The 110,782-nt window shown below is 71.9% G+C and carries 82 protein-coding genes, 1 tRNA gene, 1 rRNA gene, 1 pseudogene and 1 riboswitch (1 of these 86 cut by a window edge); of the genes and pseudogenes, 61 read left to right on the top strand and 24 right to left on the bottom strand.

Features of this window, described 5'->3' with window-relative positions:
• The first annotated feature begins 149 nt into the window (after nt 1-149).
• Both rrf and ACIQMU_RS18235 read left to right on the top strand, forming a co-directional pair.
• Nucleotides 150-266 (top strand): 5S ribosomal RNA (gene rrf / locus ACIQMU_RS18240).
• A 249-nt stretch (nt 267-515) separates the two neighbouring features.
• Nucleotides 516-588, top strand: a tRNA-Thr gene (locus ACIQMU_RS18235).
• Nucleotides 589-656: 68 nt separating this feature from the next.
• Here ACIQMU_RS18235 and ACIQMU_RS18230 read toward each other — a convergent pair.
• Nucleotides 657-3,284: a SpoIIE family protein phosphatase gene (locus ACIQMU_RS18230; RefSeq protein WP_352241873.1), complete on the bottom strand. Its 2,628-nt coding sequence runs from the start codon at nt 3,282-3,284 to the stop codon at nt 657-659.
• Between the two features lie 425 nt (nt 3,285-3,709).
• Between ACIQMU_RS18230 and ACIQMU_RS18225 the strand changes: the two genes are divergently transcribed.
• The 11 genes from ACIQMU_RS18225 to ACIQMU_RS18175 all read left to right on the top strand — a co-directional run bounded on the left by ACIQMU_RS18225 (nt 3,710) and on the right by ACIQMU_RS18175 (nt 19,083).
• Entirely contained in the window at nt 3,710-9,154 is a 5,445-nt protein-coding gene (locus tag ACIQMU_RS18225) for a HAMP domain-containing protein (RefSeq protein ID WP_352241874.1), read from the top strand.
• 244 nt (nt 9,155-9,398) lie between these two features.
• Nucleotides 9,399-10,082, top strand: coding sequence for a two-component system response regulator (locus ACIQMU_RS18220; protein WP_402689213.1), 684 nt, complete (start codon nt 9,399-9,401; stop codon nt 10,080-10,082).
• 179 nt (nt 10,083-10,261) lie between these two features.
• Complete coding sequence (locus ACIQMU_RS18215) at nt 10,262-13,096, top strand: DNA translocase FtsK (protein ID WP_402689212.1); 2,835 nt, start codon at nt 10,262-10,264, stop codon at nt 13,094-13,096.
• A 303-nt stretch (nt 13,097-13,399) separates the two neighbouring features.
• The gene (locus ACIQMU_RS18210; protein WP_402689211.1) at nt 13,400-14,197 is read left to right on the top strand and encodes a helix-turn-helix domain-containing protein; all 798 of its coding nucleotides are present in this window, start codon (nt 13,400-13,402) and stop codon (nt 14,195-14,197) included.
• A 173-nt stretch (nt 14,198-14,370) separates the two neighbouring features.
• The gene (rimO, locus tag ACIQMU_RS18205) at nt 14,371-15,852 is read left to right on the top strand and encodes a 30S ribosomal protein S12 methylthiotransferase RimO (protein WP_352241879.1); all 1,482 of its coding nucleotides are present in this window, start codon (nt 14,371-14,373) and stop codon (nt 15,850-15,852) included.
• The gene (gene pgsA, locus ACIQMU_RS18200; RefSeq protein WP_352241880.1) at nt 15,849-16,670 is read left to right on the top strand and encodes a CDP-diacylglycerol--glycerol-3-phosphate 3-phosphatidyltransferase; all 822 of its coding nucleotides are present in this window, start codon (nt 15,849-15,851) and stop codon (nt 16,668-16,670) included. Before rimO ends, pgsA begins: the two co-directional genes overlap by 4 nt.
• Nucleotides 16,667-17,191 (top strand): CinA family protein, encoded by a 525-nt coding sequence (locus ACIQMU_RS18195; protein ID WP_402689210.1) that lies wholly within the window; start codon nt 16,667-16,669, stop codon nt 17,189-17,191. The genes pgsA and ACIQMU_RS18195 overlap by 4 nt, the downstream gene beginning before the upstream one ends.
• A 94-nt stretch (nt 17,192-17,285) precedes the next feature.
• Complete coding sequence (locus ACIQMU_RS18190; protein WP_003965837.1) at nt 17,286-17,669, top strand: helix-turn-helix domain-containing protein; 384 nt, start codon at nt 17,286-17,288, stop codon at nt 17,667-17,669.
• A 240-nt stretch (nt 17,670-17,909) separates the two neighbouring features.
• Nucleotides 17,910-18,380 (top strand): DNA starvation/stationary phase protection protein, encoded by a 471-nt coding sequence (locus ACIQMU_RS18185; protein ID WP_352241882.1) that lies wholly within the window; start codon nt 17,910-17,912, stop codon nt 18,378-18,380.
• 59 nt (nt 18,381-18,439) lie between these two features.
• Entirely contained in the window at nt 18,440-18,616 is a 177-nt protein-coding gene (locus tag ACIQMU_RS18180) for a CsbD family protein (RefSeq protein ID WP_352242007.1), read from the top strand.
• A gap of 158 nt (nt 18,617-18,774) precedes the next feature.
• Nucleotides 18,775-19,083: a hypothetical protein gene (locus ACIQMU_RS18175; RefSeq protein ID WP_352241883.1), complete on the top strand. Its 309-nt coding sequence runs from the start codon at nt 18,775-18,777 to the stop codon at nt 19,081-19,083.
• On the opposite strand, the pseudogene ACIQMU_RS18170 reads toward ACIQMU_RS18175, so the two are convergent.
• The 3 genes and pseudogenes from ACIQMU_RS18170 to ACIQMU_RS18160 form a co-directional block, all read right to left on the bottom strand.
• Nucleotides 19,034-19,571, bottom strand: a pseudogene (locus ACIQMU_RS18170) (SDR family NAD(P)-dependent oxidoreductase); the annotation flags it as partial. The gene ACIQMU_RS18175 and the pseudogene ACIQMU_RS18170 overlap by 50 nt on opposite strands.
• A complete protein-coding gene (locus ACIQMU_RS18165) occupies nt 19,572-20,432 on the bottom strand; it encodes an Fpg/Nei family DNA glycosylase (RefSeq protein WP_402689209.1) in 861 nt (286 codons plus the stop codon). It abuts the pseudogene before it with no gap.
• Between the two features lie 171 nt (nt 20,433-20,603).
• Complete coding sequence (locus ACIQMU_RS18160) at nt 20,604-25,292, bottom strand: DEAD/DEAH box helicase (RefSeq protein ID WP_402689208.1); 4,689 nt, start codon at nt 25,290-25,292, stop codon at nt 20,604-20,606.
• 102 nt (nt 25,293-25,394) lie between these two features.
• Between ACIQMU_RS18160 and ACIQMU_RS18155 the strand changes: the two genes are divergently transcribed.
• The 3 genes from ACIQMU_RS18155 to ACIQMU_RS18145 all read left to right on the top strand — a co-directional run bounded on the left by ACIQMU_RS18155 (nt 25,395) and on the right by ACIQMU_RS18145 (nt 27,609).
• Nucleotides 25,395-26,285: an AraC family transcriptional regulator gene (locus ACIQMU_RS18155; RefSeq protein WP_352241886.1), complete on the top strand. Its 891-nt coding sequence runs from the start codon at nt 25,395-25,397 to the stop codon at nt 26,283-26,285.
• A gap of 206 nt (nt 26,286-26,491) precedes the next feature.
• Nucleotides 26,492-27,307 (top strand): AzlC family ABC transporter permease, encoded by an 816-nt coding sequence (locus tag ACIQMU_RS18150; RefSeq protein WP_402689207.1) that lies wholly within the window; start codon nt 26,492-26,494, stop codon nt 27,305-27,307.
• Entirely contained in the window at nt 27,304-27,609 is a 306-nt protein-coding gene (locus tag ACIQMU_RS18145) for an AzlD domain-containing protein (protein WP_352241888.1), read from the top strand. The genes ACIQMU_RS18150 and ACIQMU_RS18145 overlap by 4 nt, the downstream gene beginning before the upstream one ends.
• 65 nt (nt 27,610-27,674) lie before the next feature.
• Here the strand turns inward: ACIQMU_RS18145 and ACIQMU_RS18140 are convergent, their stop codons facing one another.
• Entirely contained in the window at nt 27,675-28,589 is a 915-nt protein-coding gene (locus ACIQMU_RS18140; protein WP_352241889.1) for a hypothetical protein, read from the bottom strand.
• Between the two features lie 79 nt (nt 28,590-28,668).
• On the opposite strand from ACIQMU_RS18140, the gene ACIQMU_RS18135 reads away from it, so the two are divergent.
• Both ACIQMU_RS18135 and ACIQMU_RS18130 read left to right on the top strand, forming a co-directional pair.
• On the top strand, nt 28,669-28,863 hold the full coding sequence (locus ACIQMU_RS18135; protein ID WP_352241891.1) for a DUF3046 domain-containing protein: 195 nt from the start codon (nt 28,669-28,671) through the stop codon (nt 28,861-28,863).
• A 392-nt stretch (nt 28,864-29,255) separates the two neighbouring features.
• On the top strand, nt 29,256-30,422 hold the full coding sequence (locus tag ACIQMU_RS18130) for an AI-2E family transporter (RefSeq protein ID WP_402689220.1): 1,167 nt from the start codon (nt 29,256-29,258) through the stop codon (nt 30,420-30,422).
• A gap of 111 nt (nt 30,423-30,533) precedes the next feature.
• Here ACIQMU_RS18130 and ACIQMU_RS18125 read toward each other — a convergent pair whose 3' ends face one another.
• Entirely contained in the window at nt 30,534-31,487 is a 954-nt protein-coding gene (locus tag ACIQMU_RS18125) for an SDR family oxidoreductase (RefSeq protein ID WP_352241892.1), read from the bottom strand.
• Nucleotides 31,488-31,792: 305 nt separating this feature from the next.
• Here ACIQMU_RS18125 and recA point away from each other — a divergent pair, with 305 nt between their 5' ends.
• The gene (gene recA, locus ACIQMU_RS18120) at nt 31,793-32,923 is read left to right on the top strand and encodes a recombinase RecA (protein WP_352241893.1); all 1,131 of its coding nucleotides are present in this window, start codon (nt 31,793-31,795) and stop codon (nt 32,921-32,923) included.
• A 3-nt stretch (nt 32,924-32,926) separates the two neighbouring features.
• Nucleotides 32,927-33,676: a recombination regulator RecX gene (gene recX, locus ACIQMU_RS18115; protein ID WP_402689206.1), complete on the top strand. Its 750-nt coding sequence runs from the start codon at nt 32,927-32,929 to the stop codon at nt 33,674-33,676.
• Between the two features lie 113 nt (nt 33,677-33,789).
• Here the strand turns inward: recX and ACIQMU_RS18110 are convergent, their stop codons facing one another.
• From ACIQMU_RS18110 to ACIQMU_RS18085, 6 genes are all read right to left on the bottom strand, one after another.
• Nucleotides 33,790-34,446 carry a hypothetical protein gene (locus ACIQMU_RS18110; protein WP_352241895.1) on the bottom strand — a complete coding sequence of 219 codons (657 nt, stop codon included), beginning with the start codon at nt 34,444-34,446 and terminating at the stop codon, nt 33,790-33,792.
• A gap of 395 nt (nt 34,447-34,841) precedes the next feature.
• Nucleotides 34,842-36,629 carry an FAD-dependent monooxygenase gene (locus ACIQMU_RS18105; protein WP_352241896.1) on the bottom strand — a complete coding sequence of 596 codons (1,788 nt, stop codon included), beginning with the start codon at nt 36,627-36,629 and terminating at the stop codon, nt 34,842-34,844.
• 176 nt (nt 36,630-36,805) lie between these two features.
• Nucleotides 36,806-37,750, bottom strand: coding sequence for an amino acid ABC transporter permease (locus ACIQMU_RS18100; RefSeq protein WP_402689205.1), 945 nt, complete (start codon nt 37,748-37,750; stop codon nt 36,806-36,808).
• Nucleotides 37,747-38,394: an amino acid ABC transporter permease gene (locus ACIQMU_RS18095; protein ID WP_352241898.1), complete on the bottom strand. Its 648-nt coding sequence runs from the start codon at nt 38,392-38,394 to the stop codon at nt 37,747-37,749. Before ACIQMU_RS18095 ends, ACIQMU_RS18100 begins: the two co-directional genes overlap by 4 nt.
• Before the next feature lie 233 nt (nt 38,395-38,627).
• Nucleotides 38,628-39,551 (bottom strand): glutamate ABC transporter substrate-binding protein, encoded by a 924-nt coding sequence (locus ACIQMU_RS18090; protein WP_402689204.1) that lies wholly within the window; start codon nt 39,549-39,551, stop codon nt 38,628-38,630.
• A gap of 32 nt (nt 39,552-39,583) precedes the next feature.
• Complete coding sequence (locus ACIQMU_RS18085; RefSeq protein WP_356728938.1) at nt 39,584-40,369, bottom strand: amino acid ABC transporter ATP-binding protein; 786 nt, start codon at nt 40,367-40,369, stop codon at nt 39,584-39,586.
• A gap of 402 nt (nt 40,370-40,771) precedes the next feature.
• Here ACIQMU_RS18085 and ACIQMU_RS18080 point away from each other — a divergent pair, with 402 nt between their 5' ends.
• Nucleotides 40,772-41,464 carry a response regulator transcription factor gene (locus ACIQMU_RS18080; protein ID WP_352241901.1) on the top strand — a complete coding sequence of 231 codons (693 nt, stop codon included), beginning with the start codon at nt 40,772-40,774 and terminating at the stop codon, nt 41,462-41,464.
• A 19-nt stretch (nt 41,465-41,483) separates the two neighbouring features.
• Entirely contained in the window at nt 41,484-42,881 is a 1,398-nt protein-coding gene (locus ACIQMU_RS18075; RefSeq protein WP_352241902.1) for a HAMP domain-containing sensor histidine kinase, read from the top strand.
• 55 nt (nt 42,882-42,936) lie between these two features.
• Here the strand turns inward: ACIQMU_RS18075 and ACIQMU_RS18070 are convergent, their stop codons facing one another.
• A complete protein-coding gene (locus ACIQMU_RS18070) occupies nt 42,937-43,938 on the bottom strand; it encodes a TAXI family TRAP transporter solute-binding subunit (RefSeq protein WP_352241903.1) in 1,002 nt (333 codons plus the stop codon).
• Between the two features lie 176 nt (nt 43,939-44,114).
• On the opposite strand from ACIQMU_RS18070, the gene miaB reads away from it, so the two are divergent.
• Nucleotides 44,115-45,635 carry a tRNA (N6-isopentenyl adenosine(37)-C2)-methylthiotransferase MiaB gene (miaB, locus tag ACIQMU_RS18065; protein WP_352241904.1) on the top strand — a complete coding sequence of 507 codons (1,521 nt, stop codon included), beginning with the start codon at nt 44,115-44,117 and terminating at the stop codon, nt 45,633-45,635.
• Between the two features lie 185 nt (nt 45,636-45,820).
• Nucleotides 45,821-46,543 (top strand): class III extradiol dioxygenase subunit B-like domain-containing protein, encoded by a 723-nt coding sequence (locus tag ACIQMU_RS18060; protein WP_352241905.1) that lies wholly within the window; start codon nt 45,821-45,823, stop codon nt 46,541-46,543.
• A 63-nt stretch (nt 46,544-46,606) separates the two neighbouring features.
• Here ACIQMU_RS18060 and ACIQMU_RS18055 read toward each other — a convergent pair whose 3' ends face one another.
• Nucleotides 46,607-46,849 (bottom strand): antitoxin, encoded by a 243-nt coding sequence (locus ACIQMU_RS18055; protein ID WP_352241906.1) that lies wholly within the window; start codon nt 46,847-46,849, stop codon nt 46,607-46,609.
• Nucleotides 46,850-47,099: 250 nt separating this feature from the next.
• Between ACIQMU_RS18055 and miaA the strand changes: the two genes are divergently transcribed.
• From miaA to hflX, 6 genes are all read left to right on the top strand, one after another.
• On the top strand, nt 47,100-48,038 hold the full coding sequence (miaA, locus tag ACIQMU_RS18050; protein ID WP_402689203.1) for a tRNA (adenosine(37)-N6)-dimethylallyltransferase MiaA: 939 nt from the start codon (nt 47,100-47,102) through the stop codon (nt 48,036-48,038).
• A gap of 107 nt (nt 48,039-48,145) precedes the next feature.
• Nucleotides 48,146-48,598, top strand: coding sequence for a hypothetical protein (locus ACIQMU_RS18045; RefSeq protein ID WP_352242009.1), 453 nt, complete (start codon nt 48,146-48,148; stop codon nt 48,596-48,598).
• A gap of 99 nt (nt 48,599-48,697) precedes the next feature.
• The gene (gene dapF / locus ACIQMU_RS18040; protein WP_402689202.1) at nt 48,698-49,570 is read left to right on the top strand and encodes a diaminopimelate epimerase; all 873 of its coding nucleotides are present in this window, start codon (nt 48,698-48,700) and stop codon (nt 49,568-49,570) included.
• A 250-nt stretch (nt 49,571-49,820) separates the two neighbouring features.
• Nucleotides 49,821-51,986 (top strand): RelA/SpoT family protein, encoded by a 2,166-nt coding sequence (locus tag ACIQMU_RS18035; RefSeq protein WP_402689201.1) that lies wholly within the window; start codon nt 49,821-49,823, stop codon nt 51,984-51,986.
• A 293-nt stretch (nt 51,987-52,279) separates the two neighbouring features.
• Nucleotides 52,280-53,725, top strand: coding sequence for a M1 family metallopeptidase (locus ACIQMU_RS18030; protein ID WP_352241910.1), 1,446 nt, complete (start codon nt 52,280-52,282; stop codon nt 53,723-53,725).
• A gap of 131 nt (nt 53,726-53,856) precedes the next feature.
• Nucleotides 53,857-55,377 (top strand): GTPase HflX, encoded by a 1,521-nt coding sequence (gene hflX / locus ACIQMU_RS18025; protein WP_352241911.1) that lies wholly within the window; start codon nt 53,857-53,859, stop codon nt 55,375-55,377.
• A gap of 80 nt (nt 55,378-55,457) precedes the next feature.
• On the opposite strand, the gene ACIQMU_RS18020 is transcribed toward hflX, so the two are convergent.
• Nucleotides 55,458-56,624: a trypsin-like serine peptidase gene (locus ACIQMU_RS18020; protein ID WP_402689200.1), complete on the bottom strand. Its 1,167-nt coding sequence runs from the start codon at nt 56,622-56,624 to the stop codon at nt 55,458-55,460.
• 362 nt (nt 56,625-56,986) lie between these two features.
• On the opposite strand from ACIQMU_RS18020, the gene ACIQMU_RS18015 reads away from it, so the two are divergent.
• From ACIQMU_RS18015 to ACIQMU_RS17995, 5 genes are all read left to right on the top strand, one after another.
• Nucleotides 56,987-58,381 carry a diaminobutyrate--2-oxoglutarate transaminase family protein gene (locus tag ACIQMU_RS18015; protein WP_352241913.1) on the top strand — a complete coding sequence of 465 codons (1,395 nt, stop codon included), beginning with the start codon at nt 56,987-56,989 and terminating at the stop codon, nt 58,379-58,381.
• Nucleotides 58,382-58,410: 29 nt separating this feature from the next.
• Nucleotides 58,411-60,321 (top strand): IucA/IucC family protein, encoded by a 1,911-nt coding sequence (locus ACIQMU_RS18010; protein WP_402689199.1) that lies wholly within the window; start codon nt 58,411-58,413, stop codon nt 60,319-60,321.
• A gap of 82 nt (nt 60,322-60,403) precedes the next feature.
• Complete coding sequence (locus ACIQMU_RS18005; protein WP_402689198.1) at nt 60,404-61,129, top strand: GNAT family N-acetyltransferase; 726 nt, start codon at nt 60,404-60,406, stop codon at nt 61,127-61,129.
• Between the two features lie 60 nt (nt 61,130-61,189).
• Entirely contained in the window at nt 61,190-63,097 is a 1,908-nt protein-coding gene (locus ACIQMU_RS18000; protein WP_402689197.1) for an IucA/IucC family protein, read from the top strand.
• 38 nt (nt 63,098-63,135) lie between these two features.
• Nucleotides 63,136-65,106 carry an ATP-dependent DNA helicase gene (locus ACIQMU_RS17995; RefSeq protein WP_402689196.1) on the top strand — a complete coding sequence of 657 codons (1,971 nt, stop codon included), beginning with the start codon at nt 63,136-63,138 and terminating at the stop codon, nt 65,104-65,106.
• Between the two features lie 126 nt (nt 65,107-65,232).
• On the opposite strand, the gene lexA is transcribed toward ACIQMU_RS17995, so the two are convergent.
• Complete coding sequence (gene lexA, locus ACIQMU_RS17990; RefSeq protein WP_352241918.1) at nt 65,233-66,030, bottom strand: transcriptional repressor LexA; 798 nt, start codon at nt 66,028-66,030, stop codon at nt 65,233-65,235.
• 489 nt (nt 66,031-66,519) lie between these two features.
• On the opposite strand from lexA, the gene nrdR reads away from it, so the two are divergent.
• Both nrdR and ACIQMU_RS17980 read left to right on the top strand, forming a co-directional pair.
• Entirely contained in the window at nt 66,520-67,032 is a 513-nt protein-coding gene (nrdR, locus tag ACIQMU_RS17985) for a transcriptional regulator NrdR (RefSeq protein WP_018962021.1), read from the top strand.
• Nucleotides 67,033-67,205: 173 nt separating this feature from the next.
• Nucleotides 67,206-70,100, top strand: coding sequence for a vitamin B12-dependent ribonucleotide reductase (locus tag ACIQMU_RS17980; RefSeq protein ID WP_352241919.1), 2,895 nt, complete (start codon nt 67,206-67,208; stop codon nt 70,098-70,100).
• A 164-nt stretch (nt 70,101-70,264) separates the two neighbouring features.
• On the opposite strand, the gene ACIQMU_RS17975 is transcribed toward ACIQMU_RS17980, so the two are convergent.
• Nucleotides 70,265-70,801, bottom strand: coding sequence for a TerD family protein (locus tag ACIQMU_RS17975; protein ID WP_402689195.1), 537 nt, complete (start codon nt 70,799-70,801; stop codon nt 70,265-70,267).
• Between the two features lie 192 nt (nt 70,802-70,993).
• On the opposite strand from ACIQMU_RS17975, the gene ACIQMU_RS17970 reads away from it, so the two are divergent.
• The 6 genes from ACIQMU_RS17970 (at nt 70,994) to ACIQMU_RS17945 (ending at nt 76,951) form a co-directional block, all read left to right on the top strand.
• Nucleotides 70,994-71,599, top strand: coding sequence for a YdbC family protein (locus ACIQMU_RS17970; protein ID WP_356728978.1), 606 nt, complete (start codon nt 70,994-70,996; stop codon nt 71,597-71,599).
• Between the two features lie 80 nt (nt 71,600-71,679).
• Nucleotides 71,680-72,339 carry a histidine phosphatase family protein gene (locus tag ACIQMU_RS17965; protein WP_352241922.1) on the top strand — a complete coding sequence of 220 codons (660 nt, stop codon included), beginning with the start codon at nt 71,680-71,682 and terminating at the stop codon, nt 72,337-72,339.
• A gap of 12 nt (nt 72,340-72,351) precedes the next feature.
• Nucleotides 72,352-73,260, top strand: a complete 909-nt coding sequence (locus ACIQMU_RS17960; protein WP_352241924.1) for an ADP-ribosylglycohydrolase family protein — start codon at nt 72,352-72,354, stop codon at nt 73,258-73,260.
• A 283-nt stretch (nt 73,261-73,543) separates the two neighbouring features.
• Nucleotides 73,544-75,424 (top strand): DUF4153 domain-containing protein, encoded by a 1,881-nt coding sequence (locus ACIQMU_RS17955; protein WP_402689194.1) that lies wholly within the window; start codon nt 73,544-73,546, stop codon nt 75,422-75,424.
• 138 nt (nt 75,425-75,562) lie between these two features.
• Entirely contained in the window at nt 75,563-76,273 is a 711-nt protein-coding gene (locus tag ACIQMU_RS17950; protein ID WP_352241926.1) for a ribonuclease HII, read from the top strand.
• Between the two features lie 63 nt (nt 76,274-76,336).
• Entirely contained in the window at nt 76,337-76,951 is a 615-nt protein-coding gene (locus tag ACIQMU_RS17945; protein ID WP_352241927.1) for a hypothetical protein, read from the top strand.
• A gap of 94 nt (nt 76,952-77,045) precedes the next feature.
• Here the strand turns inward: ACIQMU_RS17945 and ACIQMU_RS17940 are convergent, their stop codons facing one another.
• Complete coding sequence (locus ACIQMU_RS17940) at nt 77,046-77,687, bottom strand: hypothetical protein (protein WP_352241929.1); 642 nt, start codon at nt 77,685-77,687, stop codon at nt 77,046-77,048.
• A 336-nt stretch (nt 77,688-78,023) separates the two neighbouring features.
• On the opposite strand from ACIQMU_RS17940, the gene ACIQMU_RS17935 reads away from it, so the two are divergent.
• From ACIQMU_RS17935 to ACIQMU_RS17905, 7 genes are all read left to right on the top strand, one after another.
• Nucleotides 78,024-80,183, top strand: a complete 2,160-nt coding sequence (locus ACIQMU_RS17935) for a RecQ family ATP-dependent DNA helicase (protein WP_352241930.1) — start codon at nt 78,024-78,026, stop codon at nt 80,181-80,183.
• 255 nt (nt 80,184-80,438) lie between these two features.
• Nucleotides 80,439-81,827, top strand: a complete 1,389-nt coding sequence (locus ACIQMU_RS17930; RefSeq protein WP_352241931.1) for a DUF4192 domain-containing protein — start codon at nt 80,439-80,441, stop codon at nt 81,825-81,827.
• Between the two features lie 88 nt (nt 81,828-81,915).
• Nucleotides 81,916-82,674: an NUDIX domain-containing protein gene (locus tag ACIQMU_RS17925; RefSeq protein ID WP_352241932.1), complete on the top strand. Its 759-nt coding sequence runs from the start codon at nt 81,916-81,918 to the stop codon at nt 82,672-82,674.
• A 145-nt stretch (nt 82,675-82,819) separates the two neighbouring features.
• Nucleotides 82,820-84,556, top strand: a complete 1,737-nt coding sequence (locus ACIQMU_RS17920; RefSeq protein ID WP_402689193.1) for an ATP-binding cassette domain-containing protein — start codon at nt 82,820-82,822, stop codon at nt 84,554-84,556.
• 181 nt (nt 84,557-84,737) lie between these two features.
• The gene (locus ACIQMU_RS17915; protein ID WP_352242010.1) at nt 84,738-85,604 is read left to right on the top strand and encodes an FCD domain-containing protein; all 867 of its coding nucleotides are present in this window, start codon (nt 84,738-84,740) and stop codon (nt 85,602-85,604) included.
• 324 nt (nt 85,605-85,928) lie between these two features.
• Nucleotides 85,929-87,473, top strand: a complete 1,545-nt coding sequence (locus ACIQMU_RS17910; protein WP_402689192.1) for an RNA polymerase sigma factor — start codon at nt 85,929-85,931, stop codon at nt 87,471-87,473.
• Between the two features lie 134 nt (nt 87,474-87,607).
• Nucleotides 87,608-88,438, top strand: a complete 831-nt coding sequence (locus ACIQMU_RS17905) for a serine protease (RefSeq protein ID WP_352241935.1) — start codon at nt 87,608-87,610, stop codon at nt 88,436-88,438.
• Nucleotides 88,439-88,583: 145 nt separating this feature from the next.
• On the opposite strand, the gene ACIQMU_RS17900 is transcribed toward ACIQMU_RS17905, so the two are convergent.
• Nucleotides 88,584-88,817 (bottom strand): hypothetical protein, encoded by a 234-nt coding sequence (locus tag ACIQMU_RS17900; protein ID WP_006128079.1) that lies wholly within the window; start codon nt 88,815-88,817, stop codon nt 88,584-88,586.
• 448 nt (nt 88,818-89,265) lie between these two features.
• Between ACIQMU_RS17900 and ACIQMU_RS17895 the strand changes: the two genes are divergently transcribed.
• The 3 genes from ACIQMU_RS17895 (at nt 89,266) to ACIQMU_RS17885 (ending at nt 92,918) form a co-directional block, all read left to right on the top strand.
• Entirely contained in the window at nt 89,266-91,392 is a 2,127-nt protein-coding gene (locus ACIQMU_RS17895; RefSeq protein WP_352241936.1) for a DNA topoisomerase IV subunit B, read from the top strand.
• Between the two features lie 231 nt (nt 91,393-91,623).
• The gene (locus ACIQMU_RS17890; protein ID WP_402689219.1) at nt 91,624-92,067 is read left to right on the top strand and encodes a DUF485 domain-containing protein; all 444 of its coding nucleotides are present in this window, start codon (nt 91,624-91,626) and stop codon (nt 92,065-92,067) included.
• Nucleotides 92,064-92,918 carry a hypothetical protein gene (locus ACIQMU_RS17885; RefSeq protein WP_402689191.1) on the top strand — a complete coding sequence of 285 codons (855 nt, stop codon included), beginning with the start codon at nt 92,064-92,066 and terminating at the stop codon, nt 92,916-92,918. Before ACIQMU_RS17890 ends, ACIQMU_RS17885 begins: the two co-directional genes overlap by 4 nt.
• A gap of 66 nt (nt 92,919-92,984) precedes the next feature.
• On the opposite strand, the gene ACIQMU_RS17880 is transcribed toward ACIQMU_RS17885, so the two are convergent.
• Together ACIQMU_RS17880 and ACIQMU_RS17875 are read right to left on the bottom strand one after the other, a co-directional pair.
• Complete coding sequence (locus ACIQMU_RS17880) at nt 92,985-93,659, bottom strand: response regulator (RefSeq protein ID WP_352241938.1); 675 nt, start codon at nt 93,657-93,659, stop codon at nt 92,985-92,987.
• Complete coding sequence (locus ACIQMU_RS17875) at nt 93,656-95,362, bottom strand: ATP-binding protein (protein ID WP_402689190.1); 1,707 nt, start codon at nt 95,360-95,362, stop codon at nt 93,656-93,658. Before ACIQMU_RS17875 ends, ACIQMU_RS17880 begins: the two co-directional genes overlap by 4 nt.
• A 162-nt stretch (nt 95,363-95,524) precedes the next feature.
• On the opposite strand from ACIQMU_RS17875, the gene ACIQMU_RS17870 reads away from it, so the two are divergent.
• Nucleotides 95,525-96,544, top strand: coding sequence for a LacI family DNA-binding transcriptional regulator (locus ACIQMU_RS17870; RefSeq protein WP_352241940.1), 1,020 nt, complete (start codon nt 95,525-95,527; stop codon nt 96,542-96,544).
• An 83-nt stretch (nt 96,545-96,627) separates the two neighbouring features.
• Here the strand turns inward: ACIQMU_RS17870 and ACIQMU_RS17865 are convergent, their stop codons facing one another.
• On the bottom strand, nt 96,628-97,881 hold the full coding sequence (locus ACIQMU_RS17865; protein WP_352241941.1) for a citrate synthase: 1,254 nt from the start codon (nt 97,879-97,881) through the stop codon (nt 96,628-96,630).
• A 142-nt stretch (nt 97,882-98,023) separates the two neighbouring features.
• Between ACIQMU_RS17865 and ACIQMU_RS17860 the strand changes: the two genes are divergently transcribed.
• Nucleotides 98,024-99,169, top strand: a complete 1,146-nt coding sequence (locus tag ACIQMU_RS17860; RefSeq protein ID WP_402689189.1) for a citrate synthase/methylcitrate synthase — start codon at nt 98,024-98,026, stop codon at nt 99,167-99,169.
• A gap of 23 nt (nt 99,170-99,192) precedes the next feature.
• Complete coding sequence (locus ACIQMU_RS17855; RefSeq protein ID WP_402689188.1) at nt 99,193-100,386, top strand: CobW family GTP-binding protein; 1,194 nt, start codon at nt 99,193-99,195, stop codon at nt 100,384-100,386.
• Nucleotides 100,387-100,425: 39 nt separating this feature from the next.
• On the opposite strand, the gene ACIQMU_RS17850 is transcribed toward ACIQMU_RS17855, so the two are convergent.
• Nucleotides 100,426-102,882 (bottom strand): DNA topoisomerase (ATP-hydrolyzing) subunit A, encoded by a 2,457-nt coding sequence (locus ACIQMU_RS17850; protein ID WP_402689187.1) that lies wholly within the window; start codon nt 102,880-102,882, stop codon nt 100,426-100,428.
• A gap of 255 nt (nt 102,883-103,137) precedes the next feature.
• On the opposite strand from ACIQMU_RS17850, the gene ACIQMU_RS17845 reads away from it, so the two are divergent.
• The 4 genes from ACIQMU_RS17845 to ACIQMU_RS17830 all read left to right on the top strand — a co-directional run bounded on the left by ACIQMU_RS17845 (nt 103,138) and on the right by ACIQMU_RS17830 (nt 108,008).
• Nucleotides 103,138-104,520, top strand: a complete 1,383-nt coding sequence (locus ACIQMU_RS17845; RefSeq protein WP_352241945.1) for a pitrilysin family protein — start codon at nt 103,138-103,140, stop codon at nt 104,518-104,520.
• Nucleotides 104,521-104,546: 26 nt separating this feature from the next.
• Entirely contained in the window at nt 104,547-105,917 is a 1,371-nt protein-coding gene (locus tag ACIQMU_RS17840) for a pitrilysin family protein (RefSeq protein WP_352242012.1), read from the top strand.
• Nucleotides 105,918-106,128: 211 nt separating this feature from the next.
• Nucleotides 106,129-106,296: riboswitch (cyclic di-AMP (ydaO/yuaA leader) on the top strand.
• A 13-nt stretch (nt 106,297-106,309) separates the two neighbouring features.
• A complete protein-coding gene (locus tag ACIQMU_RS17835) occupies nt 106,310-107,125 on the top strand; it encodes a M23 family metallopeptidase (protein WP_402689186.1) in 816 nt (271 codons plus the stop codon).
• Nucleotides 107,126-107,300: 175 nt separating this feature from the next.
• Nucleotides 107,301-108,008 carry a GntR family transcriptional regulator gene (locus ACIQMU_RS17830; RefSeq protein WP_352241947.1) on the top strand — a complete coding sequence of 236 codons (708 nt, stop codon included), beginning with the start codon at nt 107,301-107,303 and terminating at the stop codon, nt 108,006-108,008.
• A gap of 176 nt (nt 108,009-108,184) precedes the next feature.
• Here the strand turns inward: ACIQMU_RS17830 and ACIQMU_RS17825 are convergent, their stop codons facing one another.
• Complete coding sequence (locus tag ACIQMU_RS17825) at nt 108,185-108,466, bottom strand: HPr family phosphocarrier protein (protein WP_007449776.1); 282 nt, start codon at nt 108,464-108,466, stop codon at nt 108,185-108,187.
• A gap of 173 nt (nt 108,467-108,639) precedes the next feature.
• Here ACIQMU_RS17825 and ACIQMU_RS17820 point away from each other — a divergent pair, with 173 nt between their 5' ends.
• Nucleotides 108,640-110,782, top strand: the 5' portion of a protein-coding gene (locus tag ACIQMU_RS17820; RefSeq protein WP_402689185.1) for a GNAT family N-acetyltransferase. The gene runs 785 nt beyond the window's last position; only the first 2,143 of its 2,928 coding nucleotides appear in the window; it begins with the start codon at nt 108,640-108,642; its stop codon lies off the right edge, out of view.

Below are 110,782 nucleotides of genomic sequence, written 5' to 3'. Positions count from 1 at the left end.
GTTGATAGGCCAGATGTGGAAGCCCTGTAAGGGGTGGAGCTGACTGGTACTAATAGGCCGAGGGCTTGTCCTCAGTTGCTCGCGTCCACTGTGTTAGTTCTGAAATAACGAACAGCTGTGTTCATGCCAGCGTTCAAATTTCATAGTGTTTCGGTGGTCATTGCGTTAGGGAAACGCCCGGTTACATTCCGAACCCGGAAGCTAAGCCTTTCAGCGCCGATGGTACTGCAGGGGGGACCCTGTGGGAGAGTAGGACGCCGCCGAACAATTTTTCCGGGAAAGCCCCGTGCCATTGGCACGGGGCTTTTCTGCGTTCTGAACATCTAACGGTGCCTCGCCGGCGAACCCCGGCCCCTGACCCCCGGCTGTGGTGCGAGCCTCTCGAAGAGGCCGGCCGGAGCCTTGCGGAAGGTGTGCCGGAAGGGCGGCCGAAGGAGTGCGAGCCCGGGGCCGTACCGATTATGAGCATCCCCGGATCCCGTGTATGGTTTACCTCGTTGCCACAGCGCAGCAAGGCCCCAATAGCTCAGTCGGTAGAGCGTCTCCATGGTAAGGAGAAGGTCTGCGGTTCGATTCCGCATTGGGGCTCAGAGAAAGCGAAAGGCCCCCGCCATAGGCGGGGGCCTTTCGCTTTGAGGGCCAGACGACTTCGAGGGTCAGGCGAGGGGCGGTACCGGGACGCGCATGGCCAGGATCGCCATGTCGTCCGAGGCCGGCTCGGCCGCGAAGCGTTCCACGGCCCGCAGAATGCGTGAGGCCACCGCTCCGGCCGTCAGGCCCGTACAGGTCGACAGGACCTCCGCGAGGCCGTCGTCGCCCAGCATGCGGCTTCCCTCGCGGCGCTCGGTCACGCCGTCCGTGACGCACAGGAGGACGTCACCCGGGTTGAGGACGACCTCCTGCTCGTACAGGTCGAGGTCCTCGATGACACCGAGCAGGGGCTGCGGTTCCGCGGCGGCCTCGACGGAGCCGTCCTGGCGCAGCCGCAGCGGCAGCGGGTGACCGGCACAGACGACCTTCAGAAGGGCGCTGCCGTCCTCCTGGGGCCACAGCTCGCCGTACAGAAGGGTCAGGAAGCGGCTGCGGGCCCCCTCGTCGAGGATGGCCGCGTTGAGGCGCTCCAGGACCGCGGGGCCGCCGAAGCCCTCACGGGCCAGCAGGCGCAGCGCGTGGCGGGCCAGGCCCGTGACCGCGGCCGCCTCCGGCCCCGTACCGCAGACGTCGCCGATGGCGAAGCCGTACGCACCGTCGCTGATCGGGAAGACGTCGTAGAAGTCGCCGCCGACCTCGTTGCCCTCGCCCGCCGCGCGGTAGATGACCTCGATCTCGACGTTCGGCACGTCGGGGAGGCCCGGGGGCAGCAGGCTGCGCTGGAGGGACTGGCTGATCGCCATGCGCTCCGAGTACAGACGGGCGTTGTCCAGGGCCAGGGCGGCCCTGCGGGAGAGGTCCTCGGCCAGTTCCAGGATCTCCTGGCGGAAGTGGTCGTCGGAGGGCTTGCCGAGCGTCAACATGCCGATCACACGGTTGCGGGCGACCAGCGGGAGGACCACCGTCTCGCCCCCGACGGCCTGGGCCGTGGCGAGCGTGGTGCGGGTGGCCGTGCTCATGCTCAGCGGCGCGTCGCGCTGCAGGCTGCGGGTCGAGGTGCTCAGCGCCGCTCGGTGACCGGCCTCCGCGGGGGCGGCCCAGACACGGGCGCCCGGAGCGGGAACCGGATCCGGCGGGGCGATCCTGGAGAGCAGGGCCTTGAGCCCGTCGATGAGGTCCTCGTCCTCGTGGAGCACATAGGAGAGATACGGCTCGGACGACTGATCCGCGATCGTGTAGACGGCGCACCAGGTGGCCAGCGTCGGGACGGTCATCTGGGCCATGAGCGCCAGGGTCTGGTCCCGGTCGAGCGTGCCGGCCAGCAGGTCGGAAGCCTCGACGAGGAAGGACAGGGAACCGCGGCGCAGCCGCTCCAGCTCACCGAGACGGGCGGACTCCACGGCGAGCGCGATGCGGTCCGCCGCGAACTGGAGGCGCAGGGCCTCCTCGTTGGAATAGCGGCCCGCGCCCTCCGCCGCGACGCCGAGCGAGCCGGTCAGGCGGCCCTCGACCTTCAGCGGGACCGTGACCACCGAGCGCATCCCGGTGTCGGTGAGGAGAGGGACGGCACCGGGGACGGCGGTGAGGTCCTCGTGGACCGCCGGCATCCGGGCGGAGCCGTAGCGTCCCGTCCCCGCTTCCACGGGAACCCGGGCGAAACGCTGCCGGGCCGAGGGGAGGCCCGTCGTGGCGCGGACCTCCAGTTCCGTCTCGTCGTCCGTGGCGAGCAGGAGGAACGCCGCGTCGGCGTCGAGCATGTCGCGAGCCCGCTCGACCGTCCGCTGGAGCAGGCCGTCGAGATCGTCGGGGGCCGGTGAGCCGATGAAGACCTCGAACGGGTCCGCGGTGCGATTGTCGGAGGAGGCGTCGGAGACCGGGGCACGGACGGGGGACTGGAGCACGGCGCGCTCGTCGTCGCGGACGAGGAGGCAGACCGTGGAGGGTTCGCCGCCGGTGTCGCGGACCCGTAGATGCGAGGAGTAGACGGCGATGGTCCGGCCGTCGGCGCCCCGGATTCCGTAACTGCCCTCCCAGCGGGAGAGCCGGAGGGCGTCGGCGATGCCGGTGTTGGTCCCGGGGGTGTGCGGCCAGGCCACGAAGTCGGTGAACTGCTTGCCGGTGACCTGTTCCGCGGTGTGCCCGAAGACATACGCGGCGTCGTCGTTCCACGCGCTGATCGCGCCGGTGCTGTCGATCTGGACGACGGCGACCCGGACCCGCTGGTCGGTGACGGGAAGAAGCGCGGTCGGCAGGACCGGGCCCGCGGAACGGATGCCCACCGGCCGGTGCGGCAGGTCCAGCTGGAACCAGACGTGTTTACGGGTGGGGGAGTACTCGACGCCCCATCGGGTGGCCAGGGCTGCGCAGAGGAGCAGCCCGCGGCCGTTCTCGCGGTCGGGGCTGCCGAAGTCGAGGCCGTTGCTCTGGAGCGGGACCTCGCGTTCCGGATAGTGGTCGGAGACCTCGACGCGGACACCGTCCCCGCTGCGCAGGCACAGCACGTCGGCCGCCGTCCCCGCGTGGACGACGGCGTTGGTCACGAGCTCACTGGTGAGGACGACCGCGTCGTCGACGACATCGTTGTAGCCCCATCCCTGGAGCGTGTCCCGGACGAATGCGCGGGCGGTCGCGACGGAGCGCCCGACCGGTTCGAAGGTGGCGGCCGCGCGCGCGGTGATCACAGCACTCCCCATATGGTGTCTCGTCGCTTCCCCGAGTCCTGTGCCCGATTATCGCCGCTTCGATTCGCTTGCCAGGCTAGACGTTCGTCAAGGGTGCCGGATACACGAGGGCCCAGTTCGGGACCAGTATCTCCGGCCGTGGCCCCGCGGGTGTCCACGCGCCGTGGTCCGCGGGCGTACAAGTATGGACTCCGGGTGCGGGGGATGGGGGGCATCCGGGGCAGGTGGTCCGCCGACCGGTTCCGGCCTGGTACGTTGCAACGATTTGACGTCCGCCCGGTCACCCGTTGACGGTGTGCTGTGGCGGTGAGCCAAAGTGGAACTGGGCAAGCTTCCGGATAGGCCCGAGTGAAACGGTCAACCCCTGCGGGAGGGACACGGTGGAGTCTGGCGTGGCGGCGCAGGGTTCGAAGGCGCGTACAAAAGGCGGACAGTCCGTGAAAAAGCAGCGCAATGGCACCGTCGAAGTGGACGCGGCGGCTCTGAACAGAGTGCTCGCGGGGCTCGTGGCGATGCGCGACGGCAATTTCCGCCGGCGGCTCACCGTCTCCGGCGACGGCGTGATGGAGGAGATCGCGGCGGTCTTCAACGAGGTCGCCGACCGGAATCTTCATCTCACCGGTGAGCTGGCGCGCGTACGGCGCGTGGTCGGGCGGGAGGGCAAGCTCACGGAGCGGCTGGAGACGGGCGCCTGCGAGGGCTCCTGGGCCGCCGCGATCGACGCCTCCAACGAGCTCGTCGACGATCTCGCGCGACCGGTCTCCGAAGTGGGCCGCGTGCTGTCGGCGGTCGCCGACGGTGACCTGGAGCAGCGGATGGAGCTGCGGTCGCACACGACGGACGAGACGGTGCGGCCGCTGCGCGGCGAGTTCCTCAAGGTCGCCCGTACGGTCAACAACCTGGTCGACCAGCTGTCGGTCTTCACCGAGCAGGTGACCCGGGTCGCCGTCGAGGTGGGCACCGAGGGCAAGCTCGGCGGGCAGGCCCAGGTGCGCGGGATGTCCGGGTCCTGGAAGGACCTCACGGACTCCGTGAACACCATGGCGTACCGGCTCACCGCCCAGGTGCGGGACATCGCGCTGGTGACGACGGCGGTCGCCAAGGGGGACCTGTCGCGGAAGGTCACCGTCCATGTGGCCGGTGAGATGCTCCAGCTGAAGAACACCGTCAACACGATGGTCGACCAGCTGTCCTCGTTCTCCTCCGAGGTGACGCGCGTCGCCCGTGAAGTGGGCACCGAGGGCGAGCTGGGCGGTCAGGCGACCGTGCCGGGCGTGGCCGGAGTGTGGAAGGACCTCACCGACTCCGTCAACACGATGGCGGGCAACCTCACCTCCCAGGTGCGCGGGATCGCGGAGGTGACGACGGCGGTCGCCAGCGGCGACCTGACGCAGAAGGTCACGGTGAGCGCGCGCGGCGAGGTCGCGCAGCTCGCCGAGACGATCAACCAGATGACCGAGACGCTGCGCACCTTCGCGGACGAAGTGACGCGGGTGGCGAGCGAGGTCGGCGGCGAGGGCCTGCTCGGTGGCCAGGCGCAGGTCCCGGGGGCCGCGGGGACGTGGAAGGACCTCACCGACTCGGTGAACACGGTCTTCCGGAACCTGACGACGCAGGTGCGCGACATCGCCCAGGTCACGACGGCGGTGGCCAGCGGTGACATGTCGCAGAAGGTCACGGTCGACGTGGCCGGGGAGATGCTGGAGCTGAAGAACACCGTCAACACGATGGTGGACCAGCTCCAGTCGTTCGGTTCCGAGGTGACCCGCGTGGCCCGGGAGGTCGGCGTCGAGGGGCGGCTCGGCGGCCAGGCCGAGGTCCCGGGAGCGGCGGGCACGTGGAAGGACCTCACCGACTCGGTGAACACCGCGTTCCGCAACCTGACCGGTCAGGTCCGGGACATCGCCCAGGTCACCACGGCGGTCGCCAACGGTGATCTGTCGCAGAAGGTCACCGTGGACGTGGCCGGGGAGATGCTGGAGCTGAAGAACACCGTCAACACGATGGTGGCGCAGCTGTCCAGCTTCGCGGACCAGGTGACGCGGATGGCCCGGGACGTGGGCACCGAGGGCCGCCTCGGCGGCCAGGCGCGGGTGGACGGTGTCTCGGGTACGTGGAAGGAGCTCACGGACTCCGTCAACTTCATGGCGGGCAACCTCACCTCCCAGGTGAGGCAGATCGCGCAGGTGACGACGGCGGTGGCGCGGGGCGACCTGTCGCAGAAGATCGACGTGGACGCCCGGGGCGAGATCCTGGAGCTCAAGAACACCATCAACACCATGGTCGACCAGCTCTCCGCCTTCGCCGACCAGGTCACCCGGGTGGCCCGCGAGGTGGGCACCGACGGTCGGCTCGGCGGTCAGGCACAGGTGCCCGGCGTGGCCGGGGTCTGGCGGGATCTCACCGATTCGGTGAACGGCATGGCCGGGAACCTCACCGCTCAGGTCCGCAACATCGCGCAGGTCGCCACGGCGGTGGCGCGGGGCGACCTGTCGCAGAAGATCGACGTGGACGCCCGGGGCGAGATCCTGGAGCTCAAGAACACCCTCAACACGATGGTGGACCAGCTGTCCAACTTCGCGGAGCAGGTGACGCGGGTCGCCCGTGAGGTGGGTACGGAGGGCATCCTCGGCGGTCAGGCCGAGGTACAGGGCGTGTCCGGTACGTGGAAGGACCTCACCCAGTCCGTCAACGGCATGGCGAACAACCTGACCCTCCAGGTCCGCAACATCGCCGAGGTCACCACAGCGGTCGCCAAGGGCGACCTCTCGAAGAAGATCACGGTCGACGCCAAGGGCGAGATCCTGGAACTGGTCACGACCGTCAACACGATGGTCGACCAGCTGCTGAACTTCGCCGACGAGGTGTCGCGCGTGGCCCGTGAGGTGGGCACCGAGGGCATTCTCGGCGGTCAGGCGCGGGTGCGCGGGGCGACCGGCATCTGGAAGGACCTCAGCGAGAACGTCAACCTGATGGCCAACAACCTGACCAGCCAGGTGCGCAACATCTCCCGGGTCTCCTCCGCGGTCGCCAACGGCGATCTGACGAAGAAGGTCACCGTGGAGGCGCGCGGCGAGGTCGCGGAGCTGGCCGACACCGTCAACACGATGGTGACGACGCTGTCCTCGTTCGCCGACGAGGTCACCAGGGTGGCCCGGGAGGTGGGCACGGAAGGCGAGCTGGGCGGCCAGGCCCGGGTGCCGGGAGTCGCCGGCACGTGGAAGGACCTCACCGAGTCGGTGAACTCGATGGCCTCCAACCTGACCGGTCAGGTGCGGCAGATCGCCACGGTCACGACCGCCATCGCCAAGGGCGACCTGACCAAGAAGATCGACATCGACGCGCGCGGTGAGATCCAGGAGCTGAAGAACACCATCAACACGATGGTCGACCAGCTGTCCTCGTTCGCGGAGCAGGTGACCCGGGTCGCCCGTGAGGTGGGCACCGAGGGGCAGCTGGGCGGTCAGGCGCGGGTGCGGGACGTGGACGGCACCTGGCGCGACCTGACCGAGTCGGTGAACGAGATGGCCGGGAACCTGACCCGTCAGGTGCGGGCCATCGCGGCCGTCGCCACCGCGGTGACCCGCGGCGATCTGAACCTGAAGATCGACGTGGACGCGGCCGGCGAGATCCAGGTCCTCCAGGACAACATCAACACGATGATCGCCAACCTGCGCGACACCACTCTCGCCAACAAGGAACAGGACTGGTTGAAGGGCAACCTCGCCCGGATCTCCGGCCTGATGCAGGGCCGCCGCGATCTGGACGACGTGGCCTCGCTGATCATGAGCGAGCTGACGCCGGTGGTCTCGGCGCAGCACGGTGCGTTCTTCCTGGCCATGGCGACGGGCGACTCGGACGAGGTGGGGCCGGACGACGGCGAGGCCAGCTCGTACGAACTGCGGATGCGGGGGAGCTACGGCTACTCCGCGGGTTCGATGCCGACCTCCTTCCGGCCCGGTGAGACGCTCATCGGGACGGCGGCTGAGGAGAAGCGGACGATTCAGGTGGACAATGTGCCGCCGGGTTATCTCAAGATCTCCTCCGGACTGGGAGAAGCCCCTCCGGCGCATGTGATCGTGCTGCCGGTGCTTTTCGAGGGCAAGGTCCTCGGCGTGATCGAACTGGCCTCCTTCCAGCCGTTCACCCACATCCAGCGGGACTTCCTCAACCAGCTCGCCGAGATGATCGCGACGAGCGTCAACACGATCAGCGTCAACACCAAGACCGAGAAGCTCCTGGAGCAGTCGCAGGAGCTGACCGAGCAACTGCGCGACCGCTCGCAGGAGTTGGAGAACCGGCAGAAGGCTCTCCAGGCGTCCAACGCCGAGCTGGAGGAGAAGGCCGAACTGCTGGCCCAGCAGAACCGCGACATCGAGGTGAAGAACACCGAGATCGAGGAGGCACGGCAGGTGCTGGAGGAGCGCGCCGAGCAGCTCGCGGTCTCCATGCGCTACAAGTCCGAGTTCCTGGCGAACATGTCGCACGAGCTGCGTACGCCGCTCAACTCGCTGCTGATCCTGGCCAAGTTGCTGGCGGACAACGCCGAGGGAAATCTCTCGCCGAAGCAGGTGGAGTTCGCCGAGACGATTCACGGGGCCGGTTCCGACCTGCTCCAGCTGATCAACGACATCCTCGACCTGTCGAAGGTCGAGGCGGGCAAGATGGACGTCAGCCCGACCAGGATCGCGCTGGTCCAGCTGGTCGACTATGTGGAGGCGACCTTCCGCCCGCTCACCGCGGAGAAGGGGCTCGACTTCTCCGTACGGGTGTCGCCGGAGCTTCCCGCGACGCTGCACACCGACGAGCAGCGCCTCCTCCAGGTGCTGCGCAACCTGCTGTCCAACGCGGTGAAGTTCACCGACAGCGGTGCGGTGGAGCTGGTGATCCGGCCGGCCGGAGCCGATGTGCCCAACGGCATCCGTGAGCACCTGCTGGAGGCGGGTTCGCTGCGGGACGCGGACGCCGACCTCATCGCCTTCTCGGTCACCGACACGGGGATCGGGATCGCGTCCAGCAAGATGCTGGTGATCTTCGAGGCGTTCAAGCAGGCGGACGGCACGACGAGCCGGAAGTACGGCGGAACCGGCCTCGGTCTCTCCATCAGCCGGGAGATCGCACGGCTGCTCGGCGGCGAGATCCACGCCGCGAGCGAGCCGGGGCGCGGCTCCACCTTCACTCTGTACCTGCCGCTGCACCGCGCCGAACTGCCGCCCCAGGGCTACCCCCCGGCGGGTTCCGGTTCGGCCGAGGCGCTGGGCGGAGCGGGCGAGCTGGGGCACGCTCAGGGCCAGTCGGCTCCGTTCGGCGACCCGGCCAACTCCGCCGGGATGTTCCGGCGGCGCAAGGCCCTGGGTGACGCGGCCCGCAGGGCCGCACTGCCGGCCGGTCGCACCGCGCCCGAGAACGCCGCGCAGCAGGAGGAGTGGGTGCGGGGCGGCCAGGCCGAGAGCCAGGGCCAGGGGCAGCCTGCGGAGGAGCCGGCGCCCCGGCGGACATTCCGTTTCCGCGGTGAGAAGGTGCTCATCGTCGACGACGACATCCGTAACGTCTTCGCGCTCACGAGCGTGCTGGAGCAGCACGGGCTGGCGGTGCTGTACGCGGAGAACGGCCGTGAGGGCATCGAAGTCCTGGAGCAGCACGACGATGTGACGGTCGTGCTGATGGACATCATGATGCCCGAGATGGACGGTTACGCGACGACGACCGCGATCCGGCGGATGCCGCAGTTCGCGGGGCTGCCGATCATCGCGCTCACCGCGAAGGCGATGAAGGGCGACCGGGAGAAGGCCATCGATTGCGGTGCTTCCGACTATGTGACGAAGCCGGTCGATCCTGATCATCTGCTCGCGGTGATGGAGCAGTGGATGCACGGAGAGTGATCGAGAGATGCATGAATCTGCGTAATTTGTTGACCGACTGTGCTCGAACGGGTGTGAACCCGCTGCGTCCGGGGAACCTTCTGGTCTCCCACCGCGTTTGCGGTATGTGCACAGTGACATCGCGGTGACAGGGTGTGGTGACGGGCGGGGTGCGGCTACCATGACCGGCACAAGGACGGACGGCGTAAGGGAGTCGTCCCCTGGGGCGGCACCCGGTGCATTTCCGGGGCGAGGAGGGCGGGCCATGGTACAGAAGGCCAAGATCCTCCTGGTCGATGACCGGCCGGAGAATCTGCTGGCGCTGGAGGCCATCCTCTCTGCGCTCGATCAGACACTGGTCCGGGCATCGTCAGGGGAGGAGGCGCTCAAAGCGCTGCTCACGGACGACTTCGCGGTCATCCTGCTGGACGTCCAGATGCCGGGCATGGACGGATTCGAGACGGCCGCGCACATCAAGCGGCGGGAGCGGACCCGGGACATCCCGATCATCTTCCTCACCGCGATCAACCACGGTCCGCACCACACCTTCCGCGGTTACGCGGCCGGCGCGGTGGACTACATCTCCAAGCCGTTCGACCCATGGGTGCTGCGGGCCAAGGTCTCGGTCTTCGTCGAGCTGTACATGAAGAACTGCAAGCTCCGCGAGCAGGCCGCTCTGCTGAGGCTCCAGTTGGAGGGCGACGGCCACGCGGGCGGCGAGCACGACAGGGAGCCGACCGGCCTGCTGGCCGAACTCTCCGCAAGGCTCGCGGCGGTCGAGGAGCAGGCGGAAGCGCTCTCCAAGCAGCTCGACGACGAATCCGCGGACGCCGCGGCGGTCGCCACCGCCGCCCACCTCGAACGCAAGCTGACCGGCCTGCGCCGCGCGCTCGACGCCCTGGAGCCGGGAACCGGCGGGAACACGGGCGTCCTGCCCGCACAGAACTGACGCCTCACCGGATGCCGGGAGTTCCGTGCCGATGACACCGGAGGCCGGCGCCGCTTCACCGCGCAGACCACGTGGTCACGGTGAGGCCGCGTCAGTTCCCGGCCGCCCGAGGGCGACACGGTCGGGTGAACCAGTAGGCGAACGTGTTCACGGGCGACGACAGCGGTAACCTCGGCACCATGGCCTCACGTACGTCCGGCAAGGGTTCCCAGGGCACGGCGGGCACCGCGAAGCGCGTCGGCCGTACCTCGGGCCCGGCGAAGAAAGCCGCGCCCGCCAAGAAGACCGCGCCGAAGAAGTCCGCCGCTCCCGCGAAGAAGGCTCCGGCGAAGCGGGCCCCGGCGAAGAAGGCGGCGGCCAAGAAGCCCGCCCCCCGGCCCGCACCGTCCCCCACCGGGGGCATCTACCGGCTGGTGCGGGCGGTCTGGCTCGGAGCGGCGCACGGCGTCGGCGCGCTGTTCCGTTCGATAGGGCGCGGGGCCAAGGGACTCGACCCCGCGCACCGCAAGGACGGGCTCGCGCTGCTGCTGCTCGGCCTGGCGCTGATCGTCGCCGCGGGCACCTGGTCCCATCTCCAGGGGCCCGTCGGCGACCTGGTCGAGATGCTGGTGACCGGGGCCTTCGGCCGGCTCGACCTGCTCGCGCCACTCCTGCTGGGCGCGATGGCGGTGCGGCTGATCCTTTATCCGGAGCGGCCGGAGGCCAACGGCCGCATCGTCATCGGGTTGTCCGCCCTCGTCCTCGGAGTCCTCGGTCAGGTCCACATCGCCTGCGGTTCGCCGGGCCGGGACGCGGGCACCGAGGCGATGCAGGACGCGGGCGGGCTGGTCGGCTGGGCCACCTCCAAGCCGCTGATCTTCATGATGGGCGAGGTGCTGGCGGTACCGCTGCTGGTGCTGCTGACCGTGTTCGGCCTCCTCGTCGTCACCGCCACCCCGGTCAACGCCATTCCCCAGCGGCTGCGTGGGCTCGGAGTCCGTCTCGGCATCGTGGAAGCGGCGCCGGAGGCCGACGAGGGCTACGAGGACGACGACGAGCGCTACGACGAACAGTGGCGCGAGGCGCTGCCCGAGCGGCACCGCAGGCGCGGGGCGCGGCGCACCGAAGCGGACCCGCTCCACGACCACGAGCGGGCCGAGGCGGACGCGCTCACCCAGCGCGGGAGGCCCCGCAGGTCTTCCGCCCAGCCCGCGGTGGACCGGCCGCTGGACGCGGTGGACGTCGCGGCCGCCGCTGCCGCCGCGCTCGACGGGGCCGTGCTCAACGGCATGCCGCCCTCGCCGATCGTCGCCGACCTGACCCAGGGCGTCTCCGTGGACCGGGAGCGCACCGGCACGCCCGTCCCCGGGGCCCGCGAGGCCGAGCGGGACGGCGCGGGGAAGGCCGGGGCCGGGCGCCGGCCCGCCGGCGAAGCGGCCCGAGGCGACCGTTCCGGCGACACCTCCGACCGGTCCGGTGCCGTTCCCGACCTGACGAAACCCGCTCCGGAGCGTTCCGAGGGGCTGCCCGCCCGCGCCGAGCAACTCCAGCTGTCCGGCGACATCACCTATGCGCTGCCCTCGCTCGACCTGCTGGTGCGAGGCGGACCGGGCAAGACCCGCAGTGCCGCCAACGACGCGGTCGTCGCCTCGCTGACCAACGTCTTCTCGGAGTTCAAGGTCGACGCGGCGGTCACCGGGTTCACCCGGGGCCCGACGGTCACCCGTTACGAGATCGAGCTCGGCCCCGCCGTGAAGGTCGAGAAGATCACGGCACTGGCCAAGAACATCGCGTACGCCGTGGCGAGCCCGGACGTAAGGATCATCTCCCCGATCCCCGGCAAGTCCGCCGTCGGCATCGAGATCCCCAACTCCGACCGGGAGATGGTCAACCTCGGCGATGTGCTGCGCCTGGCGGACGCCGCCGAGGACGACCACCCGATGCTCGTGGCGCTCGGCAAGAACGTCGAGGGCGGCTACGAGATGGCCAACCTCGCGAAGATGCCGCACGTCCTGGTCGCCGGCGCCACCGGCTCCGGCAAGTCCTCCTGCATCAACTGCCTGATCACCTCGATCATGGTGCGGGCCACCCCGGACGACGTGCGGATGGTCCTCGTCGACCCCAAGCGCGTCGAGCTCACCGCGTACGAGGGCATCCCCCACCTCATCACCCCGATCATCACCAACCCCAAGAAGGCGGCCGAGGCGCTCCAGTGGGTCGTGCGGGAGATGGACCTGCGCTACGACGACCTCGCCAACTTCGGCTACCGGCACATCGACGACTTCAACCACGCGGTGCGCAACGGCAAGTGCAAGGCGCCCGAGGGCAGCGAGCGGGAACTGTCCCCGTACCCCTACCTGCTGGTGATCGTCGACGAGCTGGCCGACCTGATGATGGTGGCCCCGCGCGACGTCGAGGACTCCATCGTCCGCATCACCCAGCTGGCCCGCGCGGCCGGCATCCACCTCGTGCTCGCCACCCAGCGGCCCTCGGTCGACGTGGTGACCGGCCTGATCAAGGCGAACGTGCCCTCCCGGCTCGCCTTCGCCACCTCCTCCCTCGCCGACAGCCGGGTCATCCTCGACCAGCCCGGCGCCGAGAAGCTCATCGGCAAGGGGGACGGGCTCTTCCTTCCGATGGGGGCCAACAAACCCACCCGTATGCAGGGCGCCTTCGTCACCGAGGACGAGGTCGCCGCCGTCGTGCAGCACTGCAAGGACCAGATGGCCCCGGTCTTCCGGGACGACGTCGTGGTGGGGACGAAGCAGAAGAAGGAGATCGACGAGGACATCGGCGACGACCTGGACCTGCTCTGCCAGGCCGCCGAGCTGGTCGTCTCCACGCAGTTCGGGTCCACCTCGATGCTCCAGCGCAAGCTGCGGGTCGGCTTCGCCAAGGCGGGCCGCCTGATGGACCTGATGGAGTCCCGCAACATCGTCGGACCCAGCGAGGGCTCCAAGGCGCGCGACGTCATGGTGAAACCCGACGAGCTCGACGGGGTGTTGGCCGTCATCCGCGGGGAATCCGCTCCGTAAAGGTTTTGTGGGCAACCGTTTCGTACGGTCGTACGTCCAGTTGAAGGGAGGGACAGCACCTTGCCCCTCCCCGCAGCTCGCTCCGTCGTCACCCCGCCCGCACTCCCACCCCGTTCGGCCCACTCCCGGTTGCCCAGTCCTCGATCGGGGCCGTGCTCCGTCGCCGCTCCGCCCCGGAGCCGGAGGCGGGGCCGTCCGGCGAACCCGATGGCGTACAAAGTCGTCCCTCCCGGTTGCCCCTCCCTTTCGTACCCCCCCTAGACTGAACATCCAGCAGGTGGCTCACGCTCGAAAGGCGCCCCCGTGTCCATCGGCAACTCCCCCGAAGACGACCGGCCTTCGATCGGTCGTGCCCTTCAGCAGGCTCGTATCGCCGCAGGTCTGACGGTCGAGGAAGTCAGCAGCTCCACCCGGGTGCGCATCCCCATCGTGCACGCGGTCGAGCAGGACGACTTCTCCCGCTGCGGCGGCGACGTCTACGCCCGCGGCCACATCCGCACGCTCGCCCGTGCCGTCGGCCTCGATCCGGAACCGCTGGTCGAGGAGTACGACGCCGATCACGGCGGCCGTCCCGCACCGACCCCGGCGGCGCCTCTGTTCGAAGCGGAGCGCATCCGCTCCGAACCTCGGCGGCCCAACTGGACCGCCGCCATGGTCGCGGCCATCGTCGCGGTCGTCGGGTTCGTGGGCTTCACCCTCTTCAGCGGTGAGGACGAACCCTCGAACACCGCACAGATCGCGGAGGGCTCCAAGCCCGACAAGACCGCGGCGAAGCCGACCGTCACCAAGCCCTCCGACCCCAAGCCCGTGCCGTCCGAGAGCGCCATCGCCGCCGCCCCCCGGGACAAGGTCACGGTCAAGCTCAGCGCGACCACGGACGAGAGCTGGATCTCGGCCAAGGACCACAACGGGCGGCTGCTCTTCGGCGGGCTGCTGCTCCCGGGTGAGTCCAAGACCTTCCAGGACAAGGAACGCATCGACCTCGTCCTCGGCAACGCCGGAGTGATCGAGCTCTTCGTCAACGGCAAGCAGGTCGAGGACCGCGGGCCCGGCCCGGTCGAGCGGCTCTCCTACACCAAGGGCGATCCCGAGGCCGGCTGATCCGCCGCCTCCGCTCTCCGTGGCGTCCCGACGGGCGCCCGGCCTCGTGCCGGGCGCCCGTCGGCGTTCCCCGCCCCGGACTCTGTCACTCCCCGTAGCGGGCACCGGGCGGTGAGCGGCGTCGGCAACCCTGCACGGCAGGGGGGCCGCCGGGACAAAGTAGTCTTGAGTCCATGCCCGAACGCCGTACCGTCGCCCTTGTCACTCTTGGCTGCGCCCGTAACGAGGTGGACTCGGAGGAGCTTGCAGGCCGCTTGGCAGCGGACGGCTGGGACCTCGTCGAGGATGCCTCCGACGCGGATGTCGCAGTCGTCAACACCTGTGGGTTCGTCGAAGCCGCCAAGAAGGACTCCGTCGACGCCCTGCTCGAAGCCAACGATCTCAAGGAACACAGCCGCACCCAGGCCGTCGTCGCCGTCGGCTGCATGGCCGAGCGCTACGGCAAGGACCTCGCCGAGGCCCTGCCGGAGGCGGACGGCGTGCTCGGATTCGACGACTACGCCGACATCTCCGACCGGCTCCAGACCATCCTCAACGGCGGCGTCCACGCCTCGCACACCCCGCGCGACCGCCGCAAGCTGCTGCCGATCAGCCCCGCCGAACGGCAGGACGCCGCCGTGGCGCTGCCCGGGCACGCCCAGGAGGCGCCCGCCCCCGTGCCCGAGGACCTCCCCGACGGGGTCGCGCCGGTCTCCGGGCCGCGGGCACCGCTGCGCCGCAGGCTCGGCACCAGCCCCGTCGCCTCGGTGAAGCTCGCCTCCGGCTGCGACCGCCGCTGCTCCTTCTGCGCCATCCCCTCCTTCCGCGGTTCGTTCATCTCCCGGCGTCCCTCCGACGTGCTCCAGGAGACCCGCTGGCTGGCCGAACAGGGTGTCAAGGAGGTCATGCTCGTCTCCGAGAACAACACCTCCTACGGCAAGGACCTCGGCGACATCCGCCTCCTGGAGACCCTGCTGCCCGAGCTGGCCGACGTGGACGGCATCGAGCGGATCCGGGTCAGCTACCTCCAGCCCGCCGAGATGCGCCCGGGCCTCATCGACGTCCTCACCTCGACGCCGAAGGTCGCCCCGTACTTCGACCTCTCCTTCCAGCACTCCGCCCCGGGCGTACTGCGCGCGATGCGCCGCTTCGGCGACACCGACCGCTTCCTGGAGCTTCTGGACACCATCCGGAACAAGGCGCCCGAAGCCGGAGCCCGCTCCAACTTCATCGTCGGTTTCCCCGGCGAGACGGAGGCGGACCTCGCCGAGCTGGAACGCTTCCTCACCGGCGCCCGCCTCGACGCGATCGGCGTCTTCGGGTACTCCGACGAGGAGGGCACCGAGGCAGCCGGTTACGGGGACAAGCTCGACCCCGAGGTCGTCGCCGAACGCCTCGCCCACATCTCCCGGCTGGCCGAGGAGCTGACCTCGCAGCGGGCCGAGGAGCGCGTCGGCGAAACCCTCCAGGTGCTGGTGGAGTCCGTGGAGTCGGAGGAGGACGGCGAGGTCGCGACCGGGCGCGCGGCACACCAGGCCCCCGAAACCGATGGCCAGGTGGTCTTCACCACACGCGAGGGACTCGTGCCGGGCCGTATGGTCGAGGCAAAGGCAGTGGGCACCGAGGGCGTCGACCTGGTGGCCGAACACCACGAGCGTGCGGAGGTAGCCAGATGACCGGAGCCCCGGCATCCGCGGCAGGCGGCTCCGGCGCGAAGCCGGTCCGCGGCGGCAAGCTGGGCACTGCGGCCGTCAACCAGGCCGGCCTGTGGAACATCGCCAACATCCTGACCATGGTGCGGCTGCTGCTCGTGCCCGGCTTCGTCCTGCTGCTGTTCCACGACGGCGGCCACGACCCGGTCTGGCGCGCCTTCGCCTGGGCGGCCTTCGCCGTAGCGATGATCACCGACCTCTTCGACGGTCATCTGGCACGGGCGTACAACCTGGTCACCGACTTCGGGAAGATCGCGGACCCCATCGCCGACAAGGCGATCATGGGCGCGGCGCTGGTCTCCCTGTCCGTTCTGGGCGACCTGCCGTGGTGGATCACCGGAGTCATCCTCGCCCGTGAGCTGGGCATCACGCTGATGCGGTTCTGGGTGATCCGGCACGCGGTGATCCCCGCCAGCAGGGGCGGCAAGCTGAAGACGCTCGCGCAGGGGACGGCGGCCGGGATGTACGTCCTGGCGCTCACCGGGCCCCTGGCGACCTTGCGTTTCTGGGTGATGATGGTCGCCGTCGTGCTGACGGTCGTCACCGGACTCGATTACGTACGCCAGGCCGTCGTCCTGCGCCGCAAGGGCCTCGCCGCCGAGCGCGTCGCCGCGGCCCAGCGGGCCGCCGAGGCGGCGGAGGCCCGTCAGACATCCCCGGGCACCGCTCGGACGCCCTCCGGCACCGCCGCGGGCGCCGGTCCGGCCGCGGGAGCCGTGGCCGGTGTGACGGACGCACGCGGTACCGCCGAGGCGCGCGACGCCGCGGAGGCCGAGCGGTGACAGCCGCTGCCCGGGTGCTCCGGCTTCTCGGAGCGCGGGGCGAGACGCTGGCCGTCGCCGAATCGCTGACGGGCGGCCTGGTCGCCGCCGAGCTGACCTCCGTACCCGGCGCCTCCTGCTCCTTCCGGGGGTCGGTGACGGCGTACGCCACCTCCGTGAAGCGGGATGTCCTGGGCGTCGACGGGACTCTTCTGGGGGAGCGCGGCGCCGTGGACCCCGAGGTCGCGTTGCGGATGGCCGCCGGGGTGCGCCGGGTCTTCGACGCCGACTGGGGCGTCTCCACCACGGGAGTGGCCGGGCCCGCGCCGCAGGACGGGCAGCCGGTGGGCACTGTCTACGTCGCCGTCGCCGGGCCCTCCGGCGTCGAGAAAGTGTCGGCTCTGCGATTGAATGGTGAGAGAGCGGATATCCGTAGTGAGAGTGTGCGAAGCGTCCTCGGACTGCTCGCGAACGAACTCGGCGAGAATGCGCGGGCACAGGATACGGAACACAACGGGGGGAATGGATGTTTGCAGCCCTGAGTGAACACGACATCGCTCCCCGCACGGCCGCAGCACAAGGCGGTACGGTAGGGCGTGAAGGATGCGGCTACGCGGTCCGAGGAGGGAGCCACCGATGATTCTGCTCCGTCGCCTGTTGGGTGACGTGCTGCGTCGGCAGCGCCAGCGCCAAGGCCGTACTCTGCGCGAAGTCTCCTCGTCCGCCCGGGTCTCGCTCGGTTATCTCTCCGAGGTGGAGCGGGGGCAGAAGGAGGCATCCTCCGAGCTGCTCTCCGCGATTTGCGACGCGCTTGACGTACGGATGTCCGAGCTCATGCGTGAGGTGAGCGACGAACTCTCGCTCGCTGAGCTGGCCGAGTCGGCAGCTGCCAGCGATCCGGTCCCAGTACCGGTTCGTCCCATGCTCAACTCCGTCTCCGTCTCGTCGGTCGCAGGTGTGCCGTCGGGCCGGGTGACCATCAAGGCGCCCGCGGAAGCGGTGGACGTCGTCGCCGCCTGATTCGCGCGGCACCATAGCTCGTCCGGAGTCCCGGCCGGCCCCTTGAGGGGGCGGGCCGGGACTTCCGCGTGACGCCCGAAACCCCCTGTGAGCGATGAGTGCCGCGTGTCCCGTGTGTGAGCCGCCGTTCAGTGGGCACACGGAGGACAAGGCCCACATGACCGTTTTGCTTCATATGTGCCATCGTGGGTGATGCACCGAAGCGGTCAGTGAAACGGCTGACGGATGGGAGTAGCGCACATGTCTGTGGTCAAGAGCACGTTGTCCGAAGGTGATCTGAAGGTCGTGGGGGCAGCGCTCCAAGGCGCTCTGGTCGATCTCGTCGACCTCTCCCTGGTGGCCAAACAGGTCCATTGGAACGTGGTCGGTCCGCGCTTCCGCTCCGTGCACCTCCAACTCGACGACGTCGTCGTCACGGCCCGGCAGCACTCCGACACGGTGGCCGAGCGTGCCTCGGCGGTCGGGGTCAACCCGGACGGGCGCTCCGGCACGGTGGCCAAGGAGACGGCTCTCGCATCCGTGCCCGAGGGCTGGATCAAGGACGTCGACGCCGTGCGGATCCTGGTGGACGCGCTGGGCGTGGTCATCGGCCGCATGCGGGAGCGCATCGAGGCGACCGACGAGCCGGACCCCATCACCCAGGATCTGCTGATCGGACTGACGGCAGACCTCGAAAAGCACGCCTGGATGTTCCAGGCCGAGAGCGCCTGACCGGCGCCCCGGCAGACGTCCGAGCGAAAGGGAGCGACATCGTGAGTGATGACAGTGCCATGGACAAGCTCAAGGGCAAGGGCAAGGAAGCGGTCGGCAAGCTGACCGGCGACCGCCGCAAGGAGGCCGAGGGCAAGGCCGACCAGACCAAGGGCAAGGCCAAGGGGGCGGCGGACGAGGCCGGCGAACGCGCGAAGGGCGTCAAGGACTCCCTCCGCAGGGACGACGACAGATAGCCCGGGCTGCCTTCGGCGCCCGCCCATGGGTTGCAGCGCCCCCGCCGTGACGGCGGGGGCGCTGCTGCGTGGGTGGCCCTCCGGCCGGACGTTCTGGATGCACCGCCGCCGCTGCCAGGGGAAACTGCCGGAAAGGACGTCGGCCGCAGGAGGCAGCGATGGAGCGGCGATGGATGCCGGCGCTGGTCCTCGGCGGGTTGTGGTGGTGGGCGGTGCTCCGGCTGCTGCTGCGCCCGGAGCAGGCGGGACTCGTGGAGGGGGCGGTGGCCGCGGGTGGCTGGGGGCTCAGTCTGCTGCCCGTCCATGTCGCGTCGGTGGTGGTGCCGCCGCGTCCGCGAGATTCGTCGGGTCCGTACGGCTCGCGGCGTCCTGTGCCGCCCTCGCGTCCAGCGGGCCTGCGGGCGAGGCGGCGGACTGCCAGGGCATGGCGACGCCGCCGTTCGGCCGGAGGATCTGACCGGTCATGAAGGCCGAGGGGTCCGAGGCCCCAGGTGCGGCACGGTAGGGGCGACGTCCTCGGGCGCACCGCCCGCCCCGGGGGGAGATCCGGTCATGGTCGCCTCCGCCCGACGGCGGCCCTCCTCGTCGTGCCGGTCGGTCATCGGTGTACGGATCCGGCCCGGCGCGACGGCGTTCACCCGTATGGCGTGCGGCCCCAGCTCCGTGGCGAGCGTCTTCGTGAGCTGCGCCACCGCGGCCTTGGATGCGCTGTGGCAGAGCAGGCCCGCGCTCGCGGAGTCCACGGCGCCGGACGCCATCGTGATCAGTGAGCCCGGCGCGGACCTGTCCCGTCGCGGTCGGCGCGGTGCACGGTCGCCCCGGCCCGCGCGAGCAGCAGGGCGCCCGCCCGCCCGATGCCGCTCGCCGCACCGGTGACGAACGCGGCGCGCCCCGTGAGGTCGTACGCGGAGAGAGGCGTGACGGGACCGTGCGACCGAATCTGACGGCCCGTCAATTAGGGGGTCGGTCCCGACTGGCAGCCGGGACACCAGTAGGTGGGCCGGCCGTCCTGGTCGGCCGAGCGGATCGGGGCGCCGCAGCGCAGACACGGGCGACGGGCCCGCCCGTAGACGAACAGCCGCTCCTGTACGCGGACGGGCGGACGGGCGCGTGGACGGCCGGGGGCCGCCGCGTCCGGGGCGGGGCTCGGCGGTGTGCGCAGTTCGGAGGCGATCGTCGTGGTGCGGGCCGGACGGTCCCGGTTGGCGTGCAGCAGGCGCTCGGTCAGAGTGACGAGCCGGGTGAGCACGCCGTCGGGGAGGGCGCCCACGGGCAGCCACGGGGTGACGCGGGCCAGGAAGCACAGCTCGCACTTGTAGACGTTGCCGATGCCCGTCAGATTGCGCTGGTCCAGGAGAGCGTCGCCGACGGGGCGCTCCGGTGCGGCGAGCAGTCGGTCCAGGGCGAGGCCGGGGTCCCAGTCGGGGCCCAGCGGATCCGGCCCCAGATGGCCCACGGCCCGGCTCTCCTCACTGGTGCGCAGCAGCTCCAGTACGGGAAGTCGGTAGCCGACCGCGGTGTGCTCGGCGTTGGCGAGGATCGCGCGGATCTGGTGTCCGGGGCCGCCGCGCCAGGGTTCGTCCGGGGCGAAGACCCGCCAGGCGCCGTCCATCCGGAGGTGGCTGTGCAGGGTCAGACCGCCCTCGACGCGGGTCAGCAGGTGCTTGCCGCGCGCGGTGACGTCCAGGACGGTCCGGCCGGTGAGGTCGGCGGTGGCGAACCGGGGGACGCGCAGGTCCGACCGGGTCAGCACGCGTCCCGCCAGCGCCTGGTGCAACCGGGCGGCGGTCTGCAGGACGGTGTCTCCCTCGGGCATGCCTCCATGATGGACGTGCCGGGCCTCCCGTGCGCCGGCCCGGGGCCGCGGAGGGCTCGGGTGAGGGACGCCGGTGGACCGGGCGAGGGGCGGACCGGGTGGCGGCAGGTCCGGCGTTGGCGGGCCGGGTGCGCACGGCGACGGGCCGGGCCGGGGCCGCCCGGCCTCGGATCAGGCGCGCAGACGCAGCCCTCTCGGAGTGGCGAGGAATCCGGCCGCCTCCAGTGTCCGGCCCAGCGGCGAGGAGAGGGAGGAGACTCCGTTCGTCCGCTCCACCGTCACCGTGCCCAGCGCGCCGACGCGGGCCGAGGCGGCCAGGGCCTCGGCCGCCGCTCGCAGGGCGGGGGCCTCGGGGTCGGACGGCCAGGCCAGGAGGGTCTTGCCGCCACGCTCCACGTAGAGCGTCAGCTCGCCGTCGACGAGGACCACCAGCGCCCCCGCCTTGCGCCCCGGCTTGTGTCCGGCGCCGTCCGGGGGCTCCGGCCACGGCAGGGCCGCGCCGTAGGCGTTGGCGGGGTCGGCCGCGGCGAGCACCAGGGCCTGCGGGTCGGAGCCCGGATCCCGGCGGTCACGCGCCGTGGAGGCAGCCCGCAGGCGGTCCACCGCACCGTCCATCGCGAACTGGGCGGCCCCCAGCCCTTCGACCACGTAACCGCGGCGCGCCTGCCCGTTGTCCTCGAAGGCGGCCAGGACGCGGTACGTCGCGGAGAAGCCGCCCTCCACGCCCTCGGCCTGCACCGCGCCGCGGGTCACCACGCCGTGCCGGTCGAGGAGGGTCCGGGCCAGGGCGTGGGCGCGGTGGGTCGGTTCCGGTTCGGCCGGGGGCAGCAGGGACCAGCGGCCCGAGACGGTCGGAGGGCCGGTGCGGGACGCGGGGCGGGCGGCGGCGGTGAGCGAGCCGTAGCGCCCGCGCGGGACGCTGCGCCGGGAGCGGTGGGCGGTGGAGCCCGCCGTCCGCCCCGAGCCCAGGAGCGATCGCAGCGGGGCCAGGGTGTCGTTGGTGAGCCGCCCGGACCAGGCCAGGTCCCACAGGGCGTCGGCCAGCTGCTGGTCCGTGCAGTCCGGATGGGTCGTGGCCCGGATCTGGTCGGCGATCTGGCGGAAGAAGAGGCCGTATCCGCCGGTGAGCGTGGTGAGCGCGGACTCGTGGAGCGACGACAGCTCCAGCGGGTGCGCGGGAGGCAGCAGGAGAGGCGCGCTGTCGGCGAGGTAGAGGGAGACCCAGCCGTCCTTGCCGGGCAGCGCCCCCGCCCCGGCCCAGACGACCTCGCCCGTGGTCGTCAGCTCGTCGAGCATCGCGGGGGCGTATCCCGTGACCCGGCTCGGCAGGATCAGCTTCTCCAGTGCCGAGGCGGGTACGGGCGCGCCCTGGAGCTGCTCGACGGCCCGGGCCAGCCCGTCGATGCCCCGCAGGCTGTTGGAGCCGAAGTGCTGCCACTGGGGGAGGAAAGAGGCGAGGGCCTCGGGCGGCACCGGCTCCAGCTCCTGGCGGAGCGCCGCCAGCGACCGGCGGCGGAGCCGACGCAGCACCGTGGCGTCGCACCACTCCTGGCCGATGCCCGCCGGATGGAATTCGCCCTGAACGGTCCTGCCGGAGGCCGACAGCCGTTGCAGCGCGCCGTCGGTGACGGCGGTGCCGAGACCGAAGCGCTCGGCGGCCCGGGCGGCGGTGAACGGGCCGTGCGTCCGAGCGAACCGGGCGAGGAGATCGCCGAGCGGGTCCTTCACCGGCTCGGTGAACGCCTCGGGAACGCCGACCGGAAGCGCGGTCCCCAGGGCGTTGCGCAGCCGTCCCGCGTCCTCGATCGCCGCCCAGTGACCGGCCCCGGCGATCCGGACCCGGATCGCCCGGCGGGCCGACTCCAGCTCCGGCGCCCAGGATGGTTCCGCGCCCCGCTCGGCCAGCTCGGCGTCCGTGAGCGGACCGAGCACGCGCAGCAGGTCGGCGACCCCCTCGATGTCCTTGATCCGCCGGTCCTCGGTGAGCCACTGCAGCTCCCGTTCCAGCTCGGTGAGGACCTCGGGGTCGAGGAGTTCGCGCAGCTCCGCCCGGCCCAGCAGCTCGGCGAGGAGATGGGAGTCCAGGGAGAGGGCGGCGGCACGCCGCTCGGCGAGCGGCGAGTCGCCCTCGTACAGGAACTGGGCCACGTAACCGAAGAGGAGCGAGCGGGCGAACGGGGAGGGTTCCTGGGTGGTCACCTCGACCAGCCGGACCCGGCGTGCCTCCAGGTCGCCCATGAGCTCCGTGAGTCCGGGGACGTCGAACACGTCCTGGAGGCATTCGCGCACGGCCTCCAGGACGATCGGGAACGAGCCGAACTCCGAGGCGACCTGGAGCAGCTGGGAGGCCCGCTGCCGCTGCTGCCAGAGCGGGGTGCGCTTGCCGGGGGAGCGCCGGGGCAGCAGCAGGGCGCGCGCGGCGCACTCCCGGAAGCGGGCGGCGAACAGGGCCGATCCGCCCACCTGGTCGGTGACGATCTGCTGGACCTCGCCCTGGTCGAAGACGACGTCGGCGGCCGCCACCGGGGGCTGGTCGCCGTCGTACGGCGCGCCTCCCGGAACCACCGCTTCGCCGTTCCCGGCGCCCGGGGCCCCCGGAGCGTCGAAGTCGAACAGCTCCAAGCCCATCATGTCCGCGTCGGGCAGCCGCAGCACGATGCCGTCGTCGGCGTGCATGACCTGGGCGTCCATGCCGTATCGCTCACCGAGGCGCGCGGAGAGGGCGAGCGCCCACGGTGCGTGCACCTGGGCGCCGAACGGGGAGTGCACGACGACCCGCCAGTCGCCCAGCTCGTCCCGGAACCGCTCGACCAGGATCGTCCGGTCGTCCGGAACGTGGCCGCACGCCCGGCGCTGCTCGTCGAGATAGGCCAGGATGTTGCCCGCCGCCCAGGCGTCGAGCCCGGCGGTCAGCAGGCGCAGCCGGGCGTCCTCCTCGGACAGGCCGCCGATCTCGCGGAGGAAGGCCCCCAGGGCGCGGCCGAGCTCCAGCGGGCGGCCCAGTTGGTCGCCCTTCCAGAACGGCAGCCGGCCCGGAACGCCCGGGGCGGGCGAGACGAGGACCCGGTCCCGGGTGATGTCCTCGATCCGCCAGGACGTGGTGCCCAGGGTGAAGACATCGCCGACGCGGGACTCGTAGACCATCTCCTCGTCCAGCTCGCCGACCCGGCCGCCGCCCTTCTTCGGGTCGGCCCCGGCCAGGAAGACTCCGAAGAGCCCCCGGTCGGGAATGGTGCCGCCCGAGGTGACGGCGAGCCGCTGCGCGCCGGGGCGGCCGGTGACCGCGCCCCCGACCCGGTCCCACACCACGCGGGGACGCAGCTCCGCGAAGGCGTCGGAGGGGTAGCGTCCGGCGAGCATGTCGAGCACGGCGGTGAACGCCGACTCGGGGAGCGAGGCGAACGGGGCGGCCCGCCGGACCAGGGACAGCAGGTCGTCGGCCTGCCAGCTGTCCAGGGCCACCATGGCGACCAGCTGCTGGGCCAGGACGTCCAGCGGGTTGGACGGGATGCGGAGCGCCTCGATGGCACCCTCGCGCATCCGCTCGGTGACGACGGCGGCCTGCACCAGATCGCCGCGGTACTTCGGGAAGACCACTCCCGTGGAGACCGCGCCCACCTGGTGCCCGGCCCGGCCCACCCGCTGGAGGCCGGAGGCGACGGAGGGCGGGGACTCCACCTGGATCACCAGGTCGACCGCGCCCATGTCGATGCCGAGCTCCAGGCTGGAGGTGGCGACCACGGCGGGGAGCCGACCCGCCTTGAGATCCTCCTCGACCTGGGCCCGCTGCTCCTTGGAGACCGAGCCGTGGTGGGCGCGGGCCAACAGGGCGGGGGCGCCCCGGCCCGCGCCGGACTGGGCCATGACCTCGGCGGGGGCGTGCGCCTCCGGGAGGGCGGGGGCCGGGTTGTCGGGGTCGAACGCGGTGCCGGTCGCCCGCTCGTACGCGATCTCGTTCAGCCGGTTGCACAGGCGCTCCGCCAGCCGCCGGGAGTTGGCGAAGACGATGGTGGAGCGGTGTGACTGCACGAGATCGGCGATGCGCTCCTCGACATGCGGCCAGATCGAGGGCTTGTCCGCCTGCCCGGAGTCGCCGCCCGTGGCGGGGGAGCCGCCCAGCTCGCCGAGATCCTCGACCGGGACGACGACGGAGAGGTCGAACTCCTTGGTGGACCGGGGCTGGACGATCTCCACCTTGCGCTGAGGCGACAGGAAGCGGGCGACCTCGTCGACCGGCCGGACCGTCGCGGACAGGCCGATGCGCCGGGCGGGTCGCGGCAGCAGCTCGTCGAGACGCTCCAGGGACAGGGCGAGGTGGGCGCCGCGCTTCGTCCCGGCGACCGCGTGCACCTCGTCGAGGATCACCGTCTCCACGCCGGACAGCGCCTCCCGGGCGGAGGACGTCAGCATCAGGAACAGCGACTCGGGCGTGGTGATAAGGATGTCCGGCGGTCTGGTCACCATGGAGCGCCGCTCGGCGGGCGGGGTGTCCCCGGACCGGATACCGACCCGCACCTCCGGCTCGGGCAGCCCCAGGCGCACCGACTCCTGGCGCATGCCGGTCAGCGGCGAGCGGAGGTTGCGCTCGACGTCGACCGCGAGGGCCTTGAGCGGGGACACGTACAGCACGCGGCAGCGCTTCTTGGCCTCGGCGGGCGGCGGCTCGGCGGCGAGCCGGTCCAGCGAGGCCAGGAACGCGGCCAGGGTCTTGCCCGAACCCGTCGGCGCGACGACCAGGACGTCGCTGCCCTCCCCGATGGCCCGCCAGGCGCCTTCCTGCGCCGCAGTGGGCGCGGTGAAGGCCCCGGCAAACCAACTGCGGGTCGCGGGCGAGAACGCGTCGAGCGCCGATCCGGTCATGTCCCCCATCGTGCACCCCGGCACTGACAACGGGCCGGTGACCGCGCCCGCCGAGACCCGCTCACCCGGCGACGCACGACCGGGACCTGCGAGAATGGGCCCATGGCGGGACCGGACGGCACGGCGGAGTGGGCACGGCACTGGCAGTACGCCGCGCTGCCCGACCTCGACCTGCTGCGCGCCCGGTACGTCCGCCACACCTTCCCCCGCCACAGCCACGAGGGCTATGTCCTCGGAGCGGTCACCGGCGGGGTGGAAGACGTGGGGCTGCCGGGCGGTACGGTCCACGCGGTTCCCGGCACCGTCGTGATGATCAACCCGGAGGTGCCGCACACCGCCCGCTCCGGGGCGCCCGAGGGCTGGGCGTACGCCACGCTCTACCCATCGGCCCGGGTCATCGACGGCATCGCCGCCGAGGTGACGTCGCTGCGCGGCACGGTCGGCTTCGCCGAGAGCCGGGTGACCGACCCCCACGCCGCCCGGCTGATCACCGAGGTGCACCGGGCGGCGGAGGAAGCGAACGCGCTGGCGGCCGACAGCCTGCTGCGGATCCTGGTCACCCGGCTCCTCAGCCGCCACGGCAGCCCGTTGCCCGGACTGGCCACGCCCGCCGCGGGCGCACGCGGAGCCGCGCGCGCCCGCGCCGCGCTGGAGGAGCGCATGGCCGCCCCGCCCACGCTGGAGACGCTCGCCGCCGAGCTGGGTACCGGCCCGTTCGCGCTGCTGAGGGCCTTCAAGAAGGAGTACGGAATGCCTCCCCATACGTGGCTCACCGACGCCCGGGTGCGCAGGGCGCGCCGCCTGCTCGACACCGGTGTGGGCCCCGCGGAGGCCGCGATCGCCGTCGGCTTCACCGACCAGCCGCACCTCAATCGCCACTTCACCCGCATCGTGGGCGTGCCGCCCGGCGCCTACCAGCGCGAGCGCGGCGTGCCGCGACCCGGCGGTGATGGGCGGGGGCGTGCCGGCGAGGGAGCGGGAGCGCGCCGGTGAGGGGCGGGGGCGCGCGACGGTGACGGTACGAGAACGTGCCAGTGGAGGGCCGCGCGTGTCGGCGAGGGCGCCTGAAGGCCCCGGCGGGAGCACGAGAAGGCCCCGGCCGGAGCACGGGAAGGTCCCGGCGAGGGCGCGAGAACGTCCCGGCGAGTGCGCAAGAACGTACAAGACCCGGCCCGGACGAGCCCCGTAGCGTTCCGGGCGTGGCAGAACAGACAGCACTCCCAGAGAGCGCCGGCGCGACCGGCACCATATCCGCCGGCCCACCCGGCCCGGCGCCCGAGGCCCGACCGGACAAGCCGGACGCGGCCGTCGTCCGGGACGCGCTCGGCGTGGGCATCGCCGTCGGGCTCTCCGGCTTCGCCTTCGGCGTCACCTCCGCCGGCTCCGGCCTCAGCCTGCTCCAGACCTGCGTCCTGAGTCTTCTCGTCTTCACCGGCGCCTCGCAGTTCGCCCTGGTCGGCGCGCTGGCCGCGGGCGGCAATCCCTACACCGCGGCGGCCGGAGCGTTCTTCCTGGGCGTCCGGAACGCCTTCTACGGCCTGCGGCTCTCCCAGCTCCTCGCCCTTCCCCGTGCGGTACGGCCCTTCGCCGCCCACTGGGTCATCGACGAGACGACCGCGGTCACGCTGCCGCAGCCGACCCGCCGGGCCGCGCGCATCGGGTTCACCGTCACCGGACTCACCCTGTACGTGCTGTGGAACCTCACGACCCTGGTGGGCGCCCTGGGCGCCGAGGCACTGGGCGACACCGACGCGTGGGGCCTGGACGCGGCGAGTCCCGCCGTGTTCCTGGCGCTGCTCGCGCCGATGCTCAAGAGCACCGTCGAACGCGTCACGGCGGGGCTGGCCGTCGTGCTGGCCCTGACCCTGCTGCCCGTCCTGCCGGCGGGCGTACCCGTCCTGCTGTCGGCGCTCGCGGCCCCCGTCGTCCTCTTCCTCACGGGGCGGACGAAGCGGGGACCGGACGCCGAGGTCGGCGCGGCGGCACAGCGGAAGAAGGGGGAGCGGCACTCATGAACGTCTGGATCGCCATCGGACTGACCGTGGCGGGCTGCTATCTCGCCAAGCTCCTGGGCCTGCTGGTGCCCGCGGGCGTACTGGAGCGACCGCTCGTCCAGCGGATGGCCGCCCTGCTGCCCGTGGCGCTGCTGGCGGCTCTCACCGCCCAGCAGACCTTCAGCGACGGCCAGCAGCTCGTCCTCGACGCCCGTGCCGCCGGCCTCGGGACGGCGGCGCTGGCCCTGGCCCTGCGCGCTCCCTTCCTGGTGGTCGTCGGTGCGGGCGTTCTGGTCACGGCGGGCGTCCGCGCACTGGCCTGAGCGAGTCGAGCGGCCCGGAAGCGCAGGCGTGCGGCGGGCCCTGTCCGCCGACGCCGGACTGGTGGTCAGCCGAGCGGACGACCGTACGCGCGCAGTGTCTCCAAGGCCCTGAGCGTCACCAGGGGGCGCCCTTCCAACGCGGTGCCCGGAGCCCACTGACGCCAGTTCACGGGCCATCCGCCGTCGTCCTGCTGTTCGGCGGCGAGGTGGTCGAGCGAGTGCTCCAGCTCCTCGTCCGTGAACCAGCGTCGGGCCAGGGAACCGGGCGTACGGGCGTAGTCGTGCGGGAAGTGGTGCTCGCCCGGCGCATAGCCGGCCGCCACCGGGTACTCCGCCCGCCGGGAGGGGTCGAGCACCGCGAGCCGCTGTTCGCGTACGAGGCGGCCGAGCCGGTCGGCCGCAGCCTCGGCGCGGGCCCGGTCCGGGGCCCCGTCCAGGAAGGTCACCGCGGCCTCGACCTCGTAGGGGTGCGACTGTTCCAGAGCTTCCACGGCGCTCCAGCAGAAGTCCGTCGCGCGGAACAGCCAGGCGTGCCAGACCTGATTGCCGTGCAGCAGCCCGACGACCGGACCGGTCGCGAGCAGCTCCGCCGGCGGGTCGTCCACGATCGGGACGAACGGAGCAGTGGGATAGCCGCGCTGCGTGGGGAGCAGAGCGGGCAATGCGCCTTCTTTGGTCGACACATCGGTCAGAAAGCGACAGATCCGTTCCACGCGTTGCCCGTCGCAGCGGTCGATCGAATCAAGAACGCTCAGTGCATGGGCGGTGTGCAGCGGTTGGCTGGCCGGACCCCGCAGATCGGGTTCCAGCGCGTGACCATAGCCGCCGTCCTCGTTCCGATAGGCCGAGAGGGCCGTCTCGACGGCGTCGGGGTCTCCGCCCAGGAAGCCGTGGGCGAACCTCCGCTGTTCGAGGACGCGGGCCGTGAGCCAGATGAACTGTTCGGCGCGGGCGAGGATGTGTGCTCCGGTTCCAGCCATGAACCGACCGTAGAGGGGAAAGGCGCCCGGCACATGCCCGGCGGACCGGCTGCACTCTCAGGAGCGGGATACTGGTGGCATGCGGTTGACGATTTTCTGGGAGCGGATGGCCGACCACTTCGGTGCGGCGTACGCGGACTCCTTCGCCCGTGATCATGTGATGGCCGAACTGGGCGGCCGCACGGTGCACCAGGCCCTGGACGCGGGCTGGGACGCCAAGGACATCTGGCGCGGGGTCTGCTCGGCCATGGACGTCCCGGCGGACAAGCGCTGAACCCCGTGCACGCTCGGGCGGCGAGACTTTGCCCCCTCGAAGCACGGTCGGGCGGCGAGCGCTGAGTCGCCCGTACGGCCGGGCGGACAGGGGAGCTGGCCCCTGTGCACGCTCGGGCGGCGAGACTTTGCCCCCTCGAAGCACGGTCGGGCGGCGAGCGCTGAGTCGCCCGTACGGCCGGGCGGACAGGGGCTGAACGCCGAGTGACCCCGTCGTGGGCGCGAACGGAGCCGGAGCGCTCGGCTCGGGGCGGGGGGCCGACGACCGGCGGCATGGGCGAGACTTGTCCCGTGTCATCGACAGACGAGACCGTCCCAGTCCAGTCGTTCGCCCACCCGCCCGCCCCGCCCGCCCCGCCGGCCGCACCGCCGCCCGGCGCGGGCAGGGCCCGCATGCCCGGCTGGCTGCCGCGTGCGATGGTGCTGGCCCTGGCGCTCTACGCCTGCTTCCAGCTCGGAAGTTGGGCGTTCGGCCAGCTCATCGGGCTGCTGACGAATGTACTGATCGCGTTCTTCCTCGCACTCGCCGTCGAGCCCGCGGTCGGCCGGATGGCCGGTCGCGGCATGCGCCGCGGGCTGGCCACGTTCCTCGTCTTCCTCGGCCTGTTGATCTTCGGCATCGGATTCGTGGTGCTCCTGGGGTCGATGCTCGCGGGCCAGATCGTCGACATGGTCGACGAGTTCCCCAAGTACATCGACTCGGTGATCAACTGGGTCAACCAGACCCTCCACACCGACCTCTCCCGGGTCGAGGTCCAGGACAGCCTGCTGCATTCCGACTGGTTGCAGAAGTACGTCCAGAACAGCGCCACCGGAGTGCTCGATGTCTCCACCACGGTCCTCGGCGGCCTGTTCCGGCTGCTGACGATCTTCCTGTTCTCCTTCTACTTCGCGGCCGACGGCCCCCGGCTCCGCCGCGCCCTGTGCTCCGTCCTGCCGCCGGCCCGGCAGACCGAGGTGCTGCGCGCCTGGGAGATCGCCGTCGACAAGACCGGCGGATACATCTACTCGCGCGGCCTGATGGCCCTGATCTCCGGCGTCGCGCACTACGTCCTGCTGGTGATCCTCGGGGTGCCCTACGCCCCGGCGCTCGCGGTCTGGGTGGGACTCGTCTCGCAGTTCATCCCCACCATCGGCACGTACCTCGCGGGCGCCCTGCCCATGCTGATCGCCTTCACGGTCGACCCGTGGTACGCGCTGTGGGTGCTCGGGTTCGTCGTGATCTACCAACAGTTCGAGAACTATGTGCTCCAGCCCAAGCTGACCTCGAAGACCGTCGACATCCACCCCGCGGTCGCCTTCGGATCGGTCATCGCCGGCACGGCCCTGCTCGGCGCGGTCGGCGCGCTGGTCGCGATCCCCGCCGTCGCCACCCTCCAGGCGTTCCTCGGCGCCTATGTGAAGCGGTACGACGTCACCGACGATCCGCGCGTGCACGGCGGGAGCAGCCGTGCGCCGAGGACTCCGCTGCCGTCACGGATACGCCGCCTGGTGAGCGGACCCCGGACCAGCGGCCGCGGGGGAGCGGAGGGCACGCCGGGTCGGACGGCCCAGCCCTAAGGGCTGGGCCGCAGTCCCTGCCGGGCGCGCGGCGACGGCTACGGCGCCTCGCCGCGTTGTCGAAATCCACAGACAGCCCGGTCAGCGGCAGCCCGGTCGCCGGCGGTCCGGTCAGCGGTAGCCCGTGACGTCGGCGGGCAGACCCGGATCCTGGACCTCGGTCAGATACCGCCAGGCGTCGGGCCGGCTCCCGTCCACATCGGTGAAGCCGTACACCCGGGCGAGCTGCCCGCTGGAGAGAGACCTGCCGTTCCAGCGGGCCGCCTCGGGGTCGCCGGCCAGGGCGGCCACGGCACGGCCGACGTACGCCGGGGACTCGGAGATCGCGAAGTGGGGTGCGTGTGCCACGGCGTCGCGCCACGTGGCCTCGGTCACGCCGTGGGCGTCGAGCATGGCCTCGGACCGGAGCCAGCCCGGGGTGAGCGCCACGGCCGTCGCGCTGTGCGGTGCCAGTTCATGGCCGAGCGCGAACGCCATCCGGTTCACTGCGGCCTTGGCCAGGTCGTAGAAGAAGGAGACGCGGTAGTGGGACGCGTTGTACTCGTCCGTCCCGTCCGTCATCTCGACGACCAGGCCGCCCGGTGTCTCGATCAGTAGCGGCAGCGCGAAGTGACTGGTGATGGCGTGGGTGTCGACGGCCAGCCGCAGGGTGTGCAGCCCGGTGTCGAGCGACGACTCCCACACCGGCCTGTCCCACTCGATCTCGGCGCCCCAGATGTCGTTCACCAGGATGTGCAGGGCCCCCTGCTCGTTCGCGACGCGGGCCACGAGCGCCCTGACCCGGTCGGGAACCAGATGGTCGACCTGGACGGCGATCCCCCTGCCGCCCGCCGCGTCGACCAGCGCCGCGGTCTCCTCGATCGTCTCGGGCCGGTCCATCTCGGAGCGCTCGGACCCGCTCGTGCGCCCGGTCACGTACACGGTCGCCCCGGCGGCGCCGAGCTGGACGGCGATTCCTCGGCCGGCCCCGCGGGTGCCTCCGGCGACGAGCGCCACACGGCCGGCCAGATCGGATCCGGGGGCCCGCCCTCCGTGAGGTGTTCCGGGTTCCGCAGTCGCTCCCATACCGTCTGAATATAGGGCGATACGCTCAGTTGTGCAGGCTCGGTCGTGTGCTGACCGGGCCGCACGCCCGCGGGAGTGCGGCGGGAGCGGGGCGGGAACGCTCGGTCCAGGAGTCGTCGCGAGGTCCGCGTGGTGCGCTTGACACTGAAATCGAACATCCATTCTGATGTTATTCCGGCCGGGTTTTTCCGGGCCTCGCCTGTGGAGTTGTCCACAGGCGGGGAGGACGCCGAGGCCCATTGTCAGTGGCAGGGGTTAGCGTCTGAGACGTGAAGCGATCGACTCAAGCAAATCGGGTGGAACCCATGGCAGGTAACGACCGCGAGAAGGCGTTGGACGCCGCACTCGCGCAGATTGAACGACAGTTCGGCAAGGGTGCGGTGATGCGCCTGGGGGAGCGGCCGAACGAACCCATCGAGGTCATCCCCACGGGATCGACCGCCCTCGACGTCGCCCTCGGCGTCGGCGGTCTGCCGCGCGGCCGTGTGGTGGAGGTGTACGGGCCGGAGTCCTCCGGCAAGACGACGCTGACGCTGCACGCGGTGGCGAACGCACAGAAGCTCGGCGGCTCGGTGGCGTTCATCGACGCCGAGCACGCGCTGGACCCGGAGTACGCGAAGAAGCTCGGCGTCGACATCGACAACCTCATCCTGTCCCAGCCGGACAACGGTGAGCAGGCGCTGGAGATCGTCGACATGCTGGTGCGCTCCGGCGCTCTGGACCTGATCGTCATCGACTCCGTGGCGGCCCTGGTGCCCCGTGCGGAGATCGAGGGCGAGATGGGCGACTCGCACGTGGGTCTGCAGGCCCGTCTGATGAGCCAGGCCCTCCGCAAGATCACCAGTGCGCTCAACCAGTCCAAGACCACCGCGATCTTCATCAACCAGCTTCGCGAGAAGATCGGTGTGATGTTCGGCTCGCCGGAGACCACGACCGGTGGCCGGGCTCTGAAGTTCTACGCCTCGGTGCGTCTGGACATCCGCCGGATCGAGACCCTGAAGGACGGGACCGACGCCGTCGGCAACCGTACCCGCGTCAAGGTCGTCAAGAACAAGGTCGCTCCGCCGTTCAAGCAGGCGGAATTCGACATCCTCTACGGCCAGGGCATCAGCCGCGAGGGCGGACTGATCGACATGGGCGTGGACAACGGCTTCGTCCGCAAGGCCGGCGCCTGGTACACGTACGAGGGCGACCAGCTCGGCCAGGGCAAGGAGAACGCCCGCAACTTCCTCAAGGACAACCCCGACCTCGCCAACGAGATCGAGAAGAAGATCCTGGAGAAGCTGGGTGTCGGAGTCCGGCCGGACGCCGACACGGCGGATCCTGCCGCGGACGCCGCTGCGACAGAGGCGCCGGCGGCCGACGGAGCGGCGAAGCAGGCGGCCACCGCGGCCGCCAAGGCCAAGCCGGCCAAGACCGCGGCGGCCAAGAGCTAGGCCGTGACACGTCGTACGGAATGGCCGGGCAGCCCTGCCGAGCCCGATGGCGATTCCGCCTTCGGCCACGGCTCCACCGACGCTCCCGCCCCCGAGCCCGAGGAGGAGGGCGACGGGGCGCGGTCCGGGCGGCGTCGCTCACGCGGTGGAGCGGGCGCCGGAAGCGGATTCGGCGAAGGGGCGGGCCGCCGTGCTCGCTCCGGCACCAGAAGCAGCGGCTCCCCTTCCTCGTCGAGGGCCGAGAAGGGGGAGCCGCGTGATCCGGTGGAGCAGGCGCGCAATATCTGCCTGCGGCTCCTCACCGGGACGCCGCGAACCCGCCGGCAGCTGGCGGACGCCCTGCGTAAACGGGAGATCCCCGACGAGGCGGCCGAGGAGGTGCTCGCGCGCTTCGAGGACGTCGGGCTGATCAACGACGCGGCTTTCGCCGGGGCCTGGGTGGAGTCGCGGCACCACGGCCGGGGGCTGGCGCGCCGTGCCCTCGTCCGTGAGCTGCGGACCAAGGGCGTGGACTCCGCGGTGATCGACGAGGCGGTCGGGCAGCTCGACGCGGAGCGGGAGGAAGAGACGGCGCGCGAGCTCGTGGCCCGCAAGCTCCGCTCCACGCGGGGTCTGGACCGTGACAAGCGGCTGCGCCGTCTGGCGGGCATGCTCGCCCGCAAGGGATATGGGGAGGGCATGGCGCTGCGGGTGGTGCGTCAGGCGCTGGAGGAGGAGGGCGAGGACACGGAAGGCATGGACGAGCCGTTCTGAGGTGAAGGAGCTCGGTGGTATCAGGGGGCGGTCGGTGACGTTCGCTGTGGGCCGGTGCCTCGCGGGCGGAGTGGCTGAGGGGCGGTCGCCGCGTCGCGGTCGGCGTCCGACGGTCACTGTCCGGCCAGGGCCGCACGGCGGATGGTGGCGTCGACGAGAGCCAGGGCGTCGGCGGCGGTGCGGCCGGGATGACGGTTCCAGGGGCCGATCAGCCCGGGCCACCCCTGCGCACGCAGCTCCGTGATCAGCCAGGCGCCGGCCCGGTCCACGGTGTTGAGGGAGCCGTAGCCGAGGCGGTGCGCGGAGATCAGGGCACCGCAGACGCACCGTGCGCCACGGGTGTTCCGCAGCCGGTAGGGCGTGTTCTGCCAGCCCCACTCGGCCAGGATCAGCCGCGCGTAGCCGAGCTGGGTCGAAGGGCGCACATCGCCCTGCCCGACCCGCCGCCAGAGGTGGACGCGGTCGGGCAGCATCGCACCCAGCCGCCCGGGCAGCCGGCGTTCGTGCGGCGGTGCCGCAGGCAGCGCCCGCAGGGTGTCGTCCACGAGCCGGTCCACGGGCACGGACAGCAGACCGCGCCAGTCGGCAGGACCTGCGGGCGCCGATCCCGGGGGCGTCGTCGTCGGCGGTGCGGGCCGCTCGGCCGGAACGAGCAGGGGATCGGGGGCCGTGTGCTCCCAGCCCGTGACGATCTGCTGCCACGCCTGGGTGTCGTGCAGCCGGGACGCCTGGCCGTCGAGCTGGTCGGGGGTGAGGACAGCGGTCGCCATAAGCGCGTCATCTCCGTACATTTCGGTCCTCTGTGTGAGGCGAATGTCGGTCACGCGCGGCGGTCGCTCCAGTGGAACGTGGCGTTTGGGTGTACGGCCTGCCGAGACCTGACGCCTGCGGTCAGGTGTCGGGCGGGGTCTCGGACATCGGGGGCTGGGGTGCCGGGCGCGTCGTGGGGCCCGGCACCGGATGTTCTGCCGGTGTTCGAGAGGTCGGCGTCCCCGGATCAGCCCGTCCGGGGCGCGGAGCGCCGGGTACCGGACGCCCACCGGCGCCGCCCCGGCACCCCGGCCCGGCAGCCGCCGCGGCAGCCCCGGAGGGTTGCCGACTCGGCGGACGGAGGCCGGGGCGCGTCGTCGGACCTGTCGAGACCCTCAGGGGCGTTCGCGGCCGGTCAGTTGATCCCGGCGGCCCGGTCGGCGTGGAACCGTACGCCGGGTTCCTGCTCGGGCCCCGCGCTCGGGTCTCCGCCGTCTCCGCCGCCCCCGGCCTCTCCGCCGTCTCTGCCGCCCCCGGCCTCCTTGCCGTCCTTGCCGTTCTTGCCGTCCCCGGGTTGCACGGGCTCCTGGGCAGTGCCGGGCGCACCGCCCAGAGCGGCCCGAGCGGCGGCGAGCAGCTCCGCCGGCCGTACCCCGCCGAAGGCCGCCACCAGGTGCCCGTCGGGCCTGACCAGCAGGACGGTATGCGCGGACGCCCCCGGATAGCTCTCGGTGACCAGCAGTTCCGTCGTCGCCGGGAGCGCCGCCACGGCTTCCGTGAGGCGGGGCATGATGCCCGCGGTCTGCCAGTGCCGCCGGTCCCAGACACCGGTTCCCGGCGCGACCAGGACCACCAGCGGATGGCCCTGCCCGAGCCGGTCCCGCAGCCGCGCCGTCGTTCCGTCCGGGGCTGTCACCGTCACATCGGAGACCGGCGCACCGGGGGGCGTACCGACAACGGTGTGCGCCTCCGTGTGCGGTGGCGAAAGGGGGGAGTGCGAGTAGGAGGGAGCACCACCCAGCGCGCCGCAGCCCAGATGGCCGTCGGCGAGCAGGGTGTCGTGACCGCGTGCCGCCCCCGGGACCAGGGTGCGCAGACCGCCTCCGCCGCGCAGTATCGGCAGCGACTGGTCGGCGGCGCGCAGCCGGGCGGCCACCGCTGCCCGGCGCTCCGCCTGATAGCTGTCGAGCAGGTGCTCGGCGGGGCCGTGGTGCCAGGCGTGGGCCAGCTTCCAGGCCAGGTTCTCGGCGTCGCGGAGACCCTCGTCCAGCCCTTGGGTGCCCAGGGCGCCCAGCAGGTGTGCCGCGTCCCCCGCCAGGAAGGCGCGCTGCTTGCGCCACCGCCGGGCGAGCCGATGGTGGAGCGTGTGGACGCCGGTGTCCAGCAGCTCGTACGCCGGGCTCTCCCCGCACCAGCCGGCCAGGGTGTCCCGGATTCGGGTGACCAGGGCTTCGGGGGTGACCAGTTCGCCTTGGGGGGGCAGCAGCCAGTCCAGCCGCCAGACGCCGTCGGGCAGCGGCCGGGCGGAGACCTCCGCGCCCCCGGTCCGCCAGGGAGGCCGGCGGTGCAGAACGGCCACGTCGGGCCAGGGCAGTTCGGCCCGGAGCGCGGCGACCGCGTGCCGCTCCACCGCCGTACGGCCGGGAAACCGGATGTCCAGCAGTTTGCGCACGGTCGACCGGGCGCCGTCGCAGCCGACCAGATAGCTTCCGCGCCACCAGGTCGAGCCCGGCTCCCTGGTGTGCACCGTGACACCGCCGGAGTCCTGTTCCAGCATGTCGATCCGGCTCATCGGCACCCGTTGGATCAGCGGCGCCCGCTCCACCGCCGTACGCAGTGCCGCGCTCAGCGCATGCTGCGGAACGTGGAGGGGCGCGGGGAGGAGCCCGGTGAGCGGGGCCTCGCCCCCGTCTCCCCGGCTCCCGTCTCTCCGGCCTCCGTCCAGCGGCACGTTCCGGACCAGCTGCTTCCGGCGCATCGAACGCCACCCGGCCCAGCGCAGCGCCACGCGGTCCAGCTCCCGGCAGCCGAGGCGGCCCACGAGATCGGCGGTGTCCTCGCGCAGCACGACTGTGCGGGCGGGGCGGGGCTCCTCCGTGCCGGGGCCCTCGTCGAGGACGACCGAGGGGACGCCCTGGGCGGCGAGGGCCAGCGACAGCGTCAGGCCGACGGGCCCGGCGCCGACGACGATCACCGGGTCCACGGCGCGTGCCCTCCGGCCCGTACGGTCATGCGGAACATGGCAGAGGAAGCCGGGTGCGTGATCACAGAACGTATGCAACCCACTGGTGGTGCTTGCGTCAAGTGACCGAGGCAGCGACGCGTGCGCCGCTGCCTCGAATGCTTCTGCCGGGAGGGGCGGTGAGGGCCCCGGGGAGGTCAGTCCTTCGTCACACCGGCCCCACCGGCACCGTCGGCCTGCGAGCCCGCGCCCCCTGCGCCCCCCGCGTCCGGGCCGGGAACGGTGTCCAGCGCGGTGGGGACGCCGGCGGCCTGGACGCCGGGCGCCACCTGGATGCCGGTCTTGGCGCGGCGGCCGCGCTTCTCGATCCACGTGGCCAGCGCCGAGAGCAGCAGGCACATCGTGATGTAGAGGGTGCCGATGACGGCGATGGTGGAGACGTACGGGTACTGGCCGTTCACCTGGGTGTTGGACGCGATCAGACGCGCGGTCTGGAGCAGTTCCGGGTACAGGATGATGAAGCCGAGCGAGGTGTCCTTGAGGGTCACCACGAGCTGACCGATGATCGTCGGCAGCATCGACCGGACGGCCTGCGGCATCAGGACGCTGACCATGACCTGCGTCTTGCTCATGCCGAGCGCGTACGCCGCCTCGCTCTGGCCCTTGGGCACCGAGTTGATGCCGGCCCGCAGCACCTCGGCCTGGACACAGCCGTTGTAGACGGACAGGCCCGCCGCCAGCGCCCACATCGAGTAGTCGGTGAGGAAGCCGACCCAGATCGCGTAGATGGTGATGAGCAGGGGGAGCGAACGGAACAGCTCGATGAAGGTCGTCGCCGCCCAGCGGACCGGCTTGTGGTCGGAGAGCCGGCCCACCACCAGGAGTACGCCGAGGACCAGCGAGCCGACCGCGGCCAGCCCGAACGCCTTGAGCGTGGCGAGCAGGGCGTCGGCGATGTTCTGCCGGATGCCCGTGTAGTTGAAGATGTCCCACATCGCGGGGGCGAGGTGCCCCTTGTCGGCGAGCCGCATGACGCTGACGACGATCAGCGCGGCGATGGCGAGGCTGCCGACGACGGCGTAGACCCGGTTGCGGACGACGGCCTTGGGCCCCGGGGCGTCGTAGAGAACGCTGGCGCTCATCGGGCGACCTCCATACGACGCTCCAGCAGCCGGAAGAGGCCGCTGATGGTAAACGTGACGATCAGGTAGCCGATGGCCACCCAGATGAAGACGGGGACGATGTCGTAGCCCTTGTCGCTCATCAGCTTCTGCCAGCCGAACAGCTCGGCGACACTGAAGGCGCCGGCGATCGCGGAGTTCTTCGTCAGCGCGATGAAGATGCTGCTCAGCGGCGGGATCACGATCCGGGTCGCCTGGGGGAGCACCACGATCCGCAGCGTCTGGGAGAACGTCATACCGATGGAGCGCGCGGCCTCGGCCTGCCCCAGCGGCACGGTGTTGATGCCGGAGCGGACCGCCTCGCACACGAACGAGGAGGTGTAGAAGCCGAGCGCGAGCGAGCCGAGCATGAACGGGCTCATCCCCGGGAAGAGGATCTCGGGCACGACGAAGAAGAAGATCAGGAAGAGCAGCGTCAGAGGGGTGTTGCGCATCAGCGTCACCCAGGCGGTGCCGAAGTACCGCAGCGGCGGAACCGGCGAGACCCGGAATCCGGCGATGAGCACACCGAGGATCAGGGCGATAACCGAGCTGACGGCGGTGATCGACACGGTTCCTATGAAGCCGTCGCGGAACTCTGGGAAATTGTCGAGCAGTACGTTCATGAGGTCTCCGCGTCGGCGGTCAGCGGCATCAGGGCAGGGGGAGGGGCGCCCCGTACGCGCGCCGTGCCCGGGGAAGGGGCACGGGCGGCGTCATACGGGACGCCTGGGTCACTCGCGGTGCGTCGGTGACGTTGTGCGTCGGCCGTCGGGCGGCGGACGGGCGCCGGCCGCGCGACGGCCGGCGGAATCGCCGGCCGCGCTGACGGCCGGCGGGTGCCGGTCGTGCGACGGCGTCAGTAGCGCTCGACGGCCGGCGGCTCGACGTAGTCCGAGCCGGACAGGCCCAGCGTGGCCTCGTAGATCTTCTTGTACGTGCCGTCCTTGACGCGGTCCTCCAGCGACTTGCTGATCGCCTCGCGGAGCACCTTGTCGCCCTTGTCCAGGCCGATGCCGTAGGGCTCGTCCGTGAACGGCTTGCCCACGACCTTGAGCTTGCCGGAGTTGGCGGCCGCGTAGCCCTTGAGGATCGAGTCGTCCGTGGTGACGGCGTCGACCTGCTTGGTCAGCAGCTGCTGCACGCAGTCGGAGTACTTGGCCAGTTCGACGACGTTCGCGCCGTACTCCGGCTTCTTGATCTCCTGGAGCGGGGTGGAACCGACGATCGAGCAGACCTTCTTGCCCTTCACCGAATCCTTGCCGGTGATCGACGTCTCGTCCTCGCGCACGAGGAGGTCCGCGCCGGCCTTGTAGTACGGCCCGGCGAAGCCGACCTGCTTCTTGCGCTCGTCGTTGATCGAGTAGGTGCCGACGTAGTAGTCGACCTGGCCCTTGGAGATGGCCGTCTCGCGGATGCCGGAGTCGACCGTCTTCCACTCGATCTGCTTCTCGCCGAAGCCGAGGTCGGCCGCGACCATCCGGGCGATCTCGATGTCGAAGCCCGAGCGCTCCTTGGTCGACTGGTCCTCGAAGCCGAGGTACGGCTGGTCGGCCTTCGCGCCGATGACGAGCTTGCCGCGCTCCTTGGCCTTCTTGAAGACCGGGGAGTCCAGGGCGACGTCCTTGGCCACGGTGTACGTGGGCAGCGCGGGAGCCTCGGAGGAACCGGGCTTCGTGCCGCCCGGCTTGTCGCCGGCGGAGCCCTCCTTGCCACCGCACGCGGTCGCGGTCAGGGCCAGGACGGCTATGGCCGCGACGGCGGCCGGCTTGCGGAACTTCATCTGAACAATCCTTAGGTCGTAGGTCGTTGTCGTCAGTGGTGAAGGATCTTCGACAGGAAGTCCTTGGCCCGGTCGCTGCGCGGATTGCTGAAGAACTGGTCGGGGGACGCCTCTTCGACGATCTTCCCGTCCGCCATGAACACGACGCGGTTGGCAGCGGAGCGGGCGAAGCCCATCTCGTGGGTGACGACGATCATCGTCATCCCGTCCCGGGCCAGCTGCTGCATGACTTCGAGGACCTCGTTGATCATCTCCGGGTCGAGAGCCGACGTGGGCTCGTCGAAGAGCATGACCTTCGGGTCCATCGCCAACGCCCGTGCGATCGCGACGCGTTGCTGCTGGCCACCGGAGAGCTGCGCCGGGTACTTGTCGGCCTGTACGCCGACGCCCACCCGGTCGAGCAGGGTCCGGGCCTTCTCCTCCGCCGCCTTCTTGTCGGCCTTGCGGACCTTGAGCTGGCCCAGCATGACGTTCTCCAGCACCGTCTTGTGCGCGAAGAGATTGAACGACTGGAAGACCATGCCCACGTCGGCACGCAGCCTGGCCAGCTCCTTGCCCTCCTGGGGCAGGGGCTTGCCGTCGATCGAGATCGCTCCCGAATCGATCGTCTCCAAGCGGTTGATCGTGCGGCACAGCGTGGACTTGCCGGACCCGGAAGGCCCGATGACGACCACGACCTCGCCACGGGCGATGGTCAGGTCGATGTCCTGGAGCACATGCAGCGCGCCGAAGTGCTTGTTGACGTTGCTCAGTACGACCAGGTCGTTCGCCGCAGGCGCGGCATCCTCGGCGGCCTTGGTCACTGAAACTCCGCTCATCGGCTTCTTGCTCCGTCCTCCTCGGTTGAACTAGGACCCTAATGACGCAGTGCGACCAACGTCATTACATCTGAGCGGAAATTGAGCATAACGATCCGGCCGCAACCGGACACTCCGTGTGAACGGGACTCCCCGCGCGGCCCCGGGGCGTACCGGGTGCATAACGGAACCCTGCTGTAACCGGCGGGCTCTTGACTGGGGTGCCGCTCATCGGCGTGGATGCCTTGAGCGGGAAAGACGCGAAGCGCCGCTGCACAGTGAGTGCTGAACGGCGGGTACCACCCGGCGCGCCTGCTCGTGAAGCACCGGTTAATGTCGGGCCCCGCCCGGTGACACCGTGCAACGGTGACGCGAGGGAGCCCGAGGAGCCGCACGGCCCCGGAAGACACGGAGAGGAGGGCCATGAGACTGCTGCTCGTCGAGGACGACGACCATGTCGCGGCGGCCCTGTCCGCCGTGCTCACCCGGCACGGATTCCAGGTCGTGCACGCCCGTAACGGCGAGGAGGCCCTGCGCGCCCTGCTGCCCGCCGAGAAGGAGCCCTTCGGGGTGATCCTCCTGGACCTCGGGCTGCCCGACCAGGACGGCTACGAGGTGTGCGGCAAGATCCGCAAACGCACCGCGACCCCGGTGATCATGGTCACGGCCCGCGCCGATGTGCGTTCACGCATCCACGGACTGAACCTCGGCGCCGACGACTACGTCACCAAGCCGTACGACACCGGCGAGCTGCTCGCCCGCATCCACGCGGTCGCCCGGCGCACCACCAGCGGCGAGGACACCGCGCCGAACCCCGTCGCCGCCCTGCGCCTCGGGCCGGTCGCCATCGAACTGCCGACCCGCCGCGTCAGCGTCGGCGGCGCGGAGGTGCAGCTCACCCGCAAGGAGTTCGACCTGCTGGCCCTCCTCGCCCAGCGCCCCGGCGTCGTCTTCCGGCGCGAGCAGATCATCAGCGAGGTCTGGCGTACCAGCTGGGAGGGCACCGGACGCACCCTGGAGGTCCACGTCGCCTCCCTGCGCTCCAAGCTGCGGCTGCCCGCCCTGATCGAGACCGTACGGGGCGTCGGCTACCGGCTCGTCGCGCCGTCCGCGTAACCGGCGGGTACGTCTCCCGGTGCGCTCCCGCCTGCTTCCGCTGCTCATCGTCCTCATGGCCGCCGTCCTGCTGACCCTCGGCTTCCCGCTCGCGGTCAGCGTGGCGGCGGCCGAACAGCAGCGCCTGGTGATCGACCGGATCGACGACACCGCACGATTCGCCGCCCTGGCGCAGTCCATCACCGACACCTCCCCGGACAGCGAGGAGCGCCGCCGCACCCTCCAGACCGACCTGGCGCTCTACGCCTCGGTGTACGACATCCGCGCAGGCGTCTTCTTCCGGGACGACCGGGCCCTGGCCAAGGCTCCCGGCTCCTGGACGCTTCCGGCCGAGGGGGAGGGGCGCACGGCCTTCAACGAGGCGCTGCTGGGCCGCCGCTCGCACGACCCCCGGCAGGTCTGGCCCTGGCGGGACGGCCGCGTCGTCGTCGCCTCGCCCGTCGTGCGCGACGGCGACGTGGTGGCCGTGGTCGTCATCGACTCGTCCACCGACCAGATGCGGTCCCGGATACGGCGGACCTGGCTGCTCATCGGTCTCGGGGAGGCGCTGGCCCTGCTGGTCGCGGTCGCCGCGGCGGTCCGGCTCACCGGCTGGGTCCTGCTGCCCGTCCGGACCCTCGACGCGGCCACGCACGACATCGCGGGCGGCCGGATGCGCTCCCGGGTCGCCGCCTCGGCCGGGCCGCCGGAGCTCAGGCGCCTGGCGCGCTCCTTCAACGAGATGGCGGACAACGTCGAGGACGTGCTGGAACAGCAGCGCGCGTTCGTCGCCGACGCCTCGCACCAGCTGCGCAACCCGCTGGCCGCCCTGCTCCTGCGCATCGAGCTCCTCGCCCTGGAGCTGCCCGAGGACAGCGAGGAGATCGCGGCCGTGCGCACGGAGGGCAAGCGGCTGGCCCGGGTCCTGGACGACCTCCTGGACCTCGCGCTGGCCGAGCACGCCGAGGCGGACCTCCAGCTGATCGACATCGTTCCGCTCGCCGCGGAACGGGTCGCCTCCTGGCGGCCGATGGCGGAGCGGGAGGGTGTGCGTCTGGTCCTGGACGGGGCTCCCGCGGCCACCGCCTGGGCCGATCCCATCGCGCTCTCCAGCGCCCTGGACGCGGTGATCGACAACTCGCTGAAGTTCACCCCGGCCGGGGAGGACGTCACCGTCACCGTCGCCGCGGGAGCCCTCGCGACGACCGTCGTGGTCGCCGACCGGGGCCCCGGCCTCACCGAAGCGGAGCTGGAGCGGGTCGGGGACCGCTTCTGGCGCAGCACGCGGCACCAGAACGTCAGCGGATCGGGCCTGGGCCTGTCGATCTCCCGGGTGCTGCTCGCGGCGGGCGGCGGCTCGATCGCGTACGCGCACCACGCACCGCACGGCCTGCGGGTGACCGTCTCCCTGCCCCGCGACCTGCCGGGCGCCGGCTGAACCGGGCCGGGACCTTCGGGGCTCCTCGGGCCTCCGGGGCCCGATCGGTATCACCTCAGGGCTTCACCGAGCGGTAGTAGCCCTTGGCCCCGTCGTGCACGTCCAGCGGGTCCGTGTAGATCGCCGTCCGCAGATCCACCAGCTGCGCCGCGTGGACCTCACGACCGATCCGGTCCCGGCTGTTGATCACCGTCCGCGTGAATGCCTCGGTCATGGCCGTGTCCGTACGGACGGTGGTGACCAGGAGATTGGCGACGGCGACCGTGGGCACCGACTGCCCCTGCTGAGCCTGCGGGTAGGCGTCGGCGGGCATCATGGCCGACCGGTAGAAACGGGTGGGGCCGGTCGCCGCCTGAAGCTTCGCGACCAGGTCGGCCTCCAGCGGCACCAGCCGGATGTCGAAGCGCTGCGACAGCTCCTGCACGGCTCCGGTCGGCAGCCCGCCCGACCAGAAGAAGGCGTCGAGTCGGCCCTGGACCAGCCGTACGGGCATGGTGTCGATGCCCACCGGCACCGGGGTGATGTCGTCGGCCGGATCGAGCCCCGCCGCCGCCAGCAGCCGGTCCGCGACCAGCCGTACCCCGGAGCCCTCCTGGCCGACGCCCACCCGCTTGCCCCGCAGGTCGGAGATCTCGCGGACACCGGAGTCGCGGGGGACGACCAGCTGGACGTAGTCGTCGTACAGCCGGACGCAGCCGCGCAGCCGCTGGGCCCCCGGCCTGCCGTCGCGCAGATAGGTGGCCACGGCGTCGGCGGTGGCGATGGTGAAGTCGGCCTCGCCCGTCGCCACCCGGGCGAGGTTCTGCTGCGACCCCTCGCTGGTCACCAGCCGTATGGACACCTCCGGCATGTCCTTGGCGAGCGCGCCCTCCAGCCGCTCCCCGTACCGCTGGTAGACGCCGCTGGGCACTCCCGTGGAGAAGGTGAGCGATCCGCTCGGGTCGCCCTCGTCCCCCCGGGGCTGCAGCCACCACGCGAGCAGTCCGAGCACGACCACCAGGACGGCGCCCGCCCGCAGGGTGCGTCGGCGGCCGAATCGGGACAGGGCGTGGAACATGCGCGCGATCCTGCCAGCTCATCGGTCCGCTGGCCAGGCTTGCCCGTGCGGCCCGGCCCGCACCGGACGGAAGGAGACAGAGGGAGACGGACCGGAGACGGACCGGAGACGGAGGGAGACGGAGGGAGACGGAGGGAGACGGAGGGAGTCGCCCGGCAACCGCCTACCCTTGTGCCATGAGCAGCGGCAACCGGAGCGAAGCAGTGGACGTCCAGAAGAGCTACGAGGTGCGCACCTACGGGTGCCAGATGAACGTCCACGACTCCGAACGGCTGTCGGGTCTCCTGGAGGGCGCCGGCTACGTCCGCGCCCCCGAGGGCTCCGACGGTGACGCCGACGTCGTCGTCTTCAACACCTGCGCGGTGCGGGAGAACGCCGACAACAAGCTGTACGGAAACCTCGGCCGCCTCGCGCCCATGAAGACCAAGCGCCCCGGGATGCAGATCGCCGTCGGCGGCTGCCTCGCGCAGAAGGACCGCGACACCATCGTCAAGCGCGCCCCCTGGGTCGACGTCGTCTTCGGCACCCACAACATCGGCAAACTGCCGGTTCTCCTGGAGCGCGCCCGCGTCCAGGAAGAGGCGCAGATCGAGATCGCCGAATCCCTGGAGGCGTTCCCCTCCACGCTCCCCACCCGCCGCGAGTCCGCCTACGCGGCGTGGGTCTCCATCTCGGTCGGCTGCAACAACACCTGTACCTTCTGCATCGTCCCGGCGCTGCGCGGCAAGGAGAAGGACCGCCGGACCGGCGACATCCTGGCCGAGATCGAGGCCCTGGTCGCCGAGGGCGTCTCCGAGATCACGCTGCTCGGCCAGAACGTGAACGCGTACGGCTCCGACATCGGCGACCGTGAGGCGTTCTCCAAGCTGCTGCGCGCCTGCGGCTCCATCGAGGGCCTGGAGCGCGTCCGCTTCACCTCGCCGCACCCCCGCGACTTCACCGACGACGTCATCGCCGCCATGGCCGAGACGCCGAACGTGATGCCGCAGCTGCACATGCCGATGCAGTCCGGCTCGGACCGCGTCCTGAAGGCGATGCGTCGTTCCTACCGCCAGGAGCGCTTCCTGGGAATCATCGAGAAGGTGCGCGCCGCGATGCCGGACGCCGCCATCTCCACCGACATCATCGTGGGTTTCCCGGGCGAGACCGAGGAGGACTTCGAGCAGACGATGCACGCCGTCCGTGAGGCGCGGTTCGCCAACGCGTTCACCTTCCAGTACTCCAAGCGCCCCGGGACCCCCGCCGCCGACATGGACGACCAGATTCCCAAGGCGGTCGTCCAGGAGCGGTACATGCGCCTGTCGGCCCTCCAGGAGCAGATCTCCTGGGACGAGAACAAGAAGCAGGTCGGCCGCACCCTGGACGTCATGGTGGCGGAGGGCGAGGGCCGCAAGGACGGCGCCACCCGACGTCTCTCCGGCCGTGCCCCCGACAACCGGCTGGTCCACTTCACGCAGCCCGAGAAGGCCGTGCGCCCCGGCGACGTCGTGACCGTCGAGATCACCTACGCCGCCCCGCACCACCTGCTCGCCGAGGGCACGCCGCTCGCCGTACGGTCCACCCGCGCGGGCGACGCCTGGGAGAGGCGCACCACCGAGGCCGCCGCAAAGCCCGCCGGAGTGATGCTCGGCCTCCCCGGCATCGGCGCCCCGGACCCGCTCCCGGCCGCCCCGGCCCCGGCCTGCGGGATCGGCTGACGGCTCCGGCGCGGCCGGCCTCGGCTCCGGAGATCTACCGGACCGGACCGGGCCGGCCGACCTGGCGGCCGGACGGGACAGCCGGACCGGACGGATCAGCCACACCGGATAGCCCGACCGGACCGGTCGGCGGGGAGTGTTCGGCCGGCCTCGGCTCCCCGCTCACGACAAGTACGCTGACCGGCATGCTTGTCGCCGCCGCCGTCTGCCCCTGTCCGCCGCTCCTGGTGCCCGAGGTGGCCGCCGGGGCCGCCCCCGAGCTCGACGCCGCGCGGGACGCGTGCCTCGACGCCGTGGGCGTGCTCGCCGCCTCGCGTCCGGACCTGCTCGTCGTCGTGGGACCGGGCGACGACCGCTCCGCCGGTGCCTATTCCGCCGGGGCGCACGGCTCCCTCCGAGGCGTCGGCGTGGATCTGGACGTGACGCTCGGCGACGCACTGCGGAACGCCGATGCCGCCTCGGACCGGCCGCTGCCGCAGTCGCTGACGGTGGGCGGCTGGCTGCTCCGCCGGGCCCGCTGGACGGGCGCACCCCTCGAAGGGCTCGCCGTGGCGGAGGGGGCGACAGCCGAGGAGTGCGCGGAGGCCGGACGCTCCGTCGCCCGACGGGCCGAGCGGGTCGCGCTCCTGGCGATGGGCGACGGCAGCGCCTGCCGCACCCTCAAGGCGCCCGGCTACCTCGACGAGCGGGCCGCCGCCTTCGACGTACGGGCCACCGAAGCGCTCGGCTCCGCGGACCTGGACGCTCTCGCGGCGCTCGACGTGACACTCGCCCACGAGCTCAAGGCGGCCGGGCGGGCCCCCTGGCAGCTCCTGGGAGGCGCCGCACGGGGCGCCGGGCTCGCCGGACGGCTGCTGTACGAGGACGCCCCGTACGGAGTGGGCTACACCGTCGCCGCCTGGTCCTGAACAGACCGGCGGCGGGCGCGGAGCACTCGGCTCCGCACCCGCCGCCGGGGCGCGGGCACCGCGTCAGGAAGCGGGCGGCGGAGGAGGGGTGCCCCCGTTCTTCTGCCCCAGCTTGTCCACGGCCTCCTTGGCCTTGCGGGTACTCGAGTCGATCTTGCCGCTGTACTTGCCCTTGGTCTTCTGGTCGACCGTGCGCGCGGCCTTGTCGAGGCCCTGCTCGATCTTGCCCCCGTGCTGCTGTGCGAGGTCGCCGACCTTGTCCTTGGCCGGTCCCAGCTTGGCCTTCAGGTTGTCCAGGAACCCCATTGGGTCACCTTCCGTGCAGTGAGGACTGTGCAGTGAGCACTGTGCAGTGAGGACTGTTCGCGGGAACGTTCTCCCGCCCCCATTGTCCGTCACCTGTCCGTTCCCGCCGTTTTTACGCACCCTGCCGCGGTTCGCCGGTGCTTCCCCGGCGCTCTCCCGGAGCGTCCTCGGTGGCGCCCTTCGTGTCCGCGGTGTCTCCCGGGGCACCCGATGTGTTCGGGAGGGCCCGGAAATTTGGGAGACTGTCCGGGTGACCTCTCCCGCTTCCGCCCCCCGCGTCATCACCGTCGTAGGCCCCACCGCGGCCGGAAAGTCTGATCTGGGGGTCTTCCTCGCCCAGCGGCTCGGCGGCGAGGTGATCAACGCCGACTCCATGCAGCTCTACCGGGGCATGGACATCGGTACCGCGAAGCTGACGCTCCCCGAACGCGACGACGTGCCGCACCGGCTGCTGGACATCTGGGACGTCACCGAGGCCGCCAGCGTCGCGGAGTACCAGCGCCTGGCCCGCCTGGAGATGGACCGGCTGCTCGCCGAAGGACGCACGCCCGTCCTGGTCGGCGGATCCGGGCTGTACGTGAAGGGCGCCATCGACGCCCTGGAGTTCCCCGGTACGGACCCGGAGGTGCGCGGCCGCCTCGAAGCCGAGCTGGCCGAGCGCGGTTCGGGCGCCCTGCACGAACGCCTCGCCGCCGCCGACCCGGACGCCGCCCGGTCCATCCTGGCGACCAACGGCCGCCGCATCGTCCGCGCCCTCGAAGTCATCGAGATCACCGGCAAGCCCTTCACCGCCAACCTCCCCGGCGACGAGCCGGTCTACGACGCCGTGCAGATCGGCGTCGACGTGGACCGCCCCGAACTGGACGAGCGCATCGCGCTGCGCGTCGACCGGATGTGGGAGGCGGGGCTGGTGGACGAGGTGCGTGCCCTGGAGGCGTCCGGACTCCGCGAGGGCCTCACGGCCTCGCGTGCCCTCGGATACCAGCAGATTCTCGCGGCGCTCGCGGGGGAGTGCACGGAAGACGACGCCAGGGCCGAGACCGTGCGCGCCACCAAGCGCTTCGCCCGCCGTCAGGACTCGTGGTTCCGCCGCGACCCGCGTGTCGTCTGGCTCGGCGGAGGACACCGTGACCGGGGGGAACTCCCGCACCGCGCGCTGACGTTGGTCGAACGAGCGGTCACAGCCTGATCACGTGATGGCATCGGGAAGCTCCGCCAGTCAATGCGGCACCCGTGATCGTGCCATCATCGAGCATCGATCCACCAGTGGAGTCCGAGTTGGGAGGGCGCGTGGCGATGGAGGCCGGCCCTCGCGACACGGAACAGCGCGACACGGAGCACGACGTGCCGTCACCCCGGGAGGTCTCGGGGCGGTTGAGCCCGGACGGCCCCGACGAGCAGGACACGGCCCCCGAGGTCGAGGTCGAGCTGCGGCCCACCCGCAAGCTGCGGATCTGGCAGCTCGCGCCCATCGTCATGCTGGCGGCGGTCGGCTCGCTGATGTTCGCCTTCCCCCTCGCCTTCGAGTTCGGTGACGGCGGTGCCATCGTCGCCATGCTGGGGCTCCTGATCAGCTGCTGCGCGGCCGGCTGGGGCATGATGGCGGCCCGCCGCGTCGGTCACACCTGGCCGGGACTGCCCTCCCGCGGCTCGGGCGACCGCCCCGACTGGCGGGTGATCGCGCTCTACGTCGCGACCGCCGCGGCCCTGGTAGCCCTCGCCGTCTGGCGCGTGGCCCGCCTGCGCTGAGCGCCTCCGACCGGGCGGACGGGCCGCTGGTGCCGCCCAGATCCCGCCCTCCGGCGTCCGCTCGCGCGGGCTGTCGGCGCCGCCTCGTACAGTGGGCCTGTGAGCACTTCGCAGATCGCCTTCCTCAAGGGCCACGGCACCGAGAACGACTTCGTGATCGTCCCGGACCCCGACAACGCCCTCACGCTGTCCGCCGCCGCCGTCGCCCGGCTCTGCGACCGCCGGGCCGGTATCGGCGGTGACGGCCTGCTGCACGTCGTACGCTCCGCCGCGCACCCCGAGGCGCGGGGCATGGCGGAGGCAGCCGAGTGGTTCATGGACTACCGCAACGCGGACGGCTCGATCGCCGAGATGTGCGGCAACGGCGTTCGCGTCTTCGCGCACCACCTCCGGCGCGCCGGCCTGGTCGAGGAGGGCGATCTCACCATCGCCACCCGGGGCGGCCCCAAGCGGGTGCACCTCGCCGAGAACGGCGACATCACGGTCTCCATGGGCCGCGCCCTGCTGCCCGGGGAGAGCGCCACGGTCAGCGTCGGCGACCGGAGCTGGCCCACCCGCAACGTCAACATGGGCAACCCGCACGCGGTCGCCTTCGTCGACGACCTGGACCACGCCGGCGACCTGTTCAAGGCCCCGCCCGTCAGCCCGGAGGCCGTCTATCCCGACGGCGTCAACGTCGAATTCGTCGTGGACCGGGGCCCCCGCCACGTCGGCATGCGCGTCCATGAGCGGGGCTCCGGAGAGACCCGATCCTGCGGCACCGGCGCCTGCGCGGTGGCCGTCGCGACCGCCCGTCGCGACGGCGCCGACCCCGCCCGGACCGGCCTTCCCGTCACCTACCGGGTGGACCTCCCCGGCGGCACCCTCGTCATCACCGAGCACCCCGACGGCGCGATCGACATGACCGGACCCGCCGTGATCGTCGCCGAGGGCGTCATCGACCCGTCCCTGCTCGACACGGTGACCGACTAGACCCGTCCGCCCGCCAGGACCGAGCCGCCGGGCCCGCCAGGACCGACCCGGCAGGAGCGGCAGGACCGATACAGCCATCCGGCCGGATACGCTCGAAACGGTGATCGGCCCGACCTCGCTCGAATGGGTGATCCGTTTCACGCTGGTCGAGAGCTGGACTGCGCCGCGTGGTGGGGTCGATAGCATCAAGCCCCGGCCCCGAGGGGCATCCGTCCCTCCCCAGCGCCGGTCGACGTCGCCGGAGGTGCCCATGAGTGCAGAGGCCGCCGATCCGGGCGCTCCCCTTCGCAGGCGGAGCCGCCCCCGGATCGATCTGCGCAGACTGGGCCGGGTGGCACTGCTCGGACCGGTCTCCCGCGACCGGCTGCCCGACGCCATCGGGCATGTCGCCGAAGCGCACCGCGCCCACCACCCCGACGCCGACCTGACGATCCTGCGCCGGGCCTACGTCCTCGCGGAGTCCTCGCACCGCGGCCAGACACGCAAGAGCGGCGAGCCGTACATCACGCACCCGCTGGCCGTCACCCTGATCCTCGCGGAGCTCGGCGCCGAGACCACCACGCTCACAGCCTCCCTGCTCCACGACACCGTCGAGGACACGGAGGTGACGCTCGACCAGGTGCGCGAGCAGTTCGGGGCCGAGGTCTGCTATCTGGTCGACGGCGTCACGAAGCTGGAGAAGGTGGACTACGGAGCCGCCGCCGAACCGGAGACCTTCCGCAAGATGCTCGTCGCCACCGGCAACGACGTCCGGGTCATGTCGATCAAGCTCGCGGACCGGCTGCACAACATGCGCACCCTCGGAGTGATGCGCCCCGAGAAGCAGGCCAGGATCGCCAAGGTCACCCGCGACGTCCTGATCCCGCTCGCCGAACGACTCGGCGTGCAGGCGCTCAAGACCGAGCTGGAGGACCTGGTCTTCGCGATTCTGCACCCCGAGGAGTACGAGCACACCCGCGCCCTGATCACCGACGCGGCCGGGCGGGCGGACGCCCCCCTCGAAACCATCGCCGACAACGTGCGCCACACCCTGCGCGACGCGGGGATCAACGCCGAAGTCCTCATCCGGCCCCGCCACTTCGTCTCCGTGCACCGCATCCGCGGAAAACGCGGCGAACTGCGCGGCACCGACTTCGGCCGGCTGCTCGTCCTCGTCGCCGAGGACGCCGACTGCTACGCCGTCCTCGGCGAACTGCACACCTGCTTCACGCCGGTGATCTCCGAGTTCAAGGACTTCATCGCCGCCCCCAAGTTCAACCTGTACCAGTCTCTGCACACCGCGGTCGTCGGCCCCCAGGGCGCCGTCGCCGAGATCCTCATCCGCACGCACCGGATGCACAAGGTCGCGGAGGCGGGCGTCGTCGCACTGGGCAACCCGTACGCCCAGGACCACGCCACCGTCCAGCAGGCCGAGTCGTCCGACGAGCGCGCCGATCCGACGCGGCCCGGCTGGCTCTCGCGGCTGCTGGACTGGCAGGAGTCCGCCACCGACCCCGACACCTTCTGGACCACCCTGCGCGACGACCTCGCCCAGGACCGCGAGATCACCGTGTTCCGCACCGACGGAGGCACCCTCGGGCTGCCCGCCGGGGCCAGCTGCGTCGACGCCGCGTACGCGCAGTACGGCGACCGGGCGCACACCGCCATCGGCGCCCGGGTCAACGGCCGCCTCGCCACCCTGAGCACCGTTCTCAGCGACGGCGACACCGTGCAGCCGCTGCTCGCCCAGGACACCGCCTCCGGCCCCTCGCCCGACTGGCTCGACCATGTGCGCACCCCCGCCGCCAGAATCGCGATCACCGGGTGGTTCGCCGACCACCCCGACGAGGCGAAGCCGGGGCCGGAGACCGTGGACGCGGGCAAGTCCGGCCCCACCGAGCCCGTTCCCCCGGAGCGCGACGCCCAGGCCGCCGCCGCACCCACACGCACCCGGTCCGGCCCCCGCTCCACCGGCGTCGTCGTCGACGGGGCGGGCGCGCCGGTGCGCCTGGCCGGCTGCTGTACGCCGGTCCCGCCCGACGAGCTGACCGGTTTCGTCGTCCGCGGCGGCGCGGTCACCGTGCACCGCCGCACATGCCCCGCCGTGGCCGCCATGCAGGAGATCGGCCGCGCCCCGGTCGGGGCCGGCTGGGCGGACGCCGACGGAGGAGAGTCCGACGCCGGCTGCCGGGTCACGCTCGTCGCCGAGTCCTTCGGCCGCCCCCGGCTCCTCGCCGACCTCACCGAGGCCATCGCCACCGCCGAGGCGGCGATCGTGTCCGCCACCGTGGAGCCGCCCAGCGAGCAGCGAGTGCGCCACACCTACACCCTCCAGCTCCCCGACGCGGCGGGTCTTCCCGCCCTGATGCGCGCCATGCGCGAGGTCGCCGGCGTCTACGACGTCAGCCGCGCCCAGCATCCGACCCCGGCCGGCTGAGCCGCACCGGGGCCGGCCGCCCGCAGGACTCGACCGGGGGCGGCGGCAGGTCCGCAACGGCCGCCCGCAGGTCTTGTCCCGGCGGCACGTCCGGATGCCGCCCGCAGCTACCCGCCCGCAGCCACCCGCCCGCAGCCACCCGGCCGGAAGCGGCGACCCGTCCGGAAGCGGCGATCCGCACAGCGGCGCGCCCCGGCCGGCCGAGCCGTCGCCCCCGTGCGAAGGCGTTCTCGTTCGAGTGGCGCGGCGCGCGGCTCCCCGGCCGGGCGGCGCCGCGCTGATAGCGGTAGTCCATGCCGCTCCTGACCCGCCGCCTGCGCGCCGCCCTGCTGGCCACCGCATCGGCCACCCTCGTCGCCGCCACCCTGCCCGCCCCCGAGCCCCTGGGCATCGGCGACCGGCTCTTCCCCGAGCTGGGCAACCCCGGCTACGACGTCCTCGCGTACGACATCGCCCTCACGTACCACGGCGGCAACACCGAGCCGCTGGACGCCGTCACGAAGATCAGGGCCCGCACCACCGCCCCGCTGGAGAGGATCAACCTCGACTTCGCACGGGGCACCGTCCACGGGGTCGAGGTCAACGGACGGGCCGCCGACTTCGGCAGCAAGCGCGAGGACCTGGTCGTCCAGGCCCCCCGCCGCCTCCCCGCCGGCGTACCGCTGAACATCACCGTCCGGCACACCAGCGACCCGAGCGGGTCCGGGGACGACGGCGGCTGGGTCCGTACCGCCGACGGGCTCGCCATGGCCAACCAGGCCGACGCCGCCCACCGCGTCTTCCCGAGCAACGACCACCCCTCGGACAAGGCGTACTTCACCTTCCGGATCACCGCCCCCGAGAAGCTGACGGCGGTGGCCGGCGGCCTGCCCGTGGGGAAGACGCGGCGCGGGGCCACGACCACCTGGACCTACCGCACCGGCCACCCCATGGCCACCGAGCTGGCCCAGGTCTCCATCGGCAGCTCCGCCGTCCCGCACCGCACCGGCCCGCACGGACTGCCGGTGCGCGACGTCGTCCCGGCCGCCGACCGGAAGAAGCTGGAGCCCTGGCTGAAGAAGACCCCGGCCCAGCTGGCGTGGATGGAGGAGCAGATCGGCCGCTACCCCTTCGAGACGTACGGGGTGCTCGTCGCCGACAGCCCCATCGGCTTCGCCCTGGAGACCCAGACGCTGTCGCTGTTCGGGAAGTCGTTCTTCACCGAGCCCGGCTACCCGGAGTGGTACGTCGACTCGGTGATGGTCCACGAGCTGGCCCACCAGTGGTTCGGCAACAGCGTCTCGCCCGCGAGCTGGTCCGACCTGTGGCTCAACGAAGGACACGCCAGCTGGTACGAGGCCCGGTACGCCGAGGAGAACGGCGGCGGCACCCTGGAGCGGCGGATGCGTGAGGCGTACAAGCTCTCCGACGGCTGGCGCGCGGACGGCGGTCCTCCGGCACACCCGGACGGCCCGGTCCCGGGGCAGAAGCTCAGCCTCTTCCGGCCGGTCGTGTACGACGGCAGCGCGCTGGTGCTCTACGCCCTGCGCCAGGAGATCGGCGAGGCCGCCTTCGACCGGCTGGAGCGCACCTGGGTCCGGGTGCACCGGGATTCCACGGCGACCACGGCGGACTTCACGCGGCTGGCGTCCGGCATCGCGGGCCGGGACCTGACCGCCTTCTTCGACGGCTGGCTCTACGGGAAGAAGACCCCGCCGATGCCCGGGCACCCCGACTGGAGCAGCGCGAAACCCGCGTGACGGGCCCGGTGGGGCCGTGTCACTATCGACCCGTCGGCGCGGCGGACCGCACCGGAGTTCCCCCGAGGGAATCTTCCGGGAAGATCACACGTTGTGACTGACGTAACGACTTCTATCGACGTAAGGATCCAATGACCTCCTCTTCTTCCCTTCCCCAGGACGCGCAGGACGCGCAGAGCGCCACGGAGAACACCACCGAGAGCCTCACCGAAAGCCTTCGGGCCGACGCCCTGATGGAAGAGGACGTCGCCTGGAGCCAGGAGATCGACGGAGCGCGGGACGGCGATCAGCTGGACCGCTCCGAGCGTGCCGCGCTGCGACGCGTGGCCGGTCTCTCCACGGAACTCGAGGATGTCACCGAGGTCGAGTACCGCCAGCTGCGCCTGGAGCGCGTGGTGCTGGTGGGCGTCTGGACCTCGGGGACGGTGCGCGACGCGGAGATCTCCCTCGCGGAGCTCGCCGCGCTCGCCGAGACGGCCGGCGCGCAGGTGCTGGACGCCGTGTACCAGCGGCGTGACAAGCCGGACCCGGCCACCTACATCGGCTCGGGCAAGGCCCTGGAGCTGCGGGACATGGTGCTCGAATCCGGTGCCGACACGGTCGTCTGCGACGGTGAGCTGAGCCCCGGCCAGCTGATTCACCTGGAAGACGTCGTCAAGGTGAAGGTGGTCGACCGGACCGCCCTGATCCTCGACATCTTCGCCCAGCACGCCAAGTCCCGCGAGGGCAAGGCGCAGGTCTCGCTGGCCCAGATGCAGTACATGCTGCCGCGGCTGCGCGGCTGGGGCCAGTCGCTCTCGCGTCAGATGGGCGGCGGCGGATCCAGCGGCGGTGGCGGCATGGCCACCCGCGGCCCCGGTGAGACCAAGATCGAGACGGACCGGCGGCGGATCCGCGAGAAGATGGCGAAGATGCGCCGGGAGATCGCGGAGATGAAGACCGGCCGCGAGATCAAGCGGCAGGAACGCAAGCGCAACAAGGTGCCCTCCGTCGCGATCGCCGGATACACCAACGCGGGCAAGTCCTCGCTCCTCAACCGGCTGACCGGGGCCGGCGTCCTGGTGGAGAACTCCCTGTTCGCCACCCTGGACCCGACCGTCCGCCGGGCCGAGACGCCGAGCGGCCGTACCTACACCCTGGCCGACACCGTCGGGTTCGTCCGGCATCTGCCGCACCACCTCGTCGAGGCGTTCCGCTCCACCATGGAGGAGGTCGGCGAGTCCGATCTCATCCTCCACGTGGTGGACGGCTCCCACCCGGTGCCGGAGGAGCAGCTCGCCGCGGTGCGCGAGGTGATCCGGGACGTCGGCGCGGTGGACGTGCGCGAGATCGTCGTGATCAACAAGGCGGACGCGGCGGACCCCCTGGTCCTCCAGCGGCTGCTGCGCAACGAGAAGCACGCCATCGCGGTCTCGGCCAGGACCGGCGCCGGAATCGACGAGCTGCTCGCACTCATCGACGCCGAGCTGCCCCGTCCGTCCGTCGAGATCGAGGTGCTCGTGCCGTACATCCAGGGGGCTCTGGTCTCCCGGGTGCACTCCGAGGGCGAGGTGCTCTCCGAGGAGCACACCGCCGAGGGAACCCTGCTCAAGGCCCAGGTCCACGAGGAGCTGGCCGCGGAGCTCGGGACCTTCGTGCCCGTCGCGCACTGACGGCCTCGGGACCGCACCGCAGCCGAAGGCCCGGCCCTCCTCGCGAGGGCCGGGCCTTCGGCTGCGGCCGGCGTCCTGCCCTACCGGCCCGCGTACTTCTCGCTGACCGCGCGGTAGACGCCCTCGGCCTCCTCGCCGAGCCGGGGGCCGGCCAGCCAGCCCGCCGTGACCGGGCCGATCGAGGTGTTCGAGACCAGGGCGGGCTTGCCGTCCCGACCCGCCGCGACCCAGCCGCCGCCGGAGGAACCGCCGGTCATCGTGCAGCCGATGCGGTACATCGTGGGCTGGCTCTCGGTGACGGACAGCCGGCCCGGCTTGCCCTCGCACTGGAGCAGCTTCTGACCGTCGAACGGAGGCGCGGCCGGGTAACCCGTGGCCGTCATGCCGGCGATCTCCGGCACGGCGGGCGCGTCGAACTCGACCGGCAGCGCCGAACCGACCGTCTCCTCCAGCGACTTGCCGCCCGCACCCTTCTCCGGTGTCACGTGCAGCACCGCGAAGTCGTACGGGGCGCCCTGGCCGCCGACCGCGGCGCCCTCGGCGATCCACTGCTCGGAGGTCTGGGCCCACTTGCCCCACCACACACCGTGGGGAGCGATCTTCTCCTTGGGGGCGGTCTCCAGCTCGGCCAGCGACAGGCCGTCGTTGTTGTACGCCGGGACGAAGGCGATGTTGCGGTACCAGCCGCCCTTCTTGCCCGCGTGCACACAGTGCCCGGCGGTCCACACCATGTTGGACTTGCCCGGGTTCGCCGGGTCCTTCACCACGGTCGCGGAACAGACCATCGAGCCCTGCGGACCGTCGAAGAGCAGCTTCCCGGACTCCGGGGCATTGTCCCGGTACGGCGTCGCGACACCGGCCGCCCGGACCGGCGCCGGCGCCGGGTCCGTCACCCCGTCGTCGCCGGAGATGTCGTTGTCGACCGGGTTCTCCGGGGGCTTGTCCGCCTCCCGCATCCGGTCCGGGTCCCACAGACCGTCGATGATCGGGTTGACGAAGTCCTTGGCCTCACGCAGCCACTTGTCCTTGTCCCAGTTCTTCCACTCCCCGTCCCGCCACTTGTCGGGGTCGATGCCGTGCTCCTTGAGCCGGTTCTTCAGGTCGTCCGGAAGGGTGACCTTCCCGTCGGACGACTGATCGGCCGAGGCGCTGGGCATGGAGGCCGCGCTGTCCTCCTCCGGACCGCACGCGGTGGCGGTGAGCGCCAGCGCGGCGGCGACGGCCGTCACGGCGAGCGTGGAGGGCATGCGCCGTGCGCGCCTCCCGCGGCGTGCGGTGTCGGTCGGGCGAATGGGTCGCATCTGGTGATCCCCCTGGGACTTCGTCACTCGGTACTCGGTGTTCGGTAGTGCTCCGCGGACACTCCGGGCGCCGGAGCGGGCGCTCCGGGCCGCGGTGCGGCCCCCACTATGCCGGTGCCGATGGTGACGGCACGAGGCAGGTCCGCGGTTCCGTCGCCGCGAGGATGTTCCGATTCGCCCGTGATCCATCGCGGACGGCGTCGTTGGTACGTACGGGGAACACCAGGACAGCGTTCACACCCTCGGTGCGTCCGCGCGAGAACGCACCGACGTGCAACGCAACCGTTACCGCAGGAGGATCAAGAGCCGTGTCCGTGACCGAACCCGCTCCGGTGGCGCCGCCCTCCGCGCACGAGGGCATCCTCCGCCGTCAGTCCCTGCGCGAATCGGCGGCCCGCACCTACGCCCGGTCCCTGCCGATCGTCCCGGTGCGCGCCCGCGGCCTCACCATCGAGGGCGCCGACGGACGCCGCTACCTCGACTGCCTGTCGGGCGCCGGCACCCTGGCCCTCGGGCACAACCACCCCGTCGTCCTCGAAGCCATCCGGAAGGTCATCGACTCCGGCGCGCCCCTGCACGTCCTGGACCTCGCCACCCCGGTCAAGGACGCCTTCACCACGGAGCTGTTCGCCACCCTGCCGCCGCCGCTCGCCGACAACGCCCGCATCCAGTTCTGCGGCCCCGCCGGTACGGACGCCGTCGAGGCCGCGTTCAAACTGGTCCGCGCCGCGACCGGGCGCTCCGGCCTGCTCACGTTCACCGGCGCCTACCACGGCATGACGGCCGGAGCCCTGGCGGCCTCCGGCGGCGCGACCGACGTACAGGTCACCCGGCTGCCCTTCCCGCAGGACTACCGCTGTCCGTTCGGGACCGGCGGCGAGCGCGGCGCGGCGCTCGCCGCCCGCTGGACGGAACACCTCCTGGACGACCGCAAGGGCGGGGTGCCGGCCCCCGCCGGAATGATCGTGGAGCCGGTCCAGGGGGAGGGCGGCGTCAACCCCGCCCCCGACGCCTGGCTGCGCCGCATGCGCCGGATCACCGAGGAGCGGTCCATCCCGCTCATCGCGGACGAGGTGCAGACCGGGGTCGGCAGGACCGGCGCCTTCTGGGCCGTCGAGCACAGCGGCATCGTGCCCGACGTCATGGTCCTCTCCAAGGCGATCGGCGGTTCCCTGCCCCTCGCGGTGATCGTCTACCGCGCTGAGCTGGATCTTTGGCAGCCGGGCGCCCACGCGGGTACGTTTCGTGGCAACCAGCTCGCCATGGCGGCGGGCGCGGCCACACTCGCGTACGTCAGGGAGAACCAACTGGCGGACCGCGCGGCGGTCCTGGGGACCCGGATGCTCGCCCGCCTGACGGAACTGCGGGCGCACCACCCGGGGATCGGTGACGTACGGGGGCGTGGACTGATGATCGGCCTGGAGCTGGTGGACCGCGAGCGCCCGCCCCTGCCCGCCGAAGCCGGCGACCACACCCCGGCGCCACCGCCCGACCCGGCCCTCGCCCTCGCCGTGCAGCAGGAATGCCTGCGGCGCGGCCTCATCGTCGAACTGGGCGGCCGGCACGATGCCGTGGTCCGCCTCCTGCCTCCCCTCACCCTCACCGACGAGCAGGCGAACGCCGTCGTCGACCGCCTCGCCGACGCGCTGGCAGCCGCGGAACGCTCCCCGCTGCGTCGGACCACGGCGGGGCCGACCACCTGATCCCGGAAATCCCCACAAGGAAGAACGCCGTGAACCCCACCCCCGCGTCCGAGGCCGACGGCCCCGGCACCCCCCAGTACCGAGGGCAGGACGGACCGGCCGCCCCCGGCACGGTCGAGGCGACGACCGTGCCCCGCCAGAAATCCGTGCGCCACGGCGACCCCGACGTCACTGCCCACGGACCCGGCCCGGGACCCGCCGCACCGGCGGACCAGGACCGGTGGCCCGACGCGCTCGACGATCCGGACCCCCTGCGGGCCGCCGACGCGGCGGGCACGGAGAGCCTCCTGCGATGCTGGACCCGGGAGAACGACCTGGCCCGCCCCGACGGCGGCACCCTGCGCATCGCCTTCCCCGCCACCGGCACCGCCCTGCTCGTCCCCGTCCACTACTGGTCCGTCACCGGGGCCCACCGCTTCGGCGCACCCGTCCTGGAGAACGCCCCCGCCGACGCCCCGCCCGCCGACGCCGCCACCGTCGCCGTCCTCATCGGCCGCGAGGGAGGCGAGAGCGGCGCGGGCGATCTCGTCGCCCGGGTAGCCGACTCCGTACGCCACACGGCCGGCTTCATCGACCAGCGGCGGCGCAGCCCGGCGGACCCCGACGAGTCCGACCTCTTCCTCACCGCCGAGCAGTCCCTGGTGCTCGGCCACCCCCTCCATCCCACGCCCAAGAGCCGCGAGGGCCTCTCCGAGTCGGAGTCCCGCCGCTACTCACCGGAACTCCACGGGTCCTTCCCGCTCCACTGGTTCGCCGTCGACCGTTCGCTGATCGCCACCGATTCCGCCTGGACGGAGGGCGGACCCGCCACCGCCGACGAGCTGCTCGCCCCGCACGCCGAGGGGCTGGGCCTGCCCGCCGGCACCGTCGCCGTCCCCGTGCACCCGTGGCAGGCCGCCGATCTGCTCCACCGCCCGCAGGTCCGGGCCCTCGCCGATACCGGCCTGCTCCACGACCTCGGCCCGCACGGCGAGCACTGGCACCCCACCTCCTCCATCCGCACCGTGCACCGGCCCGGGGCGCGGGTGATGCTCAAGCTGTCCCTCGGCGTACGCATCACCAACTCCCGCCGGGAGAACCTCCGCAAGGAGCTGCACCGGGGCGTCGAGGTCCACCGCCTCCTGTCGACCGGACTCGCCGAGCGCTGGCAGCGGGAGCACCCCGGCTTCGATATCGTCCGGGACCCCGCCTGGCTCGCCGTCGACGACCCCGAGGGCGCGCCCGTCCCGGGGCTCGACGTGATGCTCCGCCACAACCCCTTCGGCCCGGAGGACGACGCCGCGTGCATCGCGGGGCTCACCGCACAGCGCCCCCGGCCCGGGCAGCCCGGTATGCGTTCCCGGCTCGCCGAGGCCGTCTCCCGCCTGGCCGCCCGCACCGGCCGCGGCGCCTCCGTCGTCTCCGCCGAGTGGTTCCGCCGCTATCTGCACCACGTCGTGCGCCCCGTGCTCTGGCTGGACGCCCACGGCGGAGTCGCGCTCGAAGCCCACCAGCAGAACACCCTGGTCCTCCTCGACCGGGACGGCTGGCCCGTCGGCGGCCGCTACCGGGACAACCAGGGTTACTACTTCCGCGACTCCCGCCGGACCGAGCTGGAACGGCGGCTCCCCGGCATCGGCGCCGTCAGCGACACCTTCGTCTCCGACCCGGTCACCGACGAGCGGTTCGCCTACTACCTCGGCATCAACAACATCCTCGGACTGATCGGGGCGTTCGGGGCACAGCGCCTGGCCGACGAACAGAAACTCCTCACCGTCCTGCGCCAATTCCTCACCGAGACCGCGGAACTGGGCTCGCCGCTGCCCGCGTATCTCCTGGAGAACCGCCAACTGCGCTGCAAGGCCAACCTGCTGACCCGGCTGCACGGCCTCGACGAGCTGGTCGGTCCGGTCGACACCCAGTCCGTGTACGTCACCATCGCCAACCCGCTGCACAGCTGAGCACCCGCACCGGGCAGACTCCGAGCCACCCGCCCCGGAGAAACCCACCGACCGCCCCCGGCCAGGAGAGGAGAGCGCCACCGTGCCTCCCGCCGACCCCTCAGCCGAACCCGGCGCCGCGCCCGACGCCGGGAGCACCGGTGCCGAGGACACCCTCGATCTGAAGCTCACCGAGGAGCTCCTCGCATCGATCGCCGAGGAGCGGAACACCGGGCCGGGGCGGGACCGGGCCTCCCGCGAGCTGCTGGGCGATCCGGGGGCCTGGCCGCCGGTGACCACGGCGGCGGGGTCCTTCGGCCTCCTCCCCGTCCGGCCGGAGCGCGATCTCCCCGTACTCAGCCGCTGGATGAACGACCCCGCCGTGGCAGCGTTCTGGGAGCTCGCAGGACCGGAGTCCGTCACCGTCGACCACCTCAGGCCCCAGCTCGACGGGGACGGACGCAGCGTCCCCTGCCTCGGCGTGCTCGACGGCACGCCCATGAGCTACTGGGAGATCTACCGCGCCGACCTCGACCCCCTGGCCCGCCACTACCCCGCCCGCCCCCACGACACCGGCGTCCATCTCCTCATCGGGGGCGTACGCAACCGGGGCCGGGGCGTGGGCACGACCCTGCTGCGCGCCGTCGCCGACCTCGTCCTCGACAACCTTCCGCGCTGCGGACGGGTGGTGGCCGAGCCGGACCTGCGCAACACCCCATCCGTATCCGCGTTCCTCAGCGCCGGTTTCCGCTTCTCCGCCGAAGTGGAACTCCCCGACAAACGCGCCGCGCTGATGATCCGCGACCGAACGTACCGAGCCCAGCTGTGACCTGTTCGCCGCACTTTCCACACCGCTCGAACCTCATAGGTTCCATCCGGAGGAGTCCCCGTGCCGATATATCCCGCGTGCCGTGATTCAGCCGAGTCCCCGCAGCTGTTCAGCCCTCCGGAGCTGAACCGGCAGGTCTGGGACCGGGCCGCAGCACGGCTCCTCGCCAAGATGCTCGGCGAGTTCGCCTACGAGAAGATCATCGAGCCCGTCCCGGGGCCCGGCGCCGGCGGACTCCACCGGCTGACCCTGGACGACGGGGGAGTGCTCCTCTTCACGGCCCGGCGCGGCGTCTACGGCAGCTGGCGCGTCGACGCCGACTCGATCGAGGTCACCGAGCGGCCCCCGGCCGCCCACGCCAACGGCTCGGCCGTCACCGCGCACGCCGGCGCACCGTCCGACGGCGCGGACGCCGGAAACCGCCCGTTCCGCGACCCGCTGACGTTCCTCACCCGAGCCCGGGGCGTTCTCGGGCTCGACGGCACGACGCTGGGCCACCTCATCCGGGAGCTGACCCGGACCCTGTCGGCCGACGCCCGCCTCGACCACACCGCGCTCACCGCGGACCGGCTCGCCGCCCTGGACTACGCGGAGCTGGAAGGCCATCAGACCGGCCACCCCTGGCTGGTCGCGAGCAAGGGACGGCTCGGCTTCTCCGCCGCCGATGCGGCCCGCTTCACCCCCGAGACCCGCAGTCCGCTCCGGCTGCCGTGGATCGCGGTCAGTATCCGCATCGCGCAGTACCGGGGCGTCGGCCGCCTCACCACGCCCGAGCAGTTGTACGCCGAGGAGCTCGACCCGAGCGTCCGGGACGCCTTCGGCGAGGTGCTGCGGTCCCGGGGGCACGACCCGCGGGACTACCTCTACCTCCCGGTACACCCCTGGCAGTGGGACGAGTGGATCGTGCCGCTCTTCGCCCCCGCCATCGCCGACGGCGACATCGTGGCCCTGCACACCGACGGGGACGCCCGCCTCCCGCAGCAGTCCATCCGCACCTTCGCCAACGTGGAACGGCCCGAGCGGCACACCGTGAAGCTCCCGCTCTCCATCCTCAACACCCTGGTCTGGCGCGGCCTGCCGACCGAGCGGACCCTCGCCGCCCCCGCGGTCACCGCCTGGGTCCAGGGGCTCTGCGCCGACGATCCGTTCCTGCGCGACACCTGCCGCGTCGTCCTCCTGGGGGAGGTCGCCTCCGTCGCCGTCGAGCACCCGCTGTACGACCGCCTTCCCGAAGCGCCCTACCAGTACAAGGAGATCCTCGGCGCGATCTGGCGGGAGCCCCTGCCGCCGCGCCTCGCCGCGGGCGAACGCGCCCGCACGCTCGCCTCGCTCCTGCATACGGATCCGGCGGGCCGCGCGTTCACGGCGGAGCTGGTCGAGCGCTCCGGGCTGGCCCCCGACACCTGGCTGGAGCGGCTCTTCGCCGCCCTGCTGCCGCCTCTGCTGCACTTCCTCTACCGTTACGGCACCGTCTTCTCCCCGCACGGCGAGAACGCCATCGTCGTCTTCGACGAACACGACGTACCCGTACGGCTGGCCATCAAGGACTTCGTCGACGACGTCAACGTCAGCGCCCACCCGCTGCCCGAGCACGCCGCCATGCCCGACGCGGTGCGCGCCGTCCTCCTCACCGAGGAGCCCTGCTTCCTCACCCAGTTCATCCACTCCGGCCTCTTCGTGGGCGTCTTCCGCTATCTGTCACCCCTGTGCGAGGAACAGCTCGGAGTCTCCGAGGACGACTTCTGGTCACTCGTCCGGGCGGAGATCGTCCGGTACCACGCCCGTTTCCCGGAGCTGAAGGAGCGGTTCCAGCTGTTCGACATGCTCACGCCCGAGATAGCGCGCCTCTGTCTGAACCGCAACCGGCTGCTGGTCGACGGCTACCGGGACCGTGCCAGCCGCCCGCACGCGGCGATCCACGGCACGGTCCCCAACCCGTTGCACCCCTCCGCCCGCGTCCGGGAGTGATCGCCGTTGTCAGTGGCGCGCCGTAGGGTGGTCGGGCTATGACGAAGCCATCTCTCCCCGAGCTCCTGCACGCCGCCGTCACCGCCGTCGGCGGTACGGAAAGGCCCGGCCAGGTCACCATGGCCGAGGCTGTCGCCGAGGCCGTCGACGACCGATCCCACCTGCTCGTCCAGGCCGGCACCGGGACGGGCAAGTCGCTCGGCTATCTGGTGCCGGCCCTGGCGCACGGGGAGCGGGTCGTCGTGGCCACGGCCACCCTCGCCCTCCAGCGCCAGCTCGTGGAGCGCGACCTGCCGCGTACGGTCGAGTCCCTGCACCCGCTGCTGCGCCGCCGCCCGCAGTTCGCCATGCTCAAGGGCCGGTCGAACTACCTCTGCCTGCACCGGCTCCACGAAGGGGTTCCGCAGGACGCCGAGGAGGGGTTGTTCGACCAGTTCGAGGCGGTGGCCCCGTCCAGCAAGCTGGGGCAGGACCTGCTCCGGCTGCGGGACTGGTCCGACGAGACGGAGACGGGCGACCGGGACGATCTGACCCCCGGCGTCTCGGACCGCGCCTGGGCGCAGACCTCGGTCTCCTCGCGTGAGTGCCTGGGCGCGACGAAGTGCGCGTACGGCGCGGAGTGCTTCGCGGAGGCGGCCCGCGAGCGCGCGAAGCTCGCGGACGTGGTCGTCACCAATCACGCGCTGCTCGCGATCGACGCCATCGAGGGCGCGCCGGTGCTGCCCTCGCACGAGGTGCTCATCGTCGACGAGGCCCATGAGCTGGTCTCCCGGGTCACCGGCGTCGCCACAGGCGAGCTGACCCCGACCCAGGTCAACCGCGCGGTCCGCCGTGCGGCGAAGCTGGTCAACGAGAAGGCCGCGGATGCCTTCCAGACCGCCGCCGAGGGCTTCGAGCGGGTCATGGAGCTGGCGCTCCCGGGGCGCCTGGAAGAGCTGCCCGAGGACCTCGGCTACGCGCTGATGGCACTGCGCGACGCGGCGCGCACGGTGATCTCCGCGATCGGCGCCACCCGCGACAAGTCGGTCGAGGACGAGAACGCCGTCCGCAAGCAGGCCCTGGCCTCGGTGGAGTCGGTCCACGGCGTCGCCGAGCGCATCGCCCAGGGCTCCGAGTACGACGTCGTCTGGTACGAGCAGCACGACCGGTTCGGAGCCTCCGTCCGGGTCGCCCCGCTCTCCGTCTCCGGACTGCTGCGCGAGAAGCTCTTCGCCGAGCGGTCCGTGGTGCTGACCTCGGCCACCCTGAAGCTCGGCGGCGACTTCAACGGCGTGGGCGCGTCCCTCGGCCTCGCACCCGAGGGCACGGCGGGCGAGGACGTCCCGCAGTGGAAGGGGCTGGACGTCGGCTCCCCGTTCGACTACCCGAAGCAGGGCATCCTCTATGTCGCCCGGCACCTGAACACCCCCGGACGCGAGGGGTCCCGTACGGACATGCTGGACGAGCTGGCGGAGCTGGTGGAGGCGGCCGGCGGCCGCACGCTGGGGCTGTTCTCCTCCATGCGGGGAGCCAAGGCCGCGGCCGAGGAGCTGCGGGACCGCCTGGACAAGCCGATCCTGCTCCAGGGCGAGGAGACGCTCGGTGAGCTGATCAAGAACTTCGCGGCCGACCCGGAGACCTGCCTCTTCGGCACCCTGTCGCTCTGGCAGGGCGTCGACGTCCCCGGACCGAGCTGTCAGCTGGTGGTCATGGACCGTATTCCGTTCCCCCGGCCGGACGATCCGCTGATGAGCGCACGGCAGAAGGCGGTCGAGGAGGCCGGCGGCAACGGCTTCATGGCGGTGGCGGCGACGCACGCCGCCCTGCTGATGGCCCAGGGAGCGGGCCGGCTGGTCCGGGCCACGGGCGACAAGGGCGTCGTCGCCGTGCTGGATCCACGGCTCGCCAACGCCCGGTACGGAAGCTATCTGCGCGCCTCGCTGCCGGACTTCTGGTACACCACGGACCGGAACCAGGCGCGGCGCTCGCTGGCCGCCATCGACGCACGGGCCAAGGCGGACGGGGTCTGATCCGGTCGTGAACGCCCCCTCCCGCCGAGGTCCGGGTGGGAGGCAAGGCGAAGCCCCGGGACCGACGTCATGATCGACGTCCTAGGCAGAGATCCCGGGGCGGGCGGCCGTGACCGACGCTTCTCCTCAGACCCGGCGCAGCACCGCCACCACCTTGCCCAGAATCGTCGCCTCGTCGCCGGGGATCGGCTGGTACGCCGCGTTGTGAGGGAGCAGCCATACGTGACCGTCCTCCCGGCGGAAACGCTTGACCGTCGCCTCGCCGTCGAGCATGGCGGCGACGATGTCCCCGTTCTCCGCGACGGGCTGGCGGCGGACGGTGACCCAGTCGCCGTCACAGATCGCGGCCTCGATCATCGAGTCGCCGACGACCTTCAGGACGAACAGCTCGCCGTCGCCGACGAGCTGGCGGGGGAGCGGGAAGACGTCCTCGACGGACTCCTCGGCCAGGATCGGGCCACCGGCCGCGATTCGTCCCACCAGCGGCACGTAGGAGGCCGCGGGCTTGCCCGTCGTGTCGGTCGGCTGGGTGCTGGGCTGGTCCGATCCGCGCACCTCGTAGGCGCGGGGCCGGTGCGGGTCCCGGCGGAGGAAGCCCTTGCGCTCCAGCGCCATCAGCTGATGGGCGACCGAGGAGGTGCTGGACAGGCCCACCGCCTGACCGATCTCCCGCATGGAGGGCGGGTAGCCCCGCCGCTGCACGGAGTCGCGGATGACCTCGATGACCCGCCGTTGCCGGTCGGTGAGCCCCGAGCTGTCCGCCCGGATACCGGGGGGCCTGCCGGGCATGGAGCGCCCCGGGCGCGAGGGCTCGGGTCCGTCCGTGTTCGTGGCTGAGTCGTTCATGGTGTGCACCGGCTCGAGTCGGCTCTGGGAGCGGTGATCCCGGGCGGTGATGGTGGCACTGTCTGCGGTGGTGGTCACGTCGGCCCCTCTCGAATGTTCTCCCTAGCTGGACAACGGTAGTAGCTTTCGAAAGGTTGCGCCAAACACACGTTCGAGTGAAAAACGAATAAAGGGGTGCCGCGGTGCTCCCGGCAGGTGTATGAGCTTCAGGAGCGAGGCCGCGTACGGTCTTCGCGGGGGCGCGCCGCGGTCCCGGCCCGAGTCTTTCATCCGCGCCCGCGCGGCCGAGCCCCGGCGGCTCGAAGGCGTCGCTTTTCCCGTACTCTCTCCTCTGGCCCACGCTCTCCCCGAGCGGCCTCCCCGTGAGGTCCGGCGCGCGACACGCGATAGGGCCGAAAACGCGACTCAACCCTAGATCTAGTGGTTGGATCGCTCCAGTCACCCAGAAGTTGTGGTCTCGGTTCAAACGCGCTGTGGCCATCGCCTATGCTGGAGACTGCTTCCAGGGGCCCGAGAAGGGCCCTGAAGAGGCTATTCAGTCGTGCGTGTGAAGGAGGGTTGGGAGCCATGCACTGCCCCTTCTGCAGGCACCCCGACAGCAGAGTCGTCGACAGTCGCACCACCGACGACGGGACGTCGATCCGTCGCCGCCGGCAGTGCCCCGACTGTTCCCGCCGTTTCACCACGGTGGAGACCTGCTCGCTGATGGTGGTCAAGCGCAGCGGCGTGACCGAGCCCTTCAGTCGCACCAAGGTCATCTCCGGCGTCCGCAAGGCATGCCAGGGGCGGCCTGTCACGGAGGACGCCCTCGCCAAACTCGGCCAGCGGGTCGAGGAGGCGGTGCGCGCCACCGGCAGTGCCGAGCTGACCACCCACGACGTGGGGCTGGCCATCCTCGGCCCGCTGCAGGAACTCGACCTCGTCGCGTACCTGCGCTTCGCGTCCGTGTACCGGGCGTTCGATTCCCTGGAAGACTTCGAGGCCGCCATCGTGGAACTGCGTACGCAGCGGCCTTCCGCGGAGGACCGCGGGAGCGGAGAGACCCTTGAGGTCCCCGCGCCCGCCATCGCCGCCGACTGAGCGGTACCCGCCCGGGACGCCCGTGCCCGCAGACAGAGCTCTGCGGACCGGCGGCAGGGCGACATGAGATGTGCTGCCGGGGGCCGAGCGCGGCTTCCGGAGCATCGGACACACATTGTGCCTGGGAAGATCTGGGCACTTCAGGGCGTTTTCGCCCACATATGGGAGGCGGCATGACAGAGACGGCGAGCGGCCCGGCACGAGGTACCCGCACCAAGGGCGCCAAGGCGAGCAAGGGTCTGCGTATCGAGCGCATCCACACCAACCCCGGCGTGCATCCGTACGACGAGGTGGCGTGGGAGCGCCGTGACGTCGTCATGACCAATTGGCGCGACGGCTCGATCAACTTCGAGCAGCGTGGCGTCGAGTTCCCCGACTTCTGGTCGGTGAACGCGGTCAACATCGTCACCAGCAAGTACTTCCGCGGTGCTGTCGGCACGCCGCAGCGCGAGACCGGCCTCAAGCAGCTGATCGACCGGATCGTGAAGACGTACCGGAAGGCCGGGGAGGACAACAGCTACTTCGCCTCTCCCGCGGACGCGGAGATCTTCGAGCACGAGCTGGCGTACGCCCTCCTGCACCAGGTCTTCAGCTTCAACTCCCCGGTCTGGTTCAACGTCGGCACGCCCCAGCCGCAGCAGGTCTCCGCCTGCTTCATCCTGGCCGTCGACGACTCCATGGAGTCGATCCTCGACTGGTACAAGGAAGAGGGCATGATCTTCAAGGGCGGCTCCGGAGCCGGCCTGAACCTCTCCCGTATCCGCTCCTCCAAGGAGCTCCTCTCCTCCGGCGGCAACGCCTCCGGACCGGTCTCGTTCATGCGCGGCGCCGACGCGTCCGCCGGAACGATCAAGTCGGGCGGCGCCACCCGCCGCGCGGCCAAGATGGTCATCCTCGACGTCGACCACCCCGACATCGAGAACTTCATCGAGACCAAGGTCAAGGAGGAGGAGAAGATCCGCGCCCTGCGCGACGCGGGCTTCGACATGGACCTGGGCGGCGACGACATCACGTCCGTCCAGTACCAGAACGCCAACAACTCGGTCCGGGTGAACGACGAGTTCATGAAGGCCGTCGAGGCGGGCGGCAAGTTCGGGCTGCGCGCCCGGATGACCGGCGACGTCATCGAAGAGGTCGAGGCCAAGTCCCTCTTCCGCAAGATGGCCGAGGCGGCCTGGGCGTGCGCCGACCCGGGCATCCAGTACGACGACACCATCAACGCCTGGCACACCTGCCCGGAGTCCGGCCGGATCAACGGCTCGAACCCGTGCAGCGAGTACATGCACCTGGACAACACCTCGTGCAACCTCGCCTCGCTGAACCTGATGAAGTTCCTCAAGGACGACGGCCTGGGCCACCAGTCCTTCGAGTCCGAGCGCTTCGCCAAGGTCGTCGAGCTGGTCATCACCGCGATGGACATCTCGATCTGCTTCGCGGACTTCCCGACGCAGAAGATCGGCGAGAACACCCGCGCCTACCGCCAGCTGGGCATCGGCTACGCCAACCTCGGCGCCCTCCTGATGGCGACCGGCCACGCGTACGACAGCGACGGCGGCCGCGCGCTGGCCGGGGCCATCACCTCGCTGATGACCGGCACCTCCTACCGGCGCTCCGCCGAACTGGCCGCGGTCGTCGGCCCGTACGACGGCTACGCCCGCAACGCCGAGCCGCACCAGCGCGTCATGAAGCAGCACTCCGACGCCAACGCCAAGGCCGTGCACGTCGACGACCTCGACTCGCCGGTCTGGGCCGCCGCGACGGAGGCGTGGCAGGACGTGATCCGGCTCGGCGCGAAGAACGGCTTCCGCAACGCGCAGGCATCGGTCATCGCGCCCACCGGCACCATCGGCCTCGCGATGTCCTGCGACACCACCGGTCTGGAGCCCGACCTCGCCCTGGTCAAGTTCAAGAAGCTGGTCGGCGGCGGCTCGATGCAGATCGTCAACGGCACGGTGCCGCAGGCGCTGCGCCGCCTCGGCTACCAGCCCGAGCAGATCGAGGCGATCGTCGCCCACATCGCCGACCACGGCAACGTGGTCGACGCCCCCGGCCTGAAGACCGAGCACTACAGCGTCTTCGACTGCGCGATGGGCGAGCGTTCCATCTCCGCGATGGGCCACGTCCGGATGATGGCGGCCATCCAGCCGTGGATCTCCGGCGCGCTCTCCAAGACGGTGAACCTCCCCGAGACGGCCACCGTCGAGGACGTCGAGGAGGTCTACTTCGAGGCGTGGAAGATGGGCGTCAAGGCGCTCGCGATCTACCGCGACAACTGCAAGGTCGGCCAGCCCCTCTCCGCCAAGACCAAGGACAAGGAGAAGGAAGAGGTCACCGCGAAGGCCGAGGAGACCATCCGCACGGCGGTCGAGAAGGTCGTCGAGTACCGCCCGGTCCGCAAGCGCCTCCCCAAGGGCCGTCCCGGCATCACCACCTCCTTCACGGTGGGCGGCGCCGAGGGCTACATGACCGCCAACTCCTACCCGGACGACGGTCTCGGCGAGGTCTTCCTGAAGATGTCGAAGCAGGGCTCGACCCTCGCGGGCATGATGGACGCCTTCTCCATCGCCGTCTCGGTCGGTCTGCAGTACGGCGTACCGCTGGAGACGTACGTCTCGAAGTTCACCAACATGCGCTTCGAGCCGGCCGGTATGACGGACGACCCGGACGTGCGGATGGCGCAGTCGATCGTCGACTACATCTTCCGTCGCCTGGCGCTCGACTTCCTGCCCTTCGAGACCCGCTCGGCGCTCGGCATCCACTCCGCCGAGGAACGCCAGCGCCACCTGGACACCGGCAGCTACGAGCCGTCGTTCGAGGCGGACGGTCTGGACACGGAGAGCCTGGCCTCGTCGCCGGTCGACCCCGAGCCCCTGAAGGTGGTGGCGGCTCCGCAGGAGACCGCTGAGAAGCCCGCGCCGAAGACGGCGCACACCTCGGCCGAACTGGTCGAGATGCAGCTCGGCATCAGCGCCGACGCGCCGCTCTGCTTCTCCTGCGGTACGAAGATGCAGCGCGCCGGCTCCTGCTACATCTGCGAGGGCTGCGGCTCGACGAGCGGCTGCAGCTGAGACACCCGGAACCGCGTCGCCCACCACGTGCGACGCAGTCCGTACGCGTGACCGAGCTACGGCTCACGAAGGGGACCGGCCGGCGGCCGGTCCCCTTCCGCGCGTGGAGACCTTCTCCGGCGCCTCACCGGCACCTGCGCCGGGTTGTCCGGAACTGGCCGATGTCACCCTTCGGCGGCCCGGCTCCCCATCACCGCGGCGAACGTGTCGGGGTCGCCGTCGAAGCCGCGCACGGCCGGTCCGAACCCCCAGGCCCCGGAGCCGTCCCGGGTGAACTCGCCGACGACCGCCGCGGTCGCCCACGCCACATCGGAGAAGTCGCTCTCGGTCAGGACCGTGTAGCCCTCGAGGATCTCCATCGCCGTGTTCTCTATGTCGCCGAACGCCTTGTGGCCGTCGCGCTGCTGGATGGCGACACCGACCACCACCCGTCCGTACGTGTCCGCCAGCCGGTTCAGCTCGATGGTCATGACCTCGTCGAAGCCGAAGCCCTGGCCGGTCCGGCTGTCCCGGTTCAGCGTGATGGTGCCGTCCGGGGAGCGGCTGTCGAAGTGCACCAGGTAGACGGGAGCACCGTACGGTTCGTCGGCCGAGTAGGTCGCCGCGATGATGTCGAGGTCGTTGGCCGCCGTGCCGTGCGGACTGGGGTCCCATTTGACCCGTACTTCGACTTTCTCGATGTCCTTGTTAGGAGTGCTCAAGGGACTTCCCTCCCGGCCGACGGCCCGCGGACCGTTCTCATCACCCGATACACGATTCACCCGATCATGTACGGAACCGGCCGCGGAACCAACTGCCCCGGCCACGGACGGCGGATTCGGGCCATCCGGCGGTCGGAGCGCGTCCACCCGCGACCGTGACGCGTGCCACGCTCCGCGCCGTACGATGGCGCGGTGCTGGTGAAGTGGATTCGCTGCTCCGTGGTGGACCGTCATGGTTTCGAACGGGGACAGCGGAAGTGGGCGGGGCTGCTCGGCGAGCCGGGGTTCAGGGGACAGGGCGGCGGGTGGAGCCGAACGCGCCCCGACGTCGCCCATGTCTTCGCGTTCTGGGAGAACCGCGTCTTCTACGACTCCTTCATGGCCCGCGGTCAGGACCGGCCGGGGGCCGGTCAGGCGGGCATGTTCCGCGACATGCAGGTCACGCTCTTCGAGCGCCGCTTCGACGTGAAGACGGGCTTCGAGCCCCACTTCGCGGAGGCGGACGTCGTCAGGGTCGCCCACAGCCGGGTGCACGAGGAGCGCGCCGAGCACTTCGTGCTGATGCAGCGACAGGTGTGGAACCCCGCCATGGCCGGATCACCCGGCATGCTGCGCGGAGTCTTCGGCGAGGCGCCCGGCAACGAGTTCCTGGCGCTGTCCCTGTGGAGGTCGAGCGCCGAGCGGGGCAAATACCGAGCCGCCGGGGCCGAGCGGCTGGCGGCCCGCGCGCAGACCGAGACGGACGTGATCGAGCTGACGGGTGACGTCGTGGAGCTGGAACCGTCCTGGACGGTGTGACCCGCCCGGCGGCGCGCACGACACCCGGCCCCGCGGGGGCGGCCCGGCCCGGTTCACCGGACAGCCCGTAGGCTCGTGTCATGGCACGACCGCAGCGCATTGTCCTCGCCCGGCACGGCGAGTCCGAGGGCAACGCCGACGACACGGTGTACGAGCGGGAGCCGGACCACGCGCTCCGGCTCACCGCCACCGGTCTGCGGCAGGCCCGGGAGACCGGGGCGGGGCTGCGCCGGCAGTTCGGCGAGGAACGGGTGAGCGTCTATGTCTCGCCGTACCGCCGCACCCACGAGACGTTCGCGTCCTTCGGCCTCGACCAGACACGCGTCCGGGTCCGTGAGGAGCCCCGACTGCGCGAGCAGGACTGGGGGAACTGGCAGGACCGGGACGACGTACGGCTGCAGAAGGCGTACCGGGACGCCTACGGGCACTTCTTCTACCGCTTCGCCCAGGGCGAGTCCGGCGCCGACGTCTACGACCGGGTCGGGGCGTTCCTGGAGAGCCTGCACCGGAGCTTCGAGGAGCCGGACCATCCCGAGAACGTCCTGCTGGTCACCCACGGCCTGACGATGCGGCTCTTCTGCATGCGCTGGTTCCACTGGTCGGTCGCGGAGTTCGAGTCGCTGTCCAACCCGGGCAACGGCGAGACGCGGACCCTGCTGCTGGGCGAGAACGGCCGCTACACCCTCGACCGGCCCTTTCTGCGCTGGCGCACCCCCGAGCCGTACGGCCGTACCGGATAGAGTGGTGGGGCGATGACCGCTGATTCTGCTTCCGAGCGGCGCTTCGAACGCGCCCTGGCCAGCCTGCGTGGGCTGTCCGTGGGAGACGCCCTGGGCTCCCAGTTCTTCGTCCCCGTCAACTACCCCCTGCTGAAACAGCGGGCCCTGCCCCCCGGGCCCTGGCAGTGGACCGACGACACCGAGATGGCCTGTTCGGTCCTCGCCGTGCTCACCGCGCACGGCCGTGTCGACCAGGACGCGCTCGCCCGCTCCTTCGCCGAGCACCACGACTTCGACCGGGGTTACGGCCCTGCCGTCAACCGGCTCCTCAGGCTCGTGCGGGAGGGCGGCGACTGGCGGGAACTCTCCTCGGCGCTGTTCAACGGCCAGGGCTCCTGGGGCAATGGTTCGGCCATGCGCATCGCCCCGCTCGGCGCCTGGTACGCGGATGACCCGGAGCAGGCCACGCACCAGGCGGAGATCTCCTCGTACCCCACCCACCAGCACCGCGAGGCCGTCGTCGGCGCCATGGCCGTGGCCGCCGCCGCATCGCTCGCCGCCTCCCCCGACGGACCGCCGAGCCCCGAGGACCTCCTCGACGGCGTCATCGCGCTCGTGCCCCGCAGCGCGGTCGGCGCGGGGCTGCGCCGGGCCCGCGACATGCTGGACTACCGGGACGCCGGGACGGTCGCCGCTGTCCTCGGCAACGGCCGCCGGACCAGCGCCCACGACACGGTGCCCTTCGCCCTCTGGTCGGCCGCCAGGAGCCTCGGGGACTACGAGGAGGCGTTCTGGGTCACGGCCCAGGCGGGCGGTGACGTCGACACGACGTGCGCCATCGTCGGCGGCGTCGTCTCCTCGGGCGAGGCCGGAGCGCCGCCTGCCGGCTGGCTGGCACAGACGGAGGAACCACCGCCGTGGCTGGCCCTGTCCTTGCGCTGACTCCGCACCGCCCTGCGGCTCCCCCGCCCGGCCCGGGGCCGAACGGGCCCCCGTGCCGTCGCCGACGGCTGAGCGCTGATCGCTGACGGGCTCCTCGCCCGTGGGCCGGCAGGTATCTGTCACGGTCCTGCCACAGGATCACTCTGTGTGTCTGCGAACGGGAGTTCGGGACTACTCTTTCGGCCACGCCGCCCCTGTTTGATCTTGAGGGCGGGCGCCGAACGAGACGCCGGGACAGGCGTACGGCCCCGAGCCGCGCGTGGACCGGCGGGGGAGGGGTCCCATGTCCGATCAACCGCCCGAGGCTTCCGGACCGCCGGACACGTCCGGGGAAGCCGGTGCGCCCCGGCCGCCGGAACCGCCGACGGCCGCCGACGCGGCGACAGCGAAGGCGGCACAGCCGGCCGATGCTCTGTCCGCCGACCCGCCGACAGCGGAGGGGACGCAGCCGGCCGATGCTCCGTCCACCGATGCTCCGTCCACCGACGCTCCGTCCGCCGATGCTCCCTCCGCCGGCGCGGCGCGGGCAACCGCCCCGGCGCGGACTTCCGGCGCCCAGCGTCAACGGGCGGCCCAGGCGGCGCCCGGGGCCGGGAAGCCGGTCGACCCCCGGGAGCACACCGCACCGGCGCCCGGAGCCAAGAACGACGGAGCGACGGCCCGGCTCCGTCCGGCCGCTCCGTCGCTGATCCCGCCGGGCGTGCTCTGGTCGGCCCTGGCCACCGCCGTCCTGTGCGCGCTCTTCCTGCGTGACGGACTCGGAGCGAACCTCCTGATCGTGGCGGTGCCCGCCGCGCTGGCCGCGTTCTTCGCCGCGCGGTCGGCGGGCCGCCGGCTGCGACCCTGGACCGCGGTCTGGGCGGTGGGAGGGCTCGCGCTGCTCGCGGTGCCGGTGCTGCGGGACGCGGGCTGGCCCACCTTCCTCGCCGTGGCCTCGGCCTTCGCGCTCGGCTCGCTGGCGCTGCACGGCAGCCGCAGCTGGCCGGGCGTGCTGATCGGCTCGCTGGGTCTGTTCGACTCGGTCGTTCCCGGCGTCATCTGGGGCGTGCGGGGGATACGCGCGCGAGCCGGCGGCTCCCGGGCGCGCTGGGGCGCCGCCCTGCGCACGACGGCGGTGGCTCTCGTGCTTCTGGTGGTGTTCGGGGCCCTCTTCGCCGGCGCGGACGCCGCGTTCGCCGAACTGCTGGGCAGCCTCATGCCCGAGGCTTCGGTCGGTGAGGGGCCGTGGCGGATCCTCCTGTTCGCGTTCGGGCTGGCCGGCGGGCTCGCCGCCGCGTACGCCGCGGCGGCCCCGGTGCGCTGGGACGGGCTCGCCGTACGGCGCGGCACGCCCCGCGGGCGGGTCGAATGGGCCCTTCCGCTGATCGTCCTCGACCTGCTCTTCGCCGCGTTCATCACGCTCCAGCTCGTCGTCCTCCTGGGGGGCTACGACAAGGTGCGGGCGGAGACCGGGCTCGAACACGCCGAGTACGCCCGCCAGGGCTTCTGGCAGCTGCTGTGGGCCACGCTGCTGACCCTCCTGGTGATCGCCCTGGCACTGCGCTGGGCGCCGCGCGGCGGCAGCCGGGACCGGACGCTGGTCCGTGCCGTCCTCGGCCCCCTGTGCGTGCTCACCCTCGTCGTCGTCGCCTCCGCGCTGCGCCGCATGGACCTGTACGTCCACGAGTACGGCCTCACCCGGCTCCGGATATCCGTCGCCGCGATGGAGCTGTGGCTCGGGGTGGTGCTGGTTCTCATTCTGGCGGCCGGGGTCTTCGGCGCCCGGTTCCTGCCGCGGGCCGTCGCGGTGAGCGCGGCGGCCGGAGTGCTGGCCTTCGGTCTGCTGTCGCCGGACGGAGTGATCGCCGAGCAGAACGTCCAGCGCTTCCAGAACGGCGACTCGACCGGCATCGACATCGACTACGTCGAGGATCTGTCCGCCGACGCCGTACCGGCCCTGGACCGACTGCCCGAACCGGAACGCTCCTGTGCGCTGCGGCTCATCCAGAGGGAGGTGCTCCACGCTGACACCCCCTGGTACGCCACCAGCTTCGGAGAGGCGCGGGCGAGGGAGATCCTGGAGAAGCGTCCGGTGAAGGGCGACGGCCGCGACTGCTACGGCGTGGGCGGGGACCGGTCCCGCGACGGCTACGGGCCGGACGGCGACGGCTACGACCCGTACTGAGCCGGCACATCCAGAGCCTGAGCCGGCGCATCCAGGGCGGCCGCGGACCCGTGAACCGGCCTCCGGCGGCGGATTCGCGGACGGCACGGCGCCCCGGGGTGTCGCTGCCGGGGCCTTCGGCGTACGCTGGCTGGCGCCATGCCGTACGAACCACCCACGCACACCGTCGAGCGCTCGCTTCGCGCTACCACCGGTGCCAGGACCGTCGCCGGTGTCGATGAGGTCGGACGCGGTGCGTGGGCCGGCCCCGTCACCGTGTGCGCGGCGGTCACCGGACTGCGCCGACCGCCCGAAGGACTCACCGATTCCAAGCTGTTGACCCCCCGGCGGCGCGCCGAGCTCGCTCCCGTGCTGCGGAACTGGGTCACCGCCTACGCCCTGGGCGACGCCTCGCCGCAGGAGATCGACGACCTGGGCATGACCGCCGCGCTCAGGCTCGCCGCCGTGCGGGCCCTGGACGGGCTGCCGGTCCGGCCCGACGCGGTGATACTCGACGGCAAGCACGACTACCTGGGCGCTCCGTGGCAGGTCCGGACCGTGATCAAGGGCGACCAGTCCTGTATCGCGGTCGCGGCGGCCTCGGTGATCGCCAAGGTGCACCGGGACGGGATGATGGCCGAGCTGGGCGCCACGTCCGAGGACTGCACCGACTTCGCCTTCGGTGCCAACGCGGGGTACCCCTCGCCCGTGCACCGGGCCGCGCTGGAGGAACGGGGGCCCACGGCCCATCACCGTCTCTCCTGGGCGTATCTGGACGCGCTGCCCCGGTGGCAGCACCTGAAGAAGGTCCGTTTTACCGCCGAGGCGGCCGCACTCGAAAGCGGGGGCCAGCTCGGCTTCGACTTCTGATCGCGCACACGCGCCCCTTTTACCCGACGCCGACGACATCGGCGTTCGCCACAGACCACCGTCATGCCTCTGATCTCCGAGGAGCCTCAGATTCCCGAGAGCGCCCAGGGTCCCCGCGTCACTCCGGCCGCCGGCCGCACCGCGCCGACCCCCCGTCCCGTCCCCGGTCCGCGTTCCGCGGCCACCCCGCGTCCCGGCCGCCCGGGTCCCGCACCCGCGCGTCCCGCGCCCCCGGCGCAGCGCGCCCACCCCGCCCCCGCGGCTCCGGCGCCCGCGCCGGCGGAGAGCCCCTCCGTGCCGCAGATCCAGCTGATCCCGGCCGCGGCGGCCGGCGCACTCGCCGCGGCCGAGGAAGCCGTCGACGTGCTGCTGGAGTCCGGTCGCGCACCGGGTGACATCCTGGTGCTCACCACCGGTGAGCAGCACCCGTGGGCCGCCCACGAACTGTCCTTCGGCGAAGCCGCGTACTGGGCCCAGCACGACGCGGGCGAGGACGTCTTCTTCGCCGCCGCCGCCGCGGCCGACCGGGCCCGTCCCCGGCCCGTGGTCGTCGTCGCGGTCAACGACGACCGGGCAGTGGCCCGTACACTGCCCGTCGCCCGTGACCGCGCCGCGGCGCTGCTGATCGTCTGCGGAGACCCGCAGACGATCAACTCCGCGCTCGGCGCCGGGGTCTGAGCACGTCCCATCGGTGCCTCCGGCCGCGTCCGCACGGGCGCGGCCGGAGGCACCACCGGTTTCCCCGGCCGCCCGGCGGAGGCTCAGCGCCCGCTCAACGGGCCGCGGTGCGGCGCATCGCCTCCACCGCGGCGCTTCCCGGCCGGGTCGGGGCGGCCTCGTGGCCGGCGACGGCGTCGGCCAGGGGCGAGGGCTCGGACAGCGAAGTGGGCCGCCGCCCGCCCCTTTCCTCGCCGAGCACCTGCCAGCCCCCGCGCGTCAGCGTGATGTAGGCACCGCAGCGCAGGCCGTGCAGGGTGCAGGCGTCCCGGAGGCCCCACATCCAGGCGCCGTCCTCCTCGGTCCACCGTTCGTCGCCGTCACGGCAGTACAGGAGGACGGCCGTACGGACCGGGGTACGGCGGCGCAGATCGTGCGGGATGACCCGCCGCAGCTGTGACAACAGCGCGTTGCGGAACTCCCAGCCGTCAGCGGCCACCGTCGTCCGCCGGACGAACGAGGCGCTCGCCGTGAGCCGTTCCTCATGATCGAGGACAGCGACCACGGCGGTGGCGGGAGTCGGCCGGTGCCGGGAGTGCAGTCCCCCGACCACCTCCCGGGGGCTGCGGAGCAGGGGTATGCCCGCCGAGGCCCACTCCGCTGGTTCGAGCATCCGGGCAAGGCGGTTGTCGGAGTCTGCGGACACCGAGGACGCCGTCGCCGAAGTGGCTGTGGGCGGGGCGAATCCGAAGGTCACGGTCCTCCCTTCGCTACGCGCCCGTGGTGCGGGCAGGGTCGGGTGAGGGCGCGCCGCGGCACAGCCCTTCCGGGCCCGATGAGGAACTGTGCGGGGGCGGCTCCAATTCTCCCTGGCCCATCGGCAGGCGGCAACGAGCAATTGCTGCGGCTGACGGGTATCAGCCGGAATGACACTGATATCCCTGCCCAGACCCGGCCGGATGACTCCCTCCGCCACCCCTGAGCCACGGGGACCAGCGCAAACGCGCCTGTCTCCGCCGTCCGGGGACCGCCCCGAGAGGCGGTGACGCGAGCGAAGTGGGCAATTGTCGGTGCCATCGGGTTGCATGGGGGCATGGAAGAACTGGATCTGCGCACAGAAGCCGACGCCGTCCTCGCCGAGCTCGTCGGCGACCCCGGGGGGCCGGCTCGGCTGCGGGAGGACCAGTGGCAGGCGGTGGCGGCTCTGGTGGAGGAGCACCGGCGGGCTCTGGTGGTGCAGCGCACCGGCTGGGGCAAGTCGGCGGTGTACTTCGTGGCCACCGCGCTGTTGCGCCGGCGCGGCGCCGGCCCCACGGTGATCATCTCGCCGCTGCTGGCGCTGATGCGCAACCAGGTCGATGCGGCGGCCCGGGCCGGGATCCAGGCGCGGACGATCAACTCGGCGAATCCGGAGGAGTGGGAGACCATCTACGGGGAAGTGGAGCGTGGCGAGACCGACGTGCTCCTCGTGAGCCCCGAACGCCTCAACTCCGTCGACTTCCGTGACCAGGTACTCCCCAGGCTCGCGGCCACGACCGGTCTGCTGGTGGTGGACGAGGCGCACTGCATCTCCGACTGGGGGCACGACTTCCGTCCCGACTACCGACGTCTGCGGGCGATGCTGGCCGAGCTCCCCGCCGGTGTGCCGGTGCTGGCCACCACCGCGACCGCCAACGCCCGCGTAACGGCGGATGTGGCCGAGCAACTGGGCACCGGTGCCGGCGAGGCCCTGGTGCTGCGCGGCCCCCTGGACCGGGAGAGCCTGCGCCTGGGGGTGGTCAGGCTTCCCGACGCCGCGCACCGTCTGGGCTGGCTCGTTCAGCACCTGGACGAGTTGCAGGGCTCCGGCATCATCTACACGCTGACGGTGGCCGCCGCCGAGGAGACGACCGCTTTCCTGCGTCAGCACGGCTTCGACGTGGCCTCCTACACGGGCAAGACGGAGAACGCCGACCGGCTGCAGGCCGAGGTCGATCTGCAGGAGAACCGGGTCAAGGCCCTGGTTGCGACCTCCGCGCTCGGGATGGGCTTCGACAAGCCGGACCTGGGGTTCGTGATCCATCTCGGCTCCCCCTCGTCGCCGATCGCGTACTACCAGCAGGTGGGGCGTGCGGGCCGTGGCGTCGACCACGCCGAGGTGCTGCTGCTGCCGGGCAAGGAGGACGAGGCCATCTGGCGATATTTCGCCGACACCGCCTTTCCGCCGGAGGAGCAGGTCCGCCAGACGCTCTCGGCGCTCGCCGCCGCGGGACGGCCGCTGTCGGTGCCCGCCCTGGAGGCGGCGGTGGATCTGCGGCGCAGCCGGCTGGAGTCGATGCTGAAGGTCCTCGACGTCGACGGCGCGGTCAAACGGGTCAAGGGCGGCTGGACCGCCACGGGCGCCGAGTGGGTGTACGACACCGAGCGCTACGCCTGGGTGGCCAAGCAGCGGAAGACCGAGCAGCAGGCCATGCGGGACTACGCGAGCACGGACCGGTGCCGGATGGAGTTCCTGCGTCGCCAGCTGGACGACGAGGAAGCGGCTCCGTGCGGCCGTTGCGACAACTGCGCGGGCCCCTGGACCGACTCCTCCGTCTCGGCGGAGGCGCTGACCGGAGCGGCGAAGGAACTGGACCGCCCCGGTGTGGAGATCGAGCCCCGCCGGATGTGGCCCACGGGCATGCCCGCGATGGGCATCGACCTCAAGGGGCGTATCCCGGCCGGCGAACAGTGCTCCACCGGGCGCGCGCTGGGACGGCTGTCCGACATCGGCTGGGGAAACCGGCTGCGTCCCCTGCTGGCCGAGAACTCCCCCGACGGGCCGGTTCCCGACGACATCCTGCAGGCGGCGGTCGCGGTCCTGGCCGACTGGGCACGATCGCCGGGCGGTTGGGCGTCGGGCGCCCCGGACGCCCTCCCCCGGCCGGTGGGGGTCGTGGCGGTGCCGTCCCTGAGCCGTCCGCAGCTGGTCGGCTCTCTCGCCCAGGGCATCGCGACCATCGGCCGGCTCCCCCTGCTCGGAGCGCTGGAGTACACCGGGCAGAGAGACGTGTACGCGGCCCGCCGCAGCAACTCCGCCCAGCGTCTGAGGGCCTTGTCCGGCGTCTTCGCCGTCCCGGAGGGACTGGCCGACGCCCTGGCCGGCCATCCGGGCCCCGTCCTGCTCGTGGACGACCTCACCGACTCGGGCTGGACCCTCGCGGTCGCCGCACGCCTGCTCCGCAGAGCGGGCAGCGAACAGGTCCTGCCGCTGGTCCTCGCCACGGCAGGCTGACCTCCTCCGCGGATCGACACGGCCGGCGCCGGGTAGGGGCATCCGCCTCAGGGCCTCGGCCCCTGGACTGCCCGGAACGCCGGACCGATGACCGGCGTTCACACCGCCAGGCGAGGCAGGCGGCCGGACCTGACGGGACGTCGGTCACGCCCATTCAACCGGACGTCCACGGCGACCGCGAACGACGGTCCGCCCCTGTGGAAAACTTTATCCACAGGGGTCGCGGGATGCGGCGGAGCACGGGACCGTCGAGTCATGAACAAGCACCGCGAACCCACCGGCCCGGCCGACGGACAGCAGATCACCCTGCGGGGCCCCGCCGAGCTGGCCGACGCCCTCCCGTATCTCATGGGCTTCTACCCCAACGACAGCGTGGTGATGGTCGCCCTGCACGGCGGCCGGGGCCGGTTCGGCGGCCGGCTCCGCCTCGGCATTCCGCAGGCGCCCGGCGAATGGGGGCCGGTCGCCGACCAGTTGGCGGAGTGTCTGGTATCGGGGAGCGAGCGCCGGGAAGGGCGGCCCGACGCGATCGTGATCTTCCTGTGCCAGGACTCGCCGGACGGCTCGGGCGGACAGCACACCATGGAGCGCCTCAGGCCGTTCGCGCAACGGTTGCGCACGGCGTGCGGAGCGCTCGACGTTCCGGTCCTCGAAGCGCTCTGCATCTCCGACGGCCGTTACTGGTCCTACTGCTGTCCCGACGTCCGGTGCTGCCCCGACCAGGGAAGTCCCCTGGCGATGCCCGGCACCACGGTCATGGCGGCGGCCGCCGCCTATGCGGGCGTCCACGTCCGCGGCACGCTGCGTGACATGGAAGCGCGGCTCCAGCCCTGGCGGACCCCGGCGGCCGTGACGGCCCAGGAGGGGGCCCTGGACCGGGCGGGACCCACGCTGCTGCCCAGGCTGCTCGACGAGCGGACCAGGCGGGAGGTCGCGGCGGAGACGCTCCGACTGGCCCGCTCGCTCATGGACCGCATCGAGGAGACACAGCCCGCGCCCCCGGCGCTCTCGGACGCGGGGGACGACCAGCTGATCGGCTCCGACGAAGCCGCCTCCGTCATCCTTGGGCTCCAGGACCGGGAGACCCGGGACAGGGCCGCCGCGTGGATGGAGGGGGCGGAAGCACAGGCGGCCCTGCGCCTGTGGCGGACCCTGGCCCGGCGCTGCGTCGGAGCGTACGGGGAGCACGCCGCCGCTCCGCTCACCCTGGCGGGCTGGGTGTCCTGGTCCACGGGCGACGAGCCCGGCGCACGGGTCGCCCTGTCCCTGGCGCTGCGCGCCGACCCCGAGTACACGTTCGCCCAGCTGCTGCATCGGGCGTGCAACGAAGGGCTCGATCCGGAGGCCCTGCGCCGCTGCCTGCGCGCGGCGACCGACGAGGCGACCGACGAGGAGACGGGCGCCGGGGCCGAGCTCACGGAGCCGGTGGCGGGCCCCGGCGCGGGTCGGGGCGCCCCGCCCTGCGCGCGCACGGTCCGCCCGCTGCCCGATGGCGGTCGACGGCGAGGGCGTGTTCTCCGGCCCCCGGGCGCCGAGCGGGGCAAGGCGTCACCCGGCTCGATCCGTCCCCGGACCCCGGTGGCCGGGCGGCGGACGCGCGAGGCCCGGAGGTACGGCCGACGCGGCAGCAGGACGCGCCGATGACGGCCGGAGCGGCGTCCGCGCCGCCCGGGCCGGGCACGAGCATGCCGAAGGGAGTGTTTATCGTCAGGGAGACGACTATGATCACGGCATGCCGCCCTACGACCCGTCGACTTTCCCGCCGTTCGCTGTCACCGTCGACCTGGTCGTGCTCACGGTGCGCCGTCACGCGCTCTGCGCGCTGGTCGTCCGCCGAGGGGAGGCCCCGTTCCAGGGCCGATGGGCGCTGCCCGGCGGTTTCGTCAGAATGGACGAGGACCTGGAGTCCGCGGCAGCACGTGAACTCGTCGAGGAAACGGGCCTCTGCGCCCACGATCCGGCGAAACCGGCCGTGGGCAACGGCGCGCATCTGGAGCAGCTGGCCACTTACGGTGATCCGGCGCGCGACCCCCGGATGCGGGTGGTCAGTGTCGCCCACCTCGCCCTCGCGCCGGACCTGCCCGCGCCCCGGGCGGGCGGCGACGCCAACAGCGCGCGCTGGGCACCGGTCGAGGACCTGCTGCACCCCGGCATCGGCCGGGAGGGCGAGCACCCGGCGCCGCTGGCCTTCGATCATGCGCGGATTCTCGCCGACGGAGTGGAGCGCGCCCGCTCCAAGATCGAATACTCCTCGCTGGCCACGGCGTTCTGCCCACCGGAGTTCACGGTCGGCGAGCTGCGCCGGGTGTACGAAGCGGTGTGGGGCGTCGTCCTCGACCCCCGCAACTTCCACCGCAAGGTCACCGGAACTCCCGGATTCCTGGTGCCGTCCGGCGGGACGACCACGCGGCAGGGCGGCCGGCCCGCTCAGTTGTTCCGGGCCGGAGCGGCCACGGTGCTCAATCCGCCGATGCTGCGGCCCGAGGTCTGAGTCTTCCGGCGTCCCGCCGCGATGGCCCCGCGGAACGCCTGTCGGCCCACCCCTGCGCAAAAAGTCGCAAATGTCGCGTTATGTTGCTGCGGTAACCCTCTGCCGCCGAGCGGTCTCACCATCCGCGAGAGACGCGAGAAAAGCGATGCTCCAGGCCATCGGACTCACCAGCACCCCCCGTCGCGGCGCTCCACCCGCCGTGAGCGATCTGACCTTCGAGGCTCCTCCCGGCCGTGTCACCGCCCTGCTGGGCGCCCCCCGCTCGGGCAGGACCACAGCCCTGCGCCTGATGCTCGAACTGGAAGCCGGGCGGGGCGTCGCCTACTTCCGGGGGCGGCCACTGCACCGCCTCGCCCACCCGGCGCGGGAGGTGGGCGTGCTGCTCGGCGACGTACCGGGCCATCCCTCGCGGACGGCCCGGGGGCAGCTCCGTATGCTCTGCGCGGCGGCCGGCGTGCCGGCCGCCAGGGCCGACGAGGTGCTCGAAGTCGTCGGTCTCGCCGGACTCGGGGATCAGCGTCTGGCGGCTCTCTCGGTGGGGATGGACCGCCGCCTCGGCGTCGCCTCCGCCCTGCTCGGAGACCCCCACACGCTGATCCTGGACGAACCGGCCGAGGGGCTCTCCCCCCGGGAGAACAGCTGGCTGTACGGACTGTTGCGGGCGCACGCGGCTCAGGGCGGCACCGTCCTCTACACCACCGGCGACCCCAAGGAGGCGGCCCGCACGGCCGACCGCGTCGTCACCATCGGGGGCGGGCGTCTCGTCGCCGACCAGGACGTCGCCGACTTCGCCCGCACCCGGCTCCGGGCCCGGGTCGCCGTCCGCACCCCGCACGCGGCCCGGCTGGCGGCCGTGGTCAGCCGGGAGGCCCGGGCCGCGCGGCGCTCCGTCGAAGTGATCGAGGAGGCGAGTGGCCGGCTGACCGTGTACGGCAGCAACTGCGCGGAGATCGGCGACACCGCCTACCGGCACGGCGTCCCCGTGCACCGGCTCGCCGACGAGATCGGCGACACCGGACCCGCCGCCCCGGCGGAAGCCGGGGGAGGGGTGCGGGGCGATTGCGCCGTCGTGCTCTCGGAGTTGCCGCCCCCACTCCGGGCGCGCCCCGCGCGCGCCCCCCTGCGCCCGCTCCGGTACGAGCTGCGACGCTCCCTGGGCGTCAGGACAACGGCCATGATCATGGCGGCCGTTCTGGTGGTGTCGGCCGCGGTGTCCGTCCTGCTCGCCCGCACCGACGGCACCGCGCTGCCCCGGGTGCTCGCCGCGTGGCCCGCGCTGCTGCCGCTCCCTCCCGCCGCGCTCGGCGCGGGTGTGCTCGGGGCGCTGTCCTTCGGGGACGAGTTCCGCTATCCGGCACTCGCCGCCGCTCGTGGCACCGTGCCCCGGCGGCTCGGGCTGCTGCTGGCCAAGCTGACCGTGACCGCGAGCTTCGCTCTGCTGCTCGCGGGTCTCGCCGTGGTCTGCGGAGCGCAGAGCCTCCGGCTCGTGTACGGACCGGACTTGATCGCGATCCCTTCGAACGCCATTGCCCTGAGCGCGGGTTGGGCCGGCCTGACGGTCGGCTGCGCCTGGGCGGGGCTGTTGGCCGCCGGCGTCTTCCGGGTGGCCGGCGCGGGCATCGCCGCGGTGCTGGCCGTCCCGGTGCTCGTCGTTCCGCTGGTGCAGAAGGTTCTCGCGGCTCCCTCGGCGCGTTCGGTCGCCGGGCTCCCGGGCCGACTGCGTGAACTGGCCGGGTGGCAACTGCCCCAGGAGACGGACCACTGGGTCCTGGCCGTCGCGCGGGTGGTGGCGCAGCCCGTGGGGACCGCGCTCGCCCTGTCGTTGTCAGCCCTGATCTGCGCGTATCTGTTCACCAGCCTTCGAGGAAAGGCGCGTTGGTGATCGCCGTCCGCCCGAGTCGAGGACAGGGGTCCGCAACTCCCTGAGAAATGACCGATTTGCAGAGATATGGCGTCAATTGAGGAGCGAGCGCCGATCACCCTTTCGTGTGCTTTTCACCAAAGACCTCAAGAGGCGGGCGAGCCGCGCCGACAAAGGATGCGTGAGTACCCTTGCGCACACCATGATGACCGCCGCCCGCACCGCCGATTCCGGCCTGGCCGGCTCGGGCGAACTCGACCGCTACCCCTATACGGAGGCGCCGGCCGGCGAGCGTGCCGCCTCCCGGGCCTGGGGTGGATCCGATTCCGAGCTGGGACGGGCGAGCCGACGGGGATCGGCCAGCCGGGGGCGCGGTCTCCACGGCCAACTCGTCCAGCAGCTGGGTCAGATGATCGTTTCCGGTGACCTCGGCGCGGACCGCCCTCTCGTTCCCGAGGAGATCGGCCAGCGGTTCGAGGTCTCCCGCACCGTCGTACGCGAATCCCTGCGCGTCCTCGAAGCCAAGGGGCTGGTCAGCGCCCGCCCCAATGTGGGCACGAGGGTCCGCCCGGTCAGCGACTGGAACCTGCTGGATCCCGACATCATCGAATGGCGGGCTTTCGGCCCGCAGCGCGACGACCAGCGCCGCGAGCTGGCCGAGCTGCGCTGGACCATCGAACCGCTCGCGGCGCGCCTCGCCGCCGGGCACGGCCGGGACGACCTGCAGCAGCGGCTCGGCGACATGGTGGAGATCATGGGGCACGCGATGGGGCAGGGGGACGCGATCACTTTCTCCCGCGCCGACGCGGAGTTCCACGCCCTCCTCATCCAGGCCGCCGGCAACCGGATGCTCGAACACCTTTCCGGCATCGTCTCGGCCGCCCTCCACGTCTCCGGCGGACCCGTCACCGGCTGTGACCGGCCCGGCGAGACCTCGCTCGCCCATCACGCGCGTATCGCCGACGCCCTGGCCGCCGGCGACGCCGGGGCCGCCGAGACGGCCATGCGGCAACTGCTCGTCGTCCACCCCGATGTCGAGCGTGTGGTCCCCGCGCCGCGCGAGCACTGACCCCGGGCGCGGCCGGGTGTGTGGGCCCGGTGCCGCCGGACCGCACCGGTCCGGCGGCACAATTGTGGTGGGATGCGATGCGTCGCCCAGTTTGTCGCGAATGAGGTGTGACTCGGGCCACGTGGATTGGCCGTAACACTCCTCGAAGCAGCGCGATGACTTAAGAGGTGACCGTCGCGGAAGGAATACAGCAACCCTTGGGTGCGCTGTGCAGTTCTGAGGCCAAGCCCGCGCCGTCGGCGACATCCCCAGTCGACGGTCGTCGGTTCCAGCCCCCTCCAGGGCAGGGCCGGAAGCCGTTTCCATCGTTCCGAGAGGTTGTTCGTGTCGGCCAGCACATCCCGTACGCTCCCGCCGGAGATCGCCGAGTCCGAGTCTGTGATGGCGCTCATCGAGCGGGGAAAGGCTGATGGGCAGATCGCCGGCGATGACGTGCGTCGGGCCTTCGAGGCTGACCAGATTCCGCCAACCCAGTGGAAGAACGTTCTGCGCAGCCTCAACCAGATCCTCGAGGAAGAGGGTGTGACGCTGATGGTCAGTGCCGCGGAGTCGCCGAAGCGCGCCCGCAAGAGCGTCGCAGCGAAGAGCCCGGTCAAGCGCACCGCCACCAAGACCGTCGCGGCGAAGACCACCGTGACCAGGACCGCCGCGGCCCCCGCCGCCCCGGCGGCCGAGAGTGCGGACGCGGTGGCCGACGACGCCGTCGCGGCCGCTCCCGCCAAGAAGGCGGCAGCCAAGAAGACCGCTGCCAAGAAGACCGCCGCGAAGAAGACGGCGGTCAAGAAGACGGCGGCGAAGAAGTCCGGCAAGCAGGACGACGAGCTTCTCGACGGTGACGAGGCGGCCGAGGAAGTCAAGGCCGTCAAGAGCGAGGAGGAGGAGGGCGAGGGCGAGAACAAGGGCTTCGTCCTCTCCGACGACGAGGACGACGCGCCTGCCCAGCAGGTCGCCGTCGCCGGCGCCACCGCCGACCCGGTCAAGGACTACCTGAAGCAGATCGGCAAGGTTCCCCTCCTCAACGCAGAGCAGGAGGTCGAGCTCGCCAAGCGCATCGAGGCCGGCCTCTTCGCCGAGGACAAGCTGGCGAACGCCGACAAGCTCGCCCCGAAGCTCAAGCGCGAGCTGGAGATCATCGCCGAGGACGGCCGGCGGGCCAAGAACCACCTCCTGGAGGCCAACCTCCGCCTGGTGGTCTCCCTGGCCAAGCGCTACACCGGTCGCGGCATGCTCTTCCTGGACCTGATCCAGGAGGGCAACCTCGGTCTGATCCGCGCGGTCGAGAAGTTCGACTACACCAAGGGCTACAAGTTCTCCACGTACGCCACCTGGTGGATCCGTCAGGCGATCACCCGCGCGATGGCCGACCAGGCCCGCACCATCCGTATCCCGGTGCACATGGTCGAGGTCATCAACAAGCTCGCGCGCGTGCAGCGCCAGATGCTCCAGGACCTGGGCCGCGAGCCCACCCCGGAGGAGCTGGCCAAGGAACTCGACATGACCCCCGAGAAGGTCATCGAGGTCCAGAAGTACGGTCGCGAGCCGATCTCCCTCCACACCCCGCTCGGTGAGGACGGCGACAGCGAGTTCGGTGACCTGATCGAGGACTCCGAGGCCGTCGTGCCGGCGGACGCCGTCAGCTTCACGCTTCTCCAGGAGCAGCTCCACTCGGTGCTCGACACGCTCTCCGAGCGTGAGGCCGGCGTGGTCTCGATGCGCTTCGGCCTCACCGACGGTCAGCCGAAGACGCTGGACGAGATCGGCAAGGTCTACGGCGTGACGCGCGAGCGCATCCGTCAGATCGAGTCGAAGACGATGTCGAAGCTTCGTCACCCGTCGCGCTCCCAGGTGCTGCGCGACTACCTCGACTAGATCGCGGAAGATTCACCGGCCGAGGGCCCGGAACCCCCAGGGGATCCGGGCCCTCCGGCGTGTCCTCGGGTGCGGACGCGGACCGGCTGGATCACGCTGGGTGGACCGTCAACGCCTCAGCGTCAGGAGCCTCCATGCCCCGTCCCGCCGTCCGTTCCCTGACCGGGGCGCTCGCCCTGACCGCCGCCGCGGCCGTGCTGCCGCTCGCCGCGCCCTCCTCGGCGGTCGCGGACAGCATCGTCGTCGGCGGACAGCCCGCCCCCGTGGCGGAGAGCCCGTGGGTCGTGGCGCTGTCCAGCCGGGAACGGTTCGGAGGAGCCCGCTCGGGCCAGTTCTGCGGCGGCGTCGCCGTGGCGCCCACGAAGATCCTGACTGCAGCCCACTGTCTGAGTGAACAGGCGCTCGGCGGACCGGTGAACCGGGTGAAGGACCTGCTCGTCATCGCCGGCCGGGAGCGGCTGAGCGATGCCGGCGGCCAGGAGGTCCCGGTCCGGGGCATCTGGGTGAACCCGGCGTACGACCCGGTCTCCAACGCCGGCGACCTCGCGGTGCTGACCCTGTCCCGCGCGCTGCCGAAGAGTGGCGTCATCCCGACGGCCGCGGCCGGGGACGCCGCCTACCGGCCCGGGACCGCCGCGGCCGTCTACGGGTGGGGCGACACGACGGGCAGTGGCACGTACGCCTCTGTGCTGCGCTCCGCGCCGGTGCGGGTCCTCCCGGACAGCGACTGCGCGCGGGCCTACCCGGGCGGCCAGGAGGGCACGTACAGGGCCTCGGCGATGCTCTGTGCGGGCGATCCGGCGGGCGGCCGGGACGCGTGCCAGGGCGACAGCGGCGGGCCGCTGGTGGCCCGTGGGCGGCTCATCGGCCTGGTGTCCTGGGGCAGCGGCTGCGGGCGCCCGGGCAGCCCCGGGGTGTACACCCGGGTCTCCGCCGCCCTCGAATGGGCCCAGGGCCGCGTCTGAGCCGCCCCGGGGCCCGTGGTGGCGGGGTGATCCCCGCAGGGCGTGTGTGCGGTCCCCGAGGACGAGAACGGGCGGCTCCCCCGGTGGGGGAGCCGCCCGTCGGCCGGTCCTGGACCGGCCCCTGGCTCGTCGTGGATGCGAGGTGTCAGTGTTGGTCCTCGTCGGCGGCAGCCGTCTGCACGGCGGTGAGCCGATCCGTCTCATCCTGTATTTCCGCGGCGATCTTCTTGAGTTCCGGCTCGAACTTGCGCCCGTGGTGGGCGCAGAAGAGCAGTTCACCGCCGCTGATCAGGACGACGCGCAGATATGCCTGGGCGCCGCAACGGTCACAGCGGTCTGCTGCGGTCAGCGGGCTCGCGGGGGTCAGAACAGTAGTCACGTCGCCTCTTCTCTAGCTCGACGAGCTGTCGTACCAGGGTCAACATCCAACCAGGCCGAAAACGTTCCCGCTCGTGGCTTTTCTTCGAAACTTCTTCTCGGTGTGGCCGTCTGTTGCCGGTTGGCGGCGAATGTGCCGTATGCGGAGCGCTACGGTTTCGCATTGCTTGTCTCGGGGGTGTGTCCCGCCGGCCGGCTTGCCGGTTTGTTCATGAGGACGTGCCCGGAGCCTAAATGGTTCATGCGTCGAAGGGAACGTGATGTGCACGTCACTCCAACGAATGATCGAACACTCATGCGAGCCCGGATGGGGCTCGACTAGCATGAGGATTCCCCGAGGGTGGCGTTACAACCGCTCTACCAGGCGTCTGTAGGCTCTCAGCGACAACCGAAGCCCAGCCCCCATACCCACGGGGACCCCAGATGAAATTCAGCGAGGAGCGAACCGCGTGACCGCCGAAACGTCCGTGCCGTCCACCGCGATGCTGACCGGAGCAGGCGGCGACCGGGACAGCTCCAACTACACCGCGCGGCACCTCCTCGTCCTGGAAGGGCTGGAGGCGGTCCGCAAGCGCCCCGGGATGTACATCGGGTCCACCGACAGCCGCGGTCTGATGCACTGCCTCTGGGAGATCATCGACAACTCCGTCGACGAAGCCCTCGGGGGCCACTGCGACCAGATCGAGGTCATCCTCCACGACGACGCCTCCGTCGAGGTCCGGGACAACGGCCGCGGCATCCCGGTCGACGTCGAGCCCAAGACGGGCCTCTCCGGCATCGAGGTCGTCATGACCAAGCTGCACGCGGGAGGAAAGTTCGGCGGCGGCTCCTACGCGGCCTCGGGCGGCCTCCACGGCGTCGGCGCCTCCGTGGTCAACGCCCTCTCCGCCCGGCTGGACGTGGAGGTGGACCGCAACAGCGCGACCCACTCCATCAGCTTCCGGCGCGGTGTCCCCGGCATGTTCACCGAGCAGGGGCCGGACAGTCCGTTCGATCCGGCCAACGGTCTGCGCAAGGTCAAGCGCGTCCCCAAGACCCGTACCGGTACCCGGGTGCGGTACTGGGCCGACCGCCAGATCTTCCTCAAGGACGCCAAGCTCAACCTGGAGACGCTCTACCAGCGTGCCCGCCAGACGGCCTTCCTCGTCCCCGGCCTCACGATCATCGTCCGCGACGAGCGCGGACTGGACGGCGAGGGCAAGACGGAGGAGACCTTCCGCTTCGACGGCGGCATCAGCGAGTTCTGCGAGTACCTGGCCCAGGACAAGGCCGTCTGCGACGTTCAGCGCCTCAGCGGTACGGGCACCTTCAAGGAGACCGTGCCCGTCCTGGACGACCGCGGCCACATGACGGCCACCGAGGTCACCCGTGAGCTGGCCGTCGACATCGCCCTGCGCTGGGGCACCGGCTACGACACGACCGTACGGTCGTTCGTGAACATCATCGCCACGCCCAAGGGCGGCACCCACGTCAGCGGCTTCGAGCGCTCCCTGACCAGGACGGTGAACGAGGCACTCCGCTCCGCCAAGATGCTGCGCGTCGCCGAGGACGACGTCGTCAAGGACGACGCCCTCGAAGGGCTCACCGCCGTCGTCACCGTACGGCTCGCCGAGCCGCAGTTCGAGGGCCAGACCAAGGAGGTGCTCGGCACCTCGGCGGCCAACCGGATCGTGGCAGGCGTGGTCGCCAAGGAGCTCAAGGCGTTCCTGACCTCCACGAAGCGGGACGCCAAGGCCCAGGCCAGGGCGGTGCTGGAGAAGGCCGTGGCCGCCGCCCGCACCCGGATCGCCGCCCGCCAGCACAAGGACGCCCAGCGCCGCAAGACGGCGCTGGAGTCCTCTTCGCTGCCCGCCAAGCTCGCCGACTGCCGCAGCGACGACGTCGAGCGCAGCGAGCTGTTCATCGTCGAGGGCGACTCCGCGCTCGGTACGGCCAAGCTGGCCCGGAACAGTGAGTTCCAGGCGCTGCTGCCGATCCGCGGAAAGATCCTCAACGTACAGAAGTCGTCCGTCTCGGACATGCTGAAGAACGCCGAGTGCGGCGCGATCATCCAGGTCATAGGGGCCGGGTCCGGGCGGACCTTCGACATCGACGCCGCCCGCTACGGGAAGATCGTCCTGCTGGTGGACGCCGATGTCGACGGCGCCCACATCCGCTGCCTGCTGCTGACCCTCTTCCAGCGCTACATGCGCCCGATGGTCGAGGCGGGGCGGGTCTTCGCCGCCGTTCCGCCGCTGCACCGGATCGAGCTGGTCCAGCCCAAGAAGGGCCAGGACAAGTACATCTACACCTACTCCGACAGCGAACTGCGCCAGACCCTCCTGGAGCTCCGGCGCAAGAACGTCCGGATCAAGGAATCGATCCAGCGCTACAAGGGCCTGGGCGAGATGGACGCCGACCAGCTGGCAGAGACCACGATGGACCCGCGCCACCGCACGCTGCGGCGCATCAACATCGGCGACCTGGAGTCCTCCGAGCAGGTCTTCGATCTGCTGATGGGCAACGAGGTCGCGCCCCGCAAGGAGTTCATCACCAGCTCCGCGGCCACCCTGGACCGCTCGCGCATCGACGCCTGACCCCCGCACGCCCGCCCGGCCCCCGCTCCCGTCCGCCCGGGAGCGGGGGCCGCGTACGTTCTCGGGGTTCCCGCAGCCGTCCCGGGCTTCTGTCACCTGAAGGGGTGAAGTCGGACGCATGGCACGTCCGTGATCTTCCCCAACCGCCCATCGTTGGCCATGCGGCCGAAAAGGTCGGCGGATCAGGGGAGCTGTTCGGTGGAGAAGGAAGCAGGGCCGGGGACCGCGGGAGTGCGGCTCGACGGCCCGCGGGACGACGCGCCGGCGTCCGGCCGGGCTGATCACGAGGGGGCGGGGACCGCCGTCGGCCTCGACGCGTCCGGAGCGGCGCCGCGGGACCCCGCGCCCAGCGCGGCCGACGTCTACCTGGAGGTGCACCGCAGCGCCGCCTTCCGCGAGGTGCGCCGCCGCTACCGCCGCTTCGTGGTTCCCGCCGCCCTCGCGTTCCTCCTCTGGTACCTCGCCTACGTCGTCGCCGCGACCACCGCACCCGGGCTGATGGCCCGCCCGGTCGCCGGAGCGGTCAACGTCGCGATGCTGGCGGGTCTCGGCCAGTTCCTCACCACCTTCCTGCTCACCTGGGCGTACGCACGGCACGCGCGGCTGCGCAGGGACCGGGTCGCGCTCGACCTGCGCTGGGACACCCAGGAGATGACGAGAGGACTGGAACGTTGAGCGGCGACCATCAGACACTCGCCCTGCTGCTGTTCAGCGCGTTCGTCGCGGTGACACTGTTCATCACGAGATGGGCGGGCCGCACCCGGCAGTGCTCCGCCGAGGAGTTCTACGCCGGCGGACGCCTGTTCTCTCCCATGGAGAACGGTTTCGCCATCGCCGGCGACTACATGTCGGCGGCCTCCTTCCTCGGAATCTCCGGGCTGATCGCCCTCTTCGGCTACGACGGCATGCTCTATTCGGTCGGCTTCCTCGTCGCCTGGCTGGCGGTCCTGCTGTTCGTCGCCGAACTCGTCCGCAACTGCGGCCGCTTCACCCTGGCCGTCGTCGCCGGCATCACGCTCGCCTCGTCCGCGTCCGTCGCCCACGACCTCTACGCCTCGCTCCGCCGCCCCGGACGCAGGAAGTACGGGGAGGTCGCCGTGGCGCGTACCGCCGCCGCCGGAATCGGCGTGGTCGCGATCGGCCTCGGACTGCTCGCCCAGGACCTCAACGTCGCCTTCCTGGTGGGCCTCGCCTTCGCCGTGGCCGCCTCGGCGAACCTCCCCGCCCTGCTCTACTCGCTGTTCTGGCGCGGCTTCACCACCCGGGGCGCGGTCTGGGCGGTGTACGGCGGGCTGGTCCCGGCGGTCGTCCTGGTGCTCGTGTCGCCCGTCGTGTCGGGCAGCCCCACGTCCCTGTTCCCCGGGGCGGACTTCCAGCTCTTCCCGCTGGAGAACCCCGGTCTGGTCTCCATTCCGCTGGGCTTCCTGGCCGGCTGGATCGGTACGGTCACCTCTCCCGAGCCGCCCGACGAGGCCAAGCACGCGGAGGCCGAGGTCCGGGCGCTGACGGGCGCCGGGGCGGCGTAGGGCGGCCGAGGCCGCCGCGGCCCGCCGGCGGGGCCCCGGTGCGTGCGCGGCCCGGCCCGGTAGGGCTCAGCCGGCGGCCCAGGCGTAGCGGTGTTCCGGGCGGCCCGTCTCGCCGTACCGCAGCGTCAGCCGGACCTTGCCGGTGCGCTCCAGCAGCTTCAGATAGCGCTGGGCCGTCTGCCGGCTCATTCCCGCGCTGTCCGCGATCTCCTGGGCGGAGAGCGGTCCGTCGGCACCGCGCAGGGCCCCTCGGACGAGCTCGGCGGTGGTGGGGGAGTGGCCCTTGGGGAGGCCGGGCTCGCCCGCCGCCCACAGTGCTCCGAAGAGCCGGTCCACCTCCGCCTGCTCGGCCTCCCCGCCCCGGTCGAGGGTGTGCCGCAGGGACGCGTACGCCTCCAGCTTCGAGCGCAGGCCCGCGTACGTGAACGGTTTCACCAGGTACTGGAGCGCGCCGTGCCGCATCGCGTCCTGCACGGTGGCGACGTCCCGGGCGGCCGTCACCATGATCACGTCGGCCTGACGGCCCAGGCGGCGCAGTTCCCGTACGACGGCGAGACCGTTGCGGTCGGGCAGGTAGTGGTCCAGCAGGACGAGGTCCACCGGGACCTCCTCGACCGCCTCCAGCGCGGCGGCCGCCGTGTGGGCCTGCGCGGCCACCCGGAAGCCGGGGACCTTGGCGACGTACGCCGCGTTGATCCGCGCCACGCGGACGTCGTCGTCCACGATGAGGACCTCGATCACCGCTGCTCTCCCGTCGGGGCCGGAGGTGTGAGGGGCGGCGGGCCGTCCGGGCGGCCCGCGACGGTTTCGGCCGCGCCCTCCGGTCCCGGTTCGGCCAGCGCCTCCGGCAGCACGACCGTGAACACCGCGCCGCCCGCGTCCGCGCCGGACACGGTCACGCTGCCTCCCTGACGTTCCGCGAGTCTGCGTACGAGGGCGAGCCCGAGGCCGCGTCTGCCGTGCGCGGGGACGTCCTTGGTGGACCAGCCCTCCGTGAAGATCGACGCCTGCTGTTCCCGGGGGACGCCGGGGCCGCTGTCGTGCACGCCCAGGATCACCGTACGGCCCTCCGCGCGCAGAGCGACCTCGATCCGCGCCCCGTCCGATCCGGCCGCCGCGTCCGTGGCGTTGTCGACGAGGTTGCCCACCACGGTGACCAGGCCCCGGGGATCGACCACCCGGTCGGGCAGCAGGGTGCCCGGAGCCAGCCGCAGCGAGACCCCGCGCTCGGCAGCGACCGTCGCCTTGCCGACGAGGAGGGCGGCCAGCAGCGGGTCCTGGACCTTCTCGGTGACCTGCTCGGCCGTCGCCCGGTGCACGCCCACCACCTCCGTGATGAACTCCATGGCGTCTTCGTGCATCTCCAGCTCCAGCAGCCCCAGCAGGGTGTGCAACCGGTTCGCGTGCTCGTGGTCCTGGGCGCGCAGGGCGTCGATCAAGCCCGTGGTGGAGTCGAGTTCGCGGCCCAGGTGCTCCAGCTCGGTCCGGTCGCGCAGGGTCACCACCGCTCCGCCGTCGTCCGTGGGCATCCGGTTGGCCAGCAGCACCCGGCTGCCCCGCACCGCCAGCAGGTCGTCGCCGACCACCCGCCCGGCCAGCACGTCCGCGGTCCGGCCGCCGCCGAGCACCTCCTCCAGCGGCCGGCCCGCCGCCTGGGGGCCCACGCCCAGCAGCCGCTGCGCCTCGTCGTTCAGCAGCCGGACGCGCCCCGCGCCGTCGAGCGCGACGACTCCTTCGCGAATGCCGTGCAGCATGGCCTCGCGTTCGGTCAGCAGCGCGGAGATGTCGGAGAACGCCAGGTCGTGGGTCTGCCGTTGCAGCCGACGGGAGATCAGGTACGCGGCGAGCGCCCCCGCGGCCAGGGCCCCGCCCGCGTACGCCAGCAGCCCCGGGATCGCCGCGAGGAGCCGGGCGCGGACGCTGTCGTAGGCGATGCCCACCGACACCGCGCCGGCCACCTCGCCCGACGTGTCGAACAGCGGCACCTTGCCCCGCGCCGAGCGGCCGAGGGTCCCGCTGTCGATCTCCATCACCTCGCGACCGCTCAGCGCCCGGCCGGGGTCCGTGGAGACGACCGCGCCGATCCGGTGGGTGTCGGGGTGCGACCAGCGCACCCCGCGCCGGTCCATGACGACGACGTACTCCGCCCCCGTCGCCCGCCTGACCTGCTCGGCGGCCGACTGGACGGGGCCGTGGCCGGACGGGGCCGTGGTGCCCAGGTCCTTCACGATCCCCGGCCGGGCGGCGGTGGTCTGGGCGATGGCCAGGGCGCGGCGCATCGCCTGGTCGTCCAGCTGCGCGCTGAGCGGGGCCAGGAACAGGCCGGTGACCAGGATGGTCACGCCGGTGATGATGGCCAGTTGCATCAGCAGGACCTGGGAGAAGACCCTCCGGGGCCAGCCGAACCGGCGCTGTCCGCTGCCGGGGGTCGGTGGGGCGTTCATCGTAGAGACGGTAAGGGCCGGGTGGCCGGGGCGGAAATTCGGCCGCGGACCCGGGCTCCCGCTGCGTGAACCCCTTGCCTTCCGGTGGCCGCTCTGTGAGCGTTCGGGGCGAGTCCTACTGCGACGCAACCTTCTTGCATTTCTTGCGCTAATCTTGCGTTCATGACGCGACGACTTGCTCAGGTGGCCCAGAAGGTCGGAGTCAGCGAGGCGACGGTCAGCCGGGTGCTGAACGGCAAGCCGGGCGTCTCCGACGCCACCCGGCAGGCCGTCCTCTCCGCGCTGGACGTCCTCGGCTACGAGCGGCCGACCCAGCTGCGCGGCGAACGGGCCCGGCTCGTGGGGCTGGTCCTGCCCGAGCTGCAGAACCCGATCTTCCCGGCGTTCGCCGAAGTGGTCGGCGGCGCGCTCGCCCAGCAGGGGCTGACCCCGGTCCTCTGCACCCAGACCAAGGGCGGCGTCTCCGAGGCCGACTACGTCGAGCTGCTCCTCCAGCAGCAGGTCTCCGGAGTGGTCTTCGCGGGCGGTCTCTACCACCAGGCCGACGCCCCGCACGACCACTACAAGGTGCTCGCGGAGCGCAATATCCCCGTCGTGCTGATCAACGCGGCCATCGCCCGGCTCGGCTTCCCGGGCGTCTCCTGCGACGACTCCGTCGCCGTCGAGCAGGCATGGCGGCACCTCGTCTCGCTCGGCCACGAGCGCATCGGCTTCGTCCTCGGTCCGTCCGACCATGTGCCCTCGCAGCGCAAGCTGGCCGCGGCCCGGGCGCTCGCGGAGTCGTCGGGCACGACCGTGCCCGACGAGTGGGTGGCCCGCGCGATGTTCTCGCTGGAGGGCGGGCAGGCCGCCGCGGCGCGGCTGCTGGAGCGGGGCGTCACCGGCGTCATCTGCGCCAGCGACCCGCTCGCGCTGGGCGCCGTGCGGGCCGCCCGCCGCCGCGGCCTGTCGGTGCCCGGCGACGTGTCGGTGGTCGGCTACGACGACTCGGCCTTCATGAACTGCACCGAGCCGCCCCTGACCACCGTCCGTCAGCCCATCGAGGCCATGGGGCGCGCGGCCGTCGAGCTGCTCTCGGAGCAGATCGGCGGGCGTACGGTGCCCCCGGACGAACTGCTCTACGAGCCGGAGCTGGTGGTGCGCGGGTCCACCGCCCAGCCGCCGCGCGATAATTCCCGGTGATCCGTAGCTAATTTGCGCATCCGGGCCCTTGACGTGGACCTCTGGGCCCGGATCAGGGGCCTTTGGAGGTGTGCGAGGAGCGGCTACGGCCCTGGCAGCGGCTGCGGCGGCCGGGGCCCCGCGTACTGGCCGCCGGGGCGGATGCGGAGCGGCTGCTCCCCGTACTCCTCCAGGGCGTGGGCGATCCAGCCCGCGGTGCGCGACACGGCGAACACGGTCTCGCCCGCCTCCGCCGGCATGCCTCGGGAGACGGACAGGACCGCCAGCGCCAGGTCGATGTTGGCGTGCAGCGGAGTGTGCCGTGCCGTCGTCCCCACCACCTCGCGGGCCGCCGCCAGCGCCCCGGCCGCCTGCGGCACCCCATCCAGCAGGGTGAACAGGGCGGTCGCCCGGGGGTCCTCGCCCCGGTACAGCCGGTGGCCCAGGCCCGGCACCCGCCGCCCGGTCCGCAGGTGATCGGCGACCACGGGGGCCGCGCTGCCCCGGTCCACCGCCTCCCGGAGCATCCGGTGCGCCAGGCCGCTCGCCGCACCGTGCAGCGGCCCCTCCAGCACGCCGAGACCCGCGGAGACCACGGCGTACGGATGGGCCCGCGCGGAGGCGGCGACCCGGGCGGCCAGCGTGGACGCGGCCAGGTCGTGGTCGATCAGGAGGGCCAGGGCCGCGTCCAGCACGGCGAGGGAAGGAGCGTCGGCCGGCTCCGCGGTGAGCCGTGACCACAGTCCCCGCGCCAGAGAACTGCCCTCGGCCTCCGGCTCGCCCAGCATCGGCAGGGCGCCCACCAGTGTCGGGATCAGCCCCCGGGCGCTGCTCAGCACCGCCTCGGGCGACAGGTCGAAGCGCAGCGGGTCCGTGGCCGCCGCGGCGGTCACCGCCACCCGCAGCCGGTCCGTCGACCCGCTGTGCGCGGGCAGCGCGCCGACCGTCCGGCGGGCCGCCGCGAGGGTCCCGGCGGGCGCGGTGAACCGGACGCCGGGCCGCAGCTCACCCGTCCACAGCCACTCGGCGACCTCCTCGTAGCTGTACCGCCGGGCCAGTTCCGTCGCGTCGACCCCGCGGAAGAAGCAGCGGTCCCCCTCGATGAGCGTGATGCCGGTGCGGAAGGCGAGGTCGCCCCCGGCCGGGGAGGGGTCGCGCCGCCCCGAGCGCCGGGCCAGCGCCTTCACCTCGTCGGCGTCGAAGGTGCTGCCCCGGCCTCCGGCGGCCCGGGCGCTGCTCAGCTGGCCCCGGCTGACGTAGGCGTACACCGTCTCCGGCTTCACGCCCAGCAGTCCGGCCGCCTCCCGGGTGGTGAGCCGGGGCGGCTCCTGGCCGTCGGCCGCTGATTGATCCGTCATGCCGACCACCGTATCCATCCTGAATCCATGCGGGAGCCCGAGGACCACGCACCTTATATTGATTCAATCAATATTGACAGCAATCCAGTCAAGCGTGGACAGTCGAATCAATGTTTCGTGTGCCGTCGAAAAGAGAACAGCCATGACCACCACCCCCGCCGTCCCCCGCGGTCTCGCCGGAGTCGTCGTCACCGACACCGCCCTCGGCGACGTCCGCGGCCGCGAGGGCTTCTACCACTACCGCCAGTACTCGGCGATCGAGCTCGCCCGGACCCGCGGCTTCGAGGACGTCTGGTACCTGATGGTCCACGGTGAACTGCCGGACCGGGCGGCCGCCGCCGACTTCGCCGCCCGTACGGCCGCCCTGCGCACCCTGCCCGCCGAGGTGCGCGAGGCTCTGCCCGCCATCGCCCGCGCCGGCGCCGTCTCCGGCCCGCTCGCCGGGCTGCGCACCGCGCTGTCCCTGCTCGGGGCCTCGGCGGGCTTCCGCCCGGTGTACGACATCGGGGCCGGGCGCCGACGCGAGGACGCACTGGCCGCCTGCGCGGCCGTCCCCACGATCCTGACTGCCCTCCACCGCCTGGGCCAGGGCCTCCAGCCGGTCGAACCCCGCGCGGACCTGCCGCACGCCGCGAACTACCTCTACATGCTGACGGGGTCGGAACCGGAGCCGGAGCACGCCAGGGCCGTCGAGCAGTACCTCATCTCGACCATCGACCACGGCTTCAACGCCTCCACCTTCACCGCCAGGGTCGTCGCCTCCACCGGGGCCGATCTCGCCGCCTGCCTGGTCGCGGCGGTCGGCGCGCTCTCCGGACCGCTGCACGGCGGAGCCCCCAGCCGGGCCCTGGACACCCTCGACGCCATCGGCACGCCCGACCGCATCGACGGCTGGATCCGCGAACAGGTCCTCGCGGGCCGCCGCATCATGGGCTTCGGCCACCCCGTGTACCGCACCGAGGACCCGCGCTCCCGGATGCTCAAGCCCCTCGCACAGGACTTCGGCGGTCCGCTCGTCGACTTCGCCGTGGAGGTGGAACGCCAGGTCGAGGCGATCCTCGCCGAGCTCAAACCGGGCCGTGAGCTGCACACCAACGTGGAGTTCTACGCCGGAGTGGTCATGGAGCTCTGCGGGCTGCCGCGCACGATGTTCACCCCCACCTTCTGTGCGGCGCGGGTGATCGGCTGGAGCGCCAATATCCTGGAGCAGGCGGAGGACTCGAAGATCATCCGCCCGGCGGCCCGCTACGTCGGCGCACCCCCGCCGCAGCCGGTCCCGGCACCCTGACGACGCCCCCAGGAAGGCCCTCGTTGACCCCGCCCCGCACCCCGCAGATCCCGGTCGTCGTCCTGGCGGGCTTCCTCGGCTCCGGCAAGACCACACTCCTGAACCACCTGCTCCGCAACCGGGCGGGCACCCGGATCGGCGTGATCGTCAACGACTTCGGGGCCATCGAGATCGACGCCATGACCGTCTCGGGGCAGGTCGGCTCGACGGTCTCGCTGGGCAACGGCTGCCTGTGCTGCGCCGTCGACGCGAGCGAACTCGACACCTTCCTGGAGACGCTGACCCGGCCGTCCGCCCGGCTGGACGTGATCGTCATCGAGGCGAGCGGGCTGGCCGAACCCCAGGAGCTCGTCCGCATGCTGCTGGCCAGCGACAACCCGCGCATCCTGTACGGGGGCCTCGTCGAGGTCGTCGACGCGGCGGAATTCGACCGCACCCGGCAGCGGCACCCCGAGATCGACCGCCATCTCGCCGTCGCCGACCTCGTCGTCCTGAACAAGACCGACCGGGTGGGGGAGGCCGAGCGGGAGCGGCTGCGTGCGACGGTCGCGGAGCTGAGCGGCCCCGCCGCCGTCGTCTCCGCCACGCACGGCCGGATCGACCCCGAGCTGCTCTTCGATCCGGCCCTGCGGCCGGACCACGAGGACCCGGTCCGCCAGCTCACCTTCGAGGACCTGCTGCGGGAGGAGGCGTGCGAGGGGGAGGACGGCTGCTCCCACGAGGGCGCGTCCCACGGGGAACATCCGCACGCGGCGTACGAGAGCGTCGACTTCACCTCCGACGTGCCGCTGGACCCGCGCCGCTTCATGGCGTTCCTCGACTCCCGCCCCGAGGGCCTCTACCGGATCAAGGGATTCGCCGACTTCGGCAGGGGGGACCCGGCGAACACGTACGCACTGCACGCGGTCGGCCGGTTCCTGCGTTTCGTCCCCCGGCCGTGGGCGCGCGGCGAGCAGCACCTCACCCAGCTCGTCATGATCGGCGCGGGCATCGACGCCGAGGCGCTGTCGGCCGGACTCGCCGCCTGCCGGGCGAACGGTTCCGACTCCACGGACGCCGCTGACGTCGAGCGCTCCATGTGGGGGGTGCTCCGCTACGTACGGGAGCCCGCGGACGCCCAGGAGCCCGAGGCCGTACGGGAGCCCGCGGACGCCCAGCGGCCCACGCCCGGGCGCGAGGCGCCGGCCGACGCGCCGGAAGCGGCCGCGGAGGTGTGACACCCCCCGGCCGCCCCCGCCGCGCGAGGGGCCTCCCGCCTACAGCGGCGGGCCCGCGATCACGGCCACCGGTTCGAGCAGGGGCGTGCCCGATCCGTCCCGCCTCGGGTCCGGCTCCGGCAGCTTCGCCGGGGTGCCGTTCTTCTGGGCGGCCCGTGCCGGGGTGGCGCCCGCCCAGGCGAACACCAGGACGTCCTCGCCCTTCAGGAACCGCTGGCAGCGCACGCCGCCGGTCGCCCGGCCCTTGCGCGGATACTGGTCGAACGGGGTGAGCTTGGACGTCAGCACCGAGTCGTCCAGAGTGCCGTGCGAGCCGGCCACCGTGAACACGATCGCCTCCGCCGCCGGGTCCACCGCGGTGAAGGACAGCACCTCGGCCCCGGCCGTCAGCTTGACGCCCGCCATGCCGCCGGCCGCACGGCCCTGCGGGCGTACCTGGGCCGCCGGGTAGCGCAGCAACTGGGCGTCGGAGGTGATGAACACCAGGTCCTCCTCGCCCGTGCGCAGCTCGGTCGCGCCCACGATGCGGTCACCGTCCTTGAGGGTGATGACCTCCAACTCGTCCTTGTGGGCCGGATAGTCCGGCACGACGCGTTTCACCACGCCCTGCAGGGTGCCGATCGCGAGGCCCGGCGACGACTCCTCCAGCGTGGTGAGGCAGATCAGCTCCTCGTCCGGCTCCAGGCTGAGGAACTCGGAGATCTGCGCCCCGCCCGAGAGGTTCGGCTCCGCGTGCGTGTCCGGCAGCTGCGGAAGGTCGATCACCGACAGCCGCAGCATCCGCCCCGTTGAGGTCACCGCACCGACATCGCCGCGCGCCGTCGCCGCCACCGCGGAGACGATCACGTCGTGCTTGGTCCGCCGGGCGTCCTCGGAGATCTCGACCGGCTCCGCGTTCGCCGTGCGGGCCAGCAGGCCCGTCGAGGAGAGCAGCACCCGGCACGGGTCGTCCGCCACCTCCAGCGGCACGGACGCGATCTGGGAACCGGCCGACTCCAGCAGCACCGTGCGCCGGTCCGTGCCGAACTTCTTCGCCACGGCGGCCAGCTCCGAGGAGACCAGCTTGCGCAGCTCCGCGTCCGACTCCAGGATCGCCGTCAGCGCGTCGATCTCGCCGGTGAGCTTGTCCCGCTCGCTCTCCAGCTCGATCCGGTCGAAACGGGTGAGCCGGCGCAGCGGGGTGTCCAGGATGTACTGGGTTTGGATCTCGCTGAGCGAGAAGTGCGCCATCAGGCGCTCCTTCGCCTGCGCGGAGTTGTCGCTGTCCCGGATGATCCGGATGACCTCGTCGATGTCGAGCAGGGCGACGATCAGGCCCTCGACCAGGTGCAGCCGGTCGCGGCGCTTGGTGCGGCGGAACTCGCTGCGCCGGCGCACCACCTCGAAGCGGTGGTCGAGATAGACCTCCAGCAGCTCCTTGAGGCCCAGGGTGAGCGGCTGGCCGTCGACCAGCGCCACGTTGTTGATGCCGAAGGACTCCTCCATCGGCGTCAGCTTGTAGAGCTGCTCCAGCACCGCTTCCGGTACGAAGCCGTTCTTCACCTCGATGACCAGCCGCAGCCCGTGCGTCCGGTCGGTGAGGTCCTTGACGTCGGCGATGCCCTGGAGCTTCTTCGCCGAGACCAGGTCCTTGATCTTGGCGATCACCTTCTCCGGGCCGACGGTGAAGGGAAGTTCGGTGACGACGAGGCCCTTGCGGCGGGGCGTCACGTTCTCCACGGCGACGGTGGCGCGGATCTTGAACGTGCCGCGGCCTGCCGTGTACGCGTCCTTGATGCCGGTGAGCCCGACGATGCGGCCGCCGGTGGGCAGGTCGGGCCCCGGGACGAACCGCATCAGCGTCTCGACGTCGGCGCCGGGGTGCTTGATGAGGTGCCGGGCGGCGGCGATGACCTCGCCGAGGTTGTGCGGGGGCATGTTGGTGGCCATGCCGACGGCGATCCCTGACACGCCGTTGACCAGGAGGTTGGGGTAGGCGGCGGGGAGGACGACCGGCTCGCGCTCCTGACCGTCGTAGTTCGACTGGAAGTCGACGGTGTCCTCGTCGATCGCCTCGGTCATCAGCGACGTGGCGTCGGCCATCCGGCACTCGGTGTACCGCATGGCGGCCGGCGGGTCGTCGTTGCCGAGGGAACCGAAGTTGCCGTGGCCGTCGACCAGGGGCAGCCGCATCGAGAACGGCTGCGCCATGCGCACGAGGGCGTCGTAGATCGAGGCGTCGCCGTGCGGATGCAGCTTGCCCATCACCTCGCCGACGACACGGGCGCACTTCACATAGCCCCGGTCGGGGCGCAGCCCCATCTCGTTCATCTGGGACACGATGCGGCGGTGCACCGGCTTCATGCCGTCGCGGGCGTCGGGCAGGGCCCTGGAGTAGATCACCGAGTACGCGTACTCGAGGAAGGAGCCCTGCATTTCGTCGACGACGTCGATGTCGAGGATCTTCTCCTCGAAGTCGTCCGGCGGCGGCGGGGTCTTCGTGCTACGGCGGGCCATCGCGGCTGCGACTCCTTCACAGATTCTGTTCGGACAACCTGAGCTTGTTCGGTACGACACGAGCTACTGACGCGGTCCATTGTGGACCGCCGGACTGACAACGCCGACCTCGACCCGTCCGAAGCGGGCCGAGGGGGCGCCCGCGACACCATCGACGGAAACATCCACCGAACGGGAACTTCGCCAGGTGCCGGTGCGCTTGCTTAGAGTGGCAGGTCTGGCAGGAAGTCCAGTATCGCGATCGAAGGGACGTACATGCCCATGGGTCACACGGCCACCGCACAGGCCGGCTCCGGCGGCTTGACAGCGACCGAGCACCGCCTGGCCAACGGCCTGCGTGTGGTGCTCTCCGAGGACCATCTGACCCCGGTCGCCGCGGTCTGCCTCTGGTACGACGTCGGCTCGCGCCACGAGGTCAAGGGGCGCACCGGCCTGGCTCACCTCTTCGAGCACCTGATGTTCCAGGGCTCGGGGCAGGTCAAGGGGAACGGTCACTTCGAGCTCGTCCAGGGAGCCGGCGGCTCGCTCAACGGGACGACCAGTTTCGAGCGGACCAACTACTTCGAGACCATGCCCACCCATCAGGTGGAGCTGGCTCTCTGGCTCGAAGCCGACCGTATGGGCTCCCTCCTCGCCGCGCTCGACGAGGAGTCCATGGAGAACCAGCGCGACGTCGTCAAGAACGAGCGGCGTCAGCGTTACGACAACGTGCCCTACGGCACCGCGTTCGAGAAGCTGACCGCCCTCTCCTACCCCGAGGGGCACCCCTACCACCACACCCCGATCGGCTCCATGGCCGACCTGGACGCGGCCACGCTGGAGGACGCCCGCGCGTTCTTCCGTACGTACTACGCGCCCAACAACGCGGTGATCTCGGTGGTCGGCGACATCGATCCCGAGCAGACCCTCGCCTGGATCGAGAAGTACTTCGGCTCCATTCCCGCGCACGACGGCAAGCAGCCGCCGCGCGACGGGACGCTGCCGGAGATCATCGGCGAGCAGCTGCGCGAAGTGGTCCACGAGGAGGTCCCGGCGCGCGCCCTGATGGCCGCCTACCGGCTGCCCCACGACGGCACCCGCGCCTGTGACGCCGCCGATCTGGCGCTCACCGTGCTCGGCGGCGGTGAGTCCTCCCGGCTGCACAACCGCCTGGTCCGCCGCGACCGTACGGCGGTGGCCGCCGGGTTCGGGCTGCTGCGGCTCGCCGGGGCTCCGTCGCTGGGCTGGCTGGACGTGAAGACGTCCGGCGGGGTCGAGGTGGAGCAGATCGAGGCCGCGGTCGACGAGGAGCTGGCCCGGTTCGCCGCCGAGGGACCGACCCCCGAGGAAATGGAGCGGGCCCAGGCGCAGTTGGAGCGCGAGTGGCTGGACCGGCTCGGCACGGTCGCGGGCCGTGCCGACGAACTGTGCCGCTACGCGGTGCTGTTCGGCGACCCGCAGCTCGCCCTGAGCGCCGTGGGCCGCGTCCTGGACGTCACCGCGGAGGAGGTGCGCGCGGCGGCCGAGGCCGCCCTGCGCCCCGACAACCGGGCGGTGCTGGTGTACGAGCCCATCGAGCCGGCCGACGAGGCCGACGAGTCCGATGAGGGCACGGCGGGCGCCGAGGGCACCGCCGCGCACGAGGGGGCGGACAAGTGAGCGACGCCGCCGTGACTGGAGTAGCCATGGAGTACCACCCGCAGCCCACGCCCGGCTCGGCCCGTCCCTGGGCCTTCCCGGCGCCCGAGCGCGGCGCCCTGCCCAACGGACTGACCGTGCTGCGCTGCCACCGCCCCGGCCAGCAGGTCGTCGCGGTGGAGATCTTCCTGGACGCGCCGCTGGAGGCCGAGCCCGAGGGCCTGGACGGCGTGGCCACGATCATGTCGCGGGCGCTTTCCGAGGGCACCGACAAGCACAGCGCCGAGGAGTTCGCCGCCGAGCTGGAGCGTTGCGGCGCCACGCTCGACGCGCACGCCGACCACCCCGGTGTCCGGGTCTCCCTGGAGGTCCCGGCCTCCCGGCTGGCCAAGGCGCTGGGCCTGGTCGCCGAGGCGCTGCGGGCCCCGGCCTTCGACGGGAGCGAGATCGAGCGCCTCGTCGGCAACCGCCTCGACGAGATCCCGCACGAGCAGGCCAACCCCTCCCGGCGCGCCGCCAAGCAGCTCTCCAAGGAGCTGTTCCCGGCCACCGCCCGGATGTCCCGCCCGCGCCTGGGCACCGAGGAGACGGTCCGGCGGATCGACGCGGCCGCCGTGCGCGCCTTCTTCGACGCCCATGTCCGTCCGTCCACCGCGACGGCCGTGATCGTCGGCGACCTGACCGGCATCGACCTGGACGCCCTGCTGGCGGAGACCCTCGGCGACTGGTCGGGCGACGCGGGCCGGGCCCGGCCGGTGCCGCCCATCACCGCGGACGACACCGGCCGCGTGGTCATCGTGGACCGGCCCGGCGCGGTCCAGACCCAGCTGCTGATCGGCCGGATCGGCGCGGACCGGCACGAGCGCGTGTGGCCCGCCCAGGTGCTCGGCACGTACTGCCTGGGAGGCACGCTCACCTCCCGGCTGGACCGGGTGCTGCGCGAGGAGAAGGGTTACACCTACGGGGTGCGGGCCTTCGCCCAGGTGCTGCGCTCCAGCGGTCCCGACTCGGGCGGCGCGGCCATGCTCGCGATCAGCGGATCGGTGGACACGGAGTCCACCGGACCGGCGCTGGACGACCTCTGGAAGGTCCTGCGGACACTGGCCGCCGAGGGGCTGACCGACGCCGAACGCGAGACGGCCGTGCAGAACCTGGTGGGCGTCGCCCCGCTGAAGTTCGAGACCGCCGCCTCCGTCGCGAGCACGCTGGCCGATCAGGTCGAGCAGCACCTCCCCGACGACTACCAGGCCCACCTGTACGCCCGGCTCGCCGAGACGGGCACCGTGGAGGCGACGGCCGCGGTGGTCAGCGCCTTCCCGGTCGACCGGCTGGTCACGGTTCTCGTGGGCGACGCCGCGCAGATCGAGGAGCCCGTGCGGGCGCTCGGCATCGGAGAGGTGTCCGTCGTCACCGGCTGACACACCACCACGAACAGGACCCCGACGAGCGAAGTTTCGTCGGGGTTCTGACATTTTGGGAGATTCGTCGACTTCGCACCTTTTGGGGGAGAGGTTCCCTGTCTGCCCTGTGGGATGTGCGACAAACCCCCTGACCCGTTTGGTGCTGGGAAGTCCACCCGCCTAGCGTCGGCCCGGCTGTCCGTCACCCGTATGCCGCAGCCGCGGCCCCGGGCAGTCATCGCCGAGTCCCCGTCAGGCGCGAGCCTGGGGAGCCGGGGACCCACGCAGTCCCTGGGGTGAATCGGAGGCCCGTGCCGCGAGACCGGCGCGGGGATCCGTAGGAGACCTTCCTGCTCCGAACCCGTCAGCTAACCCGGTAGGCGAGAAGGAAGGAAAGGATCAGCCCCTCCATGGCGTTCACCCGTGCCACCGGGAAGCACCGTGCCCCGAGCCGCCTCACGCGCCGGAGCGCCCAGGCCGCCGGCATCGCGGCCCTGGCCACCACCGGAGTCATCGGCTCGCTTGCCTCCCCGGCCCTCGCCGCGGACACCGAGGCCGCCCGGGTCGCCGACACCGGCCTCACCCAGGCCGTCGCCCTCGACGCCACCCTCGCCGACCAGATCGACGCACAGGCCCAGGCCCAGAAGCGGCAGGCCGACGCGATCGCCGAGGCGAAGGCCGAGGCCGCGGCGGAGGCCCGCGCGAAGGCCGCCAAGGCCAAGGCGAAGGCGGAGGCCCAGCGCAAGGCCGAGGCCCGCGCCAAGGAGGTCCGCGAGGAGAAGGCCCGGGCGGCCCGCGCCGCCGAGCGCGCCCGGCTGAACGCCTTCCACCTCCCGGTCGCCGGCTCCCACGTCACCACCGGCTACAGGACCGGCGGTTCGCTCTGGTCCTCCGGCAGCCACTCCGGCGTGGACTTCATGGCCTCCTCGGGCAGCTCCGTCGTCGCGGTCGGCGCCGGCACGGTCGTCGAGGCCGGCTGGGGCGGCGCGTACGGCAACAACATCGTGCTCCGGATGGCGGACGGCACGTACACCCAGTACGGCCACCTCTCCTCGATCGGCGTCTCCGTCGGCCAGAGCGTCTCCTCCGGCCAGCGGATCGGCCTCTCCGGGTCCACCGGCAACTCCACCGGCCCGCACCTGCACTTCGAGGCCCGCACCACCCCCGACTACGGCTCCGACATGGACCCCGTCGGCTATCTGCGCTCCCACGGTCTGAACGTCTGACCCGCCCCGCGCGACTCCGCCCGAAGGCCCCGGTGACCGCCGGGGCCTTCGGCAATTCGGGGGCCGGAGATATCCATGGATTCCGGCCTGCCATCGGAAATTCCCGCTGATTGCAATAGAGTCACGGAACATACGTCGGGCCGCGTTTCGCGGAGATCAAGGCGGAGGTTCGGACATGCGCATTCCCGCGCACTCGGTATGCACGGCAATCCGTGACGACATCGTCTCCGGTATCCACGAGCGCGGCGGCCGCCTGACCGAGGAGCTGCTGGCCCGCCGTTACGGAGTCTCCCGCGTCCCGGTCCGCGAGGCCCTGCGCACGCTGGAGTCCGAGGGCTTCGTGGTCACCCGCAGACACGCCGGCGCCTGTGTCGCCGAGCCCACCGTCCACGAAGCCGCCGACCTCCTGGAGATGCGGATGCTCCTGGAACCGCTGGCCGCCGCACGCGCCGCCCAGCGCCGCACGGAAGCCCACCTCAAGGTGCTCCGGGGCCTGGTCAGGCTGGGGCGGGAGCGGGCCCGCCGGCACGACGGCGAGGATCTGCGCCCGCTGGGCGGCTGGTTCCACGAGACCCTCGCCCAGGCCAGCGGCAGTCCCGGACTCATCGCACTGCTCACCCAGCTCCGGTACAAGATCGCCTGGATGTACGCGGTCGAACCGCCGGCCCGCCCGGCCGACGCCTGGGCCGAGCGCGGCGCGATCCTGGACGCCGTGGCGCGCGGCGACGCGGAGCGGGCGAGGGCGCTGACCGCCCAGCACGCGGAACGCGCCACCGCGGCCCTCCGGCTGCGCTGCCCGGGCCCGCCGGGCCGGCGGACCGCGCCCGCTCCCCGCGTGAGCGCTTCGCAACATGCCGTAAACACCGCGGGTGCCCGCCATTAACACGAGAGCCGTACAAAGAGAGAGGTAATCGCGGGGCGCTATTCGTGCTGCCACCGCATTATCGGAGCGTCGCTCCTCTCGGTCAGGTGCTCCTTTCGGAAAGCGAAAGAGCCGTGATCCCCAGAGGGTCACGGCTCTCGCACTCGCTGAATCCGGCCGGGCCGGATTCGCGTGGATCAAACGGTCTCGGGGAGCTCTTCCAGGCCCTCGGCGACCAGCTTCGCCAGCCGGTCCAGAGCGGCCTCGGCGTCGTCCGCGTCGGACGCGAGCACGATCTCCTCGCCGCCCTGCGCGCCCAGACCGAGCACGGCGAGCATGGAGGCGGCGTTCACCGGGTTGCCGTCGGCCTTGGCGATCGTCACGGGGACGCCGGAGGCCGTGGCGGCACGGACGAAGATGGAAGCGGGGCGGGCGTGCAGGCCCTCGGCCCAACCGACGTTTACGCGGCGCTCAGCCATGGTTCTGCCCTTCACATTATCAACGGTTGTCTAGACCAGTCTCTCATGCGGTGCGCGATGCTGTGCCCGGCCTTCCCGTCCCTCCTGTGCTCCGGCTGCCCCGGTTCGGGCCTCCTCAGACTGCCCCGGCACCGATTCCTCCGCTACCGGGCCCACCGCCGTAGGCTTTGCCCATGGAGCCCACGCCGGAGCAGAGTCCGCATCACGCGTACCCCGACCACTGGGAAGCGGACGTGGTGCTCCGCGACGGCGGCACCGCGCGCATCAGGCCGATCACCACGGACGACGCCGAGCGACTGGTCAGCTTCTACGAGCAGGTGTCCGACGAGTCGAAGTACTACCGGTTCTTCGCCCCGTACCCCCGGCTGTCCGACCGCGACGTGCACCGCTTCACCCATCACGACTACGTCGACCGGGTGGGACTGGCGGTAACGATCGGCGGCGAGTTCATCGGAACGGTCCGCTTCGACCGCATCAACGAACAGGGCCGCCCCGCCTCCGCGCCCGCCGACGAGGCCGAGGTCGCCTTCCTCGTCCAGGACGCCCACCAGGGCCGGGGCGTCGCCTCGGCGCTGCTCGAACACATCGCCGCCGTCGCCCGCGAGCGCGGCATCCGGCGCTTCGCCGCCGAGGTGCTCCCCGCCAACAACAAAATGATCAAGGTGTTCCGGGACGCCGGCTACACCCAGCGCCGCAGTTTCGAGGACGGCTCCGTCCACCTCACCCTCGACCTCGAACCCACCGAGAAGTCCCTCGCCGTCCAGCGCGGCCGGGAACAGCGCGCCGAGGCCCGCTCGGTGCAGCGCCTCCTCGCTCCCGGCTCCGTCGCGGTCATCGGCACCGGCCGCACCCCCGGCGGGGTGGGCCGCACCGTCCTGCGCAACCTCCTCGCCTCCGGCTACACCGGCCGTACGTACGCGGTGAACCGCGCCTTCGACGCGGGCCCGGCCACCCTCGACGGCGTCCCGGCCCACCGCTCGCTCGGCGAGATCGACGAACAGGTCGACCTCGCGGTCATCGCCGTCCCCGCCCACCGGGTCCCCGAGGCCGTCGCCGACTGCGGGGAGCACGGCGTCCAGGGCCTGGTCGTCCTCTCCGCCGGATACGCCGAGCGGGGCGCCGAGGGCCGCGAACGACAGCGCGAGCTGGTCCGCCAGGCCCGCTCGTACGGCATGCGGATCATCGGCCCGAACGCCTTCGGCATCATCAACACCGCCGCGTCCGTCCGGCTGAACGCCTCGCTCGCCCCCGAGTCGCCCGCCCGCGGCCGGATCGGCCTGTTCACCCAGTCCGGCGCGATCGGCATCGCCCTGCTCTCCGGTCTCCACCGGCGTGGGGCGGGGCTGTCCTCGTTCATCTCGGCGGGCAACCGGGCCGATGTCTCCGGCAACGACTTCCTCCAGTACTCCTTCGAGGACCCGGACACCGACGTCGCCCTGCTCTACCTCGAATCGCTCGGCAACCCGCGCAAGTTCACCCGCCTCGCCCGCCGCACCGCCGCCGTGAAGCCCGTCGTCGTGGTGAAGGGCGCCCGGCACAGCGGTTCCGCCCCGCCCGGCCACGCGGTCCCCGTCAGCCGCATCCCCGACGCCACCGTCTCCGCGCTGATGCGCCAGGCCGGCGTCATCCGGGTCGACACCGTGACCGAGATGGTCGACGCCGGACTGCTGCTGGCGGGCCAGCCGCTCCCGGCCGGCCCCCGGGTCGCCATCCTCGGCAACTCCGAGTCCCTCGGCCTCCTGACGTACGACGCCTGCCTCGCCGAGGGGCTGCGCCCGCGCCCGCCGATCGACCTCACCACCGCCGCCTCCCCGCAGGACTTCCGCGACGCTCTGGCCGAGGCGCTGGCGGACGGGACCTGCGACGCCGTGATCGTCACCGCCATCCCCTGGGTGGGGGAGGACGGCGAGGCCGAGACCGGCGACGGCGAGGTGCTGGCCGCCGCACTGCGCAAGGCCGCGGCCGGAGGTGCGGCCAAGCCGGTCGCCGTCGTCCACGTCGAGATCGGCGGCCTCGCCGAGGCCCTGGCCGCCGCGGCCGGCACAGCCGCCCCGCGCCCCGGCACCGTGCCGCCCGCCGCCCGGACCCGGGCACACACCGCGCCCCCGACCGGCCCGGCCACACCCGCCCGCCCCGGCTCGCCCCCCGGCCCGGAAGCGGGCACGCCTTCCGGAGCGAGCGCCGGCCCGGAAGCGGGCACCGGCCCCGAGATCACGGCAGACTCCGGCCGCATCCCCGCCTACCCCGCGGCCGAGCGCGCGGTGCGCGCCCTGGCCGAGGCCGTGAAGTACGCCCAGTGGCGACGCCAGGCGGCCG

Origin of the sequence: Streptomyces sp. NPDC091649 (genome assembly GCF_044756785.1) — a bacterium.
Taxonomy (GTDB): domain Bacteria; phylum Actinomycetota; class Actinomycetes; order Streptomycetales; family Streptomycetaceae; genus Streptomyces.
The sequence above is the reverse complement of the archived record's forward strand: the minus strand, read 5'-3'. Positions and strand labels throughout refer to the sequence as shown.

Coding starts and splice junctions, on each gene's coding strand:
- ACIQMU_RS18055 (WP_352241906.1), bottom strand. CDS start 46,849: ATGGGGTTCCTGGACAACCTGAAGGCCAAGCTGGGACCGGCCAAGGAC.
- ACIQMU_RS18230 (WP_352241873.1), bottom strand. CDS start 3,284: ATGGGGAGTGCTGTGATCACCGCGCGCGCGGCCGCCACCTTCGAACCG.
- ACIQMU_RS18090 (WP_402689204.1), bottom strand. CDS start 39,551: ATGAAGTTCCGCAAGCCGGCCGCCGTCGCGGCCATAGCCGTCCTGGCC.
- ACIQMU_RS18160 (WP_402689208.1), bottom strand. CDS start 25,292: ATGACCGGATCGGCGCTCGACGCGTTCTCGCCCGCGACCCGCAGTTGG.
- ACIQMU_RS18045 (WP_352242009.1), top strand. CDS start 48,146: ATGGAGGCCGGCCCTCGCGACACGGAACAGCGCGACACGGAGCACGAC.
- ACIQMU_RS18165 (WP_402689209.1), bottom strand. CDS start 20,432: ATGCCCGAGGGAGACACCGTCCTGCAGACCGCCGCCCGGTTGCACCAG.
- ACIQMU_RS17960 (WP_352241924.1), top strand. CDS start 72,352: ATGACCGCTGATTCTGCTTCCGAGCGGCGCTTCGAACGCGCCCTGGCC.
- ACIQMU_RS18100 (WP_402689205.1), bottom strand. CDS start 37,750: ATGAGCGCCAGCGTTCTCTACGACGCCCCGGGGCCCAAGGCCGTCGTC.
- ACIQMU_RS18155 (WP_352241886.1), top strand. CDS start 25,395: ATGGCGGGACCGGACGGCACGGCGGAGTGGGCACGGCACTGGCAGTAC.
- ACIQMU_RS18080 (WP_352241901.1), top strand. CDS start 40,772: ATGAGACTGCTGCTCGTCGAGGACGACGACCATGTCGCGGCGGCCCTG.
- ACIQMU_RS17850 (WP_402689187.1), bottom strand. CDS start 102,882: ATGGCCCGCCGTAGCACGAAGACCCCGCCGCCGCCGGACGACTTCGAG.
- ACIQMU_RS18030 (WP_352241910.1), top strand. CDS start 52,280: ATGCCGCTCCTGACCCGCCGCCTGCGCGCCGCCCTGCTGGCCACCGCA.
- ACIQMU_RS17935 (WP_352241930.1), top strand. CDS start 78,024: ATGGAAGAACTGGATCTGCGCACAGAAGCCGACGCCGTCCTCGCCGAG.
- ACIQMU_RS18190 (WP_003965837.1), top strand. CDS start 17,286: ATGATTCTGCTCCGTCGCCTGTTGGGTGACGTGCTGCGTCGGCAGCGC.
- ACIQMU_RS17875 (WP_402689190.1), bottom strand. CDS start 95,362: ATGAACGCCCCACCGACCCCCGGCAGCGGACAGCGCCGGTTCGGCTGG.
- ACIQMU_RS18180 (WP_352242007.1), top strand. CDS start 18,440: ATGGACAAGCTCAAGGGCAAGGGCAAGGAAGCGGTCGGCAAGCTGACC.
- pgsA (WP_352241880.1), top strand. CDS start 15,849: ATGACCGGAGCCCCGGCATCCGCGGCAGGCGGCTCCGGCGCGAAGCCG.
- ACIQMU_RS18220 (WP_402689213.1), top strand. CDS start 9,399: ATGGTACAGAAGGCCAAGATCCTCCTGGTCGATGACCGGCCGGAGAAT.
- ACIQMU_RS18175 (WP_352241883.1), top strand. CDS start 18,775: ATGGAGCGGCGATGGATGCCGGCGCTGGTCCTCGGCGGGTTGTGGTGG.
- ACIQMU_RS17965 (WP_352241922.1), top strand. CDS start 71,680: ATGGCACGACCGCAGCGCATTGTCCTCGCCCGGCACGGCGAGTCCGAG.
- ACIQMU_RS17870 (WP_352241940.1), top strand. CDS start 95,525: ATGACGCGACGACTTGCTCAGGTGGCCCAGAAGGTCGGAGTCAGCGAG.
- ACIQMU_RS18060 (WP_352241905.1), top strand. CDS start 45,821: ATGCTTGTCGCCGCCGCCGTCTGCCCCTGTCCGCCGCTCCTGGTGCCC.
- ACIQMU_RS18185 (WP_352241882.1), top strand. CDS start 17,910: ATGTCTGTGGTCAAGAGCACGTTGTCCGAAGGTGATCTGAAGGTCGTG.
- ACIQMU_RS17955 (WP_402689194.1), top strand. CDS start 73,544: ATGTCCGATCAACCGCCCGAGGCTTCCGGACCGCCGGACACGTCCGGG.
- ACIQMU_RS17845 (WP_352241945.1), top strand. CDS start 103,138: ATGCCCATGGGTCACACGGCCACCGCACAGGCCGGCTCCGGCGGCTTG.
- ACIQMU_RS18035 (WP_402689201.1), top strand. CDS start 49,821: ATGAGTGCAGAGGCCGCCGATCCGGGCGCTCCCCTTCGCAGGCGGAGC.
- ACIQMU_RS18070 (WP_352241903.1), bottom strand. CDS start 43,938: ATGTTCCACGCCCTGTCCCGATTCGGCCGCCGACGCACCCTGCGGGCG.
- hflX (WP_352241911.1), top strand. CDS start 53,857: ATGACCTCCTCTTCTTCCCTTCCCCAGGACGCGCAGGACGCGCAGAGC.
- ACIQMU_RS18110 (WP_352241895.1), bottom strand. CDS start 34,446: ATGGCGACCGCTGTCCTCACCCCCGACCAGCTCGACGGCCAGGCGTCC.
- ACIQMU_RS17830 (WP_352241947.1), top strand. CDS start 107,301: ATGCGCATTCCCGCGCACTCGGTATGCACGGCAATCCGTGACGACATC.
- recA (WP_352241893.1), top strand. CDS start 31,793: ATGGCAGGTAACGACCGCGAGAAGGCGTTGGACGCCGCACTCGCGCAG.
- ACIQMU_RS18085 (WP_356728938.1), bottom strand. CDS start 40,369: ATGAGCGGAGTTTCAGTGACCAAGGCCGCCGAGGATGCCGCGCCTGCG.
- ACIQMU_RS17950 (WP_352241926.1), top strand. CDS start 75,563: ATGCCGTACGAACCACCCACGCACACCGTCGAGCGCTCGCTTCGCGCT.
- ACIQMU_RS17920 (WP_402689193.1), top strand. CDS start 82,820: ATGCTCCAGGCCATCGGACTCACCAGCACCCCCCGTCGCGGCGCTCCA.
- ACIQMU_RS17835 (WP_402689186.1), top strand. CDS start 106,310: ATGGCGTTCACCCGTGCCACCGGGAAGCACCGTGCCCCGAGCCGCCTC.
- ACIQMU_RS18215 (WP_402689212.1), top strand. CDS start 10,262: ATGGCCTCACGTACGTCCGGCAAGGGTTCCCAGGGCACGGCGGGCACC.
- ACIQMU_RS18095 (WP_352241898.1), bottom strand. CDS start 38,394: ATGAACGTACTGCTCGACAATTTCCCAGAGTTCCGCGACGGCTTCATA.
- rimO (WP_352241879.1), top strand. CDS start 14,371: ATGCCCGAACGCCGTACCGTCGCCCTTGTCACTCTTGGCTGCGCCCGT.
- ACIQMU_RS17980 (WP_352241919.1), top strand. CDS start 67,206: ATGACAGAGACGGCGAGCGGCCCGGCACGAGGTACCCGCACCAAGGGC.
- ACIQMU_RS17865 (WP_352241941.1), bottom strand. CDS start 97,881: ATGACGGATCAATCAGCGGCCGACGGCCAGGAGCCGCCCCGGCTCACC.
- ACIQMU_RS18020 (WP_402689200.1), bottom strand. CDS start 56,624: ATGCCCTCCACGCTCGCCGTGACGGCCGTCGCCGCCGCGCTGGCGCTC.
- ACIQMU_RS17995 (WP_402689196.1), top strand. CDS start 63,136: ATGACGAAGCCATCTCTCCCCGAGCTCCTGCACGCCGCCGTCACCGCC.
- ACIQMU_RS17930 (WP_352241931.1), top strand. CDS start 80,439: ATGAACAAGCACCGCGAACCCACCGGCCCGGCCGACGGACAGCAGATC.
- ACIQMU_RS17925 (WP_352241932.1), top strand. CDS start 81,916: ATGCCGCCCTACGACCCGTCGACTTTCCCGCCGTTCGCTGTCACCGTC.
- ACIQMU_RS18145 (WP_352241888.1), top strand. CDS start 27,304: ATGAACGTCTGGATCGCCATCGGACTGACCGTGGCGGGCTGCTATCTC.
- ACIQMU_RS17915 (WP_352242010.1), top strand. CDS start 84,738: ATGATGACCGCCGCCCGCACCGCCGATTCCGGCCTGGCCGGCTCGGGC.
- ACIQMU_RS18140 (WP_352241889.1), bottom strand. CDS start 28,589: ATGGCTGGAACCGGAGCACACATCCTCGCCCGCGCCGAACAGTTCATC.
- ACIQMU_RS18130 (WP_402689220.1), top strand. CDS start 29,256: ATGCCCGGCTGGCTGCCGCGTGCGATGGTGCTGGCCCTGGCGCTCTAC.
- ACIQMU_RS18125 (WP_352241892.1), bottom strand. CDS start 31,487: ATGGGAGCGACTGCGGAACCCGGAACACCTCACGGAGGGCGGGCCCCC.
- ACIQMU_RS17840 (WP_352242012.1), top strand. CDS start 104,547: ATGGAGTACCACCCGCAGCCCACGCCCGGCTCGGCCCGTCCCTGGGCC.
- ACIQMU_RS18135 (WP_352241891.1), top strand. CDS start 28,669: ATGCGGTTGACGATTTTCTGGGAGCGGATGGCCGACCACTTCGGTGCG.
- ACIQMU_RS17905 (WP_352241935.1), top strand. CDS start 87,608: ATGCCCCGTCCCGCCGTCCGTTCCCTGACCGGGGCGCTCGCCCTGACC.
- ACIQMU_RS17860 (WP_402689189.1), top strand. CDS start 98,024: ATGACCACCACCCCCGCCGTCCCCCGCGGTCTCGCCGGAGTCGTCGTC.
- miaB (WP_352241904.1), top strand. CDS start 44,115: ATGAGCAGCGGCAACCGGAGCGAAGCAGTGGACGTCCAGAAGAGCTAC.
- ACIQMU_RS17945 (WP_352241927.1), top strand. CDS start 76,337: ATGCCTCTGATCTCCGAGGAGCCTCAGATTCCCGAGAGCGCCCAGGGT.
- ACIQMU_RS17825 (WP_007449776.1), bottom strand. CDS start 108,466: ATGGCTGAGCGCCGCGTAAACGTCGGTTGGGCCGAGGGCCTGCACGCC.
- nrdR (WP_018962021.1), top strand. CDS start 66,520: ATGCACTGCCCCTTCTGCAGGCACCCCGACAGCAGAGTCGTCGACAGT.